Source organism: Arenicella xantha, assembly GCF_003315245.1.
Lineage (GTDB): Bacteria > Pseudomonadota > Gammaproteobacteria > Arenicellales > Arenicellaceae > Arenicella > Arenicella xantha.
Window position 1 is genome coordinate 1 of record NZ_QNRT01000007.1, and the last position, 107,298, is coordinate 107,298.

Genomic DNA, 107,298 nt, shown 5'->3' on the forward strand with positions numbered 1-107,298 from the left:
GTGAAGTCCTCTAGAGTAGGTTTGGTTGTAGCCGGCTCGTTGAGTAAATCAATACGCGCCTTGATACTGGTGTGATTCGAGGTTTCAGGCGTTTTCGCCGTCTTGGCACGTATCGGGTTGAGATCAACGTACGCCATGCAGGACAGCAGCGCACCATCATCCAGCAACGCCTGACTCTTGAATCGCCCCTCCCAAAATCGGCCAGTGCAGTCGTCTTCCTTGTTCGCCTCACGCGCGATGAACTCATTCACGATGCGCATATACCACGAGATATCACACAGCCTGGCGCGCCACGCTTCGACGTCTTCCAACAAACGTTCGTAAAGCACCGGATCAAGCGCATCACCATTCATAAAGTGTTGCGAAAGCACACTTCCGGAGAACAATGAATGCCAACGACGGATCACCTCACGTTCCGACCACGCGTCTGCAATGTCAGCTTGGACTCGCAGTACCACGTGGTAGTGATTACTCATCACCGCGTAGGCACACAGTTTAATGGCGAATGCGCCGGCGGTCTCATGCAATTTATCTTCGAGCCATTGACGACGATGTTCATAGCTAACACCCGAGTAGCTATCGACACCACATAAATAGGCACGCCGAACGCAGCGCGCTACGCAATGGTAATAAGGTATGTCGGCCAACGACACGAGAGCGCTTCTTGGTAGGGTCATAACTATCCTTGTTGATTCATCCTTGAATGACTTTATTCTGTCAGGGAAGCGAGTTTATGGCAAGATGATTGTGATGGGTGTCCCAGAAGGAAGGCTGACTAGTGCATCCACTCTGGTTTAGGCACTTGGCAAGAATTATCTTATTCTGCTTTAATGTGTCTAACTTGCAGGTATTTTTGTATAAATGGAGAATGATAATGAAGTCCAAGTGCCTTATAGTCATCGGAGTTTGGGCCGTCATAGGCTTTTCAAGCGCTATGGCCCAAGAAAGTAGAGTGGTGTTTATCCTCGATGGTTCCAATAGTATGTGGGGCCAAGTGGATGGCAAGGCAAAGATTGCCATTGCTCAAGAAGTGCTTGGTGATGTTACTACTCAGCTACCCAAAGACACAGCGATAGGACTCGCGGCTTATGGGCACCGAAGCAAGGATGATTGCGGCGATATCGAAATGCTGTTACCGATCAAGCAACGCCAGCCAAGCGAATTCGCAACCACCGTCGCGTCTGTGGTTCCCAAGGGCAAGACACCAATAGAAGGCGCGCTTGAGTTTGTTGCTGGCCAACTTGGTTCAAGCGGTGCTAAGACTCATTTGGTGCTAGTAAGCGATGGAGTTGAAAGCTGTGGCGGTGATCCTTGCGCCGCAGCCAAGGCTATGCACCAAGCGAATGCTAGCATGAGCATTCATCTCGTTGGCTTTGGCGTAAACAAGAAGGAGCGGCAACAACTGCAATGTATTGCTACTGAGGGCGGGGGAATGTATGCCGACGCGCAATCGGCCGCAGACCTTACAAAAGCGCTGGCCGCAGTAACTGAAAACGTGGCAAAAAATATTAACGAATCTGCACCAGTGATACCGCCAATTGATACCAGCGGCCCAAACTGGAGTTTGCAAAGTGAAGATCAGACGTTTAACGGCAAACTTTTTAAACACTTCACCCTAGATGGCAATCATATGATTCACCTAATCAACCGAGATGCAGTCAATTTTGCCTTTGCCTACGAGGGTGAAGATTCTGGGCAACGCAAGGTAATGTATGCGACGTTCGCAGATGGGCGGGGGCCAATATGCCGACGAGTAGGTCCAATAGAAGACTTTACTGTAAGTTTTATGCCAGCTGAGCCTGGCTGGATAGCAGGCAGTTTTAACGGCATACTAGGTTGCCCCGACTATAGCGCTATGCCGGTTGAAGGCTCTTTTTATGTTAAAGCGGCGGAGGAATGAGCATGCTTAATCAATTCTTAGAACCACGCCAACCACGTCTCATGTTGCAATTTATTGTTCTAATGGTGATGTCCGTGGTTGTCGTTTCTGCGGCAAATGCACAAGATATAATTAAGGGTGACTGGACATACTCTGATGGGGGCTATATCGGATCGCCCACGCCGACCAAAGGAGATGGGCCCGATGGAGAGGCAGGTTGTAACATTCTATTTTGGAGTGGGGAAGGCCTACTTGGACACCCTTGCGCTATGGAATGCAAAAGCAGCGGGGGCTATAAGCTTACTGGTGAAGATTACCAATCAAATTGTAACCAAGCACCAAACAATTCAATGGGTGAGATCACCCATAAAGATGGCGATAGCTGCACTATCGTGAAAGGAAGCCCAGAGGGCACAAATTCAAAGGGTGTGGGAGGGGGTTTTTTTCCCAACGGTCACCCCCGCTGTCAAGGCGTTGTAGGCGACCCGCACCTAACCTCTTTTGACGGCACCAGGGTCGACCTGCAGGCTAGCGGTGAATTTGTGTTTACCAAATCGCTTGATGATGGCTTTGAAGTACAGGGGCGGCTTGAATCAGCTGGTAAATCTAGATCGGTTAGCGTGGTCACGTCAATCGCGGTCTCCGTTCCTCCCTATCGCATCACCATGAGTCCTAAAGCAGGTGATTTCCTGCGCGTTGATGGTGAGGTTTTCGATATACCCGATGGCGAATCTTTAATACTTACTGATGCCGATACTATCATCGTGCATCAAGGACGCCGCCACACCATAGTTTTGCCTGATAGCACTAACGTGCATGTTGATAATTTTAGCAATAAGTTTTTAAATTTTTTCGTCCTGCTTGCCGAGTCACGTGACGGTCGTATGGTCGGTATTGGCGGCAATGGGGATGGCAACAAATCGAATGATTTTCTCACCGCGACGGGTACACAGCTAGCATCGCCCCCAGATTTCGAAACTCTTTATAAACAGTTTGCTGAGAGTTGGCGGGTAACTGCAGAGTCTTCACTGTTTGACTACTTGCCTAGCGAATCGTATGAAACCTTTCAAGACCCCGGCATGCCCTACCAAAAAGTTGCTCTCAGCGACATTTCGCTGGTCAAGAAGGCACGTGCAGAGATGGCCTGTCGGGCAGCTGGGCTGATCACTGGCCCGTCGCTTGAAGATTGTATATTCGACTACGCTTTGACAGGCGAAGAGCTATTTATCGAATCAGCAATCAGCACGCAACAACCACCTCAATTTGTTGAAGAGCCAGATACCGTTAAGGTCGAAGCACCGAGAACTGGCTTCGCTGCTCACAAAATTGAGTTGGGAATTTTAGGGCCCGTTAAAGTAGGTTCGTGGATCGGGTTTGCACCCAAAGACAGTAGTGCTGCTAGTAAGGTTGACACACCGTTTAGCGATGCGCGTCTCAACGGCAAAGGAAAAAATACCAGCCTGTTAGTTCCCTCTACGCCGGGGCATTACGAGTTACGTTACCGCGAAGACCAAAAACTCGGACCAACTACCTTTCGTATACCATTTGAAGTTGTCGCGCCTGAAATCGAAATCAAGGCTGCTTCTTCAGCGCCAGTTGGCGGTGAACTCGAGGTCACACTGGTCGGAGATATCGGCGATTCGATGAGGCTTGTTGTTGTACCGGCAGAAAGCACCAACAATAAGGGCCGCGCCTTAACGTTGGGGCAAGGCACTGAATCAACAGGCACATTACGCCGCCTGCCTAAGGAAGCGGGTGAATATGAACTTCGTGTGGTGAGCAGCTATGGAAAAACCAAAGCCGTTTATGCCAAGCGAGCGCTACGCCTTGAATAAGATAGTGGGTGGTGTTCTAAAGAATTTATGAATAATAAGGACAGGCATGTTTTGGCTTTTCTGGCTATCAATTCATTGACCACTTTCATGAACCAAGACAGGCTACATAGGCATTCACGCCAAGTTTCGATGTCTCGATCAAGCACAGCTATTTGTGCGGGTAAAAGCGTGTCTCTGTTCAAATAGCATTGGGATAAGTAAGTTCCTTTAACGAGCCTTTGCCAGCGTCGAACCACTTCACATTTGCTCCATTGCGCGGCACCGTCTGGTCGCAAATGCACGACCACATGATAGTGATTACTCATGACGGCATACGCACAAAGCTTGATCGAAAAGACGGTCGCGACATGTTGCAATTTGGCCTCTAGCCATTGCCGACGATGTTCGTAATCGGTCTCAGTGTGTTGGTCGTAGCCGCATAAAAAGGCACGTCGAACGCACCGTGAAACGCAATGGTAATAGGGCGTGTCGGTAGGCGACACAAGCGTGCTGCGTGGTTGAGTCATTCCGTAACTCCAGTTTATTTCCTTGTGTGACTAGAGTGACATTTTGGAAGGTGCTTTTCAAGTGTTACTATGCCTGTCCCATTTAGTCGCGAAGATAACCGCGACCGAATCAACTTTTTGAATCTATTTGCTGATGTTTGTGATCGATACAATTGGGTATGCCATTCTTATTGCCTGATGAGCAATCATTATCATTTGTTGATTGAAACTCCCGATGGCAATCTATCAAAGGGGAGGCGGCAATTGAATGGTGTCTACAGTCAACTTTATAACTGCAGGCATAAGTTGGTCGGGCATGTATTTCAAGGACGCTATCACGCGATTCTGGTTGAAAAGGAAACACACTTAAAAGAGCTTGCTCGATATGTGGTACTCAACCCAGTTCGTGCTGGAATTGTAATGAACGTCGAGCAATGGCGGTGGAGCAGTTACCGCGCCATGATTGCCAAAACGTCAAAACCGACGTGGCTTGAAACAGATTGGTTATTGAGCACATTTCATTCGAACCGAAAGCAGGCCATTCAAGCATTTACTAAATTTGTCGCGGCAGGGAAGGGCGTACGATCACCGCTTGACGATAGGAAGAACCCATTAATCTTGGGAAGTGACGAATTCATCGAGACAAACCTTGCGAGGTTAGAGTTACCTGAAGACCTAACTGAATTCACCAAAGCGCAGAGAACACGACCGGCAAAACCAGTGGAATGGTACCGAGAGAACGCCAGCAGCCGGAATGATGCTATTGCAATCGCCTACCAGAGCGGGCGATACTCAATGAAGGAAATAGGTGACTGTTTCGGATTAGGCTATTCGATGGTGAGTCGGATCATCAAGAATTCAAGATTCAAGACGTGACCCTCTAATCTACTGAGGAGACCACCGGTAGCGACTGCATAGAGCTGACACTCGACGAGGTAGAACGTTGGTTTGAAGTGGTTCCCGATGGTGCTGTATTGGCAATTGATGAGATTCAAGATATATGGCCAGCACGGAAAACAGGCTCACCGATTCCCGAAGCTGTAAAGCAAATGGCGCAAATTCGTCATAGAGGCATTACTCTAATATTTACCAGTCAATTCAACACACAATTAGATACGAATATCCGTTATCTAGTAAAACAACACATTGTACTCAAAGAGCTACCGAGTACCGCTTTCGGTAAACGCATCAAATGGCTCGAATGGAACGACTACCAGCCAAACCCAAGGGACTACCACGCGCAAAAAGAGGCGTTGGTAAACAAGACACTTAAAATCAAAAAGACGTACTTTAATTGGTACACCTCCGCCTCATCACATCACGTCAAAACAGGTTTACCACTCAAACTCTATCTCTGGTTAGCGCTTATCGTGGCTTGCATTTGTTGGGGTATTTACGTCGTTTTCTTCATGATAGCGCCCGACAAAAAAGACTCGAACTCCGCTAGTACGGTTTCACAACTTCAAGATGCAGTTACATCGGGTTTTAACAGTACCAGGGCGAATACCGGATACTCTGACTCTAACTTATTCGACGACAAATCGACCTACATCAAAGCAATCACGCCGGTGATCACTGACAAACCGGATACGGCTCCAATCTATACAGCGTTGCACGAAGCCGTATCGAAGCCCATTAAAAATTGCTTAGTGATCCACAGAGACTCCGGTAACGAATGCCGTTGCTATTCGCAGCAAGCGACGATATTGTCAATTTCAGACAGACAGTGCTTTTTGCACGTACGCGATGGTTACGAATTTGACTACACTAAGCCGGATATCACTGATTCAGAAGGGACTAATTATGGCCTGTCGACGACCAGTGAGCCATTAGAGTTAGACGAACTAGAAAACGTCCCCTACACACCCAATCTATCAACAATGTCTCGCAAAACGTCTGTCAGGCATCCAGCGTCACCTAATTTGTAAAAACCTAGATATGAGATTACATTCTACCTAGCGAAGTTTTGACGTTATCTGACAGTAAGTGTCTGAGTTTTGCCCAAAACAGTCATTTAAACAGGCTCAACTTCAGGGTATGGCGCTTCCAATGTTTTCTGAATTGCATTTTCTACTTCACCGGAAAAAAAGATTTTCGCCGTCACTTCTCGTTATATTGGCATCGTAAAAAACGATTTTTCCGACACTGAGAGCAACCTCATCTGTCTGAACAATTTTGGTTAAGTATAGAATCGCACCGACATCATAGTCTGTTATATCAGTATAAAAAAAATACACTCGAGACTCCCACATATCACCATCTATAAAGGGACCTTCCCATGATATTTCGCTGTTACCCTCGAGCAAAAAATGCATCTTCTTTTTGTTAGCTCTCAATCTGCTTTCATCTGGCTTAAATGATTGATCATTAACCTTGATTTCTGGATCTCTCAAAAACCCATTTCCATCATTTGAAACAGTCAGCACCAAGCGACTTGAAACATTAGTTATCTCAAACGATAAATGTGGTTGTAATTGAGCCCGTTGTACCCTTGCGGTATATACCGATTGGTCTATTAATCGAGAAAACTCTTCTTTTTGTTGTTTAAAAAGATGTAATGCGAGCCAAAAAGCTAAACCAGTGAAAAGTGCAGTTAGCGCTCCAAACGAGTCGCCCACAGATCCCAAGACGGAAAAGCTATTTTGATGCCATTTAGTAATGGGCCAAGTCAAAAGTAGCAAAATAACGGTGTACGCGACAAACAATACAAGTACTAAGACCCAGCCATATTTGACTAAATCAATAATTTTTTTTCTTGCGTCCATGTGATAAAACCTGAGAGTCCTGGATAGCTTTTTAGTTAAAATTTTCGGGAATTATTGAGAGTCCCGAATGGCCCAAACAAGTATCTTACAGTCATTAGCACATATTATCGAATCTTGATTTTTGAGATGTCTGTCAATTCTCTACCTATACATTTAATACTTTAATTCCGAGTCGGGGTAGGCGGGTACCGCCACCGACCGGAATTTAAAAGGCCGCGAAAGCGGCCGTTTAAATTGTGCACGTGTAGTAACACTGCACATTATTCTCAAAAGTGATAAAAATTCGCTGATTTCACCATTTTTCGCCGCTTTTTACTCACGTAGCTCTAGCGCATGGATGCGCGGTCAAATCCAAGGACGGATGGTTAACTTACCGAAGTAGGGCGGATCACTGTTACAATTGTCGCCCGAATATTTCTATTTCCACAACAATCCCGACCCCTGACAACAATCTTTACCCTAACTCTGTAGATTCTCCTTCTCTGACTTCTATACTAGACCTTCTAGTCATACTGTGAGCGTCCACCGGCATGAAATTCCATTGGTCTATTTATGTTCGTAAGTGTAAGCTGTCATGATTAAGTCGTTCAAGATTTGCGTTAGTTTTCGCGGCTTCCGTATACATTTCTTCCACTTTACAATTTAATGTTGTATATAAAATGAAATTTGAATTAAAAATCAAAAGACTGGAAGTTTCAGATATGAGTAGTGCCATAAATTTTGCAGAGAAAAGACTCATTTCTCATATCTGAATGAACTTACATAAAAGGATGTATTGTGGATTCTAAAAAATACCAGGTTTTTATCAGTTCCACCTATTCTGATCTTGTGGAAGAGCGGGACGGTATAATTAAAGCTATCCTAGAGATGTATCATATTCCGATAGGAATGGAAATGTTCAGTGCTGAGGATGAAGATCAGTGGGAAATCATAAGAAGAACAATTGAGGTAAGTGATTATTATATCCTCGTATTAGGCTTACGATATGGTACTCAAACCTCTGATGGTATTAGCTACACACAAAAAGAATATCAGTATGCATTAGAAATGAGCATACCAATTCTGGCATTTGTTATGGATGAGTCGTTGGCTTTACCCTCAGTAAAAAGAGACGATGATCTTACTGATATCTTGAATTTTCGAAATTTAGTTTTACACAATTCTAAAATGGCTCAGTTTTGGAGCTCAAAAGAAGAACTAATAAAAAATGTTTCGATATCTTTAATGAAGCAAATTATTCAAAAGCCAGCTATTGGTTGGGTTCGTGGCGATAAAGTTGGGATTGAACAGGAAATAACTAAAGAATTAGCGTCTACGATTAAAGAGAATAGAGAATTAAGAGAAAAAATATCTGATTTAGAGGCAAGATTTTCTCCTAAAATTCCTGTAATCGAAGTGACTATAGAGCCACCATCGATAGATGAAAAATTTGATAAATTCACTAAAATATTAGTGCCTGAAAGAATAAATACCGATGAAATAGAACCTAGCTTAAAACATTTTATAGAACCTGGTGAGATCGAACGTTTTAATAGCGGACTTCCCAATCAACGACAGATTGATCAGTATAATTCTGAATTAGAAATTCAATACAAGATTGAACATTATTCAACCCCTTTAAAAATTCGTGTTGCCAATGAGGGAACAGTAAAAGCTAACAACTTGTTTGTCGAACTCACTTTCCCTGAGGGGATTTTAATTTACAGCATAGGTCAACATCCTGCCAAACCTAAAAACCCAATACCAATTAGCCCTATTGTAAAAGCACGATTAAGAGTAAAAGAAAAATTAAGGAGCTTAGACCCGGTTTCAATATCCCAAGATCTCTTTGCATCAGGTCGCAACATAGATATGCTCGCAAGTTCCGATATCCCTATCCCAACAATATATCCAAAGGATTTGGACTGGTGGACAAATCTAGAAGGTAATAAGTTAACTATAACACTACAACACTTGCTTCACACAAGGGCTAAGGTTTTTGGTGATGACTATATGATCGTCCCTTTAAATTCAGAGAATCACCAAATTAAAGTGGACATAATATGTGAAGAGTATCAAGAAATTGAAACTGACAGAATAGAAATGGCTTTGCATAAAGATTTATAACAAATCAAGTAAACGGAACTAAAACAGTAGGCTAGGTTTCATTTATTGTTAGATTAGATCGGAAATAGGGTACTTAACAACCGTTTGCTGTCCTTTCCAGTTTATGATTATTTCTGGCTCTTCGATCCGAGATAATCTTTTCTCGAGTTCTTCCTTCAAACTAATAATCCGTCCGTTCCATCCCTCAAATTCAGCACGCCATTGACGAAAGTAAAAAAGGGCTCTTACTTCGTCGCTAGTGTATTCGTTCCCGCCGGCGTCGATGATTACTCCATTTTCCTCGTCTAGCACCCAGCCCGCAAATTTTCCATTTAATCGAGTCATAAAAAAAGTGCCCCTACAGCACACATTGAATTGCTCACCTTTTTATCCTGACACACGTCTAGTTGCTAGATTTCATTATTGACTATGTTTAATAGACCACTTGTCTCGTAACCAATATTGTATTTTACATAATATATATTATGCGCATATCGATATATGGCCAATTTGAAGACATTCAATCAATCACTTGCGAATCTGGATTAGCTACTAAATCGTTTATTATCATGTAGTTCCATAACATTCCCAATATATCCTTTAGATAACTTTTTATTATATAGAGCTTAAGTTCGTATATTGCGCTGCACATAGTTATTTATGCGTTGGCAGTCATGATGCTGCTGACTGTTTTAGACAAAGAAACCGTTCTAATGCGGTTCGACTCGTTTTTTACGCAGGCCTGCGATTCTGAGGAAATGTTTGCGCTACTAAGATCTCAAATAATTCAGTGTTAATTTGGCAGAGCTATGCCTCACAAACTTGTGTGAAATTGCTCAGATCTGGATGGGGTTTTCATGCAGATCAACTTGAGGGTCGATCAGAACCTTAATTTGGGCATGACTATTTTTTAGCGTCCGCTGCTAAATACAGTTATTTATGTGGGTAAATTGAACTTAGATTAAAGTTCGCGCTGAACTTGGTTCAGCGTTTTGCTGGGAATAATTCGAAGAAATTATCAGTAGTTTGAGCGGCTAAATCTTCTAAAGAAATACCGCGCAGGTCGGCAACAAATTGCGCTGTGTGACGAACATTTGCTGGCTCATTCATTTTTCCACGTAACGGAACTGGCGCCAGATACGGAGAATCCGTTTCGACCAAAACACGATCAATAGGGCACTTTCGTGCAACTTCTTGAACATTGGTTGCACTCTTAAAAGTCACGATTCCAGACAATGAGATATAGAACCCTAGATCGAGTGCTTGTTTTGCAACCTCCCAATCTTCAGCGAAGCAGTGCATGACACCTCGACACTGGTCAGCGCCCTCTTCCTTAAGTATTCGCATGGTATCTTCTGCGGCGCTACGCGTATGAATAATCAGCGGCTTATTGAGTGTTTTTGCGGCACTAATATGGCGCTTAAAACGATCACGCTGCCAGGTCATATCTTGGTCTTCAATACGAAAATAATCGAGCCCAGTTTCGCCAATTGCGACAATATTGTCGTCTTGGCCGATCTCAACCAATTCTTCCGCACTTGGCTCGCGCACGTCTTCGTAACACGGGTGAACCCCAACTGATGCAAATATATGCGAGTATTCGTCGGCTAACGCTTTTACTTGTGGGTAATCTTCAAGGTTAACAGACACACATAACATGTGCGAAACTTCATTTAGCTTTGCGTTTGCCAGAATATCGGGCAGGCGCTTATGAAGTTCGTCAAAATTAATATGACAATGAGAGTCGACTATTTGCATAAGATAGGCACAAGCAGAGCTAACAGCGCCCTACTCTAATTACTTTGGATGTGGCTTGCGTTAACGGCGAATTACATCGTATGCGTTGATCGCGTGAGCGAAATCGACGCACCGAGCTTAGATTCGATTAGATTAACTGTGGCGCGGGCATCGTCGCCCATAAACTGAACCCCTACTCCGCGCGGCCGATTGCCCAGCGCTCCTGGAGGGCTAATCCAGATTACTTTGCCGGAAATGTGCACCGGCTCAATTTCATCCATAATCTTGACCAAAAGGAACATCTCGTCGCCCAGATCATAGTCTTTCTTGGTGGGCACAAACAATCCACCATTGGTGACAAATGGCATATACGACATGTATAGCGCTTGCTTATCTTTAATTGCGATCGAAATCACCGCATTGCGCGCTTTGTCGGTCGGAATATTTTGATTTTCAACAGTCATAAGAGATTTATACCGCTAATTGGGGGGTTCTACAAGCAGGAATCACAGAGCCGGCAGCTCGCGAAACTTATTTGACAGAGTCTCTAACACTAATAACTCGTCAACAGTGGTGGCCAGCATACGTTTAGCGTAATTTAGCTCATCAATTAATTCTAATAAATTGGTCTTCGACAACTTAGCGCTCGAAGCCGCGACCCAGCTCTGCTGAACTGGAAAAAACAATGTGCCCGGATCATCAGAAAGCCGTGTTCGCACCAAATCAGTAGCAAGCTTTTGCAGTATTTCAAGCACCTTCAGCGCACCTAATTGCTGCCATGACTTAGCTACAGTGGTTACTTCAGCGCGGCGCATCCAGAGGCTATTTACATCACTAAATACCGCTTTGAGCGACTCTAGATAACCACCTTCGAATAGTTCAATCGCCTGCAGCGGATGATTATTCGACATCGACAAATAGGTGTCGAGATCAGACACCGGAATACGCTGCTGATGCTCCAACCAGGCCCGTGCCGACGCTCGATCTGGTGGTCGAAAATTGACCAAGCTACAACGACTTCGCACCGTGCTAACCAGCTTCGAAACTTCGTCACTCACCACAACAAATAAGGTGTTCGCGGGCGGCTCTTCAAGGCTCTTGAGTAAGGCGTTTGAGGCATTTCGATTCATTGTCTCGGCATTCATAATCAACACCACTCGATGTGAACCAATATGCGGAAACGTACTCATTGAATTCGTGAGCCGGCGAATTTGCTCAATACTGATTGTGCGCTTGGGCTTACCCGAATGAGTCTCCAAATAGCGCTTGGCAAACTGCCCCAAAAGATCCTCTTGCACCGCGATCTCAGGCATAACCACATGCAGATCTGGATGCGAACCGGCTGCAAACAATGATTCAGACTGCGAGTGCGTATCGGTCAACACAAAATGCGCCAGCGCAAAGGCTAAATCCTGCTTACCTAAACCACGATCACCATTAAACAGCAAAGCATGGTTAGCGCGCTCAGGTTCGAGCGTTAGATTTTGCCAAATTTCTTGATTCCACGGATGAATCGTTGGAGTAAAAGAACTCATTGATCGGTCGACACCACATTATCAATAAAACGCTTAACCACTGTACGCACATCGCGCTCAACTTGCACGAATGTTTGGCTAGCATCAATCACACTAAATCGAGCCGGTTCTGCGTTAGCTCGGTCAAGGTAACACGCTCGGACATTCCGCTTAAAAGCTTGCTTCTGCTGCTCAAACCGATCCGGCTCGCTACGCTTATCCGCTCTGGTTTCACCGACCTCGACCGGCACGTCAAGCAATAAAGTGAGGTCTGGTCTAAGCTCACGCTGCACTAAGTTCTCGAGCGAACTGATCATGCTGACATCCATCTGACGCCCACCACCTTGATACGCATAAGTCGCGTCAGTAAACCGATCGCATAGTACCCAGCGACCAGCGGCTAATGCCGGCTCAATCACCTCTTGCAAATGTTGTGCACGGGCCGCAAAAATCACAAGTAGTTCGGCCACATCGCCAATTTCGTCGTCATGCGAATTGAGCAGCATGTCGCGCACACGCTCACCGAAGCGAGTTCCGCCTGGTTCACGAGACAACACAAAGCCAATATCTCGCTCCTCGAGCACGCGTTGAATGACAGCAATATTGGTCGACTTACCGGCACCGTCCTGCCCTTCAACCGTAATAAATCTACCGCGCATTCGACTAATTACTCTCTTTTGGGCTAGAGGTGTAATTTTTTGCCCTACCGCGAAGCTGGTATTTGGTCACCGCGTTATTGTGCTCTTGCAGAGTTTTTGAGAACTGATGTGAGCCATCACCTTTGCCAACAAAGAATAAGGCCTCGGTAAATTCTGGATTCGCAGCGGCTTGAATCGATGCTTCGCCCGGCATAGCAATCGGCGTTGGTGGCAGACCATAACGGGTATAGGTGTTGTGTGGTGTGTCAGTAGTTAGATCACTACGTCGGATATTGCCTTGATAACTATCGCCCATGCCATAGATGACGGTGGGGTCAGTTTGCAGCTTCATACCGATCCGCAAACGATTATTAAATACACCAGCAATGGTTGGCCGCTCAGCAGCCACACCGGTTTCTTTCTCTATGATCGATGCTAAGGTCAATAGTTGATACGCCGACTTAACTTCGGCATGGTCCGCACGCGTCTCCCAAATTCGGTCGAGCAACTGCTTTTGTCTTGAATAGGCTTGCTTGAGCACATCCAGATCGCTGTCACCTTTTTGAAAATAGTAGGTTTGCGGCGCGAACCAGCCCTCAGGGTGCATGCCTGGCGCACCAAGCTCACGCATCACGTCGCTGCCCGACATGTCTTGAATTTCATCCACTAACACGCGCTGCGATGTCAGCTGAGCGATGTACTCTTTGTAGGTTTTACCTTCAATTAAAGTAATGGTGTACTGAATAACCTTGCCTTGATCAACCTTGGACACTAAGTCAGGAATACTATCGACGTCCACCAATGTGTATTCGCCGGCCTTGATGTTAACGTTACGCATATTGAGCCACGTGTAGGCTCTAAACACATACCGATTATCGATAATACCTTGGTCTTCAAGGTGCCGTGCTAACCAGCTAATGCCCACGCCCTGCGGAATCACCAGTACCGTTTCACGGTTCTTTAATGGCTTCGACAAAGTGTCGATATAGGTAAAGTAACCCAGCGCTGTCGCCAAGATAAATGTGGCGTAAAAGCAAAGCCTAAATATTCGGAATAACTTCATTTTTTTGTATTTTTTTCAAAAGCTTAGATGACACTTCTGATGTGTTATAGAGAATTTTTCCGCATCGCTTAACCGGCCAGATCCCAATCAAAGAATTGGTTAAAAAGACCTCATCTGCGGACTCAACTTGAGATAACGATAATCGCACAGTCTGAACCTCGACTCCAATAGTTTGGGCCAGACCAAGAACATAGCCACGCATCACGCCAGCCACACCGCACAAAGATAAGTCAGGAGTTTTAAGCACACCTTGCTCAACCACAAATAAGTTAGATTGCGTGCCTTCGATCACGTTTTGATCTTGGTCGAGCAACAATGCTTCATCCCAGTCAGGGTGCCAACGCGATCTCGCCAAAACTTGCTCAAGCCGATTGCCGTGCTTGATACCAGCCAATAGTGGCTGCTGCGCGAGGCGCACATCGCTGACACCAATATTAACCCCTGTTTTTGCTCGTTGTAGGTGCTGAATCGGATAATCGTGCAAACTAACTATTCGAGTCGGCGTTGGGCTCTCGGGGTTGGCGTACCCACGTCCGCCCTGCCCCATAGTCAGCTGAATACGAATCACATTGAGCCCATTAGCCTGCTCATGGCTCGCTAACAACTGCGCGACGTCAGCCATCAATAATGTGGCTAGCTCATTGTGAAACGGAATATTAAGAGTCTGTGCGCCGAGCAGCAGACGTGCTAGGTGCTGGTCCCACAACAGTAATTTGCCCGCATTGACCGCCACGGTCTCAAAGACACTGTGCCCATACAACAAACCTCGGTCATGAACCGAGGTTTGTGAAGAATGAACACCGTTGACTAAGCAACTCAAACTTTGCTCTGGGCTCTTAGCTGGTCGCGCATCGCTCGCACTTGAGTCGGTAAATCTAGTTAAAACGCTTCATTGCCAGCGTGCCGTTAGTACCACCAAAGCCAAACGAGTTGCTCAATGCGTACTCAATTGCCATTTCTCGAGCGGTATTCGGCACATAATCCAGATCACAATCAGGGGATGGATTATGCAAATTAATAGTCGGTGGCGCGATTTGCGAATACAACGCCATGGCTGTATAGACCGCTTCAACACCACCAGCTGCACCGAGTAAATGCCCGACCATCGACTTAGTTGAACTGATCGCAATATTCTTAGCATGCTCGCCAAACGCCGTTTTAGTTGCGTTGGTCTCAGCCGCATCGCCCAATGGAGTCGACGTGCCATGTGCGTTAAGGTGTTGAACATCGGAGGCGTTGATTCCAGCGTTTCGCATAGCATTTACCATGCAACGAGCCGCACCTTCACCACCAGGGCTTGGAGACGTCATGTGATACGCATCACCGCTCATTCCAAAACCCGCCAACTCAGCATAAATCCGAGCGCCACGTGCTTTGGCATGCTCATATTCCTCAAGCACCAATACTCCGGCACCTTCGCCCATGATAAAGCCATCTCGAGCTTCGTCCCATGGGCATGAGGCTAAGGCTGGATCCACATCGCGTGATGACAATGCACGAGCATTACCAAAACCGGCAATCGCGGTTTGAGTAATCGCGGCTTCGGCACCACCGGCAATCATAACGTCGGCGTCACCGTATTCAATTAGGCGCCCGGCATCACCAATCGCATGCGTTGCGGTGGTGCATGCGGTTACCATCGACAAGTTCGGGCCCTTTAAACCCAACTGAATCGATAGATTGCCAGAAATCATATTAATAATAGCGCTCGGCACAAAGAATGGCGATACGCGTCGCACGCCACGATTAGCTAAGGTTAACGTGGCATTTTCAATTGACTCAATACCACCGATGCCAGAACCGACATGCACACCAATACGCTCAGCGTTCTCTTCGGTCACTTCCAAGCCACTGTCTTTAAAAGCATCCAAACTGGCGGCCATTCCAAACTGAATGAAGCGGTCCATTTTCTTTGCGTCCTTGGGCGGCATATACGCAGTGGGATCAAATCCATCGACTTGCCCAGCAATTTGGCACGGATACCCTTCTGGATCGAAACGATTTATGCGACCGATGCCGCTGACACCTTTGGTTATATTGCTCCAATTTTCGTCCAATGTGAGGCCGACCGGAGAAATAATCCCCATTCCAGTGATGACAACGCGTCTTTTGCTCATAGTTATAATTCTGGTGTTGTTCTGATTTACGTGATTATAAAAGATTATACGATTGGCCAAACGATAATATCGCTCAAATATAGTGCTGATCCACGCCTTACGCGGCAATATACCCACGCAAACCGCGCTTAACGCACATTCCGACTGGCAAGGTCGGCATACCGCGCCTAGCTTAAACTCAATCAAAAAAGCCGCCTCGGATAGCTCCAGGGCGGCTTTTTTAGCTAGTTGTCTTGCGATACCAAATTGGCATATTCGCTAAACCCTAGCCAAGCTAATCAAACTAACAATTAACTAGCTTTGTTAACGTAGTCGATTGCTTGCTGAACAGTAGTGATGTTTTCAGCTTCTTCATCAGGAATTTCTGTTTCAAACTCTTCTTCCAAAGCCATAACCAACTCAACAGTGTCGAGAGAGTCAGCACCTAAGTCATCGACGAATGATGCACTGTTAACAACTTGGTCTTCGTTTACGCCAAGTTGTTCAATGACGATTTTTTTTACGCGTTCTTCAATACTGCTCATGAGTGTACCTCTAATTAAGGGGGAGCTAAATTACCGTCGGTCCTAACTTGCCGGACCTCAGGTGTGATAAATACGGCGGCCCACCGAATTTGGTAAGGACCGTCAGTGGTTGATCAATGCGGCGCATTATATAAAAAAGCGACCACTTTGCAAAATAATTACCGATTGTCGTTCAAATAAACTTAAGGCATGTAACTAATAATGAATTAGACCACACCTTAGCCTTACTATGTCATGTACATGCCACCATTTACGTGGAGTGTCGAACCGGTAATATAAGCACTTTCATCCGACGCTAAGAACACCACAGTCGAGGCAATGTCTTCCGGCTCGCCCAATCGTTGAGCTGGAATCGTTGCCGTCATTTTGGCGACTTGATCTTCATTCAATGCTTTAGTCATATCGGTATTAATAAAACCAGGAGCAACAGCATTCACGGTAATGCCTCGTGAGGCAATTTCTTGCGCTAGCGACTTACTAAAACCGATCACGCCAGCTTTGGCGGCCGCATAATTAGCTTGTCCGGCATTACCCGACACGCCAACCACAGAGGTAATATTAATAATACGACCCGAGCGTGCCTTCATCATGCCTCGTAATACCCCTTTTGACAAACGGTACACGGATTTGAGGTTGGTGCTCATAATGTCGTCCCACTCCTCCTCCTTCATGCGCATCATTAGATTGTCACGCGTAATGCCAGCATTGTTTACCAACACTGTAATGGCACCATACTGGTCGCTAATGTGCTTAAGAACGGCTTCAACTGATTCGAGCTCAGTAACGTTTAATACTACTCCCTCGCCTTTGATGCCAGCCGACTTCAAAGCCTCCGAGATGGCATCCGCACCATTCTGTGATGTTGCCGTGCCGATAACGGTGGCACCTTGAGCGCCTAACTGGGCTGCAATTGATTTTCCAATGCCACGGGTTGCGCCCGTAACGAGACATACTTTATTGCTTAGGTCGAACATGACTTAGCCTCTTGGTAATAGATAAAATTATTGACGGAATGAATTAGCTAATTAACGCGCCAAAGGCATCAGGCTTCTCAATGCAAGCGGTATCAGCTTCTTTAACAATTCGCTTGACCATACCACCTAATACTCGGCCTGGACCACTCTCGATAAACAACCCTACTCCCTGTCGGTGCATGGTTTGAACTGACTCAACCCAGCGTACTGGAGAATCAAGCTGTGCCACTAAGTTTTGCTTAATTTCATCTGTCGAACTGGCGATGCTGACGTTGCAGTTATGTAACACCGGAATGCTCGGCATTACCACCGTAATATCCGCCAGGCGCTGCGCTAAGCGATCAGAAGCCGGACTCATTAAACTACTATGAGCCGGAATCGACACTGGCAACGGTAGAGCGCGCTTAGCACCGGCCTCTTTCATTGCCTGAGCTGACTTCTCAATTCCCGCAGCGGTTCCAGCGATAACCACCTGACCTGGCGCATTAAAATTGACCGCTTGAACCAGATCACCAGCGGCGGTAAGTGCTTCACAGACTGCCTTTACTTGATCATCGTCTAAGCCAATGATTGCCGCCATACCGCCTTCACCGGCTGGCACAGCATCTTGCATATAACGCCCGCGATCGCGCACTAAGGCAACGCCATCTGCGAACGAGATAGCGCCAGCGCTGACTAACGCGGTGTATTCGCCCAAGCTATGGCCAGCCATGATATGTGGCGTTGCGCCGCCTAGTGCTTGCCATACTCGCCAAGCTGCGACGCCTGCTGTCAATAATGCTGGCTGAGTATTTTCGGTTTGTGAAAGCGCATCAAGCGGACCCTCTTGCGTCATAGCCCAAAGATCAACACCCAATACATCAGATGCTTCAACAAATAGGTCTTTGACCAAAGGATGAGCCTCAGCCAGCGCACTCATCATGCCAATAGACTGTGATCCCTGACCAGGAAAAATTAAAGAAATTTTCATGCTAATTTACTTTACTTTGTTTATGCAGGTTGTTGTTTTAACTGGTAAATACTTTTCCAATTTCCGTACTGATATGACCAATCACATCGCGACTTGCTTGCTGACGTGCTTCTTGAATAGCAAATTCGAAGCCAACCACGTCAGTGCCGCCATGGCTCTTTACCACAATGCCGTTTAAGCCGATTAGCGATGCACCATTATGGCTACGAGGGTCTAAACGAGATTGCACTGATTTAAACACCGGCAGTGCCACAGCACCAGCCAGTTTTGAGTACAGCGAACTCTTAAATTCTTCTTTAAGGACGCTCAAAATCATTTTAGCCGTCCCTTCGCTCGCCTTTAACGCGACATTGCCTTCAAACCCATCACAAACTATGACGTCGACTTTGCTAAATAGAATTTCATCAGCCTCGACGTACCCGACATAGTTAAGGGAACTAGCACTCAGCAGCTGCGAGGCACGTTTAACTTTCTCACTGCCTTTAATCTCTTCGGCACCAACATTGAGCAATGCCACGCGGGGAGACTCCTTTTTATCGACATAATGCGTCAATACCGACCCCATTACGGCGAACTGCACCAACATCTCAGGAGTGGAATCGACATTGGCCCCAAGATCCAACATATGCACCGTTTTACTGGGGTCCAAGCATGGTAGCGTCGAAATAATAGCTGGTCGATCAATGCCTTTGATGGTTTTCAACACAAACCTAGCGGTCGCCATTAAGGCACCGGTATTTCCGGCACTTACTGCCGCTTGCGCCGACCCTTCTTTAACTAGGTTGATTGCAACTCGCATCGACGAATCTTTTTTACGCTTCAAGGCTAATGCCGGCGACTCATCCATCGCCACCACTTCACTGGCAGCATGAATCGACAACCGACCAGCATTCATCAATGCCGCGCCACCCTTAGCCTGCACGATCGGTTCGATCATGTCGACCAAACCCACCAATACAATTCGATGGCTTGAATTATGTGGCTTAGTTAAAAAGGCAATTGCCGCAGGCACCGTTACTTCTGGGCCGAAATCGCCGCCCATCGCATCGACTGCTACGGTTACTACTGGAGTTTTTGAAGACATCGAAATCTATTATTCCTATTATTTTCGATTAAAACGAAGAGGTCACGAAACTGAGCGTAAACACACAGTTTAACAGCAACAATATGGCGCGACACAAAAGGCTTACAAGGATTGCTTATGATAGTACGCATTGGGCGTCTTGTACCAGCAACAGATTAGGAATTTAACATAGTGATGCCGCCATTGGCCGACCAGCGCTAATGCCTTGGCATCATGATAGTCACACTGCCCCAACCTAATTAAAGGCAAACGCCTTGAAAGCGATAATTCGCAGCAAACTGCCAAACTTCATCGAACCATGAAGCAAAAAAGGCCTCAAAAAGAGGCCTTTTAATGAACTGCTACGTAAAGTTGCTAGTTAGCAGTCTTAACGTTGACTACTTTTTTACCTTTGTAGAAACCAGTTTCAGTAACATGGTGACGACGATGCAACTCTCCAGTCATTGAATCGGTAGAAAGTGTCGGCTCAGACATAGCGTCGTGTGAACGGCGCATGCCTTTACGTGAATTTGATTTTTTACTCTTTTGTACAGCCATGGTTTGCCTCGCTGATTTAATGCTTAATCGATTGATCCACCGCGCGAAGATTCGGGCAGCCAATCGGTATGTTCTCAATTCGGGCGAATCATATAGAGTGTGTCGCTGTGTGTCAAAGCAATATGGGGCTTTTTTGGGTCTTTTTTGAACACATCCGCATCTACTGGATTATCACCAAAAGGCTTAATAATTAAGTGCTTCTACGCCTCAATATCCGCTTTAGAGACTTCCGACTGCAGATAACTAAATAATGCCAAAAATGCCTGTTCCATCGCATCATAATTCGCCTCAACTTCGATGATGCCACCAGCCATATTATTGCTAAATCGAATACGTTCACTCACGCGATCAATACTCAAAGCAATACCATCCAGTGATTCGTAATGCTTAAGCCAATCGTGTTGACACATATTGGCCACCACTCCAGCCATTCGAGGCGGCATGATATCAATATTTTCGGTTAAACCGGCATAACACTGCCGTCGAAACGCATCAAACTCAACGTGAGCGAACTGCGACCAATGCTTGATTAAGAAATAGTCAAACGCGATATCAGTAATCACACCAGCATAACGCCGCCGTAACGGCGAGAATAAGGTACGCAAATGTTGCACCGCGGCAAACTGATCAGTCTTCTTGTCAACCAAACGGTGATTTTGGATACCCAGTAGCACCGCTGGCGGAAGCTCGGCAAGCAGTGCTGACGAAGGCTTAAAGTCACCCATAAGGTTACCGGTAAACGAATGCGCGGTGCGTTTCGAAAAAAACAGATGGCTCAAGTAGTTCATCGCCGTTAGTATAATCGGTTTAACACCACACGGTAGCGACTATGCAATCCTTATTTCGTACGTGCTTCATTCTGGCAACGCTAATCACTATATTAAGTGCATGTGGGGGATCGAACCCTGATGATCCAGAAACTCAAGTTAAAGCCGTGCTCGCTTCAGTCGAGGAAGCCGCCGAGAGGCGTTCACTATCCGGCGTAATGGATCATATAAGCGACGATTACTTAGATCATACTGGCCAAGACAAAAAGAGCATCGCCCGCCTCGTCCAGCTGCAAATTTTACGCAATCAGAAAATAAATGCATTCTCGCTTATCCGCTCAATTGAGATCACGGAAAACCTAGCCAGCGTAGAACTATCCGTCTCCATGTCCGCACGTGAAGATGATCTATCCAACGAATCAAATCGCCTGCGTGCAGACGGCTACCGATTCTCAATTTTATTAGCGCTTGAGGGCAATGACTGGAAGATTCGCAGCGTCAGCTGGAAACAAGGCTGGTAGCAGACAAACGCGACGTCTCACCGCCTGTCGGCCACCAACATTAACAGCCCAATGTCGCACATTAGTAAGACATCAGAACGTCATTTATTTGTACAAACCTAGGATTCGAACGCTATCTTAAAAATAATCACCACATTCGATGGCAATTGTCACACATTGACGGCGTATGCGTGTTGAACAAAAACACTATCTATTAGATACTTAAGGCCATGTTTTACAGGCCATCTGCTCCAGATTTACGTTCTGGTTCGCAATTTCCAAATGATTAGTTCAGCACACCAACACACCACTCAAAATAATCCCGAGCGACTTCCGATAACAGTCTGCGCGCTGTATAAATTCGTACGCCTTGACGACTTTGAAACCCTGAAGCCGGCGTACTTAGATAAGTTAAATCAACTAGCGGTACGCGGCACCTTATTACTGGCTGTCGAAGGCATTAATGGCACTATTGCCGGCAGCGATGATGCCATTCAAGCATTTATTGCATGGATGCAGCAAGACGCTCGCCTAGCTGAATTTGATTACAAACTTTCATATCATGAGGAGCCTCCATTTCACCGCACCAAGGTGAAGTTGAAAAAAGAAATCGTCACGATGGGTATCGACGGCATTGACCCGAACAAGGTGGTGGGAACGTACGTTGAGCCGCAACAATGGAACGCGCTAATCGATGACCCTGACGTCATCGTCATCGACACTCGCAATGAATACGAGTACGGCATCGGCACTTTCGAGAATGCGCAAAATCCCCACACCGAATCTTTTCGCGAGTTTCCAGACTATGTCGCCAATAACTTGGACCCGAAAAAGCATTCGAAGGTAGCTATGTTTTGCACCGGCGGCATCCGCTGCGAGAAAGCCTCGGCGTTCATGAAAGAGCAAGGTTTTGACGAGGTTTATCACCTTAAAGGTGGCATCCTAAAGTACTTAGAAGAAGTGCCGCCAACCACCAGCAAATGGCAAGGCGAGTGTTTTGTATTTGACGAACGTGTGGCGGTCAACCACGCGCTGGAAAAAGGCCAGTATGACCAGTGTCACGCTTGTCGATACCCAATTACAGAGGCAGACAAACAGTCTGACCACTACCTTCCCGGCGTTAGCTGCCCGCGTTGCTATAGCGCGCTAACGGAAGAACAAAAACATCGCTTCAGTGAGCGCGAGAAGCAAGTGCAACTTGCCAAGCAACGTGGTGAAGCGCATATCGGTAGTGACAGCCGAGTTGCCGCAGAACATCATCGCAAAGCCAAACAAACTGAAAAAGAACAACAACGCAGACGTTCTGCATCAATCAAATAAAATGGAGTCTTACTTGCAATTTCCAGGATCAAACCGGGTTTTTAAACAATCCAACCGACATAGCAACATTGCGATGAGCATGACCGCAGTGTTAGCACTTGTTGCCAGCAACGGCGCTAATGCAGCAGTTGACTCAATGTCTCTCGAATCATTTATTGAAGCAGATGCACCCTATTGGGAAGTATCGGTTGTGTGCGAAAATGTTGACACTCCTAAGTTAATGCGCAAACCAATAGCCGGAAATCAATGGTGCTCGGTCGAATCACCAAGCATGTGCGATGAAAATAAGTACTCAATTTCGCGTCAAATGTGTGATGATTCCTCTGCGAGCGCGGTAGCGGATGAAGCGGAGAATAGTTCTGCGGCGGCAGCACCTAAAGCCACGGAGCAAGTGTCGAGCGAACCTGCACCTGCACCGGTAGCTGCTGACACAACGGCCCCAGTCGAACAATCACCAAAAGAGAGTGTTTCGACTGAACCGCCAACGCGTGCCGAATTAATGCGCGAACAATTGCAAATTGAAGAGCAACGCATACTCATCGAACAAAAGCGTTTGGAACTCCAAGGGCTCGAGCTAGAGTTAAAGAAACAAAACATGGGCACTTAGCCAGAAACCAACGCAATCCACTCGCATGAATACGCTTAAAAGTTGCTTCAGTAAAAACAAGCGTTGTGTGTAATATTTTTCAAGTCTAGGGGTAGACAATGATTCAAATGAACATAAAACAATCCAAGCAAGCGTCGGGTCGACCGACTATCACCAAACAATCTGCTGCACTCTCATTGATGATTTTAGCGGCACTCGGCCTATCGCCGGTGAGCCATGCCAAAGTCAAAAGTCAGACAGCTGACGAATTTGCACAATACGGACCAGAAGATGCTTACTGGGTATTCACCGTGACCTGCGCTGACGACAGCGAGCGAAAAGTGCAGCGCAAAACCGATGGCGAACAGTGGTGCGCCAAAGATGTCGACGGATTCTGCGACACAGACCGCGTTATCGCCGCCGAGAAGTCGTGTAGCGAAGAGTATTTAGCGGCTGCAGGCCAAGCAAGCACTAAAGCCAAGCCCGCAGCACCAAAACCATCCGCCGACCAACAACGTGCTGCGGCTGAAAAAGAGCGTGAAGCCAAACGTCGCCAACAGCAAGAGCGTGAACGGGCAGCACAAGCTGCAAAAGAAAAAGCCGATGCTGAAGCCAAACGCGAACAAGAAGCAAAGGATCAGATTTCAATTCAAGAAGAACTATTGAAGATCGAACAAGAGAAACTGAACCTCCGACGCCAAGAGCTAGAATTACAGCAACGCGCTGTTGAAATTGAAGAATTACTGGAAAAGTCTGAGGAATAAACCACCTCAAAACGCCAGCCATAGCGATTCAAATTAAAGTCTTAGTAATATATATACTGAACTCTAAAATTGAATCGCTTAGCGCCAATGAGCCGCTCGCTCTTGGCGCTTTTTTTGTATATTTTTTTGCATAAAATAGTCATCGCCTAAAAGCTCAAATCAATACTTAAGCCCACTCCCTTAGGCTTACTGACTTACCACGAACACAGAGCCACCATCCCCGCTTTTAGCGATACTTTTACCTGCTCGCTTGAACCTTGTGCCTAATTAATAGCGAATTTTAGGTTGATGTCCGATAGTGATTCAAGCGCGCAATTAACCGTTGTTTGGACTCTGGCCACTCAGTATCCAACATGGAGAAGCAGTGTGTATGCCGAATCGAGCCATCGGGCATAATTTTGTTGTTGCGAAGAACTCCTTCGAATTTTGCACCGAGCCGCTGTATTGCTGCTTGTGAGCGCTTATTGTCATGATGCGTATGCCATTGCACACTGATACATTTCAGTCGTTCGAAGGCATGCTCCAACAATAATAGTTTACATTCGGTATTCACCGCTGTGCGTTGCGCTGACTGGGCATACCAGGTGTAACCAATCGACAGATTACGATCGTGCGGGCTTATGAAATAGTAGCGAGTTGAGCCAACTATTTTTCCATCGCTTAGTCGCCGCACCGCGAATGGTAGCTCTGCGCCCTGCTCGCGCAGCGCTATAGCAGCCGAAACCATGTTGGCCATACCAGCGGCATCAGGCACCGCCGTATAGGGCAGTTTCCACAACTCACCGTCTGTCGCTGCCAGAATTAGGGCATCAACGTGAGCTGCAGCTAGCGGCTCCAGCGCCACATGCTGGCCGGTCAAAGATAATGAGTGTGACAAACCGTTAGGCAACGGAGTTGACGACTCATCATTCACGACGGTTGAGGACTCTTCATTCACCACGGTTGAGGACTCACCGTTCACTACAGTTAAGGACTCTTCAACCATCGGTCATATCGGCATACGGGTTGGCAAATTCGAGCGGAATAGCATTAGCGAAACGTTCAATAGATAACGCTGCCTCGGTCACACTAATTTCATGCTCTTCAATAATGCCAGAGCCGAAATTATAGATGATCTGCAAATCACCTTGCAGCGCCTTGTCGTCATATTCCTTTGCCACCGCCCTAACCGCCTCGCGCTTGTCACAATATGCTTGGAATTTTTGATCACCATAACGGTGTGTCAACATCGACTCTACGACTGACGGAGACAGCACAATCGCTGTTGCATTATTGCCGCCAAAACCCTTCGAATTGAGAAAAGCGACGTCCATCTTTGCTGCCTTGTCTGTTAATACGATGTCTAAACGATCGTCAAAAACGTCATCGGCCACTTTCTCGGTAGTTTTGATACCAGGAATAATACCATCAGCAAACACACCGAGAGTATTGGCCAGCTGGTCGCCACTCGCAGGTCCCAATGGGTGCCCAACAAACGCTTTAACCGCCGTGACCGGCCACTTCTCAATATCGAACCCCTTTGCTACTTTATCGAAGATCATCGATTCAGTGATACGATTTTGTGGCGTACTTGAACCATGAGCCTGAATAAACGAGCGCTCTTTCACAGCCTCTTTACCGACAATGGCTTGAGCTGCTGCAACCGCCTTCGACACCGTGATGTAGTTACCGGCGCCGGGCGAAGAAATGGACTTCTTAAAGCCGTCTGCATTGACAAATACATTTGGTACAGCGCCGTAGATATCCGCTCCGAGCTCTAATGCGAGCTCGTCGTCCATCAAAACAAAGTACTGAGTAGACTCGCCCATGGTAAAGCCAGCATTTTCGCCAAACGGTCGTGATGCACGTCGGTGATCCGCTGTCTCAGTACCATCAAGCTTAGCCAAACGATCGTCGGTGCCTAAGGCGCTCATTGCGGCGAAACCTTCCATCACTTCTGGAGTCACTGGCGCTTCGCTTGAACCGCAGATCACTAATCTATGACGTCCAGCGACAATATCATCAACCCCAAGACGCAGATTATACAAAAAGGTGGCACATGCTCCGGTGGCCGCGCCGGTGGTACCAACACTGCCGCACATATAAGCATTCACGAAATCAGCTGGCATCGAATTAAGCCCGAGAGCCATTTGCTTCGATGTAGCTCGGCCGCCGTGTGATCGCGCTTGCATATAGCCACCAATGCCGTAGTCATCAGTCTGCCCTAGCCCACTCGCCGCAAATACCGCCACTTGATCAGGCGAGATATGCTGCATAATCGTGTCCCACGGAATACCCACGGAATTCATCGCATCTGACGCGCCAAGCACCGTTAATTGCAAGCCGCGCGGATGAAAACGAGACTCATACTGATCCGCGGGTAAAAATCCAGTCGGCAAGATACCAGCAGACTGCACATCCATTGGGCGAACCGTGTTCATTCTCACCGAAATAGAACCGTCGATGGTGACCTTAACCGTACGCTCATCTAATGCTTCAACTTGCCAATTTGCTGGCAGCGGTTGCGGTAAATCCCGACGGCGCACCACGAATTGTGATGTTTCGTCACTATTGAGGTCGAACTCAGTCGATGCCAACACTTTGTCTGGATCGAACATGCTGGCATGGATCCTGCGAATCAGGGTATTGCTTTCAATCGTAGATTGATAAGTGTCAGCCACCTGGACAGGTGTCATAACCTCTCCGTCGTCGCTGATATATTGACCATCTTCGAACCTAACCAAGCGCATTAGACAGGCCAAACTTAATAACGTGCTGACGCGTTTTTCGTCTGACAAACTATGCAGAATGGTGCGGCGGTATGCGTGATGAAACGAACTACGGCCGGCGGCATTGTAACCACCAAAGCCAACAATAACGGGGAGACGGGTCATGGGGACTCCTATTTCGAGTGTAGGACTAAATATTGTCGTTGAGCCCCAATTGTTTGGGCTAAAACGGAATTATATGTCCATTTCATTTGGTTTAATATGGCGATTAAGCCATATTATAGGGCGTTTAAGCCAACAATAGCCAACAATAGCCAATTAAGGTCATATTAAGCCATGAAAGTCGCATTTCTAATTACGCCACATATGTTGGCGACCAGCCTAACCAACGCTTATGAGCTATTCTTTGCCGCCAATCAAACCGCGCTAACTCGTACTGGCAGTCAAAACACCAAAGTTAAATTAGTTAAAGTGGCGGCTGACAATGCGCGCATTGAATTACCTTCAGGCCTAAGCTTACAACCAGACGTTAGGCTCGATCAGACCGCATTTGATATGGTTTACATTCCAGCATTATGGCGCAATCCACGCCCTATTGTTCGTAATAACCCGGCCATAGTCGAATGGGTCCGCTGGCAGTATGAACATGGAGCTATTCTCAATGCGACCGGCACTGGCGTATGCTTTATTGCTGAGACCGGTTTACTAAACGACAAACCAGCGACCACTCATTGGCACCATTTAGAGCAATTCGCTACCGACTACCCGTTGGTTGAACTCAAGCGTCAACATTTCATCACCTCAGCCGGACGTATTTTTTGCGCTGCCAGCATCAACGCACAAACCGACTTAACGCTACATCACGTGCATCGCTACTACAGCAAAGAAATCTCTGATCACCTTTCTCAGCATTTCTCCCACGAAGTTCGTCAGCCCTTCGACCGCCTTAACTTTACCCAAAAGGAGAATTCAAACCACCCTGATGAAGTGGTACTGCAGGCACAACTATGGATGCAGAACCATATTAATAAGGCGGCTATTTCGATCCATCGAGTGGCTGAGTTGTTCGGTATGAGTCAACGAAACTTCACGCGCCGATTTCGCATTGCCACGAATATGACTCCGCTCCAATATTTGCAACGGCAACGCTTCAATGTGGCGCGCGAACTATTGCAAAGCAGCAATCTCAGCATCGCCGAAATCGCCTATCGCGTGGGCTACCTCGACGTAAGCTACTTCACCAAATTATTTAAACAATTCTCGTCAATAACGCCGAAGGAATACCGTAAAACGGTACGCGCAAAACTATTTAGTAGCCACGATTAGCAAACAGCGCCAACTCAGTCCGCCGGCTGAATTAGATCCCACTGGTTACCAACAAAATCCTCAAACACTGCCACTGTGCCATATTCGGTGGTTTTGGGTTCACGCACAAATTCTATCCCGCGTGATTGGTAGAGTTGATAATCGCGCCAAAAGTCATCGGTATACAAAAATAAAAAGACCCTGCCGCCAGTTTGGTTTCCAATCGCTTCTAATTGCGCCGACTTGGTAGCACGCGCCAATAGCAAAGCTGACCCGTCGCAACCCGTCGGCTTCACTACAACCCAGCGCTTATTTTCGCTTTCAATTTGGGTATCCTCGACTAGCTCAAAACCGAGTTTATCCACGAAAAAATCAATCGCTGGATCATAATCCGGAACGACGAAACTTACTAAGCCTATGTGTTGCTTCATACTAATTGGAGTCCATCTATTGCTTGGTTATTGGTATAGGGAGTAACTGTTATAAGCAGCGCCTTTCAACATACTAGGTGCCGAACTCAATCACCGGCATAAGCCAATTCCGCGCTCACAACGACAAAGCGCCACGGGGTTAACCGTGACGCTTTCCGTTACATTAAAACTGTATTACTTGAGCAATACTGAATTAGCGATTTTTCAGCGCAGCAATCCGCTCTTCTAGTGGAGGATGCGTCGAGAACAAGCTTTTGACACTGCTGTTGATGCCAAACGCCGCTAATTGATCAGGAAGGTGACCAGCTTGTCCTTGCTTGAGCTTTTCCAGCGCTGCAATCATCTTGTGCGCGCCAGCGTACTCTGCGCCACCAGCATCGGCTCGGTACTCTCGTCGACGACTGAAGAATGCAACAACAATACTCGCAAGAAAACCAAACACGACTTGGCCAGCCATAAATCCAACAAAGTAGCCAATGCCACGTCCATCACGATCAATCGCTAATGCCAACGCGCGCGCCAATAGCAGTACAAAGGTATTGACCACACCTTGTATTAAGGCCAGCGTCACCATGTCGCCGTTCGCCACATGAGCGATCTCATGACCCATAACAGCTTCCGCTTCATCGCGTGTCATGTTGTGCAGCAAACCGGTACTGACGGCAACCAAAGCATTATTTTTATTGGCCCCAGTAGCAAACGCGTTCATGTCCGGCGTTTCGAAAATTCCGACTTCAGGCATGCCGATGCCAGCCTGCTCGGCTTGGCGTGCAACGGTGGTTAACAACCATTGCTCAGTTTCATTCCTAGGCGATTCGATGACATACACACCAGCCGCTCGCTTAGCCATTGATTTAGACATCAATAACGACACGATTGAGCCGCCGAAGCCAGCTACCAACGCAATAATAAGAAACCGGCCATCGCTGGTCTGATATTCTGCGGGCAAGAATTGAATGATAATACCGGCCACAATCATGATGGCGGCATTGGTCGCGATAAAATAAAAAATACGTCTCACAATTTCGTTCCTATGGGCTAAACATTGCCTATAATATGAGTACTGAAGACCCGTGTTTCAAGTTAAAAGTGTGACATTTGTGTCATGCTTTAAAGATAAGTGGGAACAAACAGGAAGAAGGCGTGCTTAAATCAATAAAGAAGCTGATTAAAAAGTCAGACAAAAAACCCGAAGGTGGGGAACTGGAGCTGAAACTGGCTGCAGCAACACTGATGTTTGAAGTCATTCGTTCGGATGGCCGTGTCGATAAAGTCGAATTAATCTACATGGGAGAAATTCTACGCCGCGAGTTCAAACTAAATGAAGAGGAACTTGAGGAACTTTTCAAACAAGCCAAAGATACCGCTCACGAAGCCACCAGTCTTCAAGGCTTCACTCGCGAAATTTGCGATCAATGGGGCAGCACTAAGCGCATGAAATTGCTCGAATATTTATGGATGTTGGCGCTGGCTGATGACCAAATAGACCCGCATGAACGACACCTAGTTAGGAAAGTCGCTGGATTGCTTTACCTTAACGAGAAGCAGATTGTGCAAAGTCGCGAACGCGCCAAACAACAATTAGGTATGCAATAAACCTTAACGCTAGCCGCTAGTCTAATTGTGGTATGTCACTCAACAATCTGGCGAGATACACTAACTAATGCTCTAATTAGCGCCAATCTTAATGACACTCAACCCCGCCCTGCGAGCCGGCCATGACATTCTCTGATCATTCGAAACCTACAGATACTGTTAAAAACCTAGACATTCAAACCGCTGCGGCGGCACTAATGATAAAGGTAATGGAAGCCGATGGTGTGGTCGACAAGCTCGAGCTGGCGAATGTTATCGAGATACTACGCAACCAGTTTTTGATGACCAGCGACGAGATCATACCGTTGCTGGACCGTGCTAGTGCCGCCAGCAACCAGGAAAAATCACTCGAAACCCTAGCTGGAAAACTGTGTCGAGACTGGGGTCCCAAAGAACGCAGCCAATTGTTGGACGACTTCTGGCTGATCGCCATATCAGATAATGATATCGACTTTGGTGAGCGCGCGGTGATCGACAGTATCGCGCGAGGCCTCGGACTTGGAGCCAACGATATTCAAGCTGCACGCACCAAGGCTGAGCAAAAACTAGAATTAAATACCCCCTAGCCCTACAATACGGGTCGATTCCGTTGACTTTCGAGACAAGGCACCTATGACTCATTCATATAATTTCAAGGCACAAGCGGTTGTTACGTTACGAGCATGTTTAACCTTAGCCGCGGTTTATTTCCTGACGGCTTGCACCGCTTCAGACTCAAACCCTGAAGCCGCCACAACCCAAACCAAACAAGAGAAAATCACTCTGAGTTTGGCTCACGGATGGCCCAAAGGCTTTCCGGTTTTTGGCGAGTCGGTGGAACGTTACAAGGAGCTAGTAGAAGAACTCTCCGATGGACGCATAATCATCAACGTTGATAGTGCCAATCGACATAAATCTGCCTTCGGTATCTTTGATTTTGTTAAAAGTGGTCAATACGACATTGGCCAGTCAGCATCGTACTACTATGGCGGAAAGGATCCCGATGCATTGTTCTTCTCCTCCATGCCATTCGACATGACCGAGCAAGAACAAACAGCATGGTTTTATGAAGGCGGCGGACTCGAACTTGCCAATGAGGTGTACGCCAAACACAATATTGAAGTCATGCTGGGAGGCAATACCGGCATGCAGATGGGCGGCTGGTTTCGCAAAGAAATAAACAGCGTCGATGACCTGAAAGGACTGAAGATGCGCATCCCAGGGTTCGGCGGTAAAGTCATCGCTGGCGTTGGCGCTGTGCCGACTAACATTCCGGCTGGCGAACTTTATCAAGCACTCGAACGTGGCACTATCGATGCTCTTGAATGGGTCGGACCGGGGCTAGATTTACGCATGGGATTTCACAAGGTTGCGCCATACTATTACACCGGCTGGCATGAACCGGGTACCGAATTATTGTATTTTTTCAATCGCGACAGCATGAACAAACTGCCTAACTGGGCACAGTCAATCTTGCGCAATGCCGCTAAGCTAACGGCGTACAATATGACCACATCGAGCTTTGCCGCAAACGCCGATAACTGGGCAACTATTTCAAGTCAATTTCCTGATGTAAAGGTAAAACAGTTCCCTCCTGAAGTGGTTCAAGCCTTAAAAGCCTCAAACCAAGCGTTGTTAGATGCTGAAGTCCAACGTAGTCCAGTGGCTGAAAAAATATTGGCATCGCGTGCCGCATACCTTAAGAAAGCTCGCGCTTGGACCGAAGTTGGAGAGCAAGCCTACCTCGAATCCATGGCCAACTAATCTAATTAGGGCGAACCCTCGATTATGCTTCGAACGATTATCGACACCATCAATCGCCTGATGCGCGGGCTAGGTGCGATTGCGGCCAGCTTGCTGATTGCGCTGGTGTTTATGCTCGCGTTCAATGTGATTATGCGCTATGCCTTCGATGCCTCATCAATCGGACTCGAGGAATTATCTTGGCATTTTTACGCTGCGGTGTTTTTGCTCGGCATTCCCTACGCGCTGCAATCCGAATCACACGTCCGCGTCGACCTTGTTTTTGATCGACTATCGCCTCGAAAACAGGCGATTATCGATTTAGTTGGAACCTTGATTTTTCTGATACCTACTTGCTTAATTATCATTTGGGCTGGATGGAACTTTACCGCCGCCGCTTATCAGCTTGGTGGCAACCCAGATAACCTGAGCGATTTCTTCACACAGTTGGTAAGCACTGGAATCGGCGAAAAGTCGCAAGACCCAGGTGGATTACTGAATCGCTGGATTATTAAAGGCGTTATCCCATTGGCATTCGCAGGATTATTGCTAGCCGCTATCGCGTTCTTATTAGAACGGGTTGAACGATTACGCCACACCACCAAGCCAGACCGAGGTGCCCAATGATTGGCGTATCGATCTTTGTGGTGGCATTGTTGGTACTGCTATTTGGCTACCCGGTGGCATTTACCTTTGCCGGTATCGGCATTGCTTTTGTCGTTCTGTTCGCCGACCCGAATCAGTTGGCGCAGATACCGTACCGAATCTATTCCAATATGGGCGATAACGGTGAGGGACTAGTATTAATGGCCGTCCCGTTGTTTATCTTCATGGGTATTATTTTGCAACGCACCAAGTTGGCGGAGCAATTACTCGAGTCCATGGGGCAATTATTCGGCTCGGTTCGTGGTGGATTGGCTATCTCAACGGTATTGGTCGGCGCACTATTGGCGGCTTCTACCGGCGTCGTTGGTGCCAGCGTTGTTGCAATGGGGCTTATCTCGCTACCGGTGATGCTACGTCATGGTTATCAAACCGAAATCGCTTCCGGCACAATTTTGGCCTCCGGCACATTAGGCCAGATTATCCCACCGTCGATCGTGCTGATCATACTTGCCGACGTATTGAGCGTACCGGTCGGTGACTTATTTAGAGCCGCCTTAGCACCAGGGCTAGTGCTCATCGGCTGTTATATCGGCTATGTGCTTATCTATAGTTGGCTCAACCCGCAAGCGGCACCAGCAATTAGAGAACAAGGTTCTAGCCAACCTCGCGGCAAGATAATCATCTCGGCGCTGATTGCGGTGATTCCGCCGTTGGCACTTATCTTAATCGTACTGGGGTCGATCTTTAACGCCGTCGCAACGCCAACTGAATCATCCGCATTGGGATGTGTTGGGGCTATTATGCTGGCAATTCTATACCGCAAATTTTCGTTTAGAATGTTATGGGAAAGTGCCCACGAAACGGTCAAAATCACCGCGATGGTTTTCGCTGTTTTACTCGGTGCATCGATTTTTTCGATGGGATTCTCCTACACCGGCGGCGAGCATCAAGTTGAGCAACTATTGTTGGCGATTCCTGGCGAGAAATGGGGCTTTCTGATTGCCATCATGTTACTAATTACGCTACTCGGCTTCTTTCTCGACTACATTGAGATTTCTTACATCGTATTGCCACTGGTGTATGCAGTGGTGGTCGAGTTAGGCATAAACCAAGTTTGGTTTGCGATCTTAGTGGCAATGAATTTACAGACTTCGTTTCTGACGCCGCCATTTGGCTTCGCATTGTTCTACCTAAAAGGTGTCGCTCCACCAGAAGTTAAAACGACTCAGATTTATCGTGGCGCGGTGCCATTTATTATTATTCAGTTGATCGTCCTAATCACCATGCTAGTGTTCCCAGAATGGTATGGCATGAGCTCTGAGCAACCGAGTTTATGGTGAGATGCCAGCCCCCGCAGCGCGCCACCTAGAGACCATTCCCTTCACGGCAGATGACGGCGTAAGCAATGCGCTATGCCTCGTCAAGGCTCATCCAACTGCCAAGCACACCGTGTTGATGATGCCTGCAATGGGGGTTCCTGCGCACAAATACGAACCCTTAATGCAGGCATTAGCGCAATTGGGCGTAACCGCTGGAGTCTTTGATTTAAGAGGTCACGGTGCTAGCTCTATTCGCCCTTCTCGCAAGGTGGATTTTTCCTATAGCGAGCTAGTTGAACACGACCTGCCTGCGGCAATTAACACCATACGCCACCACACCAACAACCGCCCAATCACCTTATTGGGACACAGCTTAGGCGGCCAAGTGTCTATGCTTTCGTTAGCCAATTCAAACATAGATATCAATGGCATAGCTCTGGTTGCCTCATGTTCAGTCTACTATCGCGGATGGCCTTGGCCGGAGAGTTGGTCAATCTTGTTGTTTAGCCAAGTTTGCAATCTGACCGCCCAACTATGCGGTTATTTCCCAGGTCACCGCTTTCGATTTGGCGGCAATGAAGCGCGTGGTGTCATGCGTGATTGGGCCCACAATGCACGCACTGGAACGTATCGCTTAGCCCACAGCAAGGTCGATTACGAAGCGCGCTTAAAGCAGATTAATATCCCAGTTCTCGCCATTAACTTTACCGATGATAAGTTAGCCCCAGCTAGTGCCACACAAAAACTACTGGAAAAATTGGATCAAAAATCGCCTCAGCATTGCGTAATACTAGATGGTTCGATGCTAGGTACTAAGCGTGCCGACCACTTCGCATTTCTCCGTCATCCAAACAAGGTTGCTGAAACGGTTGTGAATTGGCTCAATCCTCACGGATAATCTGATCGGTAAATGCTAGAATCAGCCCTGTTTTTTTAACCAGTCACAGGTTCCGTTGTGCAATCCCCACGTAATCCCCAACTCCCCGATAAAGCCGGTGATGTACTGCACTGGCGCAAATTGCATGGCTCTGCCGCCAGCTTAGCCGTTGCCTCGCTAGCACAACAAGCTGGCCCGCTGGTGTATGTGTGCTCTCAAGCTCAGCATATGACAGCTGTTGCATCAGAGCTGCGTTTCTTCTTAGGGGCTGACACGCCGGTTTACTCATTTCCAGACTGGGAGTGCTTGCCGTACGATCGCGTATCACCACATCCGGATATTATTTCTCAGCGACTTTTGGCTCTGCATCGGTTACCAAGCCTAAAACAAGGTGTGCTGGTAATTCCCATCACAGCATTGATGCAGCGTCTGGCACCAAAGAGCTATATCGACGCACACACCTTTCAACTGGCCGAGGGCGATGATCTAGACACCGAAGCGTTCCGACAACGGTTAGTTGAGGCCGGTTATTACAGTGTCGATCAAGTCATGGCGCCTGGTGAATTTGCAATTCGCGGCGGTATCGTTGATGTCTATCCATCGGGCGAAAAATCACCGTTTAGACTCGACCTATTCGACACCACGATTGAGTCAATCAGGTTGTTCGATACTGAGTCACAACGGTCAACCGATGCGCTCAGCAAAATTGAACTGCTGCCAGCACGAGAGTTTCCGCTTGATGAGCACAGCGTCGCGCACTTCAGGCAAGCCTTTCGTGCCACGGTGGATGGCGATCCTAAACAATCAATGATTTATCGTGAAGTGAGCAAAGGTTTAGCGCCGACTGGTGCTGAATTTTACCTGCCTCTGTTTTTTGAACACACCAACACACTGTTTGATTTTCTCCCCACCAACACTGGCTTTGTACTTGAAGAAGGCGCAATGGAGAATGCTGAGTCGTTAACTCAAGAGATTACCGACCGTTACAACAATGCCAAACTAAATTCAGAGTGGCCTCCCCTCGCCCCTGAATTATTGTTTTTGACGCCAGAAAATATTTTTGCCGGACTTAAGTCATACCCTCGTGCACAGCTGCTCAACCTTAACCTCAAAGCCGCCAAGCATATTGTCGATTTCGACACCTTGCCGCCGAAAAGCTTCACTATTAATCCGCGCGGCGAAGACCCATATGCCGATTTCATTCACTATATCCGCGACCAACAGCACCGCACTTTATTGGTCGCTGAATCAGCTGGCCGACGCGAAAGTTTAATCGGACTACTGAAAGAACACGACCTACGCTGTCGCACGGTTAAGAGCTGGCAAGAGTTTATCGATGCTGATGACGACATCAGTCTGACCGTGTCACCAATCGACCGCGGCTTGCGCCTCGCCGATGGTAACGTAGAAATAATCACCGAATCCCAATTGTATGGCGAACGCACGTTTCAACGACGCAAGCGCTCTGACAAAAACCGCGACCCGGATGCCATCATTAAGTCCTTAGCGGAATTAAACATCGGCGACCCGGTGGTACACGAAGATCATGGTGTCGGTCGTTATCGTGGTCTCGAGACCCTAACTCTAGATGGTGACGACAATGAATTCGCCACCATCGAGTATCAAGGTGGCGATAAAATCTACATTCCGGTGTTATCACTGGACTTAGTATCACGCTACGTTGGTGGTGGCCCAGAGACTGCACCATTGCACAAAATGGGCAGCGACACATGGGTCAAACTACGCACTAAAGCAAAAGAGAAAGCCTATGATGTGGCTGCCGAATTACTGGAAATTCAGGCGCTACGGTTGGCACGCGTTGGCCACGCATTCCCAGCTATTGATCACAGCTACGATGCATTCTCCGCCGGCTTTGGATTTGAAGAGACGCCTGACCAAGAACAAGTAATAAGTGATGTCATTAGTGACATGACCACCGCCAAGCCCATGGACCGCTTGGTCTGTGGTGATGTGGGCTTCGGCAAAACCGAGATTGCACTGCGCGCAGCCTATATGGCAATCGCTGGTAGCAAGCAAGTTGTGATCTTAGTGCCCACCACACTACTCGCGCAGCAACACTACAATAATTTTGCTGATCGATTTGCTGATTGGCCAGTTAACGTAGAACTGTTCTCGCGCTTTCGTTCAGCCAAAGAAACCGCTGCAGGTCTAAAGGGCATCAAAGACGGCACCGTAGACATTGCAGTAGGTACTCATAAACTTATTCAAAAAGGCATTGAGTTCAAAGACTTAGGACTAATGATAATCGACGAGGAGCACCGCTTCGGTGTGCGTCAAAAAGAACAACTAAAAAAATTGCGTAGCCAGGTCGATATCTTAACGCTAACGGCTACACCGATCCCCAGAACACTCAACTTCGCCCTCAGTGGACTACGCGACATCTCGGTGATCGCAACCCCGCCACGAGCTCGACTTTCGGTGAAAACTTTTGTGCGAGAATGGGATGACGCGTTACTAAAAGAAGCGTTGATCCGCGAAATTCGACGTGGTGGCCAAGTCTACTTCTTACATAATGAAGTACAAACTATCGAGAAGATGCAAGCTCGCATATTAGATTTGGTGCCCGAAGCTCAGATTAAAATCGGCCACGGTCAGATGCCTGAACGCGAACTGGAAAGCGTTATGCGAGACTTCTACCATCAGCGATTCAATGTATTGCTGTGTACCACTATTGTCGAAAGCGGAATCGACGTGCCCACCGCAAACACTATTATCATCAATCGGGCCGACCGCTTTGGCTTAGCCCAATTGCACCAACTGCGTGGGCGTGTCGGGCGATCACATCATCAAGCCTATGCCTACATGATTTCACCGCCGCTCAATACCATGACCGACGATGCCCGCAAACGCCTCACAGCGATTGAGTCACTCGATACACTCGGCGCCGGTTTTGCACTAGCATCGCAAGACTTAGAGATTCGCGGTGCTGGCGAACTGCTAGGTGAATCACAAAGCGGTATGATCGACCAAATTGGCTACAGCATGTATAGCGCGTTCTTAGAGCAAGCCATCGCCAGCATCCAGCGTAAACGCAAGCTCAAAAACGGCGAGTCGGTTGAACACTATTCAGTACAAGAGAAAGTAGAGATTAACCTGCACATCCCTGCGCGCTTTCCTGATGCCTATTTGCCGGATGTTCACATGCGCTTAACGATGTATAAACGTATTGCCAGTGCCGCAACCCAAGAGCAACTCGAAGAGCTGCAAGTCGAAACCATTGACCGCTTTGGCCTGCTGCCAGATTCGGCTAAGAATTTGTTTGCCATTGCCGAATTAAAACTAGCGGCGGCTGCACACGACGTGAAGTCAGTGGAAGTCGGTCCCAGCGGCGGCGTTATAAGCTTCTTACCGGAGCCTCAGATAAATTTCGATAGTTTGATGCGCGCGATTGCCAGCAAACCATTGGAATACCGCTTTAGCGGCGCAGACACGATTCAAGTGACGCGCCAAATGCCAGACTCTGATCAACGTATCAAAATGGTCGAAGACATATTTGACATCGTGCGCAATGGCTAACGCAATGAGCAAGTCAGAACAGGTACAAATTGACGATCTAGAAGTCACATTAATACGCTCAGCCCGGCGCAAACGCTTGAGTTTGGAAGTTGGTGTTAAGGGCGTTCAAGCGCGCGCGCCAAGCCGAATGCGCTTAGGCGCAATCGTGGCATTTGTACAATCAAAACGTGCGTGGATCGATCAGCATCTCGCCAACGTACCCGATATTCCGAGCAACCCTGAGTTTAGCGACGGCGTGTCTATTCATTACCGAGGCACGCCGACTTTGGTCATCTTGAAGCCTGGCAGCAAAGCTCCGGTGAAATCGACCTCTAACGGTATTGAAGTTCCAGTAAGCGAGTCGCATCTTCCACTCGAAGTATCGGCAAAAACCAAGCTGATAAAGTGGTTGAAACAACAGACTAGGGCCGAACTTGAGGTTCAAGTCGCTAGATTTGCCGAACGCATGCGCATTCCTCGATCACCACACCAATCGATTCGTGTACGCGATTATAAACGCCGCTGGGGCAGCTGTGATGCGCACGGGTCGCTGTCGTTTAACTGGCGGCTAATTCTTGCACCACCGGAAGTGCTGAACTACGTAGTGGTGCACGAGCTAGCGCATTGCCTAGAGTTTAATCACTCCAGACGTTTTTGGGCTATTGTCGAGCAAGAAGTCCCCAATCGAAAAGAATATCAGCAATGGCTAAACCAATACGGCATCACGCTATATCAGCTTTAGAGTTTCGATGCTGCTGAATAATTGCGAGCGCCTGATCGTCTTGCCAGCATTCCCACTTCCAGTTTTTAATATAACCACAATGCCCACCTCGATCTGTGACAACCACCGTGAGATTGGGGCTGTCAGATAATTGCTTAATGCCTTCAACCGGGATAATCATGTCGTCCTTGGCAAAAAACAAATAACAAGGTGCAATGGTGTCGGCTAATCGGTCACCTGAAATCGCGTAGGCGTCAAAATAAGCTTCTAAATCAGTGTATGAGGTGTACTCAGGAATTAATTGCTGATTCATTTCTTCCAGCGTTTTCATCGAGTCCAAACGACTGGCATAGTCATAATGTGGCCAATGCTGTAATTTTTTGCGCAATGAACGTTTCCATTTGCGCACAAAATATTTACCGTAAACAATGTTACTCAGCTGATTCAAAACAATATTGCTCTGACTAGCATGAATCACTGGGCAAAAGGCAATAACGCTCTCCAGCGTAATCTCTCGCTCTTGAGCTAAGGCCGCAACTCGCAGGCTAAAGTTGCCGCCCAATGAGAATCCGACCAAATGATAGTCTGCATATGACTCACGCGACTGCAAATCTTCGATCGCGTACATCACTTCTTCAATCAAAGTCGAATTGAATATCTCCTCATTTAAATGATGTGTATCGCCGTGGTCACGCAAATTAAGGCGAAACACATCAATACCTTGGTTCAGCAACTCCAAGGCCATCGACTGAATATAAGTGGAATCATGGCTCCCTTCCCATCCGTGAATCAGAATCGCTAATGAAGAAGAGCGCTTAGTTGATGCGCGGTTGAGATAACCGGCTAACCGAATCCCTTCACCGCCACTTAAAAGCATTTGCTTGCTTGACGTCGAATAAGGCAGAAAACGTCGAGCAATTATCGACTTACGCACGCCTACACTCGACAAAATCGTTTGAGAGTGCGCGTTACGCAGCCCAAATGAGGGCTTAAAACTGTCGCTCGATAGGCTCGTTTTAAGCTTTGATGAGGTAATGTTGATTTGATTCATTTGAGATTTACACTGTTACACTAACGGCTCTGCACCAAGACACGTTAAACTTACACAAAAGGCATCGAAGTGCGCAATATCAAAATAATCATGAACGTCATTCAACACAATTATAAAACCATTCGACTCGGCATATTCACCACCGTTTCACTACTATTCTTGAGCTTTACAACCGTTGCCTCGGCAAAGGACTATATGGTCGAGGTGCTTATATTTAAACACAGCAACCCTTCGACCGCCTCTGAGAGCCATGACTACACTCCGCCGCAACCAATGCGTTCAGCTTCCACTACTTGGAAACTAGACCCGTCAATGCTGGTGGATGATGCCGAAAAGCTCGAAAAATCCTCCAATTACCATGTGATGCATCATTTATCATGGGGGCAAGAATCACTGTCCTATCGTGAATCGGCAACGTTTACCGTGTTTGAAACTGACACACAAGGTTACATCAAGGTATATGCAGATGACCTGTTGTTTATCAATGTCGATCTTGACGTTACTGGGTTCAGAATGCAGGAAAAACGACGCTTAAAACTCAACGAAAAACACTTTTTTGACCACCCAAAATTTGGGCTCTTAGTTCAAGTTTCTCGCTTAGAGGCCGAACCAGAAGCGGAATCAGTAATCCCCAGCGAAGTAGAGAGTAAAACAGCTCAGCCGACAACCAATGCCAGCGGTGAATTGAATAGCTCTCGCTAGCTAAGCAGTCTTCTTGGTGGCTTGCTCTGTGCCGTCTTGATATTCAGGCACAAGCGTCTGAATACAGGCCGACAGGCCACCATCATAGTCGTCGATCCGCTCTTGTATTTGCTCAAACACCTGTTTGACAATTGCCCGATCAACATGGCGTGTGGCCGCTAAGTGAATCTTTTCGTAGTCCGTGACCGTGAGATTTTCGTCGTCATGGAATAATTCCTCATGCAACTTCTCACCTGCTCGTAAACCGGTATAGACAATTTTAATATCCACATTGGGTTGTTTACCCGACAAACGAATCAACTGTTCCGCCAGTTCAGAAATCAGTACAGGTTGCCCCATATCCAAAACGTAAATGCATCCGTCTTCGCCCATAGCACTGGCTTCTAAGATTAGCTGAGTCGCCTCAGTAATCGTCATAAAATAACGTGTCATCTCAGGGTGCGTAACGGTCACCGGTCCGCCGGCCTTAATTTGTTGCTGAAATTTTGGAACTACGCTGCCAGCTGAACCCAACACATTGCCGAATCGTACGGTAATAAATTTAGTCTTACTTAATGATGCTAAAGTTTGACAATAGATTTCCGCCACTCGCTTACAGGCGCCCATCAGGCTACTTGGATTGACTGCTTTATCGGTAGAAATTAATACGAATTTCTCGACTTTGAATTCGTGCGCTAAATCAGCAATAGTCTGGGTTCCTACTGCATTGTTCTTAACTGCGGCGCGCACCTGCCCTTCCAATAATGGCACATGCTTATACGCGGCGGCATGAAACACTGCGGCAGGTTGAAACCGTTCAAACACATTGCGCGCTGCTGGGGCATCACAAACATCACCAAGTACGGGCGTGATTTTGGTTTCAGGAAAGCGTTCTCGTAACTCTTCTTCAATTCGATACAAGTTGTATTCGCATTGATCGAACATAACCAAGTGGCTCGAGCATACCGAAGCCAGCTGCCGACACAATTCCGCGCCAATAGAGCCTCCGGCTCCAGTGACTAGTACCGTTTTATTACATAGGCTATGACGAATTCGTTGCCAATCGAGGCGTACTGGGTCGCGTCCAAGCAAGTCGTCGATTCTGACTTCTCGCATGTCTCCGAGCTGGACATGACCGCTAACCAGTTCGTGTGCACCAGGCAAGGTGCGGAATTCAATGCCGGTGCGCTCACAAATAGCCACAAGGCGCTGCATTTGCTCATCATTGGCCGATGGCACCGCGATCAAAACTAGGTCAATGTCCCAGCGGAAAATCAGGTCTTGCAACACATCCGGTGAAGCAACAATGGGGATGCGATGAATTTGCCGACCGATCTTGCTTGGATCATCATCCAAAAATGCCACAATATTATAACGATTAGGATGGTTACGACGGAGGTCCCGTAGCAACTGTTCGCCAGCCGCTCCGGCACCAAGAATGACAACTTTACGGCCTGAACGAGTCGAAAAGTGGCGGTCTTTAAGCAGTCGATACAACAAGCGAGAACCGCACATTAACGCCAGCAGAATAAGTGCATATAAGATAAATACCGAGCGCGGCACAAACATTAAACGCTCAGCAACCAAGAATAGCGTAAAAGCAATGGTCGCGGTGCCAACAATCGTGGCACGAAAAATTAACGACAGGTCTGGCAGAGAAACAAAGCGCCACTCGCCGCGGTGCACACCAACAAAGATATTGGTAACCGCTTGCACTGTCACCACCACTGGCAAGGCGAAAACTGCACTCCTTAAAAACTCGTCTGGCACCGCCTCTAGGTTGTAGCGTAACCAGTAAGCACCGAGCCAAGCAGCAGGAATGACCAATATATCGTGCAAAACAATCCGCCAACGGAAAACCAGCATGCCAAGGGATTTGATCATTTTAATCTGTTTTATTCTGGGGTTTAGAAGCTGGTAGAGCACCAGCTTCTATTATTTTTACAATCACAACCGCGACCACCATAATTGATACTACGCCGAAAATTGCCAATGCGATAGTATCACGGTACAACACACTGAGCGTTGCGATCAAGGAACATATCAACATCATAATAATGGCACCACACACAATTTTTGCATGCGACACGCCGTGCGTGGCTAAGCGTTGATAATAATGCGTTCTATGGGGCAACCAAATCTTCTCGCGATGCCAAATACGTCGAGCAATAGTAACGCTGGCATCACTCACGAAGACTGCAAATATCAACACCAAACTAAGCACCGGATAGTCGTGTCGAGTAACGGCTATGATAATCATTGTGGCAAAAAATGCACCAAGAGTGACACTCCCTACATCGCCCATAAATACCTTTGCCGGTCGCCAGTTCCACAACAAGAAGCCATAACTACTTGCTGCCACTAAACCACAGACCACAGCAAGTGCGAGGTTGTTAGCCATATAAAACCAGAACGCGAGCGTGATACTGGCAATAATAGACTGCGATGCGGCAAGGCCGTCCATGCCATCCATAAAGTTGTATAAGTTGGCCATCCACAAGATACCAAGCACTGACACAACTGCGCCAAACCAACCCAAATATAACCAACCTATCTGATTGACCCAACCGAATGCAGCGACAGTTAGTAGCGCCAAGCAAAACTGAACAATGAAACGGATTTTGGGCGACAAGTCGTGTCGATCGTCATACCAGCCTAATATGCCCCATGCACTCAGCAAGCCAGCCAATATTCCATAAAAAAGAAGGCTGTCAGTCCAGACCCCGACGCCAAACAACCCCAGTGCCGCAGTAACCACCATGACAATACCGCCACCACGAGGCACACTACCTTGATGCAAGGTGCGCTCGTTGGGCACGTCCACCATGGAGCTGCGGATTAGGTAAGCAATCAAAAATCGAGTCGCTAACCACGCGACAAGAACCACCGAGCAGAACAAAGCGATAATGAGTAAGATAAGCATCGGGCTTAAACTCTCAAGGCTATTCAGCAGCGGATGATTCACTATGGCTCGCAACATAACAGGATTACCCCTGATCGCTCTGCAACGGATTCCCAGTAATACTGAGATCTCGCTGCGGATTAAGCAAAAATGCTTGAGGGGAATAGCCAAAGTCGGATTGGGCAGGACTAATGTCATAGCACAAATCCTGACTCATTCTATTCGCCATCTCCGGTGTGTAGTCAAATCGCCCGATTTTAGACGCGAGCATCAGCAGGGTTCGAAATACGCCAAGCGGAATTGATAATATACGCGGAGACTGCCCTACACCGCGACATATTCGTTCGACCATTGCGCGATACGTAAGCACCTCACCACCAGCGAGTGAATACGTCTTCGAGTAGGTATTTGCATCTTGTAATATTCGCAATGCGGCGCTGACTAAATCTTCGGCATGCACAGGTTGACGACCACCATTAGCCGCTCCGACCAACGGCATAAATCGATACTTGCGGATAAATCGGGCGATATGCATCACATTTTGATCGAGTCCGTAGCCGTAGATCATGCTCGGTCGCAATATCGTTAAATGCAATTTATGCAGATCACAATGCGTTTGAATGGCGGCCTCAGCATCGGCCAACTTCTGAACCAACACTTGCTCCTGAGTGTTGGCGGAGCCCTGCTTACTGAGTACGCTAGTAGAACTGAATACCACAAGACGAGTCAGCCGTGCGCTGCTCAAATCTGCAAGTCGTGGCGGCAATAACCAAATAGGTGCGCAATGAATTAGCGTACTAACCTCGGCCAACTGAGTTCGAACTACCTGATCCGCGGGTTCATTTAAGTCCCACCTCAACCAACTAGCTTGTTTGTGATTAGCCGATCGCGACACCATCAAACATCGCTTGCCTTCAGATTTCAAGCGTTCAGCGAGAGGCTGTCCAACCACACCTTGTGCACCAGTAATTAGAATCACGAAGTCGTCCAACCCTTGAGCCATGCGATCAACGCTCGCCCGGCAAAGCTAACATAGACACCGAGCGTGACTAGCCACCTTATAGGCCACCGATATTGCTGGCGATAAAATTTATCAAAAAAGCGCAGCATGCCGCGATGCAGCGACCACAATACCCGTACCGGTCGCGACTTAGAGCTCACGCCCTTTGCGTGAGTCACCACTGCAGCCGGCTCGGAGCCGACTTGCCAACCAGCAAGCTCAAAGCGTTTGCACCAATCTAAGTCCTCACAATGCATAAAATAGTCTTCGTCTAACAGCCCTACTTCGCCCATCGCACTGACTCGAGCTACCATAAAAGCTCCAGACACCGCTTCAACCTCAGCGAATGGTGATTGCCGAGTAAGGTTTGCACCATAGTCAAAATTGCTAAAGTTCGGATGATTGGGGAAAAATTTATGTAACTGCAGCATACGCACCAGCGCCGACCATGGCGTTGGAAACTTGCGACGACAAGTCACTTGGACACTCCCGTCTTCATTTAAAATCAAGCCACTCGCAAGTCCTAAACGCGGATGAGCCTCAAAGGCATTTAAAATATGTTCTATCGTATCTGGCGCTAATTCGCAGTCTGGATTCATCAAAATCGCAAACTCGGTGTCCGCATCCAATTCGCGCAACACCTGATTGTTAGCTGCAGCAAACCCCACGTTACACTCATTGAGTAGCCACTGAACACGAGACTCAGACACCGCTGCTTGGGCGTTAGCGATACTGTCGTCAGACGAAGCATTATCAACCACGGTGATCGCGCCTGCGCCATACTCAATGGCCGAATTAATCGATCGGCATAACCAATCTCCGGCATTGTAGTTGACAATAATTACGTGATATCTAGGCATTCGGCATCGGCCCCGTTACCCCTCTTAAGCCATGCCACACACCGCGTAACATCATGCTCAAATTTGCTCGTCTCGGCGCTTTCACAAGCCCAAACATAATGAAGATCATGCCTAAACGTTGAATGTCGTTCCACTTCCACCAATTGCTGCAGTAGCCGCGCCGGTAAAGCAGCACACTGTTTCGCATAATATAGTAATAGCGAAATGGTTTATGTTGCGGCACATTGCGCTGGCGACCGCCGATCGCTACGCGATGCGTCTGTTCGCCCAAACCATGTTGCATTAATGCGTCGCAAACACCAAAGGCCCGATAGCCTCGATTCTTGGCTCGCAAGAACCATTCGGTGTCGACGTGATCGATAAACAGTGATTCATCCATAGTACCAATATGCTCGATGGTGTCAGTCCGAATCAACGAGCCAGAGGAGATTAAAAAGTCGGCTTCTAAACAACCAAGTTGATCACGTTCATTACAATAACGACGAGCAAACTTGAGTTTACCAAATCGCACGAAGAAAGATTCACTACCGGTGTCCGCATTTAGGTAGCTGACACCAACCGCACTGACCGGATGCGATTTCGATTGTTGTTCGTGAGCCGCCACTAAAGCCGCCACCATCCCTGTGAGTGGCACGCTGTCTTGATCCATTATCAACACATACGGGTAGGCATTCTGCTGGGCATAGGCGATCCCAGCATTGTGCGCCGCGCCCACACCTAAGTTGTCACGTTGCGGCGCAAACACAACGGTTTCCAACTGCTCGCACAATTGGCCAATTTCGGCGCCATTCGTCGAGCCATTGTCCACTACCAATACGCCACAGTCTTGTTTCAACAAAGCGGCCAGCGTCAGCCGCAATGATGGCAGTTCAGGGTTATATGTAACAACGATGGCAAGAACCTTCTTGCTCACCCTGTTTAACCTTTCTTAGTATCGTCAGTCTCAATACCGATCGTGTTGCGCACATGGTAGATCGGTTTATTCTGGCTTTCATAATAGGTTCGGGTTTGCATTTCGCCAATCAAGCCAAACAAAATGAATTGCAGCCCGATTATGAGCAACATGAATGCAAAAATCAGCAGTGGGCGGTCACCAAGCGGCACGCCAAAAAACAATCTCGCCACGGTTAAGTACGCTATAAGTGCTCCACCAATGCCGCCTAAGGCCAACCCAGGCATACCGAAAAAGTGCAATGGCCGCGCATGATATCGCAACAAAAACTTCACAGTTATCAGATCTAACACCACACGAAAAGTTCGTGAAATACCGTATTTAGATTCACCGGCGGTGCGTGCGCGATGGTTTACTTTTACTTCAGCCATTTTAGCACCGACACCACTAGCTACCGCAGGAATAAATCGGTGCATTTCACCATACAGTGTGACGCGTTTAGCAAGTTCTTTGCGCATGGCCTTTAGCGTACAACCATAATCATGCAAACGCACATCCGTTATCTTGGAAATCAATCGGTTTGCCAGCATTGATGGTAGCTTGCGTGAAAGATAGGTGTCTTGGCGGTCAAAACGCCAGCCACAAACCATGTCATACCCTTCTTCTATTTTAGCAATTAACGCTGGAATATCGGCCGGATCGTTTTGACGATCAGCGTCTAATGTGACAACGATATCGCCTTGTGCATAATCTAAACCGGCAACCATAGCAGCGGTTTGACCGAAGTTGCGACGGAAGCTCACCACCTTGATTTGCGGCATGGTTTCACGACAGCTAGCCAATACATCACAGCCGTCATCGGTACTACCATCATCGATAAAAATCACTTCGTATTGTTTATCGATAGTATCCATCGCGGTCTTTATCTCATCACATAATGGTTTGAGATTCGGCGATTCATTCAAAAAGGGTATTACAATAGAGACGTCCATAACGGTACCTGTCGAGTCTAACTAGTGGGACTCGTCTGCGTGGTTAGCGAAAGCGCGATTATACGAAAATAACCGCCAAAAATAAGGCTTTTAATCGGTCGATTCCAGAAAAATCAATTCATCTTGTGCATGGTGCTCGGTTTGAGGGAAAACCCCCTCATCACTTATGCGTAAGTGTTTACTGTAGTATTTGTCTACGAACCCTTTGCACTTCCAGCGTTTTTGCAATGCGCCAAGCTCACGAAAATAGCGCTCAACATGCACATCCGATAGGTCATCCCCGCGACTGACAGACTCATGGTGATACAAACATGCCTCAGGGGTCCACATTATCTCGTAGCCCGCCGACTCAACTCGCAAGCAGTAGTCAATGTCGTTATAGGCTACTTTAAAATTCTCTTCGTCTAAGCCACCAACTTGCTCGAATAGCGCACGAGGGGTAACCAAGCAAGCGGCGGTGACGGCCATCATATTCTGCGTGGCCAAGCAGCGATACTGATAGCCAGGAGCATCACCAACTTCGAGCCGATGAATGTGCCCGGCCGCATTGCCCATTCCGATGGTAACTCCAGCGTGCTGTATTTTACCATTTCCAAACAACAACTTAGCACCAACAATTCCAACCTTTGACTGCGTTGCCCAAACCATCATCTGGGTTAGCCAGTCACCATCAATCACTTCAATATCGTTATTGACTAGACCAATATACTCGGCTGAACCGTGGCGAGCTGCAAAGTTATTAATTGCCGAATAATTGAATTCGCCGGGGTACGCGACCACTTTAACGCGTGGATCTTTTTGCAGCTCCTCAAAATACGCGAGTGTTTCCGGCAGCTCGCTACCGTTATCGACAATGACAACGTGATAGTTTTGGTAAGTCGTTTTACTCAAAATACTATCGACGCACGGCTTGAGAACAGCCAAACCGTCACGCGTTGGTATAAGCAGATCAATTGAAGGATGTTGCTTCCAAGCCTGATTCGCTCGTAAGCGGTTGTATTCACCGCTACGTAACCAGTCAATATTGGGCCACGGAGACTGCTCCGAAAGCGGCGCGGGAGTGTCTAACTGAGCGGTTCGATCACTTCGGATTAGCGCTTCATCAACATGCAAAACCTTATCGAGCTGGGTAAACGCCTGTAACGCTAAGGAATACTGTATATCGGTATCGAAAAGCGCTTGAGTTCCAGTGTCTGGCAGCATCTCGGTGTTAACCAACATGGCGAAACCCACGTAATTAAAACAGTGCAAATAAGCTCGACTCGGACTCGGCTTAAATACCGGGTGTAAGGCGTTTGGGCCAGTCTGAACGGTGTAATCGTGGTCGGTGTAGACCAAATTTGGTCGAGTAGATGATTTATTGATTGCCCGCTTTAACATCAAAATCGCCGGTTCTCGCAAATGCTCAGTCACCGCCAACGGTAAACAGTATTCTATGTCGCTGGGAACATCATCGCCTGCCATTAATATGGCGTCTGGTTGCACTAACAACTCAGTGAGTGCCACACGCTGAGAATCATTTTCGATAACCACAGCAATACGTACCTTGCGAACTAACCATGTGAGTTGTTTGTTAAACCCTCGGTACTTATGCCAACCTTTAACCTTTTTTAGATACCCTCCAGCGCTGGCATCGGGCGCATAGAACGCCAGCAAATCGTTCGACAGCTCAGTAGAGTCCTGAAACTGCATGACTAACATTTTGAATAATGTTTTTAAGCTGAAAAAATCGAGCAAATAACGAAAACAGATGAGCAGTACTCGTAATCGCCCTTCTATACCGGAGACCCGAGCTAATCGCTCAAACTCAAGAGAACGGCTATACGCTTTAAGCTGCCCTTCGGGCAAATAGACCAACATGCGATTCCGACCACCATGAAATCCCAGCAACGTGCGTTCAACACAGTGTCCTTTGGCATTTTCTAGCAATAAGCGCGGAACCACATCGGTAACGCCCGCCACCACGAACTCACATATATACCAGCCCGCCCGCAGACGAATATCATTCTGAGTAAAATCAACATGCTGCCAAGTAGACGCAAGCCGATTATTGAGCTTAACCAAAAACTTTAAAATGCTCATGCGTCGTTATATTGTGGTTTTACCGAAAATTCGACGAACCAAATTCATTGCACGCCAACCAATAGAATTACTCATTAATGCCACCTTGGCTTCTAAATTCGAGGTGTGTGATTGCAATTGAATAATCTCAGCATTTAAATGCTGCTGGATTTTTTTATCTTGCACGCGCTGCTCAGCCTTGGCCGACGGCAAGTCATAACCTAGTTCAGGCATTTCAAACTGACTCAGCTCATTCGGGCAAAGCGCTTGCAATACCGACTCATTGCTTCCTAACAATATGAGAAAAGAGTTCGCATGATCTTCAAAATTTCCTGCGTCTAACAAACCTTGCCAAGCACGGTGTTCAGAAACACCCAAATCAAAATGCTCAGCGTAATCACGTGACCGAATAGGCAATAAGCCCTCCAACACTCGACTGCTTGGAGCGCCCTCTTTCACCACTAATGTTGGCACTTTATAATCTGGAAAAGGATAGAGAAACTGATGGGCAGAAAACTGCGCCTGAGTAATTTGCTCAAGCCACTCGGATCGACTGTAGGTGCGAATGCCGGTGGATTCACGATAGTTGTCTAACCCTACAAAGCGAACACCGTAGTGGTCTTCATTGGCACCGAGCATATACTTTAAGCCTAGTCGGTTTTCAATCGCAATGAGTGTGACACCATCGTCTACGGCAGCCTTACGCGCAAGCCCTAATAGATCTTGCAAGGCAGCTTGGTCAGTCGCACGCTGTGAAAAGCGTCCAGCGTATTCAGTGACACCGACAAACAAGACTAGGTCATACCCATTTTTTGGAAATTGTATATCATTAAAGTTCGCAACACTGATCGTGACATTGTCTAAATCACGACATCGCAACGCGGCTAACGCCGCTCGGCTCGCGCTGCCTTCTACAGCATCAACCTGAATATGCGAATGTTCGCCCAAGTAGCGTGTGATTGACCCACAACCACAACCGAGCTCTAACACTCGATTAACATTGCTCAAGTCTAGCGACCGTAATAGATTCGCTCGCGTACTGGATAAATGGTATTCGGTCGGCCAGTCATCTATTTTAGACTGTAGCTCATAAGATTTTGACGATAAGTCCTTGGCTTGAGACAAAATGGTGTATAGCTTTGCTTCCGCCTCGTCACCGTCAGAGTACTGGAAATCGGCCGCACCGGCCTCAGCCGCATACACGCGGTTACGATTACGAATAAATTGATTCTGTTCGGTTAGCGCGCTCATGAATGAACCTCGTCAATCATTTCAATTTTGCCGGCCAAGTCAGCATAACCAAATGCTTCAGGCGTGGTACCCACATGAATGTGGATCATGTCGTAGCGTCGATCCACCGCAATATTATCTTTGGCTTCGTGGTCTTGTGCGACCCCCAATGAGATAAAGTAATGCCCCGACAAAAGACTTAACGTCAACTCAAACTCGATCGGCACCAAATCACCACCTTTCTGTGACAATGGCATGTCACTTACCAACCTTGAGTTCGTACCGTATACCGCATTGCCGTCTTCGGTTTTGACGGTAATTCCGTAAATAAGCTCGTCTATGTCTTGCTCAAATAGCACTGACATTCGGATCGTCAAACGATCTCCTCGTTTAACTAAACCTGAGGTATAAGCACCATTTTGCAACACTTCATAATGACAAATCTTCGCGCGACCATCGCCCCAACGGTGTTCATTCGCATTGTAAGTCGGCTGTTTCACGCAATTATCGACAGTGGGATCAAAGTCAACCGCGTAGTCCTCGGCATTAATAGCGACTGGCGCTTGCACATCTGCGTCAGACTCAAACATCATTTCTAAATAGGCTTGAACTACGTCTTTGGGGCTGCCCGTCATTTTGAGCTCGCCTTCGTCCAACATGATGGCCCGGTCACAATACTTTAAAACGCTGTCAGTTGAATGCGTAACAAATAAAATCGAAACGCCCTGCTCCTTGAGCGCGTCAAGACGACGAAAGCACTTGCGTTGAAAACGCACATCGCCAACAGCCAGGGCTTCATCGACGATTAGAATGTCCGGGTTCATATTAATCGCCACCGCAAAAGCTAGGCGCACAAACATACCGCTAGAATAAGTTTTAACTGGCCGATGTAGGAAATCGCCAAGACCACAGAAATCCACAATGTCGGGCAGCTTCTGATGAAACTCATCACGCGTTAACCCCATAATCGAGGCATTTAAGCGGGCATTCTCCATGCCGGTAAATTCTGGATTAAAGCCGGCGCCGAGCTCCAATAAAGCCGAAATCCGGCCATGCGTTTCAAACTGACCTTCGGTCGGCTGTAGTATTCCCGCAATAATTTGTAACAGGGTTGATTTACCTGAGCCATTTTTACCAACAATACCAACTGTTTCACCTTTATGAACAGTTAGGTCGATGCCTTTGAGGGCCCAAAAATTATGCGCGTACGTCTTTTTCGGGAAAAAGCTCTGCCACAAACGATGAATCGGCTTGCGGTAAGTCTTGTAGCATTTTTTAACTTGCTGAACTTTTATTACCGGCTGCATTACCGGCTGCATTACCGGCTGCTCATTGAGGTGTTGACTAGATGACATCAGCGAACCCGTCCCGCGTGCGATTAAAGAACCAAGCACCAAGCACTAACATCGCAACCGCTCCGATAGAATACAAGCCAAGATGAGTCCAGTTTGGCATCTGACCAAACAACAACACCGCCCTTAGCTGTTCAACAATAATGCTGAGGGGGTTTAGCCACAAAACATAATCTTGCATTTGCTCTGGAATGGCATCAAAGGGGTAAACAATCGGCCCCAAAAATAATAACACCGTCATTAGTACGCCGATCACCTGACTTAAATCACGAACGTAAACGCCCAATACTGAAATAAACCAAGACGCGCCCAATAAGAACACCAACAGCGGCGCAAGCACTACCGGCACCAACAACACAGTCCAGTGCAAAGTATTCCCAGTTAATAGAAATATGCTAATTAAAATCAACATTCCGAGGAACATATGAAACAGCGCATTAGACAGGCTCACCAGCGATAATATTTCGAGCGGAAATACAACCTTTTTGACGTATTGCGAGTTACCAGTAATTAACCCGACCGAGCCAACCAGCACCTCCGCTAACAAACCATGACAAAGTAGGCCAGCGAACAAAATCAATCCAAAACCAATATTATTGGTGCCTTCTACGCCCCATTTAGCCTTCATTACAATGCTAAATACAAAGGTGTAAACCAAGAGCATTAAGATTGGGTAGAAAAACGCCCACAAAAAGCCCAATTGTGAGCCGCGGTAACGCTGTTGAACATCACGCTTGAGCATTTGAAAAAACAAATACTTATTCTTTTTAAGACTGGTTAACATTTTGTCCTACGGGATTCTCGCTGATATCACCAATTGAAATTGAAAGCTCGATACGCCTAAACACTTAGTCTATTCTAGGAAACTGATGCTTGTGTTCTAGAATCATCTTAAGGTACTGGCCGTAACCACTTTTCTCGTACTGAACCGCCGCTTTTTCTAATTCTTCGTCGCCGATGAAGCCCTGGCGATAAGCAATTTCTTCCAAACATGCAACCTTCAGACCTTGACGATTTTCTATCGTTTCAATAAACATAGAAGCTTGCAGTAACGATTCATGAGTACCCATATCAAGCCACGCCAAGCCGCGCCCAAAAACCTGCACTGACAGCTCGCCCCATTCCAGGTACTGCTTATTCACATCGGTAATCTCTAGCTCGCCTCGCGGTGACGGCTTGATCCCTTTTGCCACATCTACCACGCGATTGTCGTAGAAATACAGCCCGGTTACAGCGTAATTAGACTTCGGTTTAGCTGGCTTCTCTTCTAAACTAAGAGCATTCCAGTTCTCATCAAAGTCAACAACACCGTAGCGCTCAGGGTCATGCACTGGATAGGCAAATACCGTCGCACCTTTCTTTTGATCACCGGCCGCTTTTAAATTCTTGCTTAGATCAGCACCATGAAACACATTATCGCCCAGCACCAGCGCGCAATCATCGTTGCCAATGAACTCCGATCCAATAATAAAAGCCTGCGCCAAACCATCTGGTGATGGTTGTACCGCATAAGAAATATTTAGACCCCACTGCTCACCGCCGCGCAGCAATTGCTGAAATCGAGGAGTGTCCTGCGGTGTCGAGATAATCAAGATATCGCGAATTCCCGCCAACATTAGCGAGGACAAGGGATAATAGATCATCGGCTTGTCGTATACCGGCAATAACTGCTTGGAAACGGCCTGTGTAACTGGATGAAGACGCGTACCGGATCCACCGGCCAATATAATGCCTCGCATAAAATACTCTCCTAAATAATTCGATTTATTGTCTATTTGGCGCCGAGTCGATCACCACGATACTCGCCAGAAACAGTTGCAACCCATTCGGTGTTGTCTAAGTACCACTGTACGGTCTTCTGGATACCCGACTTGAATGTTTCGTCTGGGGTCCAACCCAACTCACGTGCAATTTTCTGTGCATCAATAGCATAGCGACGATCATGACCAGGGCGGTCGGCCACAAACGTTATCTGCTTCGAGTATGGCGCAGCATCGTCGCGAGGCTTGATTTCATCAAGAATCGCGCAAATCGTCTCGACCACTTCAATATTGGTTTTCTCATTGTGTCCGCCGACGTTATACACCTCGCCGTTCTCGCCTTCAGTAACAATCTTCCATAAGGCTTTCACATGGTCATCAACAAACAACCAATCACGAATATTGTCGCCTTTGCCATAGATTGGTAATGGCTCGCCAGCCAAGGCTTTGTTAATCACCAATGGGATTAGCTTTTCAGGGAATTGGAAGGGACCATAATTATTTGAACAGTTTGATATAACCACCGGTAGCTTGTAAGTCTTATTCCAGGCACGCACCAAGTGGTCAGAACTGGCCTTACTTGCTGAATAAGGCGAGTTAGGTTTATAGCGTGTGGTTTCAGTGAAAAGACCGGTGTCGCCTAAGCTACCGTATACTTCGTCAGTTGAAATGTGATGAAATTTGAAAGCATCACGCTTGTCGCCTTCTAAGCTTTGATAATAATTTAGCGCTACTTGCAGTAAGGAGTATGTCCCAACAATGTTGGTTTGGATAAACTCGCCGGGCCCATCAATTGAGCGATCCACATGTGATTCTGCAGCCAGATGCATAATGTAGTCAGGCTGATACTGATCGACCAAATCTTGCATGATCGCTGTATCAACAATATCTTGTTGATGAAAATGATGGCGCTCACTGGCATCGGCTCCGCCTAATGAATGCAAACTACCGGCATAGGTCAGTTTGTCAACGTTCACAACAACCACGTCAGTGTCATTGATTAAATAACGAACGAGGGCCGATCCTATAAACCCTGCCCCACCTGTCAAAAATACCGTTTTACTCATAAAAATATTCTCTAAATTAGCCCAATCACTGTCGCGTTAAGCATCGTTAAAAGTTAAGACGTCTGTTGTAAATCATTGGACGCGTCAATGTTTGATACGTCCACATTCGACTCTGTGTTGCGGTAATTCATATTCAGCAACATATCCGGAACATAAATCGGCTGGTCATCGAGTTGTGACTCAAGCGCCACGAGTAAGTCACTAGTTTGCTCCATTGACGTCAGCACAACACAATCAAACGTTTGTTTATCTGGTAACACTTGGCTAACGGCAACGTTAAAAAAGTCATCACGCTGCGCATCCGGCTGGAGAATAGCGACCACGTCAATCTTCGCTTGCAAGCCGCGCATAAGCGCGATCTCCGTCAAATCGGACAAACCGGCTAATACTACCCTGCCATGACCAGCTTCACGACAACGGTTATAGACCTGCGAATACTCATCGCCTGATTGGCGAAACAAAGCCAACGAGGTTGAAAAAAATTCAGCGGTTAAGCGCGCTTTTTCGGCAAAGCCATTCGGCGTTACATAATACAAATAACGGTTTGCTGGCGCCGTTGTAATCTTGATCCAACCCTTTTTGACACAGCGCTTTAAATACGAATTAGCCAGCCCCAAGGCTACGCCCATCTCCTGTGCAAGATGTCGCTGACTGATGTCGTCCTTCTGCTCAATGGCTTTTAACAGCTCAAGCGTGAGCTGGTTTTCCTTGTCAGAAGAGGTTTGTGATTGGCGCGTGTTCATGGCGTGAACACTATAGTGAGTTCACATTAATGAGTCAAAGAATAAATTGCGCGATTTACCCACTAATTCGATTTTTTATGTGGTTCACTCAGATTGTCACTACGCAACACCACTGTAACAAAACCGTCACTCAATCGTTATCAACTAGTCACAAAACAGAATTAGTCTCTCGTCAAACAAATGATCAGGTAACGATATGAATCAATCACTAGAATCGTCAGAACTTAGTTTGATTCCACAAAACTATTTTGCGCACCTCAGTGGTCGGTGTCGACACATGCTAAATGCACGTCGCTACGCCGCTCATGAATCGCAACCCATTGCCTTTCCGGAAGCGCGACATCGACTTCGCCGCGAACTAGCCAGCTCTCGTCGACTCGGAATTACCCCTGATGGCAAACACATTTATCTATTTCGTTATCGACCAAACTCAAGCGTGCTAAAAGAACTCGGTCGCTTGCGTGAACTAACTTTTCGCGCAGTTGGTGAAGGTACGCAACGCAGTCGAGATATTGACGAATTCGACAAAACTTATCTACAAATCATTTTATGGAATGACCAAGAGTCCGAGATAGTTGGCTCCTACCGTGTTGGAGAAGCATTTAATTTAGTAAAAAAACGCGACACCTCGGCACTGTATACCAACGGCCTATTTGACTACCGAGACCAATTCATCAACTGTATGCCGCAGGCCTTAGAACTGGGTCGCAGCTTTATTCAACCAAAATATTGGACCAAGCGCGGACTAGACTACCTATGGCAAGGTATTGGTGCTTATTTGCAAGCACACCCAAATATTCGTTACTTGTTTGGAGCGGTCAGCATCTCCAACGAATTACCTGATCTCGCCAAACAACAAATTGTGGCCTGTTATCAACACTATTTCCAACCTGACAATCATGATCAGTTCGCGGCCGCTCGCCTACCCTTTCAAACCAATCGAAGCATTTTAGAAAGCTATCGTGACAAATCGTTTGCACAAGCATCAGCGCATCTAAAACAAAGTTTAAAACGACAAGGTGTTTCGCTACCGACGCTCTATAAGCACTATGCCGAGCTTTGTGAACCGCAAGGAGTGCGCTTTATCGACTTCAATATTGACCCCAAGTTTTCATTCTGCGTAGACGGACTCATGCTGGTTGACCTGTCACACATTAAGCCGCAAAAGCGAAAACGCTACCTAACCCCTTCCGCTTAGAGGCACACTGATATGGCTAAGGCAGACCTACACGTACACTCAAAGTACTCCGATTACCCAAGCACTTGGGCACATAAAGCTTACCGCTCACCAGAGAGCTTTACCGAGCCGGAACTGGTTTATCAGCAGGCAAAATCACGAGGCATGGACTTTGTAACCCTGACCGATCATGACGACATCCGTGGCAGCCTTGAACTGGTTCACTTGCATCCTGATGATTGTTTCATCTCATGTGAAATCACCACTTTCTTCCCCGAAGACCAATGCAAGATTCATATTTTGGTGTACGGCATTACCGCAACCCAATACACACAATGTCGTCGCGCCTCAAACAATTTGTACGACCTGCGCGACTATATCATAGCCGAAGATATCGCTTACTCAGTCGCCCACGCCACTTATGACCAAGACGGCCGCTTGAGCTTTGAGCATATTGAAAAACTAGTTGTGCTGTTTGATATATTTGAAATCATTAACGGCGGCTCCAGTGCGCAAAACAATTTGCTTCTGCACAGCTATTTACAAACCCTTGATGAGGAAAAATTAACCGCATTGGCAAGCAAGCATGACCTTACACCAATGAGTGATGACCCTTGGATTAAGGGCTTTACCGGCGGCTCAGACGATCACTGCGGCATCCTCATTGGCACCGCATTTACCCAAGCAGAAGCCCGCGATGTTGGCGAGTTTCTAAGCCAGTTACGCAATAAACACAGTTTAGGAAATGGTTTGCACGGCAGCTTTGAGTCTTATGCCACCGGCGTTATTAAGCACATTCACGACTACCGAATAGATCGCGACTCGGGCTACCACAAGACCAAAATGAATGACTTTCTTGAATTGTTTTTTGACAACAGTGAAGGCAATTTGATCAAGCGCTTCAAAAAGAGTCAATCGCTACGCTATCTTAAAAAGAAGAACACCAAAACTCATAAGGCCTTGCATGCCTTATTACAGCAAATTTCGCAAGACCAGGGCAAAGACATTGCCGCTAAGATACCGCAGACCTACGTACATATCGCGGATATGCACGACGAAATGTTTGGTTCAGTTGTCACGGCGATTAGCAAACACCTGCCCAACGGCGACGTATTTAAGGCGTTTAACAAGCTCGCCACATTATTTCCGATGACACTCTTAGCAACGCCGTTCATCGGCGCAATGCGGCACCAAGTGCTCAAAGCCGATATCAAGCGAGGCCTCATTCAATGTACCCGCCATCAATACACAGAAAAAGCCTTATGGTTCACCGATACGATTGACGACTTAAACGGTGTGTCAATTACCCTACACCAAATCGCCGCGCACAGCGTCAAGCAAGGTTACCAAATGAAACTGGTAACCTGCGTCAATGAAGCCAAGCTTAATTCACCATTACCGAAAAACTGTTTGAACTTTCATCCGGTAAAACAAGTTTCGTTACCCGGTTATGAAACGCAGAAAATTGGCTTTCCATCACTGCTCAACGTAATGCGACGCTTGGTATATGAACAAGCGGATCAAATCATCATATCCACCCCTGGCCCGCTTGGGTTGGCTGCGATGATCTGTGGCAAACTTATGGATATTCCAGTGAAAACGGTCTATCACACAGATTTTGCTGAGCAGATACTAAAGATGACCGAGGAAAATATGTTGGCTAATCTCGCTGATACCTGCGTCAACTTATTCTACAAACAATCAGACCGCGTATTTGTGCCAAGCCAGTTTTACATCGACAAACTCATTCGAGCCGGCTTTGAACCTTCTCGCTTATCAATTTTTCCCCGTGGCATCGATCTGGATTTGTATCGGCCAGCACTGCAAACAAGAGACTTAGCGCGCCGCCACCAATTGCACGGAAGCTTCACATTACTGTTTGCGGGTCGCATTTCAGAAGATAAAAACTTGTCGCTATTGGCACGCGTATTCCAAGACCTGAATCGCCGTAAACCCGGTATGTATAACCTAGTTATTGCCGGCGACGGCCCCGACTTATCGGCACTTAAACAAACGTTGACGGAACAATCCAACGTGTTGTTCACTGGACGCTTGAATGCACAAGAGCTGGTTGAGTGGTATCGCGCTTCAGATTTACTAGTCTTCCCAAGTCATACCGACACCTTCGGCATGGTCGTGCTTGAAGCCCAAGCGTGTGGCTTACCATGCTTGGTCACGGCTACCGGCGGACCGAAAGAAATCATCGATCCCAACACCACCGGACATGTCGTCCACAGCGACGAGTGTGAGGACTGGATTTCGCTAATTCATCAGTATCGCCGCCTCAAAAATAGTAACCCTGAAGACTGGCTTGCACTCAAAACCAACTGCGCTCGCCACGTGCACACACAAAACAATTGGCAGCCGGTATTCGAAGCGGTATTGGGCGAAGCATGTTTACTGCCAGTTAACGAGGTCAGTCAATTAGCCGACGCAAACTCCGCAAAAATGAAAGGCGCCGCAGCCAACGAGGCAAAAGGCGCTGCAGCCAGAGAGCTAGAAAGCGCCGCAGCCAGAGAGCTAGAAAGCGCCGCAGCCAGAGAGCTAGAAAGCGCCGCAGCCAGAGAGATAAAAAGCGCCGCAGCCACAAAAGCAGAAAACACCATGACCGACACAAACGATGACGGCGATCACAATCAAGCCGCATAGCGTCGATGATCATTAAGCAACACGCCACTATTTAACACGCCACAAGAGCTTGGTAACTATCCATGAGAAATCGCTACACACTAATGCGCCACGGCGAAAGCCTAGCGAACCGTAAAGGCCTAATTATCAGTGCACCACACAATGCACTTCATGGATATGGTCTGACGGCCCGCGGAGCCGACCAAGTAATCAACACCGCGGTTAAGTCCCGCGCGAATAGCGATACGCTCATCGTCAGTTCAGATTACCTACGAGCGCGCGAGACAGCCGAGATCGTACACAGCGTGCTAGCTTGTGAAACTCAAATCGTGCTTGAAGAACGTCTGCGCGAGCGTAATTTCGGTGATTGGGAACTGAAGGATCACCGCCATTATGAAAACGTATGGTGTAATGACCTATCTCGCCCCGAGCAATCAACCAACAATGTCGAAACGGTCTACGAAACCTTGTCAAGGGCCCAGTCACTTATTGACGACCTTGAACAACGCTACCACGACGAGTCAATTCTACTGGTCAGTCATGGGGATGTACTGCAGATACTTTTGGCACACTATCACCACCTTAACCCAAGGTTTCACCGCAGTCTATCGTCCATCGGTAATGCTGAATTGCGTTCACTTGCCAAACTTGAACTCGCCGTCAAGCCTTCCGCAGCCTGACGTGACTAAGTTAACCACAATAGAAATAGAAATAAGATAAGGGAATAACAAAAAGGAGCAAGAGTCATTTCCAGCGGCGATGACAAGGAGTATCATCAGCCGAACTGGTTTGCATTGTTGACGCTAACACGTACAACGCTGAGTTGTTCCAGGCAAGTGTTTATTGTGATGTGAGCATTAGCCTGTAATAACTTTTTTGGAAACTCAAATGCAAACCTCAAATCCAAGCACCAAGACGATCCCCCATGTGGTGATTGTCGGCGGTGGTGCGGGCGGACTGGAACTCGCCACCAAATTGGGTCGCAAGCTCGGCCGCAAAAACAAAGCCAACATTACTTTAATTGATCAACACCGAGTCCATATCTGGAAGCCGCTGCTACACGAAGTAGCCACCGGCTCACTCGATACCGAGATAGACGGCATTGTTTACCGGGCCCACGCAGCGCGACATCACTACCACTTTCAGCTCGGCAGCGTGTCGGGAATTGACCGTGAATCCAAACAACTGCATTTAGACGCACTGCTCGATGATAAAGGCGACGTCGTAGTCGATTCTCGGATTGTGGAATACGACACGTTAATTATGGCGATCGGCAGTGTCAGCAATGACTTTGGAACCCCAGGGGTTAGCGAATTTTGCTCGATGCTGGATTCAAAGCAGCAAGCACAGCGCTTTCAGCAAACCTTGCTCAACCTACTACTCAAAAAAAGCCAGTCTGCGTCCGACGATGCAGAACTCTCAGCACTGCGACTCGCGATTGTCGGCGCTGGCGCGACTGGTGTTGAGCTGTCGGCGGAGTTATATCATGTGATAGAAGTCGTCAGCATGTATGACGTAGAAGGCAATGTACTGCCAAAACTCCATATCGACTTAATAGAAGCCGGGCCGCGAATTTTACCAGCACTACCTGAGCGAATCGCCGAATCTGCCGCCACTGAGCTTGAAAAATTAGGTGTTCGCATTCATACCAATACACGCATCACCTCGGCATCGCGCACCGGATTTACCGATGCCGATGATACCCTAATTCCTGCCGACATTATGGTCTGGGCGGCTGGAGTTCGAGCGGCGAACTGGGTCGCTGAAATAGGCCTAGAAGTAAATCGCATCAATCAAATCGTCTGCCTACCCAGTTTAAAAACCAAAACTGACCCCAGCATTTATGCGATTGGTGACTGCTGCTCGATCACTAACCAAGATGGCAAGCCAATTCCGCCCCGAGCACAAGCGGCGCACCAAATGGCCTCCACAGTTGCCGCGAACGTTCTCAGGGAGTTTGCTGGTAAGCCGTTACGCGACTTTAAATACGTGGATTACGGCTCATTGGTCAATCTTTCGCGCTTTTCAACCGTCGGCAGTTTGATGGGTAACTTGATGCGTGGCAGCCTATTTATCGAGGGGCGTATTGCGCGGTTAATGTATTTGTCGTTGTATCGCATGCACCAGCTGGCCGTGCACGGATACATCAAAGGACCATTTATCATCTTGCTAAGTAGCCTCTCTAAAATCATCCGACCGAAAATCAAGCTCCACTAGTTTATGGTTGCTGAGTTGATAGCACGCTCGCCCAGTTAGCCGGCGTGCTATCGATTATCCAACTTCAAGTGAAAAACCCTCATCCAGCCATCCGGTAACCCCGCCAATCATTTTTTTCACTGGCCGACCTAGTTGAGCGAGCTTCAACGCGGCTTTATCAGCGCCATTACAATGCGGACCCGCGCAGTAAACAACAAACAAGGTGTCATTTGGGTAAGCCTGCAAGGTAGCCACTGACAGCCGATGGTGCGGCAAGTTAATTGAGCTCGGAAGATGCCCCGCTTGATACAAAGACTCAGCCCGCACGTCCATTAAAATAAAGTCCTGACGGTTGTTAGAGCAGGCATGGTGCACATCCCAGCAATCGGTTTCAAACGTCAACAATGCGGAAAAATGTTGAATGGCTAGATCACTGTTTGCGGCACTTGGCCTAGAAACGGCTGATGACATATAAACTCACCTTAAGGTCGATAATAATGTGTAGAGCGACAGAATAATCGTTTACCCTTTTAGAGAAAATTGGCCTATAAGTCACTTTTCATCAATAATGAGCCAATTTTCCATATTAACTACCTAATATTCGATGAAACGTGTCGCTATTTTGAGTTTCGACCATATTGCCTTATTTGAACTTGGCTGTGCAGTCGAACTGTTTGCGCTACCTCGTAACGATATCGCCAACTGGTACTTGACCGACGTCGTGAGTTTTTCCGAACAACCCATTACTAGTACGGCCGGAATTACCTTAACGACTAAATCCATTCAATCGCTAGCGCCGTACTCAATGTTAGTCATTCCATCTTGGCCTACACAAGGGTTACCCATACCAACTCCTATAAGCGAACAAGTTACTGAGTTTGCTAAACGCACTGACACCATCACCATCAGTTTTTGCTCAGGAGCCTTTCTATTAGCCGAGCTCGGTCTACTAAATCAGCGCCTCGCGACCACGCACTGGCAATATGCTGACTTGTTTCAACGTCGCTTTCCAGCCGTAGGGTATGCGCATGACGTGTTGTATATCCTCGAGCAGCAATTCGGTTGCTCAGCTGGCAGCGCCGCTGCTATCGACTTGGGATTAGCCGTGATTCGACAGGATTTCGGCTTAGCCATTGCCAATCAAGTAGCGCGCCGATTAGTCATGTCACCACACCGTAAAGGAGGCCAATCACAGTTTGTCGAAATGCCGATGGCTAAACCACACAGCCGTCTCAGTGAAACCTTGGATTGGGCGCTAAGCCAGTTAGCTGAACCTCTGGAAGTCGCGTCTATGGCATCTCATGCTGGCATGTCTAGACGCAGCTTTGACCGACACTTTCGCCGCAGCATGGGTTGTAGCGCTAAAGAGTGGCTGATTACCCAACGCTTAGCCCTAGCACGTCAATTACTCGAACAATCCAGCACCAGCATAGAACAAGTTGCCAGCGCTTGCGGGTTTGAAAGCGCCGCGACCTTACGCCACCACTTCAGCAAATCGCTCGGCGTCAGTCCACGTCAATACCGCGATCAATTCGCACACTGACAAACCACCGTAAGTGAGATATTCTGTCTACAAAATAAAAGAACAATCCGCTGGAGAGAGCATGTCTGAACAAGCAACAACCCACTACCGAGCGTGTCACCTGTGTGAGGCGATCTGCGGTTTAGAGATACGTACCCAAGGCAGCGAAGTCCTGTCGATTCGTGGTGATAAGAATGATCCCGTTAGTCGTGGCTATATTTGCCCGAAAGCCACGGCTATTGCCGACATCCACACTGACCCAGATCGTTTACGAAAGCCGGTTAAGCGAGTCGGTGAAGAATGGCTAGAAATCAGCTGGGATGAAGCCATTGAGCTTACTGCCAAGCGTCTAGTCGAAACCCAGCAGACGCACGGTGCTAACTCGGTCGGCTTTTTTGGCGGTAACCCTGGCGTGCACAACTACGGCAATATGACGCACGGCCCTTTATTGCGCCGAGCTATCAAGACCCGCAATAACTTCTCCGCCACCTCACTCGACCAACTGCCGCATCACCTTACGTCGTATGCGATGTATGGGCATCAATTTTTCTTGCCAATCCCGGATGTCGACCACACTCAATTGATGGTGATTTTTGGTGGCAACCCACTAGCCTCTAATGGCAGCATCATGACCATGCCGGATGCGCCCAAGCGCCTCAAAGCGATACAGCAACGTGGCGGCAAGCTGGTTGTAGTTGACCCTCGCCGCACAGAAACCGCCGACATAGCTGATCAACACTTATTCGTTAAACCTGGCCAAGACGCCTATGTATTAATGGCGATAATTAACCTATTGTTCAAAGAAAATTGGTTAAAAACCGAGCACTTAAGTGCTCATCTTGACGGTCTCGATACCGTTCGACAAGCCGTATCTGGTTTCTCGGTCGATCTCGCCACCAAACAATCAGGTATTCCTGCCGAAGCGATTCGTCAATTAGCCTATGACCTCGCACACACTGAGCAAGCAGTCATATATGGGCGCATGGGCGTTTCAGTACAAGAATTCGGTGCACTGTGTCAGTGGGCAATTCAGATCATAAATATTCTAATCGGCGCGCTCGACTCAGTTGGCGGCTCTTTACTGACTTCGCCTGCTTTTGGTTACGTCAAAAAAGGGCTCAACGCGGGCGGACATTTTGACCTATTCCAATCGCGCGTCAGCGGCCTCCCTGAGTTCGCTGGTGAGTTACCCGCAGTGACCATGGCAGAAGAAATATCAACCCCTGGCGACGGACAAATTCGTGCCATGGTAACGATTGCTGGCAATCCGCTGATCTCGAGTGCCAATGGTTCAGAGTTAAGCGCTGCCTTCGAAGGTTTAGACTTTTTTCTAGCCATCGACTTTTACATTAATGCAACCACGCAACACGCCGATGTAATTCTGCCACCGACGGGTCCACTCGAACACGATCACTACGATATCGCATTTTTACGTTTAGCCGTGCACGACAGCGCGCGCTACAACCCAGCGGTGTTTGAGCCCGCTGAAGGCGCATTGCATGATTGGCAAATATACAATGCGCTAGCGGCCAAAATTTGCGAACTGAAAGGCACCGAATTCCGCCCTCTTCCAGCGCCAGATCAACTGGTCGCGCATGGCATTGCTGAAGGTGAATACGGCGCAGAAAAAAATCCACAAATTAGTTTGACGATGGATAAGCTGAAGCAGTCCCCACACGGTGTAGACCTTGGCCCACTGCGCCCAGGCTTACTCGAACGTTTGTGTACCGAAGACGGAAAAATTCATTGTGCACCAGACTTTCTCATCAATGATCTCAAGCGCCTGCAAGACAGCGCTGGTCAGCTTGATGCCGATAAATTGCTCTTAATCGGTCGTCGCCATGTGCGTAGCAATAACTCCTGGATGCATAATTACCATCGATTAGTTAAAGGTAAGCCACGCTGGCAACTAATGATGCACCCTGACGATTTGGCTCAACGTGGAATTGCCAGTGACTCTCAAGTCACAATTGAATCGCGCGTCGGTAGCGTCACCACTACGGTGATCGCCACCGATGAGGTAATGCCCGGCGTAGTCAGTTTACCGCATGGTTGGGGACACAAAGGTCGCGGTGTGAAAATGGAAATTGCCTCACAACAAGATGGCGTGAACTGCAACGAACTCACCGATGACAAGTTAATCGACAAACTTTCTGGTAATGCGGCGTTAAACGGGGTTCCGGTCCAGGTGAGACTAGCGAGTTAAAGCAGAAGGGTTAGGAATGAGAGTTCGACTACCTTGTCGAACTCTCATTGGCTTACGCTTAACGACTTACATCACTAACGACTTACACGATGCACCGTTAGGCCATAGAATACTAAGCTTAATTACCCACGTCGGGCTGGAATAGCCGGTGTCGCCACTGACACATCAGCATTTTGCGCTCGATGTCTAAGGTAGTGGTCCATCAAGACTATTGCCAACATCGCCTCAGCAATCGGTACAGCGCGAATGCCCACGCAAGGATCATGTCGTCCCTTGGTAACCACTTCAACAGGTTTACCGTGGATATCAATACTGTTGCCGGGCTTGGTGATACTCGAAGTCGGTTTTAACGCTAGGCTCGCGACCACATCTTGACCCGACGAAATTCCGCCTAAGATACCACCGGCATTATTGCTCGCAAATCCGTCTGGAAATAGTTCATCGCGGTGCTCAGAACCGCGCTGCATAACGCTATCAAAGCCAGCACCAATTTCGACCCCTTTCACCGCATTAATACTCATTAACGCCTTGGCGATATCGGCATCCAACTCGTTGAAAACTGGCTCGCCCAAGCCAACCGGCACATTGCTCGCGACCACCGTGATCTTAGCACCAACCGAGTCACCGTCACGGCGCAACTGTGTGATCAGCGCTTCCATATCGGCAACTTTATCAACATCGGGACAATTGAATGGATTATTAGCGATTTCCGAAAAATCTATCTTTTCCGCTTTAACGTTACCCATTTGCGCTAGATACGCGCGAATTTGAATACCTTCTTTTTCAGCTAAGTACTTTTTTGCAATACCGCCAGCTGCCACGATCATCGCCGTAGTGCGCGCAGAAGAGCGACCACCACCACGATAGTCACGATTGCCATACTTATGGTGATACGTGTAATCGGCATGACCGGGTCTAAAGGTATCCATAATGTTGGAATAGTCCTTCGACTTTTGATCAGTATTGTGGATGATCATGCCAATCGAGGTACCAGTGGTTTTACCCTCGAATACCCCGGAGAAAATTTGTACTTCGTCAGGTTCACGCCGCTGGGTCGTAAACTTGGATTGGCCAGGCTTGCGGCGATCTAAATCCGGCTGTAGATCGGCTTCGGTAAGCCCTAGATTAGGTGGGCATCCGTCTACGATACAACCAATTCCTTTGCCGTGGCTCTCGCCAAACGTGGTTACTCGAAACAACTTACCAATGCTACTGTCACTCATTAGCTATTCTCCACCACGATCTTCGGAAATGATGCGCTGAAATCTTTCTTTTTAGCCGATAACTTGCCAGCAACTTTAAGCGCAATCGACAAGTAGCGCTTAGCGGTTGCCGATTCAGGTTGCGCAACCACAGTTGGTGTGCCGGAATCCGCCAATTCACGAATCGCCATCTCAAGTGGTATATTGCCGAGCACATCTAACTTATATTCATCGGCCATTTTCTGCGCGCCGAGCGAACCAAAGATCGCTTCTTCATGACCGCACTGGGTACAAATATGCGTGCTCATATTTTCAATCACGCCAAACACCGGCACGTCCACCTTCTCAAACATCTTATAGGCCTTGCGCGCATCCAACAAAGCCATATCTTGCGGCGTCGTCACGATTACCGCGCCAGATACCGGCACTTTTTGCGACAGTGTCAGCTGAATATCACCAGTGCCCGGCGGCAGATCAATCACTAAGTAGTCAATTTCGTTGCCATCGTTTGCCCAATCCGTACCGCGCAGCATTTGTTCCAATGCTTGCGTCACCATCGGACCACGCCAGATCATTGGCGTATCGTCTTCGATCAAGAAGCCAATCGACATAACTTTAATGCCGTGGTTCTGCATCGGCAGTAGCATTTTGTTGTCGAGCGCTTCTGGCTTGCCTTTAATACCGAGCATGCGCGGTTGACTCGGCCCGTAGATATCCGCATCCAAGATCGCCACACGCGCGCCGGATGCTGATAGCGCCAGCGCTAAATTAGCTGAAACCGTTGATTTGCCCACGCCACCTTTACCTGAAGCGACCGCAATTATGTTTTTGATACCCGCAACCGCTGGTACGCCGGTTTGCGCCGAATGCGAGATGATCTCTTGCTCAATGACAACTTCCAAGGCGCGCTCGCCCAATGGTACATCGCGCAACGAATCACGCACTAAGCTGGCTAATTCGTCGATCACCGCGGCAACTGGGTAGCCTCGACTCAGAGAGATAACAACTTCTGCTTCATTCACCTTGACCGATTTCAACGATCTTCCAGCAGTGAGCTTTGCGTTTGTATAAGGGTCAGTCACCGAATGCAGTTGATTAGTGACGGCAGTAATTATTTGGTCAGACATGCTAGCCGAGTTTGGGGAATACGTAGGAGCGTAATGCTACCACTGTGCACGTCATTACGCTACGCACACAAGCGCTTCATTGCTTGCACATCAATGCACTTAGACACAACGTGTCATGAAGTGGGGCTACCCGAATATAAACAGCCCCACTAGAATACAAGCGAGTCGCGATTAACTGGCTTTCAACTTGAGACGATACTCGTGTAGCAATGGTTCGGTATAGCCGTTTGGTTGCTGCTTCCCTTGTAGCACCAAGGCCAACGCAGCTTGATACGCAATGCTATCTGGGTTGCCCGCCATCGGCCGATAGTTCGAATCATGTCGGTTTTGTTGGTCGACCACGGCCGCCATACGCTCGAAAGTCTCATGAATCTGGTCGATAGTAGTGATTCCATGCTCCAGCCAATTCGCCATATGCTGGCTCGAGATACGCAGCGTCGCACGATCTTCCATCAGACCGACATTATTGATATCTGGCACCTTAGAACAACCAACACCTTGATCAATCCAGCGCACCACATAACCCAATATCCCTTGCGCGTTATTATCTAATTCTCGCTGAATATCTTGTGCTGACCAAGCGTCTGGATCATGACTCAACGGCACTGTCAAAATATCGTCTAAAGAGGCACGCTTGCGAGATTTCAATGCCTCTTGAACCTCAAATACCGAAACTTGATGATAATGGATAGAGTGCAAGGTTGCGCCATTTGGCGATGGAACCCATGCGGTGTTTGCACCTGATTTAGGGTGGCCAATTTTAGCATCGAGCATGGCGGCCATTTCATCAGGCATAGCCCACATTCCTTTACCAATCTGAGCCTTACCCGGTAGCCCACAAGCCAGGCCGATGTCGACATTCCAATCCTCATAGGCCGTAATCCATGGTTGCTGCTTAATTTCTGCCTTGGTCGCCATTGGACCCAACAACATGCTGGTGTGTATTTCATCACCGGTTCGGTCTAAAAAGCCGGTATTAATGAAAACCACTCGGTCTTTAACGGCGCGAATACACTCTTTTAGGTTTACCGTGGTGCGACGCTCTTCATCCATCACACCGATCTTCACTGTGTGCCGCGCTAAACCGAGCTCATCTTCCACTCGATTAAACAGCGTATTGGCAAACGCGACTTCCTTGGGACCATGCATTTTGGGTTTAACAATGTAAACACTCCCGGTGCGAGAATTACGCAATTCACCAGTGTGCTGTAGGTCATGTAGCGCAATTAGCACACTAATCATGGCATCCATGATGCCTTCTTGAACCTCGACGCCATTTTGATCTAATACCGCAGGGTTTGACATCAAGTGTCCAACGTTACGACAAAACAACAAACTCCGCCCAGGCAATACCAACTGTGAGCCATCCAATGCCGTGTAAGTTTTGTCCGCGGTCAAGGTTCGTGTCAGAGACTCACCACCTTTTTGAAAGGCTTCGACAAGGTCTCCACGCATCAACCCCAGCCAATTACGATACACACCAACTTTATCTTGCGCATCCACCGCGGCCACTGAATCCTCGAAGTCTTGAATGGTGGTAAGCGCTGCTTCACAGCTCAAATCAGACACGCCAGCCCGATCGGTTTTGCCAATCGGAGACTGGGGATCAATCTGAATCGCAACATGTAAACCGTTTTGCTTAAGCAGAATTGCCGTTGGGAACTGCGCGTCTCCTTGATACCCAATACATTGACTCGGGTCTTGCAGACGACCTAATATGCCATTATCGGCTTCAGCGACCAGACCATCTTGATCAACACGATAAGCGATGACATCAGCATGTGTTCCATCAACTAAGGCAAAATGGGCATCCAAGAAGTCTCGGCAGAATTTAATTACTTTAGCACCGCGTACTGGGTTGTAAGCACCAGCTCGCGCGGCGCCGTCTTGCTCTGAAATGGCATCGGTTCCATAGAGCGCGTCATACAAACTCCCCCATCGAGCATTCGTTGCATTTAATGCGAACCGAGCGTTAGAAGTCGGAACCACCAATTGGGGGCCGGCTTGCTCGGCAATCTCTGTATCCACATTCTCGGTGGCAATTTCGAAGTCCTCGCCCTCTTCTACTAAATAACCGATCTCTTTTAAAAAAGCTTTGTAGACGGCAGGGTCAAAACAATTTCGATTTTGTTGATTCCATGTATCGAGCTGAGCTTGAATCGAATCACGCTCACTTAATAAGGCGCGGTTTATCGGGCTTAGCTCGTGCACCACATTCGAGAACGATTGCCAAAATTGACCTGCCGACACCGTCAAACCCGGCAAGGCTTCTTGTTCAATAAAGTCGACCAGCTGTTGATCGACGTCTAATTCGGCACGTTTAATGTAATTACTCATGATTTTTGTCTCTATCTACGGAAGCCAGATTTGTTTGTTAATAAACAACCTTTTAGCAAATTTTACACATGAGTCGGCTACTCTGTCTGAATGACTACTATTTGCAATATGAATAAACCAGCCAAAAAGCAGAAAAATGGTGAATATGGCCACCTTTATTCAAATTGCGAATGACAATCATACCGATAGGATTATTCCTGAAGCGCCCTGTCAACGATATTGTGGGCTCATCAGAAACAAATGCACCAACTTCCACGAATCCTAATGAACCAACTAGTTAACAAGCAGGAGATGAAGATGTCTACCTACAAACAAGCGATTGAGGCCAATGAGCGCTTAATCAACGAAAACGGAACAACCTTTGCCGGCATCAATCCAGAATATGCGGCACGTATGAAACTGCAAAATCGGTTTCAAACCGGCTTAGAGATTGCTAAGTACACAGCTGGCATTATGCGCCAAGACATGGCTGACTACGATGCCGACTCAGCCCAATACACACAATCATTGGGTTGCTGGCACGGATTTATTGCACAGCAAAAAATGATTGCTGTGAAGAAACACCACGGCACCACTAGCAAGCGCTACTTATATTTGTCAGGCTGGATGATTGCGGCATTGCGTTCAGAGTTTGGACCGCTTCCAGACCAATCTATGCACGAGAAAACCAGCGTACCAAAGTTAATTGAGGAGCTGTATACCTTTTTACGTCAGGCTGATGCTCGTGAGTTACGCCATCTTTTCAAAGAACTCGATGCAGCACGTGCCGCAGGAAACAATGCTAAAGCAGCTGAAGTTCAACATCATATCGATAATTTCGAAACACATGTAGTGCCAATCATTGCCGACATTGACGCAGGCTTTGGTAACGAAGAAGCGACCTACCTGCTTGCAAAACAAATGATTGAAGCCGGCGCATGTGCCATTCAAATCGAAAATCAGGTATCTGATGAAAAGCAATGTGGGCACCAAGACGGAAAAGTAACCGTGCCACATTCTGACTTTCTTGCCAAAATTCGAGCAGTTCGCTATGCCTTCCTAGAACTTGGTGTTGATGATGGCGTTATTGTTGCGCGAACCGACTCCTTAGGTGCCGGTCTTACCAAGCAGATCGCTGTTACTAATGAGCCCGGCGATATCGGCGATCAATACAACGCGTATTTGGATTGCGAAGAATTAACACCTGGTCAAATGAACAATGGCGATGTTGTCATTCATCGTGGCGGTAGCCTGGTTCGACCTAAACGTTTGCCAAGCGGCCTGTTTCAGTTCAAAGAAGGCACTGGTGAAGATCGTTGCGTACTTGACTGCATTACCAGCTTACAGAATGGTGCTGACCTAATTTGGATCGAGACCGAAAAGCCACATGTGGGTCAAATCGGCAACATGGTTAATCGAATCCGTGAAGTTGTGCCAGATGCAAAATTGGTCTACAACAACTCACCATCGTTTAACTGGACATTGAGCTTTCGCCAACAAGCCTACGACGCAATGGTCGAAGCCGGCGATGATGTGAGCAAATACAATCGAGATGAATTGATGGATGTCAAATATGACACATCCGATCTAGCCATACGCGCCGACCAAATGATTCAGAACTTTCAACGTGATGGCGCCGCTCAAGCGGGTATCTTCCACCACCTGATCACTTTACCGACTTATCACACTGCGGCCTTGTCTACCGACAATCTAGCCAAAGGTTATTTTGGCGAAGAAGGCATGTTGGCCTATGTCAAAGGTGTACAGCGTAAAGAGATTCGTGAAGGTCTAGCCTGTGTTAAGCACCAAGATATGGCGGGCTCTAACATTGGTGATGATCATAAAGAATACTTCTCTGGTGACGCGGCACTAAAAGCGGCTGGAGAAGACAACACGATGAACCAGTTTGGCTAACTAAAGGGGAAAACCCTGAATTAGCACAAAGAAGGGAACATAAGGAATATGTTTCGTGGAGCTAAAGAGGCAATCTCAGTTTTCTGAGGTTGCCTCTTTTTTTATATAACGAGGGACCCACCTTACCGCTAAACTAATGGGACTAATCCATAACGGTATTAGCGTTAGAAGCCCCATCACACACGGCGATACTCACGATAATAGTCGGGCTTAGCTTTAATTCGAGTCAGATTTACGTGGCGGCATAGGAATTAGCCGAGGCGTGTTTTCAACGTAGGCTTGATAAGCAGGATCGTCGCCCCATCGTTCAGTGCCCTTCTCCGCCAGCAGTGGTATGCCACTGACACGGGTCAACAATAGGTACACAAACACCGGAGAAATCAGCGTAAGCCATTGAGGTCCTTGTAAAATAGGTATCGCAATTACCGCAACACCACTCCACAATAAGATTTCGCCAAAATAATTCGGGTGCCGAGACCAGCTCCATAGGCCGGACTGTATAAATCGTCCACGATTATCCGGGTTTTGCTTAAAACGACGTTTTTGCGCATCGGCGATTACTTCGCATAGAAAGCCCGTTACCCACATGGCAATCCCGAGCGTTCCAATAACCCCTAGCGCTAGCTGCTTCTCGCTAGTAATTACTGCCAACGCCGCGGCCGCGGTAAACAATACCCAAAGTGCTTGTAGCGTCCATGCGAAAAAGAAACTCAACGGCTTTACTTTTATCTCATCAAAACGATCATCAGCTCCGTCACTGCGAATCCTTAAGAATAGAAAACTACCAAGCCGCATCGCCCAAACCGCGACCATCGCCGCCACAATCAACGCACGATCACTGGTGTTCCCGCTTAACAACAGCGCCACCACAATCAATGTTAAATACGTCAGACTACCGGTTAGATCGTAGTATTTTTCAGTCTGTGCGGCATTGGCAGGAATGAATGCGAGCCAGTTGATTAGAAAAGCCAAGAAACCGCACACCGCAAATACCGGCACAATCCCAAGCCGCACACTGCCGGAACCACCAGCCCAACTTAGCAACAAGCCAATCGAAACAATGACGATTAGCCCTATAACAACAGTTTTCTTATCGCGCTTCATAGTAAATTTTCAGTAGTTGTTTTGAGCAAGAATACACAGCTTCGTGCAACGTTGTGTATAACCATAAAAAAGGCCTGTCGAGTACACTCAACAGGCCTTCATTGCTTAGATCCGCGCGTTATTTTTTAGCGCCGGTCAAGCCTTTACGTTCCAACAAGGGTTGAATATCAGGATCTGCTCCACGGAAGGTTTTAAAGATCGTCATAGCATCTTCAGACCCACCACGCGATAGCAAAGTTTTACGGAAATGATCGCCGTTTTCACGCTTTAATCCACCATTTTCTTTAAACCATTCGACCGAATCGGCGTCCAGTACCTCACTCCAAATATACGAGTAATAGCCAGCTGAGTAACCGCCCATTATGTGCGAAAAATAAGTAGTGCGATAACGTGGAGGCACTTGATCCATTTTGGCGCCAACTTTTTCCAGTGCATTCGCCTCAAACTCAAGCACACCATCCGCGCTTGGCACCTGATCAGGGGTCAATTGATGCCACGCTTGATCGAGCAACGAGGCCGCCAAATATTCAGTGGTCGCATAGCCTTGGTTAAACTTAGAGCTCGCCAGCACTTTATCCAGCAGTTCTCTCGGCATCGGTTCTCCGGTCTCATAGTGAGTCGCATAGTTGGCTAAGATTTCTGGCCAATCAGCCCACATTTCATTAACTTGCGATGGATATTCAACAAAATCGCGTGGTACCGAGGTACCCGAGAAGCTTGGGTATTTCACATCCGAAAACATGCCGTGCAAGGCGTGTCCAAACTCATGAAACATGGTTGTAACTTCGTCCCACGTTAGCAAAGTGGGCTCACCAGCGGGCGGCTTGGGCACGTTCAAGTGATTAGCCACAACCGGCTTTCTATCTAACAAGTTTGACTGCGGTACATAGGCGTTCATCCATGCACCACCACGCTTCGACTCACGCGCATAGAAGTCTTGGATAAACAGCGCTAACGTGGAACCGTCTGCATCAAACACCTCCCACACTTTGACGTCTTCGTGGTAAGTCGGCAGATCAGTGCGCTGCTTAAAGGTTAAGCCATACAGCTTCTCAGCGGCATGAAACACACCATTAACCAACACGTTTTCCATTTCAAGATACGGTTTAAGCTGAGACTCATCGAAGTTGTATCGCTTGGCGCGTAACTTCTCGGTGTAAAAATCCCAGTCCCAAGCTTGAATATCAATGTCGTCGCCCAACTCGGTCGCTAGAGCTTGAAGGTCCGCTAATTCAGCCTTAGCATTAGCAACCGCAGGCGGTGCCAGTGTGGCTAGGCGCTGGTTAACTGCTTCAGTCGTTTGCGCTGTTTGATTGACCAGCTGGTAGGCCGCGTGATTCGCAAAGCCCAACAGTTGAGCTCGTTCAGCGCGTAGCTTAAATATCTTCGTGACCAACTCTCGGTTATCGTAATCACCGCCGGAACTTCCACGACCCAATGAGGTTTTCAGGATACGCTCACGAACCGCTCGATTTTGTAGCGACGACAAAGAAGGTTGCTGACTGGTGTTCAGCAATGGCACCACGTACTTCCCTTCCATTTCCCGAGCTTTTCCTGCTTCTAACGCTGATGCAATCTGCCCTTCCGACAAACCAGCAAGCTCTTCTGCGCTGTCCAGCACAATCGCATTTGAATTAACTTCTTCCAATACATTCGAACTAAATTGAGTAGTTAATGTTGCTAATTCAGAGTTGTACGCTTTTAACTTTTCTTTATCTTCAGGAGACAGCTCAGCTCCAGCACCAATGAAGTCTTTATAGGTTTCTGTCACTAAGCGCTTAGACTCAGCGTCCAACTCGAGATCAGCCAAGGAATCATGGATCGTTTTAACCCGTGCAAATAATGCAGGATTCAACAAGATTGCATCGGAATGCGCTGAGAGCTTCGGTGCCACGTCAGCCCGTACAGCCTTGATGTCATCGTTGGTATGCGCGGAAGAAAGCGCATAAAACACTCGTGAAACTCGTGCCAAGGTCGCGCCACTTTTCTCAAATGGAATAAACGTGTTATCAAAAGTAGCGGGTTCGGGGTTGTTCACAATTGCTTCAATTTCAGCAATTTGTTCGCTCATGCCTCGCTCAAACGCTGGGGCATAATGATCATTTTTGATTTGATCAAATGGCGGATACATCATGAACAGGTCGCTCTCGGCGAAAAATGGGTTAGATTCGGCCACGGTATTCGCCACCGCTGGGGCTGTGTCAGCAACTTCAGCCTGCGAACTAACTGGAGCGTCCGCTGGTTTCTCTGATTGATTACAAGCCGCAGCACTCAGGCACATTGCCATCGTCGCAATAAGTGTTTTTTTCATGGAATTTAACGGATAGTTATTTTAGAAGGTGACATCATACGCAATCATCGACCCTTGTGCCAAGGCACCGTATAATTCAGTAATGTCAGAACTTCCCCAATTTATTGGACTGGATACCCAGTACCCAACCGCCGATGGCCGCCACCTAACCCGCGTGCATTTAGATGGCGCTGCGTCACCGCTGGCCGCACAAGTTGCCATTGACACCATTAACAAGGTATTGCCGCATTATTCAAATACCCACAGCTATGTACATAGCTCCGCGCAGATATCCAGCCACGCGCTAGCTTGGGCACACGAAACCGTGTTGGAATATTTGGGCGCTGATCCGATTGAATACACCGCAATCTTTACGGGCGCCGGCACCACCGCAGGCATTAACCGCGTCGCCCGTGGACTACGTGCCGCGAGACCCACACGACGAGTCGTGTTAGTGTCATCGATGGAACACCATGCCAACGATTTACCACATCGCCATCAAGACATTGAGGTCATCTACCTGCCGCTTACCGGCGAGTCAACCCATCAAGGTTGCGTTGACCTAAAGCGTTATCAACAACTCTGCGAGCAATATCGAGAACAGGTGAATTACATTGCCGTGTCGTCAGTGAGCAATGTCACCGGAATTCGCAATCCAATCGAGAAAATGACGGAGATAGCGCATAAATTCGACATCCCCATCTTGGTCGATGGTGCGCAGAGTGTTGCTCACGGGGCCATCAATCTGAGCAACAGCTCTGTCGATTTTTTTGTATTTTCCGGCCACAAGGTCTATACCCCTATGTCGCCGGGCGTATTAGTTGCGAAACGCAGCTTACTTAGCACAATGTCCGGCCAAGACCTGGGCGGCGGATCGGTTGAAACAGTGAGTTATTTCGACTATCAGTTATCCACTACCTACCCCGAGCGAGAGCAATCTGGCACGCCGAATGTAGTGGGCGCAATTGCGCTTGCTGCGGTGTTAAAGACCTTAAAAGAATATGGCCTAGAAACGATTCATCAACGCGAATCGCAATTAGTGGACGAACTAATTAACGGCCTAAGCACGGTGCAAGGACTTACTGTGTATGGGAGTGCAACACAAGCACGAACTGGCGCAGTGGCATTTAATATCGCTGAAATTGACCATGGTTTAGTCGCCGCCATTTTGAACGATTACTTCGCCATAGCGGTGCGCAACGAGTGTTTTTGTGCCCACCCTTATGTCAGCAGCTTATTGAAGGAAGAGTTATGGGAACTAGACCTGTCGGAGATCCCAGACGATGAGCAAGAACAGTTTATTAATCGGAAACGCGGCATGGTTCGGGTCAGCTTGAGCCTCTACAATCAAGCCAGCGACATCGCGCAATTAGTTGACGCACTGCACGACATTACTGAACGCTTAGCGTATTACCAACCGCTCTACAACGCTCAGCCCGACGGATCTTACACACACCAGTCGTTTCAGTTCGATTGGCGTTCACAACTGCAACTGTAGTGCCGGCACGAGCACGTTTCTGGTCTTATGACTCAGTAATTTGGTAGTAAGGAGTTGCTTCTAGGAGGCCGGTGGCAGCTAGGTTGGCGTTAAGCTAGTCAAAATCAGTGCTCGCATTGAGCCAAAGTGGGTCGTGAAACTAAATAAATGCGACTTACGCATCCCTGTTTGATAGTGCGTATCCTTACGCCCAGCTAATATGTTTAGCCCACTGGTGGGCTGTAGGTGAACACTCACGTTCAGGACGCGACGACAAAAGCTTCGTTCGGCGCCGGACTAGGCGCTAGAATATAGGCTCCGCCTACATCTGTTAAATAATATTTCCGAGGGGCAAGCGACTAAGACCGCATTGCGATCAATGCTAATCGACTTAGTTATCGCTCAATCGGGGAATGAGAACCTTCTCAAACTGCCCGGAAGCTTGTAGGCTTGCTACTTGCTCCAGCTAGTTAAACTAACTCCAACAACTAAACCAAACAACTTAGATCAATTCCAACAACTTAGATCAATTCCAACAACTTAGACCTATTCGAACAACTAGACCAACTCCAACAACTTAAAGAGGCCGAGTAAATAATCCTCGACTTGAGTATCTCATTGATTAGGCGCTATACGCAGTTAAGCACTATAGGCAAGTCGTAAGTTGCTTGATTGACGGTTACTGGCCGCTTGAACTAGTGGCGCAGTTTCATCTGGGTTAATCTCAATCGACAACCACTCATGACACTCCATACCAGCAGCGTAAGGAATTAACGGCCCTTCGATCTGTTCTGGATGGTTATAAATTAGCTCGTCTGTGACAGGTACAAATACTTGGTGGTTCATGTTACTACTCTCGCTCTTCTAAAATTCACGACATGTTTACGGGAAACGGCTTCTATTTGATTGCGGTGCTGTATGATCAACTTCATAGCGTTTTGCTTTCTTGAGCCTTATTCGTTTTCCGATATATCTATTAGACTCCTGCGGAATGACGAATTCGGGATGAACTAATGGTAAAAATATGGTTTTGAATCGAAACACAGCTTAATTTCGATTCTTAGGGCAAAATACGACCGTTGGCGTAATCAACCGCACCTTATTTCACACCAATAACCAGAGAGTGATTAATTCCTATGGCCAGAAAAGTGGCAATCGTAGAAGATGATTTCGATCAGCGCGAAAACTATCGTGATGCTTTGGAGAAATCCGGCTATGCCGTAGACACCTACGCTAATCGACGAGAGGCGCTTATCGGAATGCGCCTCAACATGCCTGATCTTGCGATCTTAGACATTATGCTCGAGAACGAAATGGATGGTGGTTTTGACCTGTGTCGTGATTTACGCGCCCTATCGCCAACACTGCCTATTATATTTTTGACCGCGCGCGATACCGACATTGATCGCGTTTCGGGTTTACGTCTAGACGCATGGGATTATTTAACTAAACCGCTAAATATGCAGTATCTTAGCGTGCGCATTAATTCCCTATTCCGCATCGTAGACAGCCTCGCGCAAGACCCCGAAACAACCAAAAACAGCAGTTCCATGGTTATCAACGACCTCGAAATCAATGAGGACAGCATGTCGATTCGATGGAAAGGTGAAGAGCTGAGCCTGACCCTCACTGAATTTTGGCTAATCGAATCAATGGCTCGGCATCCAGGCCATGTAAAAACCTACGAAAACATGATGCAAATCACACGCCAGAGCTATGTTGAGCGCAATACCATCAACGGGTACATACGTCGAATCCGTAATAAATTTAAAGAAATTGATCCCGACTTCAAGCATATCCAGACCGTATTTGGCGTCGGTTATAAATGGAACACCAACGGCTAAGCAAAATTTACCAACGGGATTAATAAATAGATCTGGATAAGTTGTGAGAATACGAACTGGCTTTTCAATACGCACCAAACTCTTGTTGGTCGGCATGTTATTACTGCTCATCCCATGGATGTCTTATCAGTATGTGCGTGAGATGAAGACCTACCTATTGTCTGGGCAAGAGCAGGCGCTGAGCCTAACCTCACGCGCGGTGGCAACGGTGTTACACGACCGGCCCGAACTGTTTAGCGAAGAGTCGCAGATTGAGCCAGACCAATCAGAAGACAATGAAATCTACGCAGCCCCACTCCCTAACTACATTAATCTTAACGGCGACTTAAGTGATTGGGGCGAACAGGTCAAGCAAGCCGAGCTCGCCAGGCCAGTTGGTGGCGACCATATTATCGACCCCAACAATCTAATCGAAGTCCGTCATATATTGGGTTACCGCGGGAACTTTATTTACGCGATGTTTCAGGTAACTGATGACACCGTGCTGTTGCGGCCCAAAAAATTTCTGCGGGTAGACGCCGCCGACCATATTCGCCTCACTTTGCAGGACCCACGATTACCGATTAAACGCTATACGTTAATCGCAGGTGAACCGGGCCGAATGAGCATCTACTTAATGGACGAGGCTTGGCAATACCCCATTACCGGCGACCCAAACTACGACTTAGCCGCCGAACTCAAGCTCACCGAGCAAGGCTATAATGTTGAACTGCGCATTCCTCGCTTCATGTTGTCTTCCGATACCCGGATCAGTATGGCGGTGGCTGATGTCGATGATGCGGAAACCCGCAAACTGGCCGCACTGATTCCCACCACACCTCAAAGCGAAAGCGACGAGTTATCAAAACTACTGGTTGAATCGCCGAGAATTACCAAAATTCTCAAAGGTTTAGACCGCTCAGAAACTAGAATTTGGGTTTTCAATAAAGATAAACGCGTGCGAACCGTAGTTGGTAATTTAGTGACGCAAGTTGATGATCTTGATCTCGATAAACCGTCAAACGAAACTGGTTTTGACTATATTTGGAAAAGCATTCGTTATTACTACAGCTCAACTCTGCAAACTATTTTCACCTATATCATCGAACAGCCAACGCGTGATATCGGCAACAGTGGACGCAGCATAGAAGAACGCAACGACAAGATTATTCAAGATGCATTAAACGGCAGTATTGCATCAGATCGTCGCCCGTCATTGGATAAGCAAAGTACAATCTTGATGTCTGCTCATCCCATTTACCTTGGGGAAGGCATTTTGGGCGCGGTCGTGGTAGAGCAAAGCACCAACCAAATGCTGCGCCAACAGCGTGAGACACTGGAGAACGTGATCAGTGTGACGCTCTTGGTGCTAATCACGGTGGCAACCGCCCTACTGGTATTCGCCTCACGGTTAACACTGCGGATTCGACGTCTTCGTAATGCCACCGAAACCGCAATCGATCGTGACGGGCGCATTGTCCATCAACGCTTAAATGCCGAAGCGCAGTCTGGAGACGAAATTGGCGATCTGTCTCGATCAGTCAGCAATATGTTAGGCAGACTGTCTCAATACACCAGCTATCTACGTGGTTTGCCAGACACCTTGGCACACGAAGTGAGCAACCCATTGAATGTGGTGAACTCTTCGCTCCATAACCTCTCAGAGGAAATACCTGAATCCGCTAACAGCAAGTATATGGAGCGCGCCAAAAACGGTTTAAATCGTATCGGCAGTATTCTGCGCAACCTAACGGAGGCCGCCAACCTCGAACAGGCGATGCAATCGGAGACACGAGAAACTGTAGATTTGGTCGAAATGATCGAGCATTATGTTGACGGTTACTCCTTTTCAAACCCCGATCAACCCTTCGATGTCGTCATTCATTCACGCCCGATCATTGTTGAAATAGCACCAGACTATATCGCTCAAGCACTCGATAAATTGGTCGACAACGCCATCGACTTTGCCGCCAAGGGTACGGCGATTGTGTTTAAAGTGCGTCGACTCGACAATTTTGCTCAAATCGACATTATTAACCAAGGCTCACGTTTACCGGAAGGCATGGCCGAACGGATCTTCGAACCACTGGTGTCACTAGGTCGCAAAGATGCACAAAAAATCAGTCTTGGCATGGGGCTATATATTGTCAAGCTTATTGCTAGCTTTCATGGCGGTGACGTGATTGCACGAAACCTGCTCAGTTCTGACGGTGTGATATTCTCACTTTCATTACCAATTCACGACGCCGCGGGCCAGTCTTACTAACAGTCCGACTAACAGTCATATTAAGGTCGTCGGCATTCATCAACACACACTTTATTATCAAACAACGGTCAAATTATGGGTAATCGGCTCAGTAAACTTTATACACGCACTGGTGATGATGGCACCTCGGGACTAAGTGGTGGCGAACGCATCGCTAAGAACCATGAGCGAATGAACGCAATGGGCACCGTCGATGAGCTTAACAGCGTAATCGGCTTGCTGATTTGTAAGTTAGACGATCCAGAGCTAGAGAACATGTTGGTGGCGATTCAGCACGACCTATTTAACATTGGCGGCGAAATCAGCATGCCGGGCCACAGTTTTATTCAGACTGACAAAGTCACCGCACTCGAAGCTAGCATCGATCAGTTTAATGAGTTGGTTGAACCGCTAAAAGACTTTATATTGCCTGGTGGCAGCGAGGCTGCGGCGGTTTGCCATATGGCTCGCTCGATTGCGCGGCGCGCTGAGCGCGATGTCGTAAGCCTGCACCATAACGAGCCGGTTTGCGATACCACCAGACAGTATTTGAATCGTCTCTCCGACCTACTGTTTGTAGTCGCCAGAATAATCAATCTGCGCCTCGGTCGTGACGACGTGCTATGGAAAAAAGAATTAGCGTAAACATATGCGTTTTATTGGCAAACGCCGACAGTCCAATTTACCCCTTTCAAACAACAAGAATAAACGAGTAATTTTATGACATCTACCAGCACGCTTTGGGCTCGATGGTCCAGTCTTAGTCTAGTTTTAAGAATCGTGGTCGGAATTATCCTTGGTGCGCTACTTGCCAGCGTATCATCATCAGCTGGGAACGCGGTTGCCGTCCTCGGTCAACTGTTTGTATCAGCCTTAAAGGCCGTTGCACCAATCTTGATTTTCGTATTGGTATTGTCTTCCATCGCCAATCAGCGTGCTGGACAGTCGACACATATGCGCCCCATCATTGTGCTGTATTTTATCGGCACACTGGCCGCCGCAGCGGTCGCTGTAGCACTCAGCTTCGCGTTCCCGACCACTTTACAACTAGTTGCCACTGAAACCATTGCTGATGCTCCGCAAGGGCTTGGAGAAGTGCTCAAATCCTTATTATTTAAGATCGTGGACAACCCCATTAATGCGTTAATGTCAGGTAATTACATCGGTATTTTAGCGTGGGGGATCGGCCTCGGCTTAATGTTAAAACACGTTGGTGATCACACTAAAATGGTGATGCACGACATTAGCGACGCGGTCACCGGCATTGTCCAATTTGTAATTCAACTTGCGCCGATTGGTATCTTCGGGCTAGTGGCCTCGACCGTAGCGCAAACTGGCCTCGAAACCTTAGTCAGTTACTCGCGTTTAATGGCCGTATTAGTCAGTGCCATGTTAATCGTTGCACTGGTAGTCAATCCAATTATCGTATTTGTAAAACTACGCGTAAACCCTTACCCATTAGTACTTCGCAGCTTACGCGAAAGTGGTATCACAGCCTTCTTTACGCGTAGCTCGGCCGCCAATATTCCAGTTAACATGGCGCTCTGCGAGAAATTGGAATTAGATGAAGACACATACTCCGTATCGATTCCTTTAGGCGCCACCATCAATATGGCCGGTGCCGCCATTACCATCACCGTAATGACCTTGGCGGCCGTGAATACGCTGGGTATCCAAGTGGATATCGGCACTGCCTTACTGTTATCCGTGCTAGCCAGCGTCGGCGCTTGTGGTTCCTCGGGAGTCGCTGGCGGCTCGCTACTTCTAATCCCATTGGCATGCAGTTTGTTCAACATTCCCAATGATGTTGCGATGCAAGTTGTCGGAGTAGGATTCATTATTGGCGTGGTACAAGACTCCGCTGAGACCGCCCTCAACAGCTCAACCGACGTAGTATTTACCGCGGCGGCATGTCGTGCTGCGGCAAACTAGTAGCGACAGATACCTGAGCGTCAATCAGCCCCAAGCCATACGCGGTTAAGTGATGGCTTGGGTCAGATTCTAGATTAAGGAGCGTCGGTTTAACGCTCTACATCAAGCGAGGAAGCAACAAACCAGTTTGACATTGCCAGCGAGAATAGCGTTTGCCAAAGCGCTTAGCTAGGAATTGGTCTTCCACTCGAGCTTGTTTAATCAGTGCTAGATAGCTAAGCAACAACACGACCACAGTAACCAGATTGGGCGCCAATAACACGAGTCCGGTATAGCTCAGAATGTCTCCACAGTACATCGGATGCCGGACCCAACGAAATAGCCCTCGCGCCTCCATTAGTATGTACGGGTTCTGAACATTGCGATCGTTACGCTTTAAAATCAGATAATGCCAAAGTGTTAGCGCGCCACCACTCAGCACTAAAAATTGCGCGTAGTGACGTGGCACAGAAAAGAGTGTCGGTACGCCATATAGAGACATCAAAAACAGTGAGGCGATAATCACCGTGCCGCAGACAACCTTCACTATCCACCAGTATATGCTGTGCTGGTAGTCAGTAGCGGTCGCGGATTGGGAGTAAGCTGGTCTCATCATTTGAGTCTAACCCCAGCATGTGAGGACGCTTCACAATGATGAAAAAGGCCATGACATCATAAGCAGCATGAGCCACCACAACGTAAATAATACTTTGCGAAAGGTAGAGCCCTATTCCAAACAGACAGCCTAGCAGCATCGTCACGATCACATATACTCGACTTAAATAGTGCATTAACCCAAAGACCAGCGATGCAAGCAATATTCCGACCCACGGATTAATCGCATCGGATAGCCATGACTGCAGCGCGCCTCGCACCAGAAGCTCCTCCCCAACACCAGCCAGACAGGAAACAATCAGAATGTCACGCCAGCTAAAGTTTCGAAACAATTGATGCAGCGTTTGATTCAATTGTTGCACCGAGAGCCGGTTAATCATCGGAGCCTGTGTGGCGAAAAAGCAAATACCATATAACAGCACTCCGCTTACCGCACCTAACGGCGCTGCTGCCCAACCAAGCCGTCCATTCAGCGTCCAGACGCTTGGCAGCCAGTAACAGGCCGCTAAGCCCAAGATCGTAATGATTAGCGCCGACGGCAGAACGTCGCGCAGAGTTAGAGAACGATAAAGCGGTTTCACGATTGCATCCAAATAAGGCTTGCCATACGACCGCATTCACCATCACGTCGATAAGAATAAAAATGTTCTGAATCTGAGTAGGTACAGGCCTTGCTGTAAGTATAATTGTCAACGCCCAGCTGTTTGAATCGGTCAGCGGCTATCAATTGCAAATCCACGTATTGCTTACCATCATTCGACGCATCACGGTAGGCTTCATTCGGCCCACCAAGTTGCGCAACGACTTCACCTCCGACTTCAAAAGCCGTTGGACCAATACAAGGCCCGCCCCAGGCAATGAGTTGCTCTGGATATTCTTGCAGTTCGGTTACTGCGGTTTCAATTATGCCGGCAGCAAGCCCGCGCCAACCAGCGTGAATTGCCGCCACACGATCGCCTCGAGTATTGGTAATGAATATCGGTAAGCAGTCAGCCGTAAGTACCGCACAAACAACACCTGCGTCACGGCTAAACGCACCATCAGCTTGCACTGGCACAGTGTGCTCAAAATCCGACCTAATTTGAACAACATGAGAACTATGCACTTGATCTAACCAGACCGGCTGCGCCGGCAACTGTAGGTCGTGAATTAATATTCGGCGATTACGTGCTACCGATTCGGGCGAATCAGCAACATGCGTGCCCAAATTGAGCGAATCGTAGGGCGCCGTGCTGACTCCGTGTAACCGAGTCGTGCTAAAAGCCCTAATATTCGCTGGTGCAGACCAATTAGGACGCAATACATTTAGAGGGTTTTGTCCGAGCACTTAACTAAAATCCTCCGCGCAAGCAGTCAGTAAGTCTTGCATATCATCCGGCAACTCGCACTCCCATGCTTGGTGCTCATCAATAACCGGATGTCGGTACTCAATGCGTTTCGCATGCAAAGCCTGACGTCTAAAGCTACGCAACTCACGTTCTAGATCAGGGTGACAGTCGCTCGGAATACTTAAGCGTCGGCCGTACACCGGATCGCCAACTAGCGAAAAGCCAATATATGCCATATGCACACGAATCTGATGTGTTCGTCCGGTTTCTAGCTGAACTCTCAACAGGGTATGATTGCGATAACGCTCATCTACCCGATAATGCGTGATGGCTTCTTTACCCATCATATTAACCGCCATCTTGCGGCGGTCATGTTTGTCGCGGCCAATTGGCTCATCAACGGTATTTCCTGAAATTACTCGGCCATGCACCAACGCCATATACTCTCGGTGCAAACTGTGATCAACCAACTGATCGATCAAACCCAGCCTGGCAGCTTCGGTCTTGGCCACTAACATCAAGCCAGAGGTCTCTTTATCAAGACGATGCACAATACCCGCTCTGGGCAGCGCTCTATTATCTGGGAAGTGAAACAACAGCCCATTCAGCAATGTTTGGTCTGGATTGCCTGCGCCGGGATGCACAACTAGCCCAGCCGGCTTATTTATTACCAGCAGATGATCATCTTGGTAAACAATGTTTAGCGCGATATCTTGCGCCTCCCATTCACCTTGACGTATCTCAGGAACATCAACTTCGATGACTTCCCCGCCATAAACCTTATCTTTTTGACGAGGCAATTCTTCGTCGACCGATACCAGACCTTGTTTAATCCAAGTCTGCACCGTACTGCGTGAATGACCTTCAAATAGTACTGTTAGCGCTTTATCAACGCGTTGCCCATACAGCTCTTCGGGGACCGTAAAACTGTGGTGTTGTGAGTCAATGTGATTATCGGATTGGGTCATAAACAGTGTCAACCTGAGGCTATTAGTAAGCTAGTTGCGCTAATTTAGCGCAAAATCAATAAGATGGTGAGTGAAAAGCGATATCGATTGCACCTAACCGAACCGCAATCTGATTTGTCTGCGGTTTAACTTCTCTGCGCATTAGATTCGCGTTATCCTTACGGATTGCATCATAACTCATCTACTAAATGACATGAGCGTTTTAAGACTTCAATTTCAGCCTCGTTCAATAAACAAGAGCGCGACTCGATTCAACTCTAGTCGACTAGGGTTTCGCTTTTTATCAGTGCTTTGCGCCGCTTTATTGCTCGCAGGCTGCGCTTCCAGCAAGAAAGGCACTTCTGAAGAAGAGCTGGCTTCGCAAAAGGTTGAGGACTTATACCTCAAGGCCAAAACGGCGCTGGATAAAGGAAATTACAACTTCGCAATTCGGAATTATCAGTTGCTGGAAGCAAGCTTCCCCTATGGTGAGTTTACCGAACAAGCTAAGCTGGACATGATATTTGCGTTTGATAAAGCCGGCCAAGCTCAAAAAGCTGTTGAAGCGGCTGACAATTTCATCAAGCTTTACCCGACTCATAAGAATGTCGATTATGCCTATTACATGAAAGGCGTAGCGAGTTTTGAAAAAAAGCAAAGCTCGGTCGATAAGTTTATTAAAGGTGGTGACGACGCAATACGCGACCCGAAACCATATCGAGACTCGCAAAAAGCGTTTGAAGAATTAATTAAACGCTACCCGAACAGCGTTTATGCTGCCGATGCGCAACAGCGTATCGTATTTGTTCGAAATGCCTTAGCCCAACGAGAGTTAGCCATTGCACAGTTTTACTTTGATAACCAAACATACGTTGCCACGGTAAATCGCTGCAAAAACATTATTTATGCGTTCGAGACCTCACCTGCTGTAGAAGGCGCATTGGTATTGATGGAAAAGGCGTATGTTGAAATGGGCCTAGACGATTTGGCGGCGAGCACACACGAAGTGCTACTTGAGAACTTCCCCAATAATCAGAAGAGCCCATACAAAAAGAAAAAAGGCTTTTTCTCTAAGCTCAACCCATTTAGCGAGTAGCGTTACATTAGCAACTCGACTTCGAGCACAAGCACAATAACCGTCGTTGATAACGACGGTTATTTTGCGCCCAGAATTGCTAATTCATAACTAGTTAACCGACTACATAGATGGAAGCAGGCGAGAACTTTGATAGCTAGGCTCTTTATATACTCTACTACCAGTCTACCTCTGGGCGAAAGCCTGAAGTAATCGGATAGCGTCGGTCACGACCAAACGCACGCTTAGTAATTCGCACGCCAGGAGCCGCTTGGCGACGCTTGTATTCATTTCGGTCTACCATTCTGATCACTTGTGTCACGTATTCGCGCGCAAACCCTTTTGCGACGATTTCAGCAGGCGGACAGTCTTGTTCTACATAAAGCTCGAGAATCGGGTCTAATATTTCATACGGAGGCAGGCTATCAGAATCAATTTGATCCGGACGCAATTCAGCTGATGGTTCACGCGTAATTACTCGCTCGGGTATTACTTGCGATACAGTATTACGATACTTAGCTAGTTCGTAAACCAACACCTTTGGCACGTCCTTAATAGCATTGTAGCCGCCGACCATATCGCCATAAAGTGTGGCGTAACCGACTGACATTTCGCTTTTGTTGCCAGTAGTAAGCACCATTCGGCCAGTTTTGTTTGAATAAGCCATCAGGGTAAGGCCACGGCAGCGGGCTTGAATATTTTCCTCAGTTGTATCCTGCTCTGTCCCCTCAAATACTGGCGCCAACTGCTGCATAAAAGCATCGTACATCGGCTCGATTGAAATCACATGGTACTGAATTCCCAGTGCTTTCGCCTCAGCATAAGCATCTTCTTTAGATATATCCGAGGTATACCTAAATGGCATCATAATCACATCGACATTGTCAGCGCCAAGTGCGTCGACAGCAATGGTAGTGGTTAACGCCGAATCAATCCCGCCAGACAAGCCAATTACCACTCCTGAGAAACCGTTCTTTTGTACGTAGTCTCGAACGCCGAGCACTAAGGCATTGTAAATACTCGCCAACGGTTCAAGCTCGGGCTCCATTTCTGAGCCGGTCAAAGTCAACTCCGCCTGATCTCGAACCACCACAACGGAACTCAAGCCCTCCTCAAAGCTGGCCATTTGATGGATAACTGCACCGTTTTTGTCAGTCACGAACGACGCACCGTCAAACACTAGTTCGTCTTGCCCACCAATTTGATTAACATAAACCACCGGTGTCTGTGTCGCATTCGCTCGCGCGCAAACTACCGCGCGCCGCTCAGGTATTTTATTAGAGTGATAAGGCGAACCGTTAATATTGATAATCACCTCGGCTCCCTCTGCCACGGCTGCTTCAATCGGCCCATCGTGCCAAATATCTTCACACACGGTCAGTCCCAAATTAATGCCCTTATATTCCACCACACAGGCGATTTCCCCCGGCTCAAAATAGCGTTTTTCATCAAACACACTATAATTTGGCAACTTGATTTTGGCGTATTCAGCGTCAATACGACCGTCGCGAATTAACGCGCACATATTGTAAAGGCCCGCGGCAGTCTTTTTCGGATACCCTACAATTAAATCAATTCCTTCTACCGTCTCACATAAACGCTGAAGTTGTTGCTGGACGCGGGTATTAAAGCCGGATCGTAACAACAGGTCTTCGGGCGGGTACCCGGTTAAAACCAACTCCGAGCAAACCATCAAATCACACGCTAATTCATCTCGTGCGCGGCGGGCAAAGTCGATAATGTGATCAACGTTCTGTTCAATGCCACCAACAGTTACGTTGATCTGTGCCAAGCCAATATTAATTTCACTGCTCATACGGTATCGTCGTCCTAAATTTATGGAAGCAGGCCGAACCAAACGACCTGGTGAAAGTATATAGCGAACCATCGCATTAATCGATTATGCATATTGAAGTACACTCGCAAATTTCCGAACTCGCAGCTCAACAATGGAATGCCATGCTTCCCAGCAACAATCCATTCATGCGTCACGAATTTCTCGCTGGCTTGGAGCAAACCCACTGCGTTTGCCCTGAGACAGGGTGGCAACCTGCCCACATCGCAGCCTATGCTGCCCCAGACCGCGCCCAACTACTTGGAGTGATGCCCTGCTACGTCAAATCACATTCGTATGGTGAGTACATCTTTGACTGGGCATGGGCTGATGCTTATCAACGCCACGGGCTTGAGTATTACCCCAAGCTAAGCAATGCCGTGCCGTTCACGCCTGCTACCGGAGAGCGCATTTTAACCGCTACCAGCGCCGATGCCTCGCAAGTCGAGCTAGCACTAATTGAGCATGCAATGGAACTGGTTACACAAACCAATTTATCAAGCTTTCATTCATTGTTTTGCACCTCGCAACAGGCGGCTAGATTCGCAGCGTCGGGCTTACTCTCGCGCCACAGCACACAATTTCATTGGCACAACGACCACTACGCTACATTCGATGACTTCCTCGCCAAGATGAGCTCCAAAAAACGCAAGAACATCAAGCGTGAACGACGTCGAGTTCAGGAAGCCGGAATTCAATACCGCTGGTTGACTGGTGCCGAACTAAGTGTCGAAACAGCGCACAAGATGTATCAATTTTACGCGCGCACCATTAACCACTACGGCGCACAATCGTATCTTAATCGCGAGTTTTTCGAATATCTAGCCAAGCATTTCTCGCAGCAAACATTATTTTTGTTCGCTGAGCACAATGACGTAATCGTAGCCGGAGGCTTGTATTTTCGCAGTGACGATACGCTATATGGTCGTTACTGGGGGGCAAATCAACAGTATCACAGCGTTCACTTTGAGACCTGCTATTACCAGGCCATTGATTGGTGCATCGAACACGGCTTTCAACGATTTGAAGCTGGCGCGCAAGGCGAACACAAACTTGCACGAGGACTTGAACCCGTCCTCACCTATTCAGCGCACTACTTAGGTGACCCAAGCTTTCAAAATGCCGTCAGCGACTTCCTCCAAACCGAGCAGCAACACATCGCCCACTACCAATCTGTAATGGCGTCCCATTCTCCATTTAAGGTAGAGTTATAGGCAATGATTCAGTTTGTACAGTTTCCGGCACTTAATAATGCCAACGAAGATGGCTTGTTAGCGATGGGCGGTGATCTGTCGCGCGACACCTTGGTATCGGCCTATGCACAAGGAATCTTTCCATGGTTCAATCACGACCAACCCATTCTTTGGTGGTCGCCAGACCCGAGAATGGTGTTACAGCCGACACAATTTAAACTCTCAAGGAGTTTACGTAAGACCCTGAAACGAACACCATTTCGAGTCACCGTTAACACCGCCTTTGAGCAGGTTATCTCTGCTTGCGCACTACGCGGTATCGAAAGCCCAAACGCCCCAATCGCCGACACATGGATAACCGAGTCAATGCATAATGCATACCTCGGGCTATTCGCCGAAGGCTACGCACACTCAATAGAGGTTTGGTTAGACCAACGCTTAGTTGGTGGGCTTTATGGCGTAGCGCTTGGCGACGTATTTTTTGGTGAGAGTATGTTCAGCCGTGAATCCGACGCCTCGAAGGTCGGCCTATTTTACCTCTGCCAATGGCTCAATCACCTTAATTTCAAGTTAATCGATTGCCAAGTAAGCAGCGCACACTTAATAAGTCTTGGCGCGCTTGAAATGTCTCGCACTGACTTTGTTGACGCCTTACAGTCGATTGACATCCAACGATCTAAGCCAAATTTTAGTAGCGGATTTGAGCGATTTGCCAATGAAAATGTTATAAAGCACTATGAGTAACGCACACAACCCGATCCGACTATTCGAAACGGTGGTCGATGAATGCCCCTACATCGAGGGCAATAAAAGCGCTTCAATTCTGGTTGATCCCGACCATCAAGTGGACAACGCACTGTTTACTATGCTTTCGCGGTCTGGATTTCGACGTAGCGGAGACATGCTTTACTCACCGAAGTGCCCAGATTGCAACGCCTGCGTTTCGGTTCGAATTCCGGTTGCCCGATTTGTACCATCGCGTGGGCAAAAACGCGTCTGGCGTAAAAATACTGACCTCACTGTAACCATCGAAGATGTGACGTTCCAACAAGAGCATTTCGACCTCTATTTGAAATACCAACAGCACCGCCACCCAGATAGCAGCATGTGTGACGGCGACCCCGATAAATATATTGGCTTTATTGACTCGTATTTTTCGCGCTCCAAATTTCTGTGCTTTCGGCTCAACGAGGAATTGGTGGGGATCAGCGTGTTAGATCAATTTGATGGAGGCTTATCGGCGGTTTATACATTCTTTGACCCCGAGTTAAACCAGCGCAGCATTGGAACTTACGCAATCCTATATATGATCAAACTATGCCGCCTCAGAGACATACCTTTCGTATATTTAGGCTACTGGATCGAAGACTCGGAGAAAATGAATTACAAACGTAAATTTAAACCCCTACAAGGTCATATTGACCGTCAATGGAAAGACCTCAGCCTATAGATAAAACGCTAGCCATTGAAATCCATTACAAAGACTTTATTTATAGTCCCAGTTGGGGCATGATACCACCGATTTTGAACTGCCTAGTATTTAGCAAAAAAGGCAGCAAAAACCCAAAAACACGTATTAGCGTGTCATAACAAAGAGAATTAACCCAACTGTGGCAAAAGAAGACCAAATCGAAATGGAAGGCACCGTCATTGACGCACTTCCCAATACTGAATTCAAAGTAGAGCTAGAGAATGGCCATGTTGTGCATGCACACATCTCAGGCAAAATGCGCAAAAACTATATTCGCATACTACGAGGCGACCGCGTAACCGTGGAATTGACGCCTTACGACTTAACAAAAGGCCGAATCACTTACCGTAATCGTACCTAGTTACGCTTATCACAGCTCACTGATACCAGTAGCTGTGAACCGCGTTACCCCCTTGTATTGTGGCGCCTCAAGGACGCAGGCGAAATTATGATCTAAAACACTGGATATTAAAACAGTGTGTTGCTAGACTCATGACATGAACACTCCTGAGCTAAAACCGCTAACTAAGCGGCAACAAGAAATATTCGATTTCGTCCTCGAACAGATGAGCGCCAATGGCGCGCCACCAACTCGCGTCGAAATTGCCGATCACTTTGGGTTTCGATCTCCCAACGCCGCTGAGGATCACTTAAAAGCCTTGGACAAAAAGGGCCACATCGAATTGAAATCCGGCACATCTAGAGGAATCTTTATTCGTGAAGATGCTCGCCCGGGAAATCAGTCACTGTATGAGCAGATTGAACTAACACCAAACGATGGATTAACACCGCCACTGGCCGTAATAGGCGATGTCGCCGCGGGAGCACCGATTTTTGCTACTCAACATGTACAACAGTATGTCAATGTTGACCAGAGCCTGTTTGCGGCATCTGCAGACTTTCTACTAAAGGTTCGCGGTGACAGCATGATAAACGCAGGGATATTTGAGAACGACCTACTCGCGATTAAAAAAGCCGACACCGCTCAGAACAATCAAATTGTGGTCGCACGAATTGATGACGATGTAACGGTAAAACGCTACTTTCGCCAAGGCACCTTAATTTCACTCGTAGCCGAAAATGAAGACTACGACCCCATCGAAGTTAATCTACAGACTCAAAGCTTTGCAATAGAAGGCGTAGTGGTTGGCTTGATTAGACGCAATTTTTGATCAAGCTTTAGACTGATCAATTAGGCGGTAACACGATAAGAATGGATCATCCCGCTGCGGGATTCGTAAATAGTCGTAGTCGAGAGAATGACCGTATTCAAGAGGATAAAAAGGCGGGCTTACGACAAGGTCGCTCAAGCAGGATGCCAGCAACGGAAAAATGCCAAGATAAGTCTGCAGAGAAAAGGCCTACGGTAGATCAATAATTGAATACCGCCACCTATCTACTAGGCGCTCGCGCAAACATCTCTGTCTTAAAGAGCTCACGCTTCCAAAAAACTAGATAAAAGGCTACTGGTTCAGAAAAGCAACTAGTTCAATTTCTTTTTATTAATTGGCTTTGGTGGGAGCGTCATCGAAGTAACGCCCTCTTCCGCTAACTGCTTCAACTCTTCAACACTAGCAGTACCGCGAATATTTTCATCTTCACGCTCGCCCCTGTGTATGCTTAAAGCCTCTTCAGCAAAACGATTTCCAACGTCTTCGAAGTTTTTTTCAATAAACGTATGAACTCGTCCCAGCATGTCCTGCAACTGGGCAAATGCTTCTGCGGTACGGTCACCGGTAGCGACCTGCTGTTGTTGCGGCACCGAGTTACTCTTGCGGCTCAACTTAGGAGCCGCAAGTTTCTTAGTCACTAATTCCGAGTCACAAAATGGGCACAAAATCATGCTGCTAGACTGCTGTGATTCGAAATCACTAGCGTCTTTAAACCAGCCCTCAAAGGTATGGCTGGAGTCACAGATTAAATCGTATATAACCATATTTACTCTCTGTCGAAATTAATCGCGACTGGTTCCGCGGCTTGCACGCTTTCGCTCATTTTCCAGTAGAAAACGCTTACGAATACGAATGCTTTCTGGCGTTACCTCGACCAATTCATCGTCGTCAATAAACTCTAATGCTGACTCTAAGGTGTGCTTAATCGGCGGAACTAAGGCGATCGCATCATCCTTACCAGACGCACGAACGTTAGTTAACTGTTTGCCCTTTAACGGATTAACGGTTAAATCATTCTCACGAGAGTGAATCCCAACAACTTGGCCTTCGTACACCATTTGCGTTGGGCTGATCATCATTTTACCGCGATCTTGCAGATTAAAAATCGCAAAACCAAGTGCTTTACCAGTGCCATTAGAGATCAATACACCGTTCTTACGCTGCCCATAGGCTTTGTTCTTTTTCGGCGCATATTTATCAAAGTTATGATAGATCAATCCAGAACCTGAGGTCAGCGTCATGAAATCAGTTTGAAAACCAATCAGTCCGCGAGACGGGATACTAAAATCGAGCCGAACTCGACCCTTGCCGTCTGGCATCATATTCACCAAATCACCACCACGCTCTTGTAGCGCTTGCATGACCGAGCCTTGATTCTCATCATCAATATCAACCGTCAAACTCTCGAATGGTTCGTAAGTCTCGCCATCAATCTCTTTGTAGATAACTTCAGGGCGCGACACGGCAAGCTCAAAGCCCTCGCGTCGCATGTTTTCAATGAGTACCGACAAATGCAATTCGCCACGACCAGAAACTCTAAATTTCTCTGGATCTTCGGTGTCATCGACACGAAGCGCGACATTATGTAGCAACTCCTTTTGAAGACGATCACGAATTTGACGCGAGGTAAGATACTTGCCTTCTTGACCCGCGTACGGTGATGTATTGACCTGAAAGGTCATGGTTACAGTCGGTTCATCAATGGTTAAAGGTGGTAACGCTACCACTGAATCTCGATCACAAATCGTATCCGAAATGAATAGCTGATCAATACCTGTGATCGCCACAATATCGCCCGCTCGAGCTTCTGGAACTTCAATTCGCTCAAGCCCCTTAAAGCCAAACACTTTACCGATACGTCCGTTCTTAATTTTGCCTTCGACATCAATCACTGAAACCGGAGAGTTTGTACTAACCGACCCCTGTTTAATACGTCCAATACCAATAATGCCCAGATAACTTGAATAATCAAGCTGTGACACCTGCATTTGGAAAGGCATATTTTCTTCAACTGGCGGCGGCGGAACATGGTCAACAATAGCTTGAAACAGTTGATCCATATTGTCGGTTAAAACGTCTGCGTCATCGGTGGCAAAACCGTTAATAGCAGATGCGTAAATAACAGGAAAATCCAACTGCTCATCAGTTGCACCTAACAAATCGAATAGCTCGAATGTTTGGTCTAATACCCAATCAGGACGTGCACCTTCACGGTCGATTTTGTTGATCACAACAATCGGTTTAAGCTTATGCTCGAACGCCTTTTGAGTCACAAACCGAGTCTGTGGCATAGGTCCATCAACCGCATCAACCAATAGAATTACCGAGTCGACCATCGACAGGATTCGTTCTACTTCACCGCCGAAATCAGCATGGCCTGGAGTATCGACAATATTAATTCGATAATCTTTCCAAGTTAAAGCCGTTGGTTTTGCGAGAATAGTAATGCCCCGCTCCTTTTCGATGTCATTACTGTCCATCACTCGCTCAACGATCTCCGCGCGTTCGTCGAACGTGCCGGATTGCTGCAGAAGTTTGTCTACCAAGGTGGTCTTACCATGGTCAACGTGCGCGATAATCGCAATATTGCGTAGTTTCATTAGAAATATAAAAGCTGGTTACCCGAAATCAAAGCGCGATTATAGGGTAAAGCCTAGTAAATGCTAGCGTTTCTGACCAGTTTATTCACCTACTAAGGCTTATCCGATGGTCTTTACTTCAATATCGTCTTTTGGAAAACGAATCGTAAACTGACAATACTCCCTCAGTTGGTTTTGAATTGAAATAAAACCACCAACACTCTTTATCAATAAACGTAACTCTCCTAGGCTTTGATCCGTTTCTGATAATGAGAGCTGTTTGTTGGCGCTGTGGAAATCGGCATGAAAAATTAACTTAATGGCGCTTTCGAGCAACATCGCATCCGCCTCCGCTTGATCGAGCAGTTTCAGCTCTACTGCGCGAGCGACAATTTCATCGCAATCAATACCTTCGCCATCGTCGCGTACAGCAACGATATAATCGCTATCGGTTTCTTTTATCGCAACATGAACAGTCATAAACTCTGGCTTGCCAGACATAACACGCACATCCGGTGGCCTTCCGCCGTGCTGAACACTGTTTCGAACCATTTGCTCAACAATTTGCTCAACAATCATCGAAAGCGGGCTCGGTAATTGCGACGTGTCCGCGCCGGAAATCTTTAACTTCGCATGATGCCCAGTAAAGCTCGACTCTTCACGCACGACGTATTCAAGCAACTCTGAGAAATTTGTCGGTATCAATGGTAGCCCATCGGGTTCCGACAACACCGTAATCTCCTGCTGCCAATGTCGACGTAAACTCACACCAGCATACAACACATAAACAGCCAATCCTCCCGCCAAGATCAAGCCTAAAGCAGATAGCGTCTGCAATAAACGAACCGAACGTGATTGGGCACGTGCAACTTTAGTCGCAAGCAACTCAAGCTTGGATTCGGCGGCTGCCAGCTGCCCCTCGCGTAACAGCACAAGCGTCGCTTGCATATCATAGAGATCTTGACCTAAAAAATCGTTAAGCGGTTGAGCATCAAACCCTAAACCGAGCATTTCCTGTGGGCCACCACGCTCTAATGACTGCAGAATTTCGATCATTCGATTGAGCTGTGCGCCAGCAGCCGACGCAGGCACTCGAGCAGGTAATGACGCAACAGCAGACTTATACTCTGCTCCACGCAAGTTATCTTGCCGGAAGTAACCATGCACAAAGAAATAGCCGACCACGTAAACCACCAGCAGCGAGCTACCAATCAAAAGTCGTCTTAATTTAGAATCGTGTTCCAATGAAAAATATCCTACCCGACCGTTCCCCTCTCAAAACCCCGCTTGCAATTATTGCCACAAACGAACCCAATGTTTATTGCCAATAGCGCACATTGCGAATTTAACCGCAAATACAAATATTAAAATAAATGCAGACTGGCACGACATCTCACTCCCCAGCGAGATAGCCTTAAACTACTGACAACATATGCGGAGTCATCCTGACCCCAAAAACCATAACAGCTCAGTGCGAGCTTCTAGCTAATGAAAATAACTATTGGCTGGAATGAGATCTAAAAAGTCATCCTCACTAAGCGTAACAAAAGTTGAACCAACCCATAGAGGCCGATATTCGGTGAATCCGATCTCCTGAGCAATAACATGGTCGCCATCATTTGCCGAAGTCGAGCACTCATCATTTACTTTGACAATTGGACTAACCACCAGCGCCGATGTAACGTCCGTTGATGTATCTTCAGTCACTAACTCTTCAGTATCATGGAACTTCTTTAAGTTATTTCTTTGCTTCATTATCACCTCATTTTAATAGCTTTTAACACTATCTGCCTAGCCTGTATCGACCAGTAATGCGCTTATATTCGCGCGCGGCAACCAACTTTCAATCAACAGCCGGTCGGCCACTATACAACACAATCCCCAGAAACGGTACCATTTGGCTTGCCAAATCAATCGATCGGGCAAGCCAAAAACGCAACATTCTCAATAACTTCTGCAACATTCCTCACCTCCATAAGCATATAAACATGCTGGTTTAGCCAATAGAAACACAACAATTAGAACAACCTAAATAGCTCGAGTAACCCGCCAATTAGCTAGCCATCCCGCCAATAACCATACGCTTTATCAATGCCCTAGAATGTCTGTAACGGCAGATAAACCTCAACGTAGCTCAAAGCATCGAAAACCGAGCTTTTTTTGTGAACAATCGTTATTTAACAATAACTTAGTTAGAACATCTCACGCTATTCAGGTAAAGTGCACGTTATAAAGCGTTGACTCCGACTGTAAAGGCCGCTGTTTGGGCCGAAGCAATACTTAGGTATTCGAACTGTGCAATAAATCGCGCAACCCAAGAGGAGCGGTCAGAGTCGTAGAAGGATTACTGCAAGTTAGAAGCAGCAACATCTCATGCAAATGGTCGGGAGTGTGAAAATGAATTTTTTCCTAAGAGTAGTATGTACGGTTTCGCTGACTATGCTCAGCATAGTTCCTGCCGAAGCAATGATATGCTCGACGAACCCTAACACCGCCATCCCAGACGGGTCTGGTTCAGCCTCACCAGGCGCAGTAGCATCAGTTACCATTGAGGTACCAGCGGCTTACAGCAATGCGATCACTGATCTGGATTTTTTACTGCAAATCAACCACAGTTATGTGGGCGATATAATAGCAACACTACAAAGCCCTGCCGGCACAACGGTTACGCTAGTCAATCGCCCTGGCGTTCCCGCCTCGACCTTCGGTTGTAGCGGCAATAATATTGATGTAACACTCGACGACGAAGCTGGAAGCTTAGTTGAGAATCAATGCGCAGGAGCCGTACCAACCATTTCTGGAACGCACCGACCGGCCGGCACGTTAAGTAGTTTTGACGGACAAACCCCTGCCGGAACATGGACCCTGCGCGTGACCGATAATGCGGGCCAAGACACCGGCACCATCATACCGTCCGGCGTCTGCCTCGACTTAACAACAGTTCCGGTTGCATTGAGCAGCTTCGAAACAAAAGTTCGCGGGCAGAAACTGATCAGCAAATGGCAAACTTCAAGCGAAGCGTTTAATTTGGGGTTTGATCTTTGGGGCGAGATTGATAATGAATGGGTACAACTCAATTCCCGGCTTATTGCTAGCCAAGAGTTTGATTCGACCGAACCGCAAAACTACCGAAAACGGGTTTCAATAAACGAGTTAGATGGAGAGCTAACCGCCGTCGGCATCTCATCCATTTCAAGTTCAGGCCAAGAAGAGTTTTTTGGGCCTTTCGAGTTGGGCGAGCGATACGGCGAAGAAACGGTGCCACGTAGAATCGACTGGGCGGCGCAACGCGCTCGCTACGATGCGGCGATGTCGAACGCTGGTTACAGTAAAATCAATGGCCGCTGGTTGCGAATTACTAAACAGCGTGCGGCGCGGGCATCAAGACTGAATCAGCGCTTTCCGTCGCTGATGATGGAAGTTACTAAGCCTGGTATTTATCGCGTAAGCTATGAATCACTATTCCAAGCAGGGTTTGACCTAGCCGGCATGCCGGTAAAGCTAATGGCGATACAGCACAATGGCAGACCTGTGCCTAGACTAGTCAACACACCGAATGGACGAGCGCGTTTTGGACCAGACTCCGATGTGGTATTTTACGTCACAGAGCTAGATTCTGAAGCGGCACGTTATAACGACCACAGCCGATATACGCTCGCTCTAGAGCCTGCCAAAGTTCTCGCCGCGCCGGTTATTGCATCATCGAATATCACCGGCGATGACGCTACCCAAACGCATCTTGAAAGCATTCGTATTGGCGAGCCAAACTCCTATTCGTTTATTCTGCCTGGCGACCAACCGTGGTTCGATAGCCCAGTTCAAGCCTATCGCCAGATTGGCACAAAGGTAATCCCCTTTGAACTCCCAGACTACGCAATAATTGACCAAGGCGCAGTTTTCGAGCTCGACTTATTGGGCGGCATCGACTTCCCGCGACGCGACACCAATGGTGACGGCGAGCTAGAGCCCCATCACCACTTTCGTGTATATCTAAATCGTGACGAATTCCCGGCGCCAATTTACGAAGGTTTTGGCAACGGCTTTGACCCGATCGCAGTGAGCTTTTCCAACACAGAACAATTGCGTGCTGGCCACAACACCATCGAGTTTGAACTAATTCCCGATAATGGCCTAAATCTAGACGCGGCTTATTTCATTGGGGCAACCATTCGCTACCACGCCCCCAACACGGCAGGATCCACTGGCCAACACTATCAGTTTAAGCACAACGATAAGCCGGTTAAGATAAGCGGTGTGCCATCACAACAGTTTGCGCTGTTTCGCACCGATGAACACGGTAACTTTGCGAAACTAAAGCCCGGCCAAGATAACGCTGACACAATGACCGTAGAATTGATGAGTTCTGCAGAGCTTCAAACAACCCCATCACTTTGGGTAATGAGTTCCAGTGATTATTTAAGCCCCAGAACTATCTTTCAACCGGAGCCGGTCGACCAAGATGCCTTGAACCTGGCGGATATTGACTATGTTGTCATCGCTGACCCATCACTCATAGGTGACACACTGTCACGCTTTGTTGACGCACAAATTGAAATGGGCAGGCGCACCAAGGTCGTTAGCAGCCACGCTATCTTCAATCGTTATACGAGCGGTCTGCCTGAGCCCAAGGCGATTGCTCAATATTTGAAAGCGCAATCATACATATCGCCTTATCAATACGTGCTGCTGGTCGGCGGCCATACCTACAACTATCGAGGTTACAATACTAACGCGCAGACCCAACCGATGAACCTGATTCCGAGCTTCTATCGAGCCGGTGAAGGCATGGTACGACAGATTCCGACGGCTGTTCCATTTGTAGATTTTGATGCCGATGGCGCTCCAGACCGAGCAATTGGGCGCTGGCCTGTACGGGACTTGGCCCAACTTAATAATGTAGTCACCAAAACTCTTAACTGGCATGCCGAGGGCAGCCATAAGAGTAGCCAGTCAGCCCTATCCATTGCTAGTGCCAAAGAGCAATTCAACCAATTCACTGGCTCCAGCGATCGCGTTATTAACGCACTAGGCAACACTATCAACCCATGGGCCAAAATTTCACGGGTATACATGGATGACATTAATATTGACGACAACGTGCCCGCAGGTAATAAAATCAATGAAGCACGCAACCGATTAGTTGACGCGATTAACCAAGGCACCGCCCTCACGGTGTTTAACGGCCATGGGTCACCTACGTCGTGGGGCAATCAAAGCTTGATGACGTCCAATGTTGCTCAACGGCTAACCAATACCGAAACACCAACCATGATGATTCCGTTAGCCTGCTACACCACCTACTACGAGACACCGTCAGTACAATCATTAGCCGAACTGCTACTCACCGATAGTCCAGCTGGTGCAGTGGCGCTGGTATCACCAGCTCTACTAAGTAGACCTCTCGACAATGAGAATTTTGCCAAGCGATTATTGCAAGAAATGACAAGCAACGGGGAAGACCTCGGTTCCGCTGTGTTAATCACCAAACGCGCAACGCACGCAAATGGTGGTCGACACCAATCGGTAGTCTACAACTGGACAACCCTAGCAGACCCGACACTGAGCTTTGGCTTGCCTAAGGTCAGCTTGCCGCCGGTGGTCGACCAACCCAAAACGCAATAATCAAGCAGCGCGCAATAGCGACTAGGTGGCGATTTCCGCACCTAGTCCGCTAACTCAAACAAATAAATTAGACAACGTCTTAGCAGCGCTAAACGAAATAATGGGTATTAAAACGGGTTTAACGTGTAACCTTGTTGCTGCAATAGTGCGTTGGCGGTCATTGCCGACAACGACATATGCACACCGTCAATAAGAGACTTTTTCTCTACACCTAAATGGCTCGCCGATTGACCGCATAAATAGACCGTCACACCGTTCGCCATGAGCTTAGCGACTAGGTCCGCACTAGCATTTGGTCGTTCAAACTTATCGTTGAACTCACTGTCACGTAAGACGTCAAATGATGCTTTTCCGTGCACCACCAGCGCGACATCAATATTCTCTTTTGGAACCCCTGCTCGCACATGCATATTAATAAAGCGCGCTACACTATTAAATTGACGATTCACGGCGCCCTCTTCCGCGCCTTTCGCCACATCGAACACGACTTTAAAATGTTGCTTCTGAGCATCAGGCAAGCCATCGTCGATGACAACATTCTCCCCATACTCTGAAAACACAGGACCTTTAGAAAATGATTTCTCACTCGCTACCGCGCTATTCAAGCACGTCAATAACAAACAGATAAAGCCTAGATAGCGCATAAACCTAACTCCTAAAAACTCAATATAATTAACAATAAAGTGATGTGATGGGATTCACCGTCAGCTAGCAATTCTCTACTGCTCAACGGTCATTGGGATATCAGGATCAAGTCCAGCCTTTTGCTTACTGGCTCGGACCATAGCACGCACCTCAGCAAGTAAAGCCTGTGCGTCGTAAACAATACCGTCTTTTATGGTCCAGCGCACACCACCAACACGTTCAACTTTTTGGGTCTGCTCATTCAGCTTGGGCACGCCAGTTCCATACAACGACTTAAGGTTATGTAACGGGTTTTCATCAACAATAATCATATCGGCCTTTTTGCCAACATGGATCGTGCCAATGTCTGACTCCTTACCTAGCACTTCTGCGCCCACTTTTGTGGCAGCGCGGATCACTTCTAATGGATGAAATCCCGCTTCTTGTAACAGCTCAAGCTCTTGGATATAGCCAAAACCGTAAAGGCTATAGATGTATCCCGTGTCACTACCCACCACAACTTTACCGCCGCGATTCTTATATTCATTAACAAACTGCATCCAGATCGCGTAGTTGTGCTTCCATGCGACCTCATCTTCAGTAGTCCAATTGAAAAAGAAGGAGCCATGCTTCTCTCGATTGGCTCGATAAAACTCCCACAATGCCGGTGACGTATATTGGTAATGCCATTCTGCGGTATACGCTCGCATTAAGTCACGACTTGCTAAATAGATGGTAAACGTTGGGCTCAAACAAAAATCGCGTTCGAGCAGAGCATCCATTACTTCGTTCCAACGTTCAGTACCAGGGCCTGCCGCTTGCTTCCACAATCTTCCCGCTTGGCCAAAGCGGTCCTGCTCATTGCTATAAATGTAGTCCGACGGATAATTTTGAACAACTTTATCAGTAAACAAAGCTTCAGGTAAGCCATACCAATGCTCCATACAATCTAGACCGCGACTCGATGTATCTAACACATTAGCGTGCACCACATCGAGCTGAGCATGATGCATAGTGGTACCTAAACCGACTTTCTCGGCCTCATCTAAAGCGGCCCATAAAATATCTTCCCGCGCACCTAGAAACTTGATGCCGTCGGCACCAATACGTTTTAGATGTTGGACCCTATTTCGAGCATCTTTCGGAGTTACGATTGGCGCGAATTTTGTATCACCATCGCTGGCTAAACCAAAGAATGGAAACGCGGTGATTCTCGGTGCGGTAATGGCGTTTCTGTTACTCAATTCTTTCAGCGCGAGCAATCGACTCTCGCCACCTGAAGCAAACACCTCTCGTACGCTGGTAATACCATGCCCCATCCACAGTTTAAATATGTAGTCGGCCGACACCGCTTGCTCACTAGACGGCGTGTGAATATGTGAATGTGAGTCGACAAAGCCCGGCATCAGATACTTTCCATGAGCGTCAATTTCACGCACCGTTTTACCCGCTTCGCTCGCCGCTGCGGGGCGGTAATCCGCCTTAATTGGGATGCCTGGAGTACCGACGGTTCTGACCTCTACGATGCGATCGCGCTCAACGACAACGTCAACAGGACCCGTTGCCGGAGCGCCAGTCCCATCGATCAGAAAAGCACCACGTATGATCAGCTGATCATACTGCCCTTCTCCATGTTGGCGTTTCGGAATGTCATCGCTAATACGCGCAAACAAAGCTGCGTCGGTGTCTGCGGCATTGGCCGGTAGAACAATACTGCTTAGGATGAATGTGATTGCAAATAGACTAATAATTTTCATGCGGACAAATTAGCAGATTTCACAAAAGAATGATAAAAAAAGATTCAGTCAGGTGATGCCAAGCCAAGCCAAGCCAATAGTATTTTAAACTCGATGTGCTGAAGAATTTTAACTAGAGGTTTAGCTAGCGTTACCTAAGCTAAATTGTTAATACTCTAACTCTACAATTAATCACTACGATTCCCCACTCTTTCCCGATGCAGCGGGTATCGGTGCAGGATGTGTATAACGTGTCTTGATGTTGACGGTGAACCTCTCATGACCCTCTCCCGATAGATTCTTATCACTGAGTTTTCGCGCAAAACTCGGAGACCATAAATCTACAGGCTTTGCCATCACAACACTCTGATCAACCGACAACATTGGAATCGAAAATGCTTCCGACAGAGCCTGAATCTGTTGCTCCACCTTGGCTGCCCCTTTAGTCGCAGTAACATTAAGCGCTATCGACTTAGGCTGAACTGGGCTTGCCGCCAGCTCCGACAACAACTGCTTAACCGTCAGCATTGAGTCACCTTGCAAGGACTCAACTATTAGCTCACCTTCGCTTGAAACCTCTACATCTAGTACCAAATTTGTAAGACCTAAGTTTAATGCGGCCATTGCTTCACCAACCGAGCGAATTCCCGTTGCATATAACTGCTGCCCTTGCTGTTGAGCCAGCGCCGCATTGTTAATTTGCCAATAATTCCAATTCTGCGGGCTGTCTACATTAACTCGCCCGTGGAGCGTCAACGGTGAACCAGGGATCTGATATGCAGAACTAGTTAAGCTCTTAGTTGGGTCTACCGCAGTCGACTCTATGCCGCTCAAACCTAAAACACTACTGAATAGCAAATCATTGGTCCAAATTTGATCTTTATTATTCTGAATGGCTAGCCATAAATCAGCATGCTTTGTCTTCCATGCCTCATTAGCCCAAACGATCAGCGGAATATTAATCATGTCGTAGGTAAACAATGCCGAATTATGAGTGCGATCGCCGATCACTTCCTCGGAATGATCGGCGACATACAACATCACACTCGGCTGATCATTTTTCTCAAGTCTTGCGATAATTTTCTCTAAGACAAGGTCGGTGTAGCGAATCGATGTGTCATAACAGTTAATCGTGCTAGCTGCCGCCTTCTTAACTTTGAGGATTTGACTAAAGTGCGAAACAGGCAGGCTGCTATTAAAGCCACGAAAATCAGTTGGATAACGCCGACAATATAGTGAATGATTACTATAGAGGTGTAAAAATGTAAGTTGGTCTGGCCGTTCAGTCACTGTTTTATCAAACAACGGTAGAAGGTCCTCATCGAAACGAGCGCTATCTAATCCATAGCCAATTTTATAATTTATGGTATCTAGCCTATCGGCCTCTCTGGCAATCGTGGTTATTTTATTTGACCAACCACCGAGTAAGCGATGATTGGTTAACCAATGAGTTTTAACCGACGCCGCAGATGCATAATTAAATACCGAGGGCGACTCTAGCCAAGACCGCTTATTGTATTGATTTGCCTGCGTCAACATGAGCGCCATCGTAGGATTGGAATGCGTGTGGTTCGAATATGCGTTCTTATAAACGATTAACTCATTATTACTAAACCGCTGCTGCAGATTCGGCGTAGTTGGCTGAACATAGCCATATAACGACATATGCTTTTTGTTAACAGACTCACCAACTACGACTACAGTCGCATTGCCAGCGAATGCAGTATTTTGTTGCGCTAACGATGCCGATACAGTTCGGTTGTCAGCAATACTCTTAAATGCATCTATCTCCGATTTATAAATAATTGCAGATTTCTCAAGCAAGGTATACGTCGGACTATGGTCGATCCTGCCAAGCAAAATTGATATACCGCAAAGGAAAAATGCCAGCAACATAATCAAAAGACCGCCACGTTTACGCTCCCCAGAGGTGATATGCATCATCATTAGGAAAACCGCAAAGACCACGACCAACCCAACTGCAGTGCGCCGGTAGCCAATATACTGTTTCCAGAATTCGACCATTTGAGCATCATAGCTTTGCATCGCTCCATGAATTGCCTCGACCGACATTGCGACATCAAATACCTTGAAGTACGCTATCAAGCCCGCTCCGATTAAAGACACTGCAATATATGCACTCGTGCCGATAAGGCTTAGCGCGACAGCAACAATACGCGACCGACTACCCAGCAACGCAATCAAAAATAGTAAACTAACCATACACATCGCCAGCCCGCTATCAACCGCAAGGCTAGACGGCGTTAGTTTACTTAGTGTCGCATTTGCGGTGCTAAGCAGAATATTAAATCCCAGTCCGAGAACAGCAATATAAGGTGACGAGCGAGTGAGTATTGTAAGCACCAAGATCAGCAGCCACGCGACACAAAAACCAATAAAATAATATGGCAAGTCAACTAGCCGGTAAATTGTCACCTCAGCCCTAGCACACTGGCTAACTTTGTTGCCCATGATTACTGGCGTCAGTAGTTGTCCCTTAGCGATATTGAAGTTAATGGTTTTAACCTCTTGCGACTTCAACGCCAAGGTCGCATTCGCGGTTCCACCACGTATTTGTATCGTTGCCTTATCTAACTCGTCTTTAGAGCATACCCACGGTGGGTACTGCCCCCTTACCGCAAGCTCGTATCGGCCGCTATCTGTGAATATCAATCTTATGTAAGAAGTCGCCGGCGAGCCGCCAGCAAAAAGGAAACTATCGTCAACTTGACGCAGAACGTAATCAGAAATTCGAACACCGCGTGTGTTCACGAAACGAATTTCAGCACCTTGATAGATGCTTTTGCCGCCAACAATCTGCGATACCACTTCACCATTAAACCAATAAAGTAAACCCGCCATAGCCGCTACTACAACCAATAAGTGGAGGCTTGCAGTAAAGTTCAAGCGGTGTTTTTTCATTGCAATGTCGCGCCTCCTATCGAGTGAGCAAACACCAACGTCGTGCTTTTAAGTACATTAAACAAAAAATGGGAAAAATTATACCGAGCACTGAAAGTGATGTAGGCCAAGTACCTACAAGCAGTATGAGTGATCAATTCCTTGAGCCCAAATAGATTACTCACAATTATCTGGCTATCCAGTATAGCAATTCGCCCCAATAAACACATCTATGTAGCGAATATATCCAATTACCCTTCTTCTTGTAATGAACACTTAATTTATGACTGCCTTATAATATGCAACAAACCATGTACCGACTTAGTAAAAAATAGATACTTAAGTCGGCACCTATTATTAAGATCAGAGCACTTGTAGCCGGTCAACTCTCACCGAAACACCTTGACTACAAACAGACAAAGATAAAATTACTCTCTCTGCTTAACGGAAAACAAAAACTCTCATCACCGCTTTCACAAACGTCACCGACTCCATCTTCATCGGTGTCGAGCTGATCAACGTTAGGTATCAGCATACAATTGTCATCCTCATCCAAGATTGAATCATCATCATCATCCACGTCGGTAATGTCACAAATTCCATTTAAGTCCGTATCAACACCATCGTTCTCAGGAAAAAAATCTGGTCTTAAGCCAATACCATCATCGCCAACAGAACAATCATCACATGAGTCAAAATCAGAATCTAGACATACCTTCGGATTCAAAGGGTTCGTATCGCTGCCGTTCAATACCCCGTCGTTATCTTGATCATCATCACAATCATCTTGCCATAAACTCGCTTCCCTGACAGAATAAAGTCATTCAAGGATGAATCAACAAGGATAGTTATGACCTTGCCAAGAAGCACTCTTGTGTCGTTGGCCGACACACCTTATTACCATTGCGTAGCGCGCTGCGTTCGGCGTGCCTATTTATGTGGGGTCGATCGATACTCAGGCATTAGCTATGAACATCGGCGTCAATGGCTCGAAGATAAGTTGCATGAGACCGCGGACGCGTTCGCCATTAAACTGTGTGCCTACGCGGTGATGAGTAATCACTATCACGTGGTACTGCGAGTCCAAGCTGACATTGCAGACGCGTGGTCAGAACGTGAGGTGATCCGTCGTTGGCATTCATTGTTCTCCGGAAGCGTGCTTTCGCAACGCTTTATGAATGGTGATGCGCTTGATCCAGTGCTTTACGAACGTCTGTTGGAAGACGTCGAAACGTGGCGCGCCAGGCTGTGTGATATCTCGTGGTATATGCGCATCGTGAATGAGTTCATCGCGCGTGAGGCGAACAAGGGAGACGACTGCACTGGCCGATTTTGGGAGGGGCGATTCAAGAGCCAGGCGTTGCTGGATGATCGTGCGCTGCTGTCCTGCATGGCGTACGTTGATCTCAACCCGATTCGTGCCAAGATCGCAAAAACGCCTGAAACCTCGAATCACACCAGTATCAAGGCGCGTATTGATTTACTCAACGAGCCGGCTACAACCAAACCTACTCTAGAGGACTTCAC

94 protein-coding genes and 1 pseudogene are annotated in these 107,298 nt (G+C 47.5%); 40 read left to right on the plus strand and 55 right to left on the minus strand.

Translation table 11 applies throughout. The annotated features are described in order from the left end of the window. Window positions 1–677, minus strand: a 677-nt coding sequence (locus DFR28_RS17345) for a transposase (RefSeq protein ID WP_113955662.1), incomplete at its 3' end; no start/stop codon positions are given. A 197-nt stretch (window positions 678–874) separates the two neighbouring features. Between DFR28_RS17345 and DFR28_RS17350 the strand changes: the two genes are divergently transcribed. From DFR28_RS17350 to DFR28_RS17365, 4 genes are all read left to right on the plus strand, one after another. Beyond that, window positions 875–1,900, plus strand: a complete 1,026-nt coding sequence (locus DFR28_RS17350) for a vWA domain-containing protein (protein WP_170132160.1) — start codon at window positions 875–877, stop codon at window positions 1,898–1,900. Between the two features lie 2 nt (window positions 1,901–1,902). Then, a complete protein-coding gene (locus DFR28_RS17355; protein ID WP_170132161.1) occupies window positions 1,903–3,714 on the plus strand; it encodes a VWD domain-containing protein in 1,812 nt (603 codons plus the stop codon). A 575-nt stretch (window positions 3,715–4,289) separates the two neighbouring features. After that, window positions 4,290–5,075, plus strand: coding sequence for a transposase (locus DFR28_RS17360; protein WP_113955665.1), 786 nt, complete (start codon window positions 4,290–4,292; stop codon window positions 5,073–5,075). A gap of 44 nt (window positions 5,076–5,119) precedes the next feature. Further along, a complete protein-coding gene (locus DFR28_RS17365) occupies window positions 5,120–6,127 on the plus strand; it encodes a zonular occludens toxin domain-containing protein (protein WP_281268398.1) in 1,008 nt (335 codons plus the stop codon). A gap of 147 nt (window positions 6,128–6,274) precedes the next feature. On the opposite strand, the gene DFR28_RS17370 is transcribed toward DFR28_RS17365, so the two are convergent. Further along, window positions 6,275–6,964 carry a hypothetical protein gene (locus DFR28_RS17370; RefSeq protein ID WP_113955667.1) on the minus strand — a complete coding sequence of 230 codons (690 nt, stop codon included), beginning with the start codon at window positions 6,962–6,964 and terminating at the stop codon, window positions 6,275–6,277. Between the two features lie 777 nt (window positions 6,965–7,741). On the opposite strand from DFR28_RS17370, the gene DFR28_RS17375 reads away from it, so the two are divergent. Continuing rightward, window positions 7,742–9,070 (plus strand): DUF4062 domain-containing protein, encoded by a 1,329-nt coding sequence (locus DFR28_RS17375; protein WP_113955668.1) that lies wholly within the window; start codon window positions 7,742–7,744, stop codon window positions 9,068–9,070. Between the two features lie 48 nt (window positions 9,071–9,118). Here the strand turns inward: DFR28_RS17375 and DFR28_RS17380 are convergent, their stop codons facing one another. The 14 genes from DFR28_RS17380 to DFR28_RS17445 all read right to left on the minus strand — a co-directional run bounded on the left by DFR28_RS17380 (window position 9,119) and on the right by DFR28_RS17445 (window position 20,995). Continuing rightward, on the minus strand, window positions 9,119–9,394 hold the full coding sequence (locus tag DFR28_RS17380) for a hypothetical protein (RefSeq protein WP_113955669.1): 276 nt from the start codon (window positions 9,392–9,394) through the stop codon (window positions 9,119–9,121). A 639-nt stretch (window positions 9,395–10,033) separates the two neighbouring features. Continuing rightward, a complete protein-coding gene (locus DFR28_RS17385; RefSeq protein WP_113955670.1) occupies window positions 10,034–10,807 on the minus strand; it encodes a TatD family hydrolase in 774 nt (257 codons plus the stop codon). 71 nt (window positions 10,808–10,878) lie between these two features. Continuing rightward, a complete protein-coding gene (locus DFR28_RS17390) occupies window positions 10,879–11,250 on the minus strand; it encodes a PilZ domain-containing protein (RefSeq protein ID WP_113955671.1) in 372 nt (123 codons plus the stop codon). A gap of 42 nt (window positions 11,251–11,292) precedes the next feature. Beyond that, window positions 11,293–12,321 carry a hypothetical protein gene (locus DFR28_RS17395; protein WP_113955672.1) on the minus strand — a complete coding sequence of 343 codons (1,029 nt, stop codon included), beginning with the start codon at window positions 12,319–12,321 and terminating at the stop codon, window positions 11,293–11,295. After that, window positions 12,318–12,959 carry a dTMP kinase gene (tmk, locus tag DFR28_RS17400; protein ID WP_113955673.1) on the minus strand — a complete coding sequence of 214 codons (642 nt, stop codon included), beginning with the start codon at window positions 12,957–12,959 and terminating at the stop codon, window positions 12,318–12,320. Before tmk ends, DFR28_RS17395 begins: the two co-directional genes overlap by 4 nt. Window positions 12,960–12,963: 4 nt before the next feature. Then, the gene (mltG, locus tag DFR28_RS17405; RefSeq protein WP_113955674.1) at window positions 12,964–14,001 is read right to left on the minus strand and encodes an endolytic transglycosylase MltG; all 1,038 of its coding nucleotides are present in this window, start codon (window positions 13,999–14,001) and stop codon (window positions 12,964–12,966) included. Further along, window positions 13,979–14,821 (minus strand): aminodeoxychorismate lyase, encoded by an 843-nt coding sequence (pabC, locus tag DFR28_RS17410; protein WP_113955675.1) that lies wholly within the window; start codon window positions 14,819–14,821, stop codon window positions 13,979–13,981. The genes mltG and pabC overlap by 23 nt, the downstream gene beginning before the upstream one ends. A gap of 55 nt (window positions 14,822–14,876) precedes the next feature. After that, on the minus strand, window positions 14,877–16,118 hold the full coding sequence (gene fabF, locus DFR28_RS17415; RefSeq protein WP_113955676.1) for a beta-ketoacyl-ACP synthase II: 1,242 nt from the start codon (window positions 16,116–16,118) through the stop codon (window positions 14,877–14,879). Between the two features lie 290 nt (window positions 16,119–16,408). Then, window positions 16,409–16,642, minus strand: coding sequence for an acyl carrier protein (gene acpP, locus DFR28_RS17420; protein ID WP_113955677.1), 234 nt, complete (start codon window positions 16,640–16,642; stop codon window positions 16,409–16,411). A 227-nt stretch (window positions 16,643–16,869) separates the two neighbouring features. Further along, complete coding sequence (gene fabG, locus DFR28_RS17425) at window positions 16,870–17,616, minus strand: 3-oxoacyl-ACP reductase FabG (protein WP_113955678.1); 747 nt, start codon at window positions 17,614–17,616, stop codon at window positions 16,870–16,872. 43 nt (window positions 17,617–17,659) lie between these two features. Beyond that, window positions 17,660–18,586 carry an ACP S-malonyltransferase gene (fabD, locus tag DFR28_RS17430; RefSeq protein ID WP_113955679.1) on the minus strand — a complete coding sequence of 309 codons (927 nt, stop codon included), beginning with the start codon at window positions 18,584–18,586 and terminating at the stop codon, window positions 17,660–17,662. 37 nt (window positions 18,587–18,623) lie between these two features. After that, window positions 18,624–19,670 carry a phosphate acyltransferase PlsX gene (gene plsX, locus DFR28_RS17435; RefSeq protein WP_113955680.1) on the minus strand — a complete coding sequence of 349 codons (1,047 nt, stop codon included), beginning with the start codon at window positions 19,668–19,670 and terminating at the stop codon, window positions 18,624–18,626. 354 nt (window positions 19,671–20,024) lie between these two features. Next, on the minus strand, window positions 20,025–20,207 hold the full coding sequence (rpmF, locus tag DFR28_RS17440; RefSeq protein WP_113955681.1) for a 50S ribosomal protein L32: 183 nt from the start codon (window positions 20,205–20,207) through the stop codon (window positions 20,025–20,027). A 200-nt stretch (window positions 20,208–20,407) separates the two neighbouring features. Further along, window positions 20,408–20,995, minus strand: a complete 588-nt coding sequence (locus DFR28_RS17445; protein ID WP_113955682.1) for an acyl carrier protein phosphodiesterase — start codon at window positions 20,993–20,995, stop codon at window positions 20,408–20,410. A gap of 41 nt (window positions 20,996–21,036) precedes the next feature. On the opposite strand from DFR28_RS17445, the gene DFR28_RS17450 reads away from it, so the two are divergent. The 4 genes from DFR28_RS17450 (at window position 21,037) to DFR28_RS17465 (ending at window position 24,144) form a co-directional block, all read left to right on the plus strand. Further along, window positions 21,037–21,495: a hypothetical protein gene (locus DFR28_RS17450; RefSeq protein WP_113955683.1), complete on the plus strand. Its 459-nt coding sequence runs from the start codon at window positions 21,037–21,039 to the stop codon at window positions 21,493–21,495. Between the two features lie 261 nt (window positions 21,496–21,756). Further along, a complete protein-coding gene (gene trhO, locus DFR28_RS17455; RefSeq protein WP_113955684.1) occupies window positions 21,757–22,794 on the plus strand; it encodes an oxygen-dependent tRNA uridine(34) hydroxylase TrhO in 1,038 nt (345 codons plus the stop codon). Between the two features lie 73 nt (window positions 22,795–22,867). Continuing rightward, a complete protein-coding gene (locus DFR28_RS17460) occupies window positions 22,868–23,401 on the plus strand; it encodes a hypothetical protein (protein WP_147251052.1) in 534 nt (177 codons plus the stop codon). 98 nt (window positions 23,402–23,499) lie between these two features. Further along, window positions 23,500–24,144 carry a hypothetical protein gene (locus tag DFR28_RS17465; RefSeq protein ID WP_113955686.1) on the plus strand — a complete coding sequence of 215 codons (645 nt, stop codon included), beginning with the start codon at window positions 23,500–23,502 and terminating at the stop codon, window positions 24,142–24,144. A gap of 280 nt (window positions 24,145–24,424) precedes the next feature. On the opposite strand, the gene DFR28_RS17470 is transcribed toward DFR28_RS17465, so the two are convergent. Together DFR28_RS17470 and DFR28_RS17475 are read right to left on the minus strand one after the other, a co-directional pair. Next, window positions 24,425–25,129 (minus strand): GNAT family N-acetyltransferase, encoded by a 705-nt coding sequence (locus DFR28_RS17470; protein WP_113955687.1) that lies wholly within the window; start codon window positions 25,127–25,129, stop codon window positions 24,425–24,427. Further along, a complete protein-coding gene (locus tag DFR28_RS17475) occupies window positions 25,122–27,017 on the minus strand; it encodes a beta-ketoacyl synthase (RefSeq protein WP_113955688.1) in 1,896 nt (631 codons plus the stop codon). Before DFR28_RS17475 ends, DFR28_RS17470 begins: the two co-directional genes overlap by 8 nt. A gap of 171 nt (window positions 27,018–27,188) precedes the next feature. On the opposite strand from DFR28_RS17475, the gene DFR28_RS17480 reads away from it, so the two are divergent. Then, on the plus strand, window positions 27,189–28,178 hold the full coding sequence (locus DFR28_RS17480) for a GlxA family transcriptional regulator (protein WP_113955689.1): 990 nt from the start codon (window positions 27,189–27,191) through the stop codon (window positions 28,176–28,178). Window positions 28,179–28,192: 14 nt separating this feature from the next. On the opposite strand, the gene DFR28_RS17485 is transcribed toward DFR28_RS17480, so the two are convergent. Then, complete coding sequence (locus tag DFR28_RS17485) at window positions 28,193–28,588, minus strand: VOC family protein (protein WP_113955690.1); 396 nt, start codon at window positions 28,586–28,588, stop codon at window positions 28,193–28,195. Between the two features lie 193 nt (window positions 28,589–28,781). Further along, window positions 28,782–29,612, minus strand: coding sequence for a protease HtpX (gene htpX, locus DFR28_RS17490; RefSeq protein ID WP_425455485.1), 831 nt, complete (start codon window positions 29,610–29,612; stop codon window positions 28,782–28,784). Window positions 29,613–29,731: 119 nt separating this feature from the next. On the opposite strand from htpX, the gene DFR28_RS17495 reads away from it, so the two are divergent. The 8 genes from DFR28_RS17495 to DFR28_RS17530 all read left to right on the plus strand — a co-directional run bounded on the left by DFR28_RS17495 (window position 29,732) and on the right by DFR28_RS17530 (window position 38,966). Continuing rightward, complete coding sequence (locus tag DFR28_RS17495) at window positions 29,732–30,184, plus strand: tellurite resistance TerB family protein (RefSeq protein ID WP_170132165.1); 453 nt, start codon at window positions 29,732–29,734, stop codon at window positions 30,182–30,184. Window positions 30,185–30,306: 122 nt separating this feature from the next. Then, a complete protein-coding gene (locus DFR28_RS17500) occupies window positions 30,307–30,750 on the plus strand; it encodes a tellurite resistance TerB family protein (protein ID WP_113955693.1) in 444 nt (147 codons plus the stop codon). Window positions 30,751–30,796: 46 nt separating this feature from the next. Further along, a complete protein-coding gene (locus tag DFR28_RS17505; protein WP_113955694.1) occupies window positions 30,797–31,927 on the plus strand; it encodes a TRAP transporter substrate-binding protein in 1,131 nt (376 codons plus the stop codon). A gap of 24 nt (window positions 31,928–31,951) precedes the next feature. Continuing rightward, window positions 31,952–32,533, plus strand: coding sequence for a TRAP transporter small permease subunit (locus tag DFR28_RS17510; RefSeq protein WP_113955695.1), 582 nt, complete (start codon window positions 31,952–31,954; stop codon window positions 32,531–32,533). Further along, complete coding sequence (locus tag DFR28_RS17515; protein WP_113955696.1) at window positions 32,530–33,852, plus strand: TRAP transporter large permease; 1,323 nt, start codon at window positions 32,530–32,532, stop codon at window positions 33,850–33,852. The genes DFR28_RS17510 and DFR28_RS17515 overlap by 4 nt, the downstream gene beginning before the upstream one ends. A 1-nt stretch (window position 33,853) precedes the next feature. Next, window positions 33,854–34,729, plus strand: coding sequence for an alpha/beta hydrolase family protein (locus DFR28_RS17520; protein ID WP_113955697.1), 876 nt, complete (start codon window positions 33,854–33,856; stop codon window positions 34,727–34,729). A 57-nt stretch (window positions 34,730–34,786) separates the two neighbouring features. After that, window positions 34,787–38,245: a transcription-repair coupling factor gene (gene mfd / locus DFR28_RS17525; protein ID WP_113955698.1), complete on the plus strand. Its 3,459-nt coding sequence runs from the start codon at window positions 34,787–34,789 to the stop codon at window positions 38,243–38,245. Window positions 38,246–38,249: 4 nt separating this feature from the next. Next, entirely contained in the window at window positions 38,250–38,966 is a 717-nt protein-coding gene (locus DFR28_RS17530; RefSeq protein WP_170132166.1) for a M48 family metallopeptidase, read from the plus strand. Here the strand turns inward: DFR28_RS17530 and DFR28_RS17535 are convergent. Then, window positions 38,947–39,996: a YheT family hydrolase gene (locus DFR28_RS17535; protein WP_113955700.1), complete on the minus strand. Its 1,050-nt coding sequence runs from the start codon at window positions 39,994–39,996 to the stop codon at window positions 38,947–38,949. The two genes, DFR28_RS17530 and DFR28_RS17535, sit on opposite strands and share 20 nt — an antisense overlap. A gap of 90 nt (window positions 39,997–40,086) precedes the next feature. Here DFR28_RS17535 and DFR28_RS17540 point away from each other — a divergent pair, with 90 nt between their 5' ends. Further along, a complete protein-coding gene (locus DFR28_RS17540; protein ID WP_113955701.1) occupies window positions 40,087–40,698 on the plus strand; it encodes a CsiV family protein in 612 nt (203 codons plus the stop codon). On the opposite strand, the gene DFR28_RS17545 is transcribed toward DFR28_RS17540, so the two are convergent. The 13 genes from DFR28_RS17545 to DFR28_RS17605 all read right to left on the minus strand — a co-directional run bounded on the left by DFR28_RS17545 (window position 40,699) and on the right by DFR28_RS17605 (window position 55,536). After that, on the minus strand, window positions 40,699–42,561 hold the full coding sequence (locus DFR28_RS17545; RefSeq protein WP_211317043.1) for a polysaccharide biosynthesis protein: 1,863 nt from the start codon (window positions 42,559–42,561) through the stop codon (window positions 40,699–40,701). It lies immediately after the preceding gene. Between the two features lies 1 nt (window position 42,562). Beyond that, complete coding sequence (locus tag DFR28_RS17550; protein ID WP_170132167.1) at window positions 42,563–43,657, minus strand: glycosyltransferase family 4 protein; 1,095 nt, start codon at window positions 43,655–43,657, stop codon at window positions 42,563–42,565. Window positions 43,658–43,664: 7 nt separating this feature from the next. Further along, window positions 43,665–44,582, minus strand: a complete 918-nt coding sequence (locus DFR28_RS17555) for an NAD-dependent epimerase/dehydratase family protein (protein ID WP_113955703.1) — start codon at window positions 44,580–44,582, stop codon at window positions 43,665–43,667. Further along, window positions 44,555–45,439, minus strand: coding sequence for a glycosyltransferase family 2 protein (locus tag DFR28_RS17560; RefSeq protein WP_113955704.1), 885 nt, complete (start codon window positions 45,437–45,439; stop codon window positions 44,555–44,557). The genes DFR28_RS17555 and DFR28_RS17560 overlap by 28 nt, the downstream gene beginning before the upstream one ends. Beyond that, window positions 45,432–46,352, minus strand: a complete 921-nt coding sequence (locus tag DFR28_RS17565; protein ID WP_113955705.1) for a glycosyltransferase family 2 protein — start codon at window positions 46,350–46,352, stop codon at window positions 45,432–45,434. The genes DFR28_RS17560 and DFR28_RS17565 overlap by 8 nt, the downstream gene beginning before the upstream one ends. A gap of 5 nt (window positions 46,353–46,357) precedes the next feature. Then, on the minus strand, window positions 46,358–47,323 hold the full coding sequence (locus DFR28_RS17570) for a glycosyltransferase family 2 protein (protein ID WP_113955706.1): 966 nt from the start codon (window positions 47,321–47,323) through the stop codon (window positions 46,358–46,360). 90 nt (window positions 47,324–47,413) lie between these two features. Next, the gene (locus DFR28_RS17575) at window positions 47,414–49,405 is read right to left on the minus strand and encodes a glycosyltransferase family 2 protein (protein ID WP_113955707.1); all 1,992 of its coding nucleotides are present in this window, start codon (window positions 49,403–49,405) and stop codon (window positions 47,414–47,416) included. Window positions 49,406–49,411: 6 nt separating this feature from the next. Then, complete coding sequence (locus DFR28_RS17580) at window positions 49,412–50,635, minus strand: SAM-dependent methyltransferase (RefSeq protein WP_113955708.1); 1,224 nt, start codon at window positions 50,633–50,635, stop codon at window positions 49,412–49,414. Further along, window positions 50,632–51,969: an ABC transporter ATP-binding protein gene (locus tag DFR28_RS17585; RefSeq protein WP_113955709.1), complete on the minus strand. Its 1,338-nt coding sequence runs from the start codon at window positions 51,967–51,969 to the stop codon at window positions 50,632–50,634. The genes DFR28_RS17580 and DFR28_RS17585 overlap by 4 nt, the downstream gene beginning before the upstream one ends. Beyond that, window positions 51,959–52,750, minus strand: coding sequence for an ABC transporter permease (locus DFR28_RS17590; RefSeq protein ID WP_113955710.1), 792 nt, complete (start codon window positions 52,748–52,750; stop codon window positions 51,959–51,961). Before DFR28_RS17590 ends, DFR28_RS17585 begins: the two co-directional genes overlap by 11 nt. A 64-nt stretch (window positions 52,751–52,814) precedes the next feature. After that, window positions 52,815–53,705 carry a glucose-1-phosphate thymidylyltransferase RfbA gene (gene rfbA / locus DFR28_RS17595; protein ID WP_113955711.1) on the minus strand — a complete coding sequence of 297 codons (891 nt, stop codon included), beginning with the start codon at window positions 53,703–53,705 and terminating at the stop codon, window positions 52,815–52,817. A 32-nt stretch (window positions 53,706–53,737) separates the two neighbouring features. Then, complete coding sequence (gene rfbB, locus DFR28_RS17600; protein WP_113955712.1) at window positions 53,738–54,793, minus strand: dTDP-glucose 4,6-dehydratase; 1,056 nt, start codon at window positions 54,791–54,793, stop codon at window positions 53,738–53,740. 53 nt (window positions 54,794–54,846) lie between these two features. Next, window positions 54,847–55,536, minus strand: coding sequence for a winged helix-turn-helix transcriptional regulator (locus DFR28_RS17605; protein WP_113955713.1), 690 nt, complete (start codon window positions 55,534–55,536; stop codon window positions 54,847–54,849). Window positions 55,537–55,732: 196 nt separating this feature from the next. Between DFR28_RS17605 and DFR28_RS17610 the strand changes: the two genes are divergently transcribed. From DFR28_RS17610 to DFR28_RS17625, 4 genes are all read left to right on the plus strand, one after another. Further along, window positions 55,733–56,734, plus strand: coding sequence for a GNAT family N-acetyltransferase (locus DFR28_RS17610; RefSeq protein ID WP_113955714.1), 1,002 nt, complete (start codon window positions 55,733–55,735; stop codon window positions 56,732–56,734). A gap of 12 nt (window positions 56,735–56,746) precedes the next feature. Beyond that, window positions 56,747–59,362, plus strand: a complete 2,616-nt coding sequence (locus tag DFR28_RS17615; RefSeq protein WP_113955715.1) for a glycosyltransferase — start codon at window positions 56,747–56,749, stop codon at window positions 59,360–59,362. Window positions 59,363–59,424: 62 nt separating this feature from the next. Further along, window positions 59,425–60,021: a histidine phosphatase family protein gene (locus DFR28_RS17620; RefSeq protein ID WP_113955716.1), complete on the plus strand. Its 597-nt coding sequence runs from the start codon at window positions 59,425–59,427 to the stop codon at window positions 60,019–60,021. A 238-nt stretch (window positions 60,022–60,259) separates the two neighbouring features. Then, the gene (locus DFR28_RS17625; RefSeq protein ID WP_342773315.1) at window positions 60,260–61,558 is read left to right on the plus strand and encodes an NAD(P)/FAD-dependent oxidoreductase; all 1,299 of its coding nucleotides are present in this window, start codon (window positions 60,260–60,262) and stop codon (window positions 61,556–61,558) included. Window positions 61,559–61,612: 54 nt separating this feature from the next. Here the strand turns inward: DFR28_RS17625 and DFR28_RS17630 are convergent, their stop codons facing one another. Next, window positions 61,613–62,008, minus strand: a complete 396-nt coding sequence (locus DFR28_RS17630) for a rhodanese-like domain-containing protein (RefSeq protein ID WP_113955718.1) — start codon at window positions 62,006–62,008, stop codon at window positions 61,613–61,615. A 133-nt stretch (window positions 62,009–62,141) separates the two neighbouring features. On the opposite strand from DFR28_RS17630, the gene DFR28_RS17635 reads away from it, so the two are divergent. Together DFR28_RS17635 and DFR28_RS17640 are read left to right on the plus strand one after the other, a co-directional pair. Further along, window positions 62,142–63,080, plus strand: a complete 939-nt coding sequence (locus DFR28_RS17635; RefSeq protein WP_113955719.1) for a helix-turn-helix domain-containing protein — start codon at window positions 62,142–62,144, stop codon at window positions 63,078–63,080. A gap of 61 nt (window positions 63,081–63,141) precedes the next feature. Further along, complete coding sequence (locus DFR28_RS17640) at window positions 63,142–65,265, plus strand: molybdopterin oxidoreductase family protein (RefSeq protein WP_113955720.1); 2,124 nt, start codon at window positions 63,142–63,144, stop codon at window positions 65,263–65,265. 122 nt (window positions 65,266–65,387) lie between these two features. On the opposite strand, the gene aroC is transcribed toward DFR28_RS17640, so the two are convergent. The 3 genes from aroC to DFR28_RS17655 form a co-directional block, all read right to left on the minus strand. Continuing rightward, window positions 65,388–66,488, minus strand: coding sequence for a chorismate synthase (gene aroC / locus DFR28_RS17645; RefSeq protein WP_113955721.1), 1,101 nt, complete (start codon window positions 66,486–66,488; stop codon window positions 65,388–65,390). Further along, complete coding sequence (gene apbC / locus DFR28_RS17650; RefSeq protein WP_113955722.1) at window positions 66,488–67,594, minus strand: iron-sulfur cluster carrier protein ApbC; 1,107 nt, start codon at window positions 67,592–67,594, stop codon at window positions 66,488–66,490. Before apbC ends, aroC begins: the two co-directional genes overlap by 1 nt. Window positions 67,595–67,765: 171 nt before the next feature. Next, window positions 67,766–69,931, minus strand: coding sequence for a malate synthase G (locus DFR28_RS17655; protein ID WP_113955723.1), 2,166 nt, complete (start codon window positions 69,929–69,931; stop codon window positions 67,766–67,768). A gap of 297 nt (window positions 69,932–70,228) precedes the next feature. On the opposite strand from DFR28_RS17655, the gene DFR28_RS17660 reads away from it, so the two are divergent. Then, complete coding sequence (locus DFR28_RS17660; protein WP_113955752.1) at window positions 70,229–71,824, plus strand: isocitrate lyase; 1,596 nt, start codon at window positions 70,229–70,231, stop codon at window positions 71,822–71,824. A gap of 216 nt (window positions 71,825–72,040) precedes the next feature. Here DFR28_RS17660 and DFR28_RS17665 read toward each other — a convergent pair whose 3' ends face one another. Then, entirely contained in the window at window positions 72,041–72,928 is an 888-nt protein-coding gene (locus tag DFR28_RS17665; RefSeq protein ID WP_113955724.1) for a DUF1295 domain-containing protein, read from the minus strand. Window positions 72,929–73,046: 118 nt separating this feature from the next. Continuing rightward, window positions 73,047–75,239 (minus strand): M3 family metallopeptidase, encoded by a 2,193-nt coding sequence (locus DFR28_RS17670; protein ID WP_113955725.1) that lies wholly within the window; start codon window positions 75,237–75,239, stop codon window positions 73,047–73,049. A gap of 82 nt (window positions 75,240–75,321) precedes the next feature. Between DFR28_RS17670 and DFR28_RS17675 the strand changes: the two genes are divergently transcribed. Beyond that, window positions 75,322–76,716 carry an aminotransferase class V-fold PLP-dependent enzyme gene (locus DFR28_RS17675; RefSeq protein WP_113955726.1) on the plus strand — a complete coding sequence of 465 codons (1,395 nt, stop codon included), beginning with the start codon at window positions 75,322–75,324 and terminating at the stop codon, window positions 76,714–76,716. 618 nt (window positions 76,717–77,334) lie between these two features. Here DFR28_RS17675 and DFR28_RS17680 read toward each other — a convergent pair. Further along, complete coding sequence (locus tag DFR28_RS17680) at window positions 77,335–77,541, minus strand: hypothetical protein (RefSeq protein ID WP_113955727.1); 207 nt, start codon at window positions 77,539–77,541, stop codon at window positions 77,335–77,337. Window positions 77,542–77,831: 290 nt separating this feature from the next. Here DFR28_RS17680 and DFR28_RS17685 point away from each other — a divergent pair, with 290 nt between their 5' ends. The 4 genes from DFR28_RS17685 (at window position 77,832) to sstT (ending at window position 82,695) form a co-directional block, all read left to right on the plus strand. Continuing rightward, window positions 77,832–78,539, plus strand: coding sequence for a response regulator (locus DFR28_RS17685; RefSeq protein ID WP_113955728.1), 708 nt, complete (start codon window positions 77,832–77,834; stop codon window positions 78,537–78,539). Window positions 78,540–78,582: 43 nt separating this feature from the next. Further along, window positions 78,583–80,784: an ATP-binding protein gene (locus tag DFR28_RS17690; protein WP_147251053.1), complete on the plus strand. Its 2,202-nt coding sequence runs from the start codon at window positions 78,583–78,585 to the stop codon at window positions 80,782–80,784. A 75-nt stretch (window positions 80,785–80,859) separates the two neighbouring features. Further along, the gene (locus DFR28_RS17695; protein WP_113955730.1) at window positions 80,860–81,408 is read left to right on the plus strand and encodes a cob(I)yrinic acid a,c-diamide adenosyltransferase; all 549 of its coding nucleotides are present in this window, start codon (window positions 80,860–80,862) and stop codon (window positions 81,406–81,408) included. Between the two features lie 75 nt (window positions 81,409–81,483). After that, complete coding sequence (sstT, locus tag DFR28_RS17700; RefSeq protein ID WP_113955731.1) at window positions 81,484–82,695, plus strand: serine/threonine transporter SstT; 1,212 nt, start codon at window positions 81,484–81,486, stop codon at window positions 82,693–82,695. A gap of 97 nt (window positions 82,696–82,792) precedes the next feature. Here sstT and DFR28_RS17705 read toward each other — a convergent pair whose 3' ends face one another. Genes DFR28_RS17705 through rluD form a run of 4 tightly spaced genes read right to left on the minus strand, consistent with a single transcriptional unit; the run spans window position 82,793 to window position 85,585 of the window. Further along, window positions 82,793–83,221 carry a methyltransferase family protein gene (locus DFR28_RS17705; protein WP_211317044.1) on the minus strand — a complete coding sequence of 143 codons (429 nt, stop codon included), beginning with the start codon at window positions 83,219–83,221 and terminating at the stop codon, window positions 82,793–82,795. A gap of 28 nt (window positions 83,222–83,249) precedes the next feature. Continuing rightward, window positions 83,250–83,870, minus strand: coding sequence for a CPBP family intramembrane glutamic endopeptidase (locus DFR28_RS17710; RefSeq protein ID WP_170132168.1), 621 nt, complete (start codon window positions 83,868–83,870; stop codon window positions 83,250–83,252). Beyond that, on the minus strand, window positions 83,867–84,616 hold the full coding sequence (pgeF, locus tag DFR28_RS17715; protein WP_113955734.1) for a peptidoglycan editing factor PgeF: 750 nt from the start codon (window positions 84,614–84,616) through the stop codon (window positions 83,867–83,869). Before pgeF ends, DFR28_RS17710 begins: the two co-directional genes overlap by 4 nt. Next, the gene (rluD, locus tag DFR28_RS17720; protein ID WP_113955735.1) at window positions 84,617–85,585 is read right to left on the minus strand and encodes a 23S rRNA pseudouridine(1911/1915/1917) synthase RluD; all 969 of its coding nucleotides are present in this window, start codon (window positions 85,583–85,585) and stop codon (window positions 84,617–84,619) included. A 193-nt stretch (window positions 85,586–85,778) separates the two neighbouring features. On the opposite strand from rluD, the gene DFR28_RS17725 reads away from it, so the two are divergent. After that, entirely contained in the window at window positions 85,779–86,660 is an 882-nt protein-coding gene (locus DFR28_RS17725) for an outer membrane protein assembly factor BamD (RefSeq protein WP_113955736.1), read from the plus strand. 157 nt (window positions 86,661–86,817) lie between these two features. On the opposite strand, the gene DFR28_RS17730 is transcribed toward DFR28_RS17725, so the two are convergent. Further along, window positions 86,818–88,455, minus strand: coding sequence for an NAD+ synthase (locus DFR28_RS17730; protein ID WP_113955737.1), 1,638 nt, complete (start codon window positions 88,453–88,455; stop codon window positions 86,818–86,820). 86 nt (window positions 88,456–88,541) lie between these two features. On the opposite strand from DFR28_RS17730, the gene DFR28_RS17735 reads away from it, so the two are divergent. From DFR28_RS17735 to DFR28_RS19760, 6 genes are all read left to right on the plus strand, one after another. Further along, window positions 88,542–89,687 carry a GNAT family N-acetyltransferase gene (locus DFR28_RS17735; protein WP_113955738.1) on the plus strand — a complete coding sequence of 382 codons (1,146 nt, stop codon included), beginning with the start codon at window positions 88,542–88,544 and terminating at the stop codon, window positions 89,685–89,687. A 3-nt stretch (window positions 89,688–89,690) separates the two neighbouring features. Then, entirely contained in the window at window positions 89,691–90,410 is a 720-nt protein-coding gene (gene aat / locus DFR28_RS17740) for a leucyl/phenylalanyl-tRNA--protein transferase (RefSeq protein ID WP_113955739.1), read from the plus strand. Continuing rightward, on the plus strand, window positions 90,403–91,116 hold the full coding sequence (locus DFR28_RS17745; protein WP_113955740.1) for an arginyltransferase: 714 nt from the start codon (window positions 90,403–90,405) through the stop codon (window positions 91,114–91,116). Before aat ends, DFR28_RS17745 begins: the two co-directional genes overlap by 8 nt. Window positions 91,117–91,276: 160 nt before the next feature. Further along, on the plus strand, window positions 91,277–91,498 hold the full coding sequence (infA, locus tag DFR28_RS17750) for a translation initiation factor IF-1 (RefSeq protein WP_113955741.1): 222 nt from the start codon (window positions 91,277–91,279) through the stop codon (window positions 91,496–91,498). 136 nt (window positions 91,499–91,634) lie between these two features. Beyond that, window positions 91,635–92,309 (plus strand): transcriptional repressor LexA, encoded by a 675-nt coding sequence (gene lexA / locus DFR28_RS17755; RefSeq protein WP_113955742.1) that lies wholly within the window; start codon window positions 91,635–91,637, stop codon window positions 92,307–92,309. A 41-nt stretch (window positions 92,310–92,350) separates the two neighbouring features. Next, window positions 92,351–92,515, plus strand: a complete 165-nt coding sequence (locus DFR28_RS19760; RefSeq protein WP_170132169.1) for a hypothetical protein — start codon at window positions 92,351–92,353, stop codon at window positions 92,513–92,515. A 105-nt stretch (window positions 92,516–92,620) separates the two neighbouring features. On the opposite strand, the gene DFR28_RS17760 is transcribed toward DFR28_RS19760, so the two are convergent. From DFR28_RS17760 to DFR28_RS17775, 4 genes are all read right to left on the minus strand, one after another. Further along, a complete protein-coding gene (locus DFR28_RS17760) occupies window positions 92,621–93,073 on the minus strand; it encodes a DUF1178 family protein (protein ID WP_113955743.1) in 453 nt (150 codons plus the stop codon). Between the two features lie 18 nt (window positions 93,074–93,091). Then, window positions 93,092–94,909 (minus strand): translational GTPase TypA, encoded by a 1,818-nt coding sequence (gene typA, locus DFR28_RS17765; protein WP_113955744.1) that lies wholly within the window; start codon window positions 94,907–94,909, stop codon window positions 93,092–93,094. Window positions 94,910–95,008: 99 nt separating this feature from the next. Beyond that, window positions 95,009–96,133, minus strand: a complete 1,125-nt coding sequence (locus tag DFR28_RS17770) for an ATP-binding protein (RefSeq protein ID WP_170132170.1) — start codon at window positions 96,131–96,133, stop codon at window positions 95,009–95,011. Between the two features lie 240 nt (window positions 96,134–96,373). Then, entirely contained in the window at window positions 96,374–96,643 is a 270-nt protein-coding gene (locus DFR28_RS17775; protein WP_113955746.1) for a hypothetical protein, read from the minus strand. 642 nt (window positions 96,644–97,285) lie between these two features. On the opposite strand from DFR28_RS17775, the gene DFR28_RS17780 reads away from it, so the two are divergent. Beyond that, a complete protein-coding gene (locus DFR28_RS17780; RefSeq protein ID WP_170132171.1) occupies window positions 97,286–100,510 on the plus strand; it encodes a C25 family cysteine peptidase in 3,225 nt (1,074 codons plus the stop codon). A gap of 107 nt (window positions 100,511–100,617) precedes the next feature. Here DFR28_RS17780 and DFR28_RS17785 read toward each other — a convergent pair whose 3' ends face one another. From DFR28_RS17785 to DFR28_RS20165, 5 genes and pseudogenes are all read right to left on the minus strand, one after another. Then, window positions 100,618–101,154 carry a DsrE family protein gene (locus DFR28_RS17785; RefSeq protein ID WP_113955748.1) on the minus strand — a complete coding sequence of 179 codons (537 nt, stop codon included), beginning with the start codon at window positions 101,152–101,154 and terminating at the stop codon, window positions 100,618–100,620. Window positions 101,155–101,229: 75 nt separating this feature from the next. Further along, entirely contained in the window at window positions 101,230–102,891 is a 1,662-nt protein-coding gene (locus DFR28_RS17790) for an amidohydrolase family protein (protein WP_113955749.1), read from the minus strand. Window positions 102,892–103,065: 174 nt separating this feature from the next. Then, window positions 103,066–105,792: a phosphoethanolamine transferase gene (locus DFR28_RS17795; protein WP_113955750.1), complete on the minus strand. Its 2,727-nt coding sequence runs from the start codon at window positions 105,790–105,792 to the stop codon at window positions 103,066–103,068. A gap of 385 nt (window positions 105,793–106,177) precedes the next feature. Then, a complete protein-coding gene (locus DFR28_RS19765) occupies window positions 106,178–106,498 on the minus strand; it encodes a hypothetical protein (protein ID WP_170132172.1) in 321 nt (106 codons plus the stop codon). Then, window positions 106,493–106,549, minus strand: a pseudogene (locus DFR28_RS20165) (hypothetical protein); the annotation flags it as partial. The gene DFR28_RS19765 and the pseudogene DFR28_RS20165, both read right to left, overlap by 6 nt. A gap of 72 nt (window positions 106,550–106,621) precedes the next feature. On the opposite strand from DFR28_RS20165, the gene DFR28_RS17810 reads away from it, so the two are divergent. Continuing rightward, a partial coding sequence (locus DFR28_RS17810; protein WP_211317045.1) for a transposase occupies window positions 106,622–107,298 on the plus strand: 677 nt, incomplete at its 3' end.

Bases quoted from the DNA above. Each gene is read 5' to 3' on its own strand.
- DFR28_RS17395 (WP_113955672.1), bottom strand. From the start codon at position 12,321: ATGAGTTCTTTTACTCCAACGATTCATCCGTGGAATCAAGAAATTTGG.
- sstT (WP_113955731.1), top strand. From the start codon at position 81,484: ATGACATCTACCAGCACGCTTTGGGCTCGATGGTCCAGTCTTAGTCTA.
- DFR28_RS17670 (WP_113955725.1), bottom strand. From the start codon at position 75,239: ATGAAAAAAACACTTATTGCGACGATGGCAATGTGCCTGAGTGCTGCG.
- aat (WP_113955739.1), top strand. From the start codon at position 89,691: ATGATTCAGTTTGTACAGTTTCCGGCACTTAATAATGCCAACGAAGAT.
- DFR28_RS17485 (WP_113955690.1), bottom strand. From the start codon at position 28,588: ATGAAGCAACACATAGGCTTAGTAAGTTTCGTCGTTCCGGATTATGAT.
- DFR28_RS17640 (WP_113955720.1), top strand. From the start codon at position 63,142: ATGTCTGAACAAGCAACAACCCACTACCGAGCGTGTCACCTGTGTGAG.
- DFR28_RS17570 (WP_113955706.1), bottom strand. From the start codon at position 47,323: ATGGACGTCTCTATTGTAATACCCTTTTTGAATGAATCGCCGAATCTC.
- DFR28_RS17610 (WP_113955714.1), top strand. From the start codon at position 55,733: ATGAATCAATCACTAGAATCGTCAGAACTTAGTTTGATTCCACAAAAC.
- DFR28_RS17585 (WP_113955709.1), bottom strand. From the start codon at position 51,969: ATGTCATCTAGTCAACACCTCAATGAGCAGCCGGTAATGCAGCCGGTA.
- DFR28_RS17785 (WP_113955748.1), bottom strand. From the start codon at position 101,154: ATGCGCTATCTAGGCTTTATCTGTTTGTTATTGACGTGCTTGAATAGC.
- lexA (WP_113955742.1), top strand. From the start codon at position 91,635: ATGAACACTCCTGAGCTAAAACCGCTAACTAAGCGGCAACAAGAAATA.
- DFR28_RS17580 (WP_113955708.1), bottom strand. From the start codon at position 50,635: ATGAGCGCGCTAACCGAACAGAATCAATTTATTCGTAATCGTAACCGC.
- DFR28_RS17475 (WP_113955688.1), bottom strand. From the start codon at position 27,017: ATGACCCGTCTCCCCGTTATTGTTGGCTTTGGTGGTTACAATGCCGCC.
- DFR28_RS17505 (WP_113955694.1), top strand. From the start codon at position 30,797: ATGACTCATTCATATAATTTCAAGGCACAAGCGGTTGTTACGTTACGA.
- DFR28_RS17560 (WP_113955704.1), bottom strand. From the start codon at position 45,439: ATGCCTAGATATCACGTAATTATTGTCAACTACAATGCCGGAGATTGG.
- DFR28_RS17590 (WP_113955710.1), bottom strand. From the start codon at position 52,750: ATGTTAACCAGTCTTAAAAAGAATAAGTATTTGTTTTTTCAAATGCTC.
- DFR28_RS17685 (WP_113955728.1), top strand. From the start codon at position 77,832: ATGGCCAGAAAAGTGGCAATCGTAGAAGATGATTTCGATCAGCGCGAA.
- DFR28_RS17675 (WP_113955726.1), top strand. From the start codon at position 75,322: ATGTCAGAACTTCCCCAATTTATTGGACTGGATACCCAGTACCCAACC.
- DFR28_RS17450 (WP_113955683.1), top strand. From the start codon at position 21,037: ATGCAATCCTTATTTCGTACGTGCTTCATTCTGGCAACGCTAATCACT.
- DFR28_RS17620 (WP_113955716.1), top strand. From the start codon at position 59,425: ATGAGAAATCGCTACACACTAATGCGCCACGGCGAAAGCCTAGCGAAC.
- plsX (WP_113955680.1), bottom strand. From the start codon at position 19,670: ATGTCTTCAAAAACTCCAGTAGTAACCGTAGCAGTCGATGCGATGGGC.
- DFR28_RS17680 (WP_113955727.1), bottom strand. From the start codon at position 77,541: ATGAACCACCAAGTATTTGTACCTGTCACAGACGAGCTAATTTATAAC.
- aroC (WP_113955721.1), bottom strand. From the start codon at position 66,488: ATGAGTGACAGTAGCATTGGTAAGTTGTTTCGAGTAACCACGTTTGGC.
- DFR28_RS17735 (WP_113955738.1), top strand. From the start codon at position 88,542: ATGCATATTGAAGTACACTCGCAAATTTCCGAACTCGCAGCTCAACAA.
- DFR28_RS17550 (WP_170132167.1), bottom strand. From the start codon at position 43,657: ATGTTGCGAGCCATAGTGAATCATCCGCTGCTGAATAGCCTTGAGAGT.
- DFR28_RS17780 (WP_170132171.1), top strand. From the start codon at position 97,286: ATGAATTTTTTCCTAAGAGTAGTATGTACGGTTTCGCTGACTATGCTC.
- DFR28_RS17480 (WP_113955689.1), top strand. From the start codon at position 27,189: ATGAAAGTCGCATTTCTAATTACGCCACATATGTTGGCGACCAGCCTA.
- DFR28_RS17535 (WP_113955700.1), bottom strand. From the start codon at position 39,996: ATGAATCAAATCAACATTACCTCATCAAAGCTTAAAACGAGCCTATCG.
- trhO (WP_113955684.1), top strand. From the start codon at position 21,757: ATGATTAGTTCAGCACACCAACACACCACTCAAAATAATCCCGAGCGA.
- acpP (WP_113955677.1), bottom strand. From the start codon at position 16,642: ATGAGCAGTATTGAAGAACGCGTAAAAAAAATCGTCATTGAACAACTT.
- apbC (WP_113955722.1), bottom strand. From the start codon at position 67,594: ATGTCTGACCAAATAATTACTGCCGTCACTAATCAACTGCATTCGGTG.
- DFR28_RS17630 (WP_113955718.1), bottom strand. From the start codon at position 62,008: ATGTCATCAGCCGTTTCTAGGCCAAGTGCCGCAAACAGTGATCTAGCC.
- DFR28_RS17465 (WP_113955686.1), top strand. From the start codon at position 23,500: ATGATTCAAATGAACATAAAACAATCCAAGCAAGCGTCGGGTCGACCG.
- rfbB (WP_113955712.1), bottom strand. From the start codon at position 54,793: ATGAGTAAAACGGTATTTTTGACAGGTGGGGCAGGGTTTATAGGATCG.
- DFR28_RS17725 (WP_113955736.1), top strand. From the start codon at position 85,779: ATGAGCGTTTTAAGACTTCAATTTCAGCCTCGTTCAATAAACAAGAGC.
- DFR28_RS17510 (WP_113955695.1), top strand. From the start codon at position 31,952: ATGCTTCGAACGATTATCGACACCATCAATCGCCTGATGCGCGGGCTA.
- DFR28_RS17390 (WP_113955671.1), bottom strand. From the start codon at position 11,250: ATGACTGTTGAAAATCAAAATATTCCGACCGACAAAGCGCGCAATGCG.
- DFR28_RS17540 (WP_113955701.1), top strand. From the start codon at position 40,087: ATGAACGTCATTCAACACAATTATAAAACCATTCGACTCGGCATATTC.
- DFR28_RS17555 (WP_113955703.1), bottom strand. From the start codon at position 44,582: ATGGCTCAAGGGTTGGACGACTTCGTGATTCTAATTACTGGTGCACAA.
- fabD (WP_113955679.1), bottom strand. From the start codon at position 18,586: ATGAAAATTTCTTTAATTTTTCCTGGTCAGGGATCACAGTCTATTGGC.
- DFR28_RS17355 (WP_170132161.1), top strand. From the start codon at position 1,903: ATGCTTAATCAATTCTTAGAACCACGCCAACCACGTCTCATGTTGCAA.
- DFR28_RS17660 (WP_113955752.1), top strand. From the start codon at position 70,229: ATGTCTACCTACAAACAAGCGATTGAGGCCAATGAGCGCTTAATCAAC.
- DFR28_RS17350 (WP_170132160.1), top strand. From the start codon at position 875: ATGAAGTCCAAGTGCCTTATAGTCATCGGAGTTTGGGCCGTCATAGGC.
- DFR28_RS17605 (WP_113955713.1), bottom strand. From the start codon at position 55,536: ATGAACACGCGCCAATCACAAACCTCTTCTGACAAGGAAAACCAGCTC.
- typA (WP_113955744.1), bottom strand. From the start codon at position 94,909: ATGAAACTACGCAATATTGCGATTATCGCGCACGTTGACCATGGTAAG.
- DFR28_RS17665 (WP_113955724.1), bottom strand. From the start codon at position 72,928: ATGAAGCGCGATAAGAAAACTGTTGTTATAGGGCTAATCGTCATTGTT.
- DFR28_RS17520 (WP_113955697.1), top strand. From the start codon at position 33,854: ATGCCAGCCCCCGCAGCGCGCCACCTAGAGACCATTCCCTTCACGGCA.
- DFR28_RS17745 (WP_113955740.1), top strand. From the start codon at position 90,403: ATGAGTAACGCACACAACCCGATCCGACTATTCGAAACGGTGGTCGAT.
- rpmF (WP_113955681.1), bottom strand. From the start codon at position 20,207: ATGGCTGTACAAAAGAGTAAAAAATCAAATTCACGTAAAGGCATGCGC.
- DFR28_RS17470 (WP_113955687.1), bottom strand. From the start codon at position 25,129: ATGGTTGAAGAGTCCTTAACTGTAGTGAACGGTGAGTCCTCAACCGTG.
- DFR28_RS17635 (WP_113955719.1), top strand. From the start codon at position 62,142: ATGAAACGTGTCGCTATTTTGAGTTTCGACCATATTGCCTTATTTGAA.
- DFR28_RS17515 (WP_113955696.1), top strand. From the start codon at position 32,530: ATGATTGGCGTATCGATCTTTGTGGTGGCATTGTTGGTACTGCTATTT.
- DFR28_RS17500 (WP_113955693.1), top strand. From the start codon at position 30,307: ATGACATTCTCTGATCATTCGAAACCTACAGATACTGTTAAAAACCTA.
- DFR28_RS17795 (WP_113955750.1), bottom strand. From the start codon at position 105,792: ATGAAAAAACACCGCTTGAACTTTACTGCAAGCCTCCACTTATTGGTT.
- DFR28_RS19760 (WP_170132169.1), top strand. From the start codon at position 92,351: ATGGATCATCCCGCTGCGGGATTCGTAAATAGTCGTAGTCGAGAGAAT.
- DFR28_RS17775 (WP_113955746.1), bottom strand. From the start codon at position 96,643: ATGAAGCAAAGAAATAACTTAAAGAAGTTCCATGATACTGAAGAGTTA.
- DFR28_RS17545 (WP_211317043.1), bottom strand. From the start codon at position 42,561: ATGATCAAATCCCTTGGCATGCTGGTTTTCCGTTGGCGGATTGTTTTG.
- DFR28_RS17380 (WP_113955669.1), bottom strand. From the start codon at position 9,394: ATGACTCGATTAAATGGAAAATTTGCGGGCTGGGTGCTAGACGAGGAA.
- DFR28_RS17790 (WP_113955749.1), bottom strand. From the start codon at position 102,891: ATGAAAATTATTAGTCTATTTGCAATCACATTCATCCTAAGCAGTATT.
- DFR28_RS17360 (WP_113955665.1), top strand. From the start codon at position 4,290: ATGCCTGTCCCATTTAGTCGCGAAGATAACCGCGACCGAATCAACTTT.
- DFR28_RS17615 (WP_113955715.1), top strand. From the start codon at position 56,747: ATGGCTAAGGCAGACCTACACGTACACTCAAAGTACTCCGATTACCCA.
- DFR28_RS17370 (WP_113955667.1), bottom strand. From the start codon at position 6,964: ATGGACGCAAGAAAAAAAATTATTGATTTAGTCAAATATGGCTGGGTC.
- DFR28_RS17445 (WP_113955682.1), bottom strand. From the start codon at position 20,995: ATGAACTACTTGAGCCATCTGTTTTTTTCGAAACGCACCGCGCATTCG.
- DFR28_RS17655 (WP_113955723.1), bottom strand. From the start codon at position 69,931: ATGAGTAATTACATTAAACGTGCCGAATTAGACGTCGATCAACAGCTG.
- rfbA (WP_113955711.1), bottom strand. From the start codon at position 53,705: ATGCGAGGCATTATATTGGCCGGTGGATCCGGTACGCGTCTTCATCCA.
- DFR28_RS17695 (WP_113955730.1), top strand. From the start codon at position 80,860: ATGGGTAATCGGCTCAGTAAACTTTATACACGCACTGGTGATGATGGC.
- DFR28_RS17385 (WP_113955670.1), bottom strand. From the start codon at position 10,807: ATGCAAATAGTCGACTCTCATTGTCATATTAATTTTGACGAACTTCAT.
- DFR28_RS17460 (WP_147251052.1), top strand. From the start codon at position 22,868: ATGAGCATGACCGCAGTGTTAGCACTTGTTGCCAGCAACGGCGCTAAT.
- DFR28_RS17575 (WP_113955707.1), bottom strand. From the start codon at position 49,405: ATGAGCATTTTAAAGTTTTTGGTTAAGCTCAATAATCGGCTTGCGTCT.
- DFR28_RS17760 (WP_113955743.1), bottom strand. From the start codon at position 93,073: ATGGTTATATACGATTTAATCTGTGACTCCAGCCATACCTTTGAGGGC.
- rluD (WP_113955735.1), bottom strand. From the start codon at position 85,585: ATGACCCAATCCGATAATCACATTGACTCACAACACCACAGTTTTACG.
- fabG (WP_113955678.1), bottom strand. From the start codon at position 17,616: ATGTTCGACCTAAGCAATAAAGTATGTCTCGTTACGGGCGCAACCCGT.
- tmk (WP_113955673.1), bottom strand. From the start codon at position 12,959: ATGCGCGGTAGATTTATTACGGTTGAAGGGCAGGACGGTGCCGGTAAG.
- fabF (WP_113955676.1), bottom strand. From the start codon at position 16,118: ATGAGCAAAAGACGCGTTGTCATCACTGGAATGGGGATTATTTCTCCG.
- DFR28_RS17730 (WP_113955737.1), bottom strand. From the start codon at position 88,455: ATGAGCAGTGAAATTAATATTGGCTTGGCACAGATCAACGTAACTGTT.
- mltG (WP_113955674.1), bottom strand. From the start codon at position 14,001: ATGAAGTTATTCCGAATATTTAGGCTTTGCTTTTACGCCACATTTATC.
- DFR28_RS17530 (WP_170132166.1), top strand. From the start codon at position 38,250: ATGAGCAAGTCAGAACAGGTACAAATTGACGATCTAGAAGTCACATTA.